Source organism: Oscillibacter sp. (assembly GCF_040505565.1).
In the GTDB taxonomy this organism is placed as follows: Bacteria; Bacillota; Clostridia; order Oscillospirales; family Oscillospiraceae; genus Oscillibacter.
In genome coordinates, this window is record NZ_JBEUWZ010000012.1 from 1 (window position 1) to 96,175 (window position 96,175).

A 96,175-nucleotide genomic window follows, 5' to 3' on the forward strand; every position below is an offset into this window, starting at 1 on the left:
CCCTTTTTACCTTCTTTTTTACTTTTTTTGATATTTACTATCTTTTTCCCTTATAATGGGCCCTTAAGCTGTACTCTTCTGACCACGCGTCCAAAGCTGTCAGCCGCATCGACTTGTTTCTTCTTTTTTTGCAAAGGGCAGTTGCGGTACAGCAGCGAAGGTGTTATGATGGATTTAATGTAAATTTTTCGATGCGGCGCAGGATATGCTGCATGAATGGAGAAACTGTACCATGTTTGAAAGTTTTATGACCGCGCTGCGCGTGGTTGTCCCCCTCGCTCTTTTGATGGGAATCGGCGTTCTGGTCCGAAAAGCCAAGGTGGTTGACCGACCTACCATGCGGAAAGTGGACACTCTTTGCTTCCGACTGTTCATGCCCACGCTGCTGTTCACAAATATCTACGAGTCCGATCTGCTCCATAGCATTGATGGTTGGGGCTTTTTCTATGTACTGGTCTGTATGCTGATACTCTTTTTTGTAGTGGGCGTCTTCCTTCCCCGCAAACTGCTGGCGGACAGCGGCAGTGCAGCCTCGGTGGGGCAGGCATTGATTCGGCCCAACTATATATTATTTGGCATCGCGGTGGCAGAATCCATTTATGGCAAGGGCGGTGCCGGCACCGTGGCTCTATTCGGCGCGCTGATCGTACCGCTAGTCAATATCTTCTCCACACTAATTCTGGAATTGAACCGCTCGGGCAGTGCCAATCTGAGAAAGCTGTTTCTTTCCGTTTTGAAAAACCCAATGATTATCGCTACACTTTTGGCACTGGCTTTGATGGTCCTGCACATCCGTATCCCGGACCTGCTCTACTCCGTCATCAAGGATGTGGCAGGCGTTACCACTACCATCGCCTTCATCTCCCTGGGCGTCAGCCTGGATCTGGGGCAGGCACTTTCCAACCGCCGTACATTGATTTTAGCAGTGCTGGCACGAATGGTGCTGATGCCGCTGATCTTCATGCCCCTTAGCATCGCGCTGGGTTTCCGGGACGGGACGCTGTGCGCTATGATGATTTTTTTCGCGGCTCCAACGGCCGTGGCTTCCTATCCCATGGCCGTGGCTATGGGTGCTGATGGCCCCCTGGCCGGACAGCTGGTGTGCAGTACAACGGTGGTCTCCATTTTTACTATTTTCTGCTGGACATTTTTGCTGCGGACATTGGGACTGATGTAAAATCAAACATTAAGAAGCGCTTCCCGCTTATGCGGGAAGCGCTTCTTTGTGCCTTATGATAGGAGCCGATCACTCCACGGTGACGGACTTTGCAAGATTCCGGGGCTTATCAATGTCGCAGCCCCGCTGCAACGCCACATAATAGGCAAACAGCTGGAGGGGCACCACACCCAAAGAGGGCTGAAGCATCGCAACCGCGTCCGACACGGCAATCACGGAATCCGCCGTCTTCTCCATCTTCTCCTTGTGACTGACGGTGGTCAGAGCCATCACCTCCGCGCCCCGGGCCTTTACCTCTATCACATTGCTCATGGCCTTGTCAAACAAAGGCGTATAGCTCCCCAGGGCAATCACCAGCGTTCCCGGCTCAATCAGGGAGATGGTGCCGTGCTTCAACTCACCGGAGGCGTATGCCTCGGAGTGGATATAGCTGATCTCCTTCAGCTTCAGGGACCCCTCCATGCCCATGGCATAGTCCAGATTCCGCCCGATGAAGAAAATAGAGTCATGATTGAAATACCGGGAAGCAAAATATTTAATATCCTCCGTATTCTTCAAAAACGCGGACATCTGCTCCGGCAGACGCTGGATACCCTCCACAATGGCAGCGTATTCCTCCCCGGAAACCGTCCCCAGCAGGTCGCCAAGATACAGCCCCACCAGATCCATCAGAGCCAGCTGGGTGGAATACGCCTTGGTGGTGGCCACGGCGATCTCCGGCCCGGCCCAGGTGTACAGCACGTCGTCCGCATCCCGGGCGATGGAGGATCCCACCACGTTGACAATGGCCAGGGTTCGGCCTCCCCGGCGCTTGGCCTCCCGCATGGCGGCCATGGTATCCAGCGTCTCGCCGGACTGGCTGATGACTACCACCAGAGAATGTTCATCCACCAACGGGTCACAGTACCGGAACTCGCTGGCCAGCACCACTTCCACAGGACGGCGCAACAGCTTTTCCCAGTTATACTTGCTGACCATACCCACATGGTAGCTGGACCCGCAGGCGATCACGAAAATGCGGGAGACATTTTTCACATACTCCTGCGTCAGCTTCACGTCATCCAGTACAACTCTGCTCGCCCGAATACGGGGAGAAATGGTGCGGCGAATGGCATCCGGCTGCTCCATGATCTCCTTGAGCATGAAGTGGGGGTAACCGCCCTTTTCCGCTGCGGAGACGTCCCAATCCACGGTCCGGCGGGTCTTCTCCACCGGGACCAGTTCGCTGTCGAACACGTCAATGCCCTCTGAGGTGACCACCGCGATCTCCCCGTCGTCCATGTAGGCCACTTCCCGGGTGTACTTGATGACCGCCGTCACGTCGGAGGCGATGAAATTGCAGTCCTTGCCGTAGCCCAGAATCAGCGGACTGTCCTTTCGCGCGGCGATCAGGGCATCCGGATAGTCGGAGCAGATGATGCCGAAGGCATAGGACCCCTCGATGCGCCGCAGGACACGGCCAACGGACTCCAACATGTTGTGGCACTCGTTATAGTGGAACTCCAGCAGCTGTGCTACCACCTCCGAGTCGGTGTCGGAGGTAAATTTCACGCCCAGCTTCAGAAGATGCTCCTTGATCTCCATGTAGTTTTCAATGATGCCGTTGTGGACCAGCGCAATATTACCGCTTTCGCTGACGTGGGGGTGGGCATTCACATCACTGGGCTCGCCGTGGGTTGCCCAACGGGTGTGGCCAATGCCCAGCGTCCCCTCCAAGTCCGCGCCGCCATGGATCATATCGCTGAGAACCTTCAGGCGGCCTTTTGATTTCTTCACCTGAAGGCCTTTTGTTTCAGACCGGATCGCAACGCCCGCAGAATCGTAACCCCGGTACTCCATCCGCTCCAGACTGTCCAGCAAAATCGGGGCTGCCTGTTCGCGGCCCGAATAACCGATAATTCCACACATAAAATAAAATCCTCCTGATAATTAATTTGTCTCCCACAGGCTCAAAAAGCCCATGAGATACAGACCGGCCCCGGTTTCCGGGCCCGGCTATCAAAAGGACAAACGCGCAGAAGATTTGTCTCTTTTCCCACAGTCGCAGCCTCTCTGTTTTGCGGTTACCCGCATATTTAAGGACTGCGTGACACGTCCGTGGACGCGGAGGGGCATCCGCCGAATTCTCGATACTCCCCTCTCCTCGTTATCCCGCAAGGCGGACGCCTCGCGGGCACATGGCGCTGGTGACGGGTTTTCCCGTGATCCTCCTTTCTCATTCTGCGACTGGAAACTATCTATGATAATCCCCGTCCTTGATGGCGGAGCCTTATCCACATTTTAAACGCTTGTGATCCGGCCTTTCCAAACAGCTGCTTAAATCCAATTTGCGGCCCTGGTCCCCCCGGAAAACTTTTCGCCGTATACGCCTGATTCTCCCGGCAAATACTGGTGGAAAGGGGGCGTGTGCATATGGCCACCGCATTTCTGCGAACCATCATTCTCTATTTTCTCATTATGGCCGGACTCCGGCTCATGGGCAAGCGGCAGATCGGTGAGCTGGAGCCCAGCGAGTTGGTGCTGACCATGATGCTTTCGGACCTTGCAACCGTACCCATGCAGGATTTTGGAATTCCCTTGCTCTCGGGGGTCATCCCGATTTTGACGCTGCTTTCCCTCTCCATGTTATTGAGCCAGCTGTCCCTTTGTTCCATCCGGTTCCGACGGCTGCTGTGCGGGTCCCCCACGGTGCTGATCGACCACGGCAAACTCCGGCAGGACGCCATGCGGAAAAATCGCTTCACCATCGACGAGCTGCTGGAGGAACTGCGGGGACAGGGTATCAGCAATCTAAATGACGTGAAATACGCAATTTTGGAAAATTCCGGTCAGCTCTCGATCCTCCCCTGGCCCGAAGTCCAGCCGCCGACGGCAAAAGATTTGGGTACGGAAGTTGCAGACAGCGTCTCCCTTCCCATCATCCTGATAAACGACGGGCGAGTCATCGCCCGGAATCTGGAGCAGTGCGGGAAATCAGAGGAATGGCTCCAAAAGCAAGTGCAAAAGCAGGGCCTCGCCAGCTGCCGCGAGGTATTTTTGCTGACCCTTGACAGCGGCGATAAAATCTATTGTCTTCCAAAGGAGAAATCCACATGAAATCATGGTTGACGCCTGTTTTCCTGCTGGCGGCGATTCTGGCTGCCTCCGCGCTGAACTGCCATGCCACAAAGCAGAATGTGACCCGCTGGCAGGGACAACTGGAGACGGCGGAAGCAGAAGCCGCCGCAGGAAACTGGGACGGTGCGAAAGTCGCCCTCTCCCAAAGCTATGACGACTGGTCCAGCCGTCAGACTTATCTCCACATCACGACGGAGCACGACGCGGTGGACAGTGCGGACGCTATGTATCGCCGCTGCGCCGCATTTGCCGCCGAGAAAGAGCCGTCCGAGTTCCGGGCAGAACTGACGGGCCTCAAGCACCAATTATGGCTCCTAGTGGAAATGGAGCGGTTCAGCATCAAAAACATCCTGTAAAGTTGCTGTCCAGCACCCGACCGCACAACGGCCGGATGTACATATGTACTGCGTCTATTATAGCACATCTCTTCAGAAAACTGCAACAGGAAATCAATTACGCGGAAATCGGCGAAGGAAACACCTGATCGTTGTATTCGCTCCTTTTATGCGGTCTGAACAAACACGGCAGCGGAAAAGCAGTTGCCAAGCATCGGCAAAAACGCTATACTGAGACGAAATAAACCGATTTTCGGGATAAAAGGAGGAAACGGTATGAAAGCAAAGGCGGCGGTTAAGCGCATCATCGAAACGCTGAAGGACGTCTACCCAGATGCGCTTTGCTCCCTGCAATACGCGAAAGACTATGAGCTTCTGTTTGCCGTACGGCTCTCCGCCCAGTGTACCGACGCGCGGGTAAATCAGGTGACTCCCGCTCTGTTTGCCCGGTTCCCCACCCTTCAGAGCTTCGCGGAGGCGGACGTGGCAGAGGTGGGGCAGTACATTCACTCCTGCGGGTTCTTCAACGGAAAGGCCCGGGATCTGGTGGCCTGTGCCGGGAAATTACTGGCTGACCACGGCGGAAAGGTCCCCGCCACCATGGATGAGTTGACGGCTCTGCCCGGCGTGGGACGGAAGACGGCGAATCTGATTCTGGGGGACGTCTACGGCCAGCCTGCCTACGTCTGCGACACCCACTGCATACGCATCGCGGGCCGTCTGGGTCTGACGAACGGCAGCAAAGACCCCATGCAGGTGGAACAGCAGCTCCGGCAGGTTCTCCCGCCCGCGGAGTCCTCCGACTTCTGTCACCGAATCGTGCTGTTTGGCCGGGACACCTGCACCGCCCGGTCCCCCAGGTGCGAGGACTGCCCGCTGCAACGGGACTGCGATCTGAGAAAGTCAGAAAAGAAGGCGGCGAAAAAGTAGTACAAGGAGGGAACCCCGCCTCCGGCCAAAGGCCGGTGGCGGGGTTCCCTCCTGTTTCAACGTTTCAGCAGCCGCATGACATCTTGATCCGCGCCCAGCATAAAAACGCGCTCGTCAGCCGCGAAGATATGATCCGGACCCGGCAGGGGCGAGAGAACTCCGTCCTTCCGCACAGCCAGGATGCTGACATGGCTCTTCTGCCGTACCGCCAGCTGAACCACGGTCTTGCCGATCCATTCGGGCGGCACATCCGTCTCGTAAATAGAAAAACCCGTGGCAAGTTCCACATAGTCGAAAATGTGTTCGGAGCTGTACTTCACCGCGGCCCGGATAGCGGTCTCCTTTTCGGGATAAACCACTTCGTCCGCACCGTTGCGCAGCAGGAACTTGGCATGTACGTCCCGGGCGGCCCGTGCCACTACCCGCGGCGCGCCGCAGTCCTTCAGCAGAGCCGTGGTCTCCAGAGAGCTTTGAAAGTCGTCCCCAATGGCGACCACACATACGTCAAAATTTCGCACTCCCAATGACCGGATAAACTGCTCGTTTGTGCTGTCTCCGATCTGGGCATTGGTAACATAGGGCAGGACTTCATTGACCCGGCTTTCGTTTTGGTCCACCGCCAGCACTTCGTGATGCAGTTCTGTCAGCTTCATGGCCATGTGTTTTCCGAATCGGCCCAGGCCGATAATGAGAATCGATTTCATAGTGTTCTCCTTATCCTATGGTTATTTTTTCTTGGGGAAGCTGGCTGGGGGTAGGCACATGGCTACCCGCCGCGGCATAGATCAGCGTCAGCCCGCCGACACGGCCGAAGTACATCAAAGCGATCAGGACCAGCCGGGAAGCGGCACCCAGTGTAGGCGTCACCCCCAAAGAGAGGCCCACGGTACCGATTGCGGAGGCAGTTTCAAACAACGCCGCCGTCAGTGGTACGTGGTCAAACAGACTCAGTAAACCGGCTCCCAGCGTGAACAACGCAACAAACAGAAAGAACAGCGCCGCCGCGGTGCGAGGTGTCTCCGCCGTCAGGCGTTTTCCGAAGCAACGGACGTCTGCCTTGCGGCTGTATACCGATCGGACGCACATGACCAGAGTCGCCAGCGTCGTAACCTTGAAGCCGCCCGCTGTGGACCCCGGCGCGCCGCCGGTCAGCATCAGCAAGATTGTGATTAAAACGGATGGCTCCGTCATCTGGGAATAATCAACCGTGTTGAAGCCCGCCGTCCGGGGCGTCACCGCCTGAAATGCCGCCGCCAGCGCCCGCTGCTCCATCGGCATTCCCTGCCATTGGGGTGCACTGAACTCCCCGGCAAAAAAGAAGACCGCAGGGACAACCAGCAGGATCAGTGTGACAGTCAAAATCAGCTTGCTTTGCAGTCGGTAAGCGTGCAGATGAAAATGGTTTCGGCTGAAATCCTCCCAGGTGAGAAAACCGATACCGCCCACGAAAATCAACGCCATGATGGTCAGGCATACCAGTGGATCTGACGCGTACCCGGTCAGGGAAGAAAACGGTCCCCGCTCCCCCATTAGGTCGAAACCCGCGTTGCAAAACGCGGAGACCGCGTGGAACACAGCAAACCATAGGCCCTTGGCCAAATGATACTCCGGCACAAACCGCAGCGCCAGCAGCACGGAGCCCACGCCTTCCACCGCCAGCGTGGTCTTCAGGATAAAGCTGGTGAGCCGAACGATGCCGCCCATCTGCGGCGCGTCGATGGACTCCTGCATCAACCAACGCTGCCGCAGACCGATCCGCCGCCCGGAGAGGATTGCCGCCGCCACCGCCATGGTGATCACACCCATGCCGCCGAACTGGATCAGCAGCAAAATCACCACCTGACCAAACGGCGCCCAGTAGGTGTACGTATCCAGCACCACGAGTCCCGTCACACAGGTAGCTGAGGTGGCAGTGAACAGCGCATCCAGAAATGGCGTGGCGTGGCCGCTGCGGGCGGCAAAGGGCAGCATCAGCAAAACTGCTCCAAAAATGATCAGCGCTAAAAAGCCCAGCAGAACCACCTGCGCAGGCGACACGTGTTTTTTTATTGCCTCCATTATATTGCTCCCGTCTTAAAACAAGGTGATCTGGCTGGTCTCGGCCATGCCAGCAAAAGCCCCCAGCTTCTTCAGCTGTTCGATGTGGGTCTTGGATAGTTTATTGCAGCACATGGAAAATTCCTCAATGGAGATAAAAGACTTCCCTCTCCGTTTCTCCACCGTGTCGATGGCCGCCGTCTCACCCAGTCCGTGGACCGCGGTGAAGGGCGGCAGGAGGCCGTTTTTCGTCACCTTGAATTTCGTGGCCTCTGATTCGTAGATGCTGATGGTATCGAAGTGAAAGCCACGGATGTAGAACTCATAGCACACCTCCAGCGTGGTCATCAGGTCCTGCTCCACCGCCGATGCGTCCTTGTTGTTTTCGATCTCCCGGATTTTCCGCTTCACCGCATCTTTACCTGCACAGCAGTATTCTGCGTCGAAGGCCTTGGCCCGGACAGAGAAAAATGTGGCGTAAAACGCCAGAGGCTCATGAACCTTGTACCATGCAATGCGGAACGCCATGGTGACGTAGGCCACGGCGTGGGCCTTGGGGAACAGATAACCGATCTTGGCCAAAGAGTCGATGTACCAGTCGGGCACGTCGTGCGCACGCATGGCCTCCACCCAGCCGTCCTGGAACCCGCCTTTTTTCACCTTGCCCTTACGGACGGCCTCCATGATCTTAAAGCTCATCTTGGCGTCCAGATCCTTGGAGATCAGATACAGCATGATGTCATCGCGGCAGCCCACCGTCTCCAAAACGGAGGCCACGCCGCCCACTATCAGTTCCCGGGCGTTGCCCATCCATACATCCGTTCCATGGGAAAAGCCGGACAGACGCACCAGCGTATTGAAATCCTTTGGCTTGGTGTCCATCAGCATCCCCCGGGTAAATCGGGTGTTGAATTCCGGGATGGCCACAGCTCCGGTCTCCCCCACCACGTCGTCGTGCTCATAACCCAGCACCTTGCTGGAGGTAAAGATGGACATGGTGTCCGGGTCGTCCAGCGGGATGGAATGGGGGTCCACGCCGGTCAGGTCCTCCATCATGCGGACCATAGTGGGGTCATCGTGTCCCAGCATATCCAGTTTCAGAAGATTTGCCTCCATGGAGTGATATTCAAAATGGGTGGTGATGATGTCGCTCTCCGCATCGTCCGCCGGGTGCTGGACGGGGCAAAAATCTTCCATCTCCATATCGTCAGGCACCACCACAAGGCCTCCGGGGTGCTGGCCGGTGGTGCGCCGAACGCCCACGCAACCCAGGGTCAGACGGTTCTCCTCTGCCCGGCCCGCGGTCGTTCCGTTCTCCTCCAGATATTTTTTCACCATGCCGTAAGCGGTCTTCTCCGCCAGAGTGCCGATGGTGCCCGCACGGAACACCTGGGTCTCGCCGAACATCTCGATGGCGTGGCGGTGAGCCTTGGCCTGATACTCGCCTGAGAAGTTCAGGTCAATATCGGGAACTTTTCCGCCGCCAAAGCCAAGAAACGTCTCGAAGGGGATGTCGAACCCGTCCTTCATGCACTTTTCACCACACACGGGACACAGCTTGTCCGGCATGTCCGCACCGCAGCCGTAGGACCCATCCTGAATGAACTCCACATTCTTGCACTTTGGGCAGCGGTAGTGGGGCGGCAGGGAGTTGACCTCCGTGATGCCGGACATATAGGCGACCAAGGATGAACCCACGCTTCCCCGGGAGCCCACCAGATAACCGTTCTCCAAAGACCGCTGAACGAGCTTTTGGGCGGACATATAGACCACGTCGTACTTGCCCAGTATGCTCCCCAGCTCCACGTTCAGCCGGTCCACCACCAACTGGGGCAACTCTTCGCCGTAAAGCTCATGGGCCTTTTCCCAGACCATACGGTTCAGGTCCTCCTCGGAGTTTTCGAGGCGCGGCGGATACAGATCCGGCGGCAGCAGCTCAAAGCTCTCCACGCTGTCCGCCACGGCCCGGGTGTTGGTCACCACCACCTCGTACGCCTTTTCCTTTCCCAGATAAGAGAATTCCTTCAGCATTTCGTCCGTGGTCTTAAAATAGATGGGAAGACTCGCGTCAGCGTCCGGAAACTTTTTCGACGCCAGCAGAATGTGGCGGTATACCTCGTCCTCCGGCTCCCGGAAGTGGACGTCACCGGTGGCGCAGACAGGCTTTCCCATCTCCTCTCCCAGCCGCACGATGGTCCGGTTCAACTCCCGCAGACCCTCCTCCGACTGCACGTCGCCGCTGCGCAGCATAAACATATTGTTGCAGACAGGCTGGATCTCCAGATAATCGTAATAGGACGCGATACGCTTCAACTCGTCCCAGTCCTTATGGTCCGCCACGGCCCGGAACAGCTCCCCAGCCTCGCAGGCCGCACCCACGATAATCCCCTCCCGATACTGGTTGAGCAGCGTCTTGGGCACCGTGGGGACACGCTTAAAGTACTTGAGATTGGACGCTGTGATGATCTTATAGAGATTTTTCAGGCCCACCCGGTTTCTCGCCAGCAGGATAATGTGCTTGGGAAAGCGGTTGGACTTGCTGCCCAGAGGCCGCAGCTTTTCCATCTCGGCGTTGACCTGCTGCAATCTGGTCACGCCCTTGTCCTTCAGCATCCTCCAGAACGGAATCAGCATATAACCTACCGTCGCGCCGTCGTCGCTGGCCCGGTGGTGGTTGAAGGCCGGCAGGTCCAGTTCCTCCGCCACGATATCCAGCTTGTACTTGCTCAGCTTCGGCAGCAGGTTCTGGGCCAGAATCAGGGAGTCCACATAGGTGGGGTGAAACGAAAGGCCCGTTTTTTTGCACCCCTCCCGGATAAAGCTGATGTCGAACTCCGCGTTGTGAGCCGCCAGCGGGCGTCCATTTACGAATTTCAGAAAGTCAGTCAGGGCGTCCTTCAGCTTGGGCGCGCCTTTGAGCATCTCATCGGTAATACCGGTGAGTCCGATGATCTCCGGCGTCAACCGCCTTTCCGGGTCCACAAAGGTCTGAAAGGTATCCGTGATCTCTCCGTTCTTCAGCACCACCGCGCCGATCTCCGTGATCGCCTCCTGCATGACCTTGAGCCCCGTGGTCTCGATGTCGAAGCAGACGAACTCGCCGTCCAGATCGCAGTCCTGCGTCCCGTGGACGGCCACTCGGTCGTCCAGATTGTTGATGAAGTAGCCCTCCATCCCATACAGAATTTTAATCTTGTCCCCGGAGGCGTGCCATGCGTCCGGGAAGGACTGCGCCACACCGTGGTCCGTGATGGCGATTGCGGGATGGCCCCATCGAATCGCCTCCTTCACCACCTCCTGTGTATCGGTGAGGGCGTCCATGTTGCTCATGCGGGTGTGGAGATGCAGTTCTACCCGCTTCACCTCAGCGGTATCCTCGCGCTCCTGATGGGCGACAGAGTTGATGATATAAGGAGCCATCTGTACGTCCTTGCCGTCCCAGGTGGGCTCCATCTTCCCCTGCACCGCCACCCACATGCCGGGCTTCAGCTTGCCGTCCAGCTTATTCGCCTCGGCGGCGGTAAGATTTTTCTGAACCGTGACGGACCCGGTGTAATCCGTGATATCGAAACTCATGCGCCACAGGCCGGGGCGGCGGGTCTCATGGCAGTCGAAGGCGAAAATTTTGCCCATGACCGTGGCTTTTCCGGTCTTCAGATCCAGCGATCCCACCGGCACGGTTTTGCCGCTGAGCTTCTTCTCGCCGTAGATCACGTCCTTCACAGCGCCGTCACGCTTCTTTTCCGCCGCGCCCTGTGGGGCATAGTGATCCGCCTCCCGCGTCGGTTCCGGCGCGCAGCAGACAGCCTTGATCCGCGCGTCGGAGAACCCATATATCGTGCAGATTTCCCGGCTCAGTTCCTTCAAGTCTCCCTCGCTCATCTCCGTTCGGATCTCCATCTGCAAATCGATGGTCCGCAGGGTCTTGTCGATGGCCGCACCGGTAATCATGGCTCCGTCCACCTTTCCCCGCAGGGCCGGAGACGGAGTTACATCTGTAAACATACTGGAAAATGCGATCTTTGACATAGCTTTTTTCAATCCTAAATCCGCTTGTATTAGAGCTTCTCGATCTCTGCCATCAATGCGTCCACAAGCTGCTCCTGAGGAACCTTGTAAAGGATTTCTCCTTTCCGAAAAATCAATCCTTCCCCATTGCCTCCCGCGATGCCGATATCGGCGGCGGCGGCCTCTCCGGGACCGTTGACGGCACAGCCCATCACCGCCACCGTGATATTTTTTTGGCAGTTTGCAAGCCGCCGCTCCACTTCCTCCGCCATGGGAATCAAGTCAATCCTGGTCCGGCCGCAGGTAGGACAGGCGATCAGATTCACGCCGTCAGCGCGCAGTCCCGCAGCTTTCAGAATTTTTTTCGCCGCGTAGATTTCCTCAACCGGGTCCGCCGTCAGCGTTACCCGAATCGTGTCCCCGATGCCCAGACATAAGAGTCCCCCAATGCCCATGGCTGACTTCACAAGTCCCATAGACGGCGTTCCCGCTTCAGTGACGCCCAGGTGAAGAGGATAATCCGTACGCTGGGAGAGCAGCCGGTACGCCGCCATGGTCACTGGTACATCAGAGGACTTGACGGAGATGCAGATGTCGTCAAAGTCAAATTGATTCAACAGCGCCGCGTGACCCATAGCGCTCTCCACCAGTGCCTCCGCCGTCACGCCGCCGTACTTTGCCCGCAGGTTCTTTTCCAAAGATCCACCATTGACGCCGATGCGGATGGGGATGCGCTTGCGGCGGCAGATATCCGCCACAGCCTTCACCTTTTCCTCTCCGCCGATGTTGCCGGGATTGATGCGGATGGCGTCGATGCCCCGCTCCGCGCATTCCAGCGCGTATTTATAATTGAAGTGGATATCCGCGATCAGGGGGATTGAGATTTGCTCCCTGATTTTGTCCACAGCCTCCGCCGCTGCTTGATCCGGAATGGCCACCCGGATAATTTCGCACCCGGCAGCCTCCAGCTCTTTGATCTGAGCCACGGTGGCGGCCACATCGTCCGTCTTCGTATTACACATGGACTGAATGGAGACCGGCGCGCCACCTCCCACTGGGACGGCGCCCACCAGCAATCGCTTCGTCATTGGTAAACCTCCCTTACCGAAACAGCTTCGACACGTCCTGAAGCGTCACCAGCAGCATGAACCCCAGCAGAACCACCAGCCCCCCGAAATTGACAGCGGATTCGTACTTCTCCGGGATGCGCCTTTTAAACAGGGCCATGGCGACGGCATCCACCGTCAGAAACAGCACCCGCCCGCCGTCCAATGCCGGAAGCGGCAGCAGATTCATCACCGCCAGATTCACGGCGATCAGCGCCGCAAAATAGAGAATATTCTCCAATGCGTCCCGGGCGCTTTCCGACTCCTGCCCCACCTGGGTGATAGTGGACACAATACCCACCGGCCCGCTGAGGTCCTTGATCCCCGCATCGCCCCGCGCCAGCATCTGGAGACTGATGCGCACGGTCCGCACAAAATCAACGGTATTATACCACGCCGTTTTCACCTTGCCAACTGCTGTGGCAGGCTCCACTTCATTGACATAATAGAGCCCGTAACCCTGATAGGTCTTTCCGTCCTGAGACGTGCAGGTCTGATAGGGGATGCCGGTCAAATCGACCTTTTCCCCGTCCCGCAGCACCGTCAGCTCCAGTTCTCTATCCGTCCCGCTCAGCTGCATCAGCAGCGTCACGTCACTGCTGACATATACCCGTTCACCGTTGATGGCCCAGAGAATGTCGCCGGAGCGAAGCGTCTGGCCGCTGTCGGCGGCGAATTCCGGTGCAATGCCGGTGACGGTTGGGACATAGAACCCTCCCGCACCGGAATAGAGAATCAGCAGGATCACAAATCCCGTCAAAAAGTTTGAAAAGGACCCGGCTACAAAAATAACAAGCTGCCTCCAATACCCTTGGCGGTTGATGGCCCGGGGACTGTCGGAGTCCTCTTCCTCCCCCTCCATTGCGCAGTAGCCCCCCACGGGAAACGCCCGCAGGGAGTATTGGGTCTCCCCTTTTTTTCGGCTGAACAGCGCCGGACCCATGCCGATGGAAAACTCGTTGACCTTTACACCGCAGGCTTTTGCGGCCAGAAAATGCCCCAGCTCGTGGAGTGCGATCAGCACGCCGAACATGAGAATTGCCGCGAGAATATAGACAATCGTCATAAATGCTCCTAACTAAAATATCTCAATCCCGCGCCCTGTGGGAGACGAAGCGCAGTCAGGCATCACTCCGGAAGAACGGCCCGCCGTGCGGCGGCATCTGCTTCCAGAATATCCGCAAGGGTTGGATGATATACCACTGGGACGGCCTCCCGCGCCTTTTTTACCAGCCGGGAAATATCGTTAAAGCCGATCTTCTCCTGCAAGAACAGACCCACCGCTGCCTCGTTGGCCCCGTTCAGAACGGCGCAGGCGGTGCCGCCCTCTTCCGCGGCAGCTTCCGCCAGCGCAAAGCAGGGGAACGCCTCTCGGTCGGGCGCGGCAAAGGTTAGCGGCGGACAGTTCAAAAGGTCCAGCGGCTCCGCCGGATTCTCCCCCCGCCGGGGATACGTGAACGCATACCGAATGGGGAGCCGCATGTCCGGCGTACCCAGCTGGGCCAGCACCGCCCCATCCCGGTACTCCACCATGGAGTGGACGATGCTCTGCCGGTGGATCAGTACATCCACCTGTGAAAGCGGCAGGCAGTAGAGCCGCATGGCCTCAATGACCTCCAGGCCCTTGTTCATGAGCGTGGCGCAATCCACTGTGATCTTGGGGCCCATTTTCCAGTTGGGATGCTGTAATGCGTCTTTCCTTGTCATGCATTCCAGTCCCTCAAATTTCATGCCGTAAAACGGTCCGCCGGAGCAGGTCAGCAAAAGCCGTCTGATTTCCCCGCGATCCCCACAACCCCTCAGGCACTGAAAGATGGCGGAGTGTTCCGAATCCACAGGGACGATCTCTGCCCCATATCGATCTGCCGCATCCATCACCAGTTCCCCCGCACACACCAGCGTCTCCTTATTGGCCAGTGCGATTCGTTTTCCCTGTTTGATAGCGGCCAACGTGGGCCGAAGGCCCACCATGCCCACCACGGCGGTGACCACCGTGTCCGCGTCCCCGATCACCGCAGCCTCCAGCAGCCCCTCCGGGCCGGAAACGATCTTTACGTTCAGGTCCCTGATCCGTCGGGTAAATTCCTCTGCGGCAGCAGGTTCGTACAACGCCACGAGACGCGGCAGATACTGCCGCGTCTGTCGCTCCAACAAGTCCAGGTTTCCACCGCGGGCAGTCAGAGCCGCCACGGAGAGTCCCAATTGCTCCGCCACGTCCAACGTCTGTCGCCCGATGGAGCCGGTAGAGCCTAAAAGAGAAATCGTCTTTGTCATGACACCATCCCGTCACAGTATGTTTAAAACAAGCCAAATAAACGGTGCGACAAACGTCACGCTGTCAAACCGGTCCAACACGCCACCGTGTCCCGGCAAAATCTTTCCGTAATCCTTGACGCCGAATTCCCGCTTGATGACCGAAAAGCTCAAGTCGCCGATTTGGCTGACCACACTGCCCGCAAGGCCGACCAAAACCACCTGCCACCAGGTCATAAATGGCAGGCCCAGCAGCCACAGCCCAATTCCCTTCACCAGAGAAAGACCGATCACGCCGCCTAGCAAGCCACCAACGGCCCCCTCCACCGTTTTCTTTGGGCTGACGGGAGTCAGTTTGTGCTTTCCGCACAAAAGCCCCGCAAACAGGGCGAAGGTGTCGCTGCCAAAGGAGATTCCCAGTGGAACAAACACCAGCAGTTGGCCGTACTCCTCCAGCCGTAGCAGCAGCAGACAAGAGAGCATCAGTGGAAACACCACCCCGGCAAACATGGCGGCAGTCACGTCGGAGAAGGTGATGCGGTGCTGGTCAGTATAGTCCAGAATCGCGCTGAGGAACAGCAGCAGCACAAATGCCAGAACCAGCGTGGCCGTCAGCGGAAGATTCGACAAAACGGCCAACTGGACCTGCTGCACCTTGTCGCGGCCAGCCTCCTCATAGATCATGGCCGGTATAACCGCCGCAACCAGTACCGTCATCCGCAGCAGCTTTTCACCGCCCTTGCCCGCCGCGGCGTGCATCAGCTCCCGGGCGCCTACACCGCACAAAGCCATGGTCAGCAGTACAGTTGCCCCCGGCGATGCGAAGCCCAAAATCAAAATCAGTGCAGGAATACCGATTACGGCCACCATCACTCGTTTGAACATACGATAAGTCCTTATCTGTAAAGTTATTTTACTTCACGCCGCCAAACCGGCGGTCTCTTTTCTGATAGGCCGCGATGGCCCGGTCGATCTCCGCCTCATCAAAGTCCGGCCAGAGGGTATCCGTATAATGGAACTCTGAATAGGCGCATTGCCACAGCAAAAAATTGCTCAGCCGCATCTCTCCGCTGGGACGGATGATCAGCTCCGGGTCCGGGATGCCCGCGCTGTCCAGATAGTTGGAAAACCCAGCCTCGTCCAAGTCCTCCGGTCTCCGTTTCCCCTCGGCGCAATCGGCGGCAAAGCGGCGGACTGCACGCAAAATCTCGTCCCGCCCACCATAGTTTAGGCAGATATTCGCCTGAAAATCCCGCTGATCCAAATGTTCGGTGATCTCATCCGTCTCGCGGGCCAGCGCCCGAAGCTCAGGAGAGATAAGTGACATATCGCCAAAAAATTTCAGCCGGATGCTGTCTTTTTCCATGGAGTCGATGGCCTCCAGTAGATACTTCTTCAGAAGAATCATGATAGCGCCCACTTCTGTCTCCGACCGCTTCCAGTTTTCCGTGGAGAAAGCATACACCGTCAGGTATTGAACACCCAGATTCTTGCAGTAGGTCGCAATCTTCCGAAAAGTCTCCGCTCCGGCCTTGTGTCCGGCAGAGCGGGGCAGGCCACGCTTTGTCGCCCAGCGACCGTTACCGTCCATAATAATGGCAATATGACGAGGCAGGCGGCTTTTGTCCACCTGCCCCGCCAGCTTGCCGGAAAGTTCATTCGCCATCAGACCGCCATCAATTCCTTTTCCTTGGACGCCAGCATCTCTTCCAGTTTCTTGCAGCTGTCGTCCGTCATCTTCTGAAGCTCCTTCTCCGCCTGCTTCAAATCGTCCTCGGTGATATCCGTGGACTTTTCAGCCTTTTTAAAAGCCTCCATCGCATCCCGGCGGATATTGCGGACGGCCACCTTGCCGTTTTCCGCGTACTTATGGATCTGCTTCACCAGTTCCTTGCGGCGCTCCTCCGTCAGCTGGGGAAAGCTGAGACGCAGGCTCTTTCCGTCGTTCTGGGGGTTAATGCCCAGATCCGAGTTCTGGATGGCTTTTTCTATGGACTTCACCGCCGTGGCATCCCAGGGTTGGATCACCAGGGAACGGGGATCCGGAGAGGCGATGGATGCAATCTGCTGGATGGGCGTGGGCGTCCCGTAATAATCCACGGAAATGCGGTCCAACACGGCGGCGTTGGACCGGCCCGCCCGTACGGCGGCAAAATCCGCGGCCACGGATTCGATGCTCTTTTTCATCTTGTCCTCGTAGAGTTTGTAATCCTCTTTCTGCATAATGGTCACTCCTTTACAATTGTTCCGATTTTTTCCCCGCACACGGCGCGGATAATATTCTCAGGGTCCTTCAGGGCGAACAGAAGCACGGGAATATGGTTGTCCATGGACAGCGACGTGGCCGTAGAGTCCATTACCATCAGGTGCTGAGCCAGCACATCGTCATAGGTGATGGAGTCGTATTTTACGGCGGCGGGGTCCTTTGCCGGGTCGGCTGAATACACGCCGTCCACATTCTTGGCAAGCAGGATCACATCCGCGTCGATCTCAGCCGCCCGCAAAACTGCGGCAGTATCTGTAGAGAAAAACGGGTTGCCGGTGCCGCAGCCGAAAATTACGACCCGGCCCTTTTCCATATGCCGGATGGCCTTGGAGCGGATATAGGGTTCGGCAAAGGACCGCATCTCAACTGCAGTCTGCACGCGGACCTCCATGCCCCTTTGCTCCATCACATCGGCCACCGCCAGGCAGTTTAATACCGTGGCTAGCATCCCCATGTGGTCGGCCCGGGTGCGCTCCATCTTTCCGCCGCCGTCCTTCACGCCGCGCCAGAAGTTGCCGCCGCCCACCACGACGCCCACCTGAACGCCCATGGAAATGCACCGCCCGATGACCTCGCAGACTCTGCCGATCACCTCGAAATCCAGACCGGTATGCTTGTCTCCGGCCAGCGCTTCCCCACTGATCTTCAGCAGGACACGCTTGTATACAGGTTTTGCCATCTCGCAAACCTCCATCGAATTCATATGGTGCTATTCTACCAAATTTCACGGCCTTTGGAAAGGGGAAAACAAAGTTTTTTCAAAGAAAAGGTGGTGGATTATAAAAATTGGCCGATTCTGAACCACTTTCCTGTCATACTCTGATTTATCCGCTGTTTTTAATGCCTGCCAAACAGGCAAAACGCTGTTTAACTCACGCAATAACCAAGACGCGCTGTAAAACGGCCGCCTTCGGTCTCCCGGTCTCACCGTCGGCATAGAGGCATCCCTGTCGCCAGAAAAAAGCACAGAGGGCTCAATGCCCCCTGTGCTTTTTTCTGTGTTTTTCCTCCCGCAGGGCAAGCTCCCGCTCTTTTCCGACCTCCCGCTGCTCCCGGGAACAGATCCTTCGCTCCAGCTTTCTCTGCTCCCGTTGGAGGTTCAGCGCCTGCTGGGCCTTGGTTTCACGGGATGTTTTTTTATCCTTGCAGCGTATTTAATTTTCTTATTTTCCACAGGCCGCTTCCAGCAGCGCGATCAGCTGCTCCCGACCTGTGCCCTTTTCCGCAGAGAAAGGCACCAGCGGCTCGTCGTCCGCCATTTCCAAGGTCTGACGGATGAGGGCCAGATTGGGCTCTACCTCCCGGGCCTTCAGCTTATCCAGCTTGTTGGCCGCCACGATCTCCGGGCATCCGCTCTCCCGGAACCAGTTGTGCATGATCACGTCGTCGGCGGTTGGTTTGTGGCGGGCGTCCACGATCAGGACTCCCACGGTGAGGATGTCGCCCTCGTCCATAAAATACTGCTCCATCAGGCGGCTCCACCGCTCTTTTTCCGACCGGCTCACCTTTGCATAGCCATACCCCGGAAGGTCCACCAGCCAGGCCTTTCCGTCCACCTTGAAATAGTTGATCTGGGCGGTCTTCCCCGGCGTCGCGCCCACGTAGGCCAGATTCCTCCGGCTCGCCAGACGGTTAATAACCGAGGATTTTCCCACATTTGACCGGCCCGCAAAGGCCATCTGGGGCAGACCGTCCCGCAGGAAATCCTTTGGGTCCGCCGCAGAGCGGATAAACTCGGCCTTTGTAAAATTCACCGGGCAATCACCTCCTTGCTTTCATTTGTTTTTTTATGCGCCGGCCTCACTGCCGCATCGCGTCCCCGCCGCTTTCCCGGACGGGTGCAAACGCCGCCACCGGAAGCTGATCCTGGGACTCGGGCGCCTTTTCCGCCCGAATCTTTTTGGGGGCCTGGGACGGACACAGCGCCCGGCTCAGCACTTCGTCCACATTGCTCACGGGGACGAACTTCAGCGCGGCGCGGACGGTCTGGTCAATTTGCTCCAGATCCCGCACGTTGTCCACCGGAATCAGAACGGTCCTGATCCCACTACGAAGCGCAGCCATGGTCTTTTCCTTCAATCCGCCGATGGGCAACACTCGGCCCCGCAGGGTAATCTCCCCTGTCATGGCCAATCCCGCCCGAACCTTCCGCCCGGTAAGAGCGGAGCACAGCGCGGTGGCAATGGCGATGCCCGCGGAGGGTCCGTCCTTGGGAACGGCCCCCTCCGGGAAGTGGACGTGGATATCCCTGTTTTTGTAAAACTCCGGGTCGATTTCATAGGTTTCCACCCGGCTGCGAAGACAGCTCAGCGCCGCCTGAACAGATTCCTTCATCACGTCACCCAGGTTGCCGGTTAACTCCAGCTTTCCGGTACCGTCCATCACGTTTACCTCGACCTCGAGGATCTCGCCGCCGACCTCGGTCCACGCAAGACCATTGACCACGCCGACCTCCTCCCGCTCCGTATGGAGCGCAGGAGGATAGGGGGACATATCCAGCAGCTCGTGCAGGTCCTTTTCCGCCACAGTAATGCGCTTTGCATCGGTGGTTAGCAAACAGACGTCCGCCTTGCGGCACAGCGCCGCGATCCGCCGTTCCAAAATGCGGACGCCGGACTCCCGCGTGTAATCCCGAATGAGGGCGCGGATAGCCCCGTCCTCCACCCGGAGCTGGGACTTTTTCAGTCCATGCTCCTTCAGCTGCTTGGGAAGCAAGTGGTTTTTGGCAATCTGCAGCTTTTCCTCGTCGGTATAGCTGCCAAGCTCGATCACCTCCATTCGGTCCAGTAAGGGCCGGGGGATAGTATCGGTAGTATTGGCGGTGGTAATGAACATGACCTTGCTCAAGTCCACGGGAATCTCCAAGAAGTGGTCCCGGAAGGCGCTGTTCTGTTCCCCGTCCAGCACCTCCAGAAGAGCCGAGGCCGGGTCGCCCCGGTAGTCGCTGCCCAGCTTGTCGATCTCGTCCAGCAGCAGCAGAGGGTTCATAGACTTGCTGCGGCTGATGGCCTCGATGATACGGCCGGGCATGGAGCCTATGTAGGTCTTCCTGTGGCCCCGGATGTCCGCCTCGTCCCGAACGCCGCCCAGACTTAACCGGGCCAGCTTCCGATTCAGCGCCTTGGCAACGCTGATGGCAATGGAGGTCTTGCCCACACCGGGAGGACCCACCAGACAGAGAATCTGCCCCTTTCCCTCCGGGTTCATCTGCCGGACGGCGATGGTCTCCACGATCCGCTGCTTCACCTTGTCCAATCCAAAGTGGTCCCTATCCAAAATCTTTTTGGCGGTCTCCACGCTCAGCCGCTCCTTGGTGGTGGTGTTCCAAGGCATTTCCAGACACACATCCAGATAGTTGCGGATGACCGCACTCTCAGCACTGGAATAGGGCTGCTTCGCCAGCTTATCCACCTCTTTCATCAGGTGGGCTTCCGTGTCCTCCGGAAGCTCCAGCTGAATGATGCGCAAGCGGTACTCCTCCAGCTCGTCGTCGCCGTCGTCGCTCTCGCCCAGCTCACCCTGCATCACCCGAATCTGTGTGCGCAGGATCTGCTCCCTCTGGGTCCGGGCAAGCTGGGAGCGCACCTTGTCCTCCATCTCCCCTTCGAAGGCCAGCACATCGTTCTCCCGCGCCAGAAATTCATTCAGCTTCCGCAGGCGGATATAGGAGGACGGCTCCTCCAAAATGCTCTGCCGCTCCTCCGTCCGCAGCTGGACGTTCTGTGCCAGAAAGTCCGCAAGATACCCGGGGTCCCTGCTTTCCAGCACCTGCGCTTTTACACCGTCCGGCAAGCCGGAGACCCGTCCAGCATACTCTTCAAACAGCACTGCGGTCTGGCGCAAAAGCGCCTCCGTCCGAGCACTGTGCAAAAACGCCTCAGAGTCCTTTTGCTCCGGCAGCGCCTCCACATTGGCCTGTAAAAACGGCTCAGACTGCCACAAGCGCTTCATCCGTGCCCTGCGGCCGCCCTCCACCATCACGCGGACACTCCCCTCGGACACGCGGAGGACCTGAGAGATGTGTGATACGGTACCCACCCGGTACAGATCCTTTTCTCCCGGTACCGCGGTCCCCAGTTCCTTCTGAGTCGCCAGAAAAATCTCCTGGTCCGTCTCCATAGCCCGGCTCAGAGCGGCAATGGAGATCGGTCTCTCCACGTCGAAGGTCAGACTCATATGAGGAAAAACCGTCAGGCCCCGCAGGGCCAGAACGGGAATATTCCAAGTTGTCAGCTCCATGATCGGGTTCCTTTCTTTGATTAAAAAAGAGGGACGCAGCTCGCGTCCCTCCTCGTATGTCAGGCTTGCGGCTACTCAGGATGCGGAGGCAGGCGTACTGCCGGACAGCTCCGACTTTTCGGTTTTGCCGTTGCTCAGCTTCACCGCATGGTTCACGCGACGCTTGTCATAAATCAGCGCGGGCTTCTCCGTTCCCTCCACGCATCCCTTGGTAATACTCACCTTTTCAATAGTGGGGTCGGAGGGCACGTCATACATGATCTGTGTCAGGATGGACTCCATCACCGCCCGCAGGCCACGGGCGCCGATATTCCGCTCAATGGCCTTGTCAGCCACGGCTCCCAACGCCTCCTGTTCAAAGACCAGCTCCACATTGTCATAGCCCAAAAGCTTTTGATACTGCTTGACCAGCGCATTTTTCGGCTCTGTCAGAATCCGTACCAGATCGTCGCGGCTCAGGGCATTCAGCGTGGTAATCACCGGCAGCCGGCCCACCAGCTCCGGAATCAGGCCATACTTCAAAACATCATGGGGCTGGACGCTGGCAAGAATACGGCTCAGGTTCCGGTCCTTCTTCCCCTCGATCTTCGCACCGAAACCGATGCTCTTTTGATCCATGCGCTGCTCAATGATCTTGTCCAGGCCGTCGAAAGCGCCGCCGCAGATAAACAGGATGTTCTTGGTATTGACCTGAATAAACTCCTGATGAGGGTGCTTGCGTCCGCCCTGCGGCGGAACGTTGGCCACGGTCCCCTCCACAATTTTCAAAAGCGCCTGCTGCACGCCCTCGCCGGAAACGTCCCGTGTGATGGAGACATTTTCGCTCTTGCGGGCAATCTTGTCGATCTCGTCCACGTAGATGATGCCCCGCTCGGCCCGCTCCACATCGAAGTCGGCGGCCTGCAAAAGGCGCAGAAGGATGTTTTCCACATCGTCTCCCACATAGCCGGCCTCGGTCAACGTGGTGGCGTCCGCAATGGCAAACGGCACCTTCAGAATGCGGGCCAGGGTCTGGGCAAACAGTGTCTTGCCGGAACCGGTGGGTCCCAGCATGAGGATGTTGCTCTTTTGCAGCTCCACTTCCTCGTCGCCGCCGAAGTAGATCCGCTTATAGTGGTTATAAACCGCCACAGAGAGGGCGATCTTCGCCTCATCCTGTCCGATCACATACTGGTCCAGAACACCTTTGATCTCCTGGGGCGTGGGCAGCTTATCCGGAATCTCCTCCAGGCCGGAGACGCCGGGGTCCTCGAACCCGTCGTTCAGAATACTCATGCACAGCTGGACGCACTCGTCGCAGATACGTACGCCCGGTCCCTGAATCATCCGGTGGACCTGCTGCTCGTGTTTACCGCAGAAGGAACAGCGAAGGGTTTTCTTGGCGTCTTCATTCATGGTATTACCTCAGTTCTGTCTTTCCGTTGTCTTTCTGATATAAGAGCAATCAGTGATTCAAAATGATCTTGTCGATCAGTCCAAAGTCTTTGGCCTCCTCTGCGGACATGAAGTTATCCCGTTCGCAGGCGGCGGTGACTTCTTCGAGGGACTTGCCGGTGTTGCCGGCCAGAATATGGTTCATACGCTTTTTGATGATCTCCAGACGCTTCAGATGGATGGCCATGTCGGTGATCTGGCCCTGAGTCCCGGCGGAAGGCTGGTGAATCATGATCTCGGCATTGGGCAGGGCAATGCGCTTGCCCTTTGTGCCGGAGGACAGCAGGAACGCACCCATGGACGCGCACATGCCCACACATACGGTGGATACGTCGCACTTGACGTACTGCATGGTATCATAGATGGCCATGCCGTCGGTAACGGAGCCGCCGGGGCTGTTGATATACAGCTGGATGTCCTTGTCCGGGTCCTGGGCCTCCAAATACAGAAGCTGGGCCACGACGAGGCTGGCCGTAGTGGCGTTGACCTCCTCGCCCAAAAAGACGATACGATCGTTCAGCAGCCGTGAAAAAATATCATAGGACCTTTCGCCACGGTTGGTCTGTTCTACTACATAAGGCACTAAACTCATTGGTAAAACCTCCAATTCAATACTGGCTTACGGAGTTTTCGGTATCATATGCCGAAGTACGTCCGCCTAGAAACATTCTCCCATGATACCACAGGCACCATGAGAGAATGTGTCGAATCTGTAAAATGTAGCGGCTACTCGGATTATTCCTCCGCTTTCTTGGTGGTCTTTCTGGCGGCAGGCTTCTTCGCGGGCTTTTCCTCGTCATCCTCCGCTTTGGTGGTCTTCTTAGCGGCAGACTTCTTGGCGGGCTTCTCCTCGCCGTCCTCCGCCTTCTTCTCCTCGGGCTCGGTGGCGGTGGCGCTGTCCCGCACGATTTCGATGGCCTTGCGGGTGCTGAGCTGATCCTTGATCTGCTCGGCGGGCAGATACTTTTTGACGTTCTCCAGCTCGATCGAGTACTTCTCCGCCATGGTCTTATACTCGCTCTCCACTTCTTCGTCGGAGACTTCGATCTTCTCATCCTTGATAATGGCAGCCAGAGCCAGATCCAGACGGACCTGCCGCAGAGCGGGCTCTCTGGCATCCTCCAGCAGCTTGGCCTCGTCCATGCCAGCCATCTTCAGATACTGGTCATAGGGAATCCCCTGCTGCTGAATCTGGTTTTTGAAATTGTCCAGGAAACGGCGGGCCTGCGCCTCTACCATGGCGTCGGGCACATCGGCGGTGATATTCTCCGCCACCTGCTGCATCAGATTGTCCTCAAATGTCTGCTGTGCAGCCTGTTCCCTCTCGTCGGCGATCTTCTTCTCAATATCGGCCTTCAGGTCCTCCAGCGTATCGAACTCGCTGACATCCTTGGCAAATTCGTCGTCCATGGTGGGGACATCCTTCTCCTTGACCTCGTGGAGCTTCACCTTGAAGACAACGTCCTTGCCGGCAAGCTCCGGCGCGTAGTCCGTCGGGAAAGTGATGTTGATGTCCTTTTCGTCGCCGGCTTTCATGCCGACCACCTGCTCTTCAAAGCCGGGGACAAAGCTGCCGGAACCCAGCTCCAGGCTGTGGTTCTCGCCCTTGCCGCCGTCAAAGGACTTGCCGCCCAAGAACCCCTCAAAATCGATGACGGCCATGTCGCCGTTCTTCGCCTCCCGATCCGCGGACACCAGACGGGTGTTGCGGTCGGCCATTTCCTTCAGTCGGTCATCCACATCGGCGGCGGCAACCTTCACGGCGGCCTTGGGGGCCTTCAAGCCCTTGTACTCGCCCAGCTTCACCTCGGGGTAGACGGGAACGACTGCCTTGAAGGTAAAGCCCTCCTTGGTGACCTCGCCCTCCAGCTCCACCTGAGGATAGCCCACGACGTTCAGTCCCTTTTCAGCCACGGCAGCCTCATAGGCGTCGGGCATGGCGATATTGACCGCTTCCTCGAAAAACACCTCTGCGCCGTACATCCCCTCAATGATCTTGCGGGGAGCCTTGCCCGGACGAAAGCCCGGCACATTGATCTTCCTGCGCATCTTCTGATATGCTTTTACAATAGCGGCCTCAAACTCCTCCGCGCTGACCTCTACAGTCAGAGCGACGGTACTTTTCTCCTGATTTTCGCAGTTTTTCACGTTCATATTGTTTACTCCTCCGTTCATGACCGGTACAGGCCGGTCCAGTTTTCTATAATATCAGATAAATATCAAAAAATCCACACTTTTTTCCGCTATTCGCAGATTTTTTTTGGAACGAACCCCAAATGGTCTGCGGAAATAAGGAAAAAAGCAGTCCCGCTCCGCTCCTCCTCGAAGCGGCGGCGGATCACCGGCCCGTGAAGATGCCCGTAAAAGCACGCCTTCACACGGTACTTCTCCAGAAGCCCCAGGATCTCCGGACACCGGTAGCCCTGGTACAGCGGCGGATAGTGGAGAAAGCAGAAAATGGGCCTGTCCCCCGCCGCCTTCAGGGATGTTTCCAGCCTCATGACCTCCCGGTTCAGCACCTTTGCGTCTGGGGCCTTCTGATTTTCCTCCAGAAACCACCCCCGGGTTCCGCACAGGGCGTATTGCCCGTAAAACTGGCAGTTGTTGTGGAGAAATTCAAAGGAGGTCAATCCCCTCTCCGCAAAAAAGCCGCTCATTTTATTGACGGTGGACCACCAGTAGTCGTGATTTCCCTTTACCAGCAGCTTTTTCCCGGGAAATTGGTCCAAAAAGCGGAAATCCGCCTCTGCCTCCGCCATGTCGATGCCCCAGGAAGTGTCGCCGTCCAAAATCAGCGTATCGTCCGCCGTCAGAACGGAGAGGGACTCGGCAATTCGGTCCACATAATTTTTCCATGCCTCGCCGAATACCTCCATGGATTTATTGGCCGTCAGGGACAGATGCAGGTCTCCAATTGCATAAAGGGCCATCAAAGCCCTCCTTTTCATTTTTTCGCAGCGGGATCGCCGATATTGGGCGGTCCCGCCTGAATGCTTGTCGCGCAAAGCAGAGATGACGCTTACTTTAGAAACGCCCGCACGACCTCCGGCATTTCCTCTTTCTTTCGGGAGAGGTCGAACCGCCGTTCCTTCTCCCGCAGGGCCGCCAGCCGCCATGGGGCGGATCTTCCGGTGGCGTACTGAAGCTGGTCGATCAGATCGATGCCCTCCCCCTTCGGCGTCTCGCCGAGGGCTTTGAGCACACTGTCGCAGAACTTGAAGGGAGACGCGGTGGAAACGAATACCGTGGGTGCGGCGTCGCCGGTGGCGGCGCGGTATTGCGCCATCGCATCCGCCGCCACGGCGGTGTGGGTATCTATCAGATAACCGCAGTCCTTATAATAGTGGGCAATGGCTGCGGCTGTACCTTCCTCGCCGCAGGAGCCGGCCCAGAACAAATCCCTGATCTGCTCCAAAACGCCGTCCTCCACCCGGTAGCTGCCGCTCATGGCGAGCTGGTCCATGTAGGCCTTCACCTTTTCGCCGTCCTGTCCGGCAAGATCGAACAGCAGCCGCTCCAGATTGGAGGAAATCAGGATGTCCATGGAGGGACTCATGGTATTGTAAAACGTCCGGTTGCGATCATAGGTTCCGGTGGTCAGGAATTCCGTCAGCACGTCGTTTTTGTTGGAGGCGCAGATCAGTCTGCCCACGGGCAGGCCCATCTTTCTGGCGTAGTATCCCGCCAGAATGTCGCCGAAGTTGCCGGTGGGAACGCAGAAGTTGACCTTCTCCCCCAGCTTCAGGTTTCCGTCCCGCACAAGATCGCAGTAAGCGGAGATATAGTAGACCACCTGCGGCAGAATGCGTCCCCAGTTGATGGAGTTGGCGGAGGAGAGGAAATAGCCCCGCCTGTCCAGCTCATCCCGGAGCGCCCCGTCGGAGAAAATACGCTTCACGCCGCTCTGAGTGTCGTCAAAATTCCCTACCACGGAGCAGACACTCACGTTCTCTCCCCGCTGGGTAAGCATCTGGGCCTCCTGAACGGCGGAGACGCCGTCTTTGGGGTAGAACACCAGAATCTTCGTCTGCTCCACATCGGCAAAGCCCTCCATGGCAGCCTTACCGGTGTCCCCGGAGGTAGCCGCCAGAATACAGGCCGTCCGGGTCTCCCCCGTCTTTTTCAGGGCGGCGGACAACAGCTGGGGCAGCATCTGGAGCGCCAAATCCTTGAATGCGGAGGTGGGTCCATGCCACAGCTCCAGGCAGTGGGTGGTTTCATCCAGCGTCCGCACCGGGGCCACGGCGGACGTGTCAAATCGGGCGGGACCGTAGGCTTTCTCCGCAAAGGCCAGCAGTTCCTTTGCGCTATAATCCGTCAGATACAGGCCCATGATCGCGGCAGCCCGCTGCTGATAGGTCATGGGCAGCATAGCGTTCAAGTCTCCCTCGGAAAGTTTCGGAAATTCCATGGGGGTCAGCAGGCCCCCGTCCCGGCTCAGTCCCTGCTTCACGGCCTGCGCCGCGCTAAGCGACACCGCGGTGTCCCGTGTGCTGTAATACTTCATATTCGTTCCTCCTGCTCTGTATGGATACAGGCCGCCTCAGCGCCTTATTCAAATGCGTTTTCCAGATACTCCACCCGGAGCGCGCCGTTTTCGTCGTAAACTTCCGCCACATCGAACCGGGCGGGTTCATCCAGCTTCCTAATGCTCATGTACAGCGCGGCGGTCGTCCGAAGCCGCGCCTGCTTGCGCCCGTCCACGTACTCCCGTGGGAGTCCCGCGCAGAGATTACTCCGCAGCTTGACCTCCACAAAGCACAGCTGCCCTTCTGGGTCCCGGGCGATCAGGTCGATCTCCCCAAACCGGCAGCGCCACTGGCTAGCCAGCAGGCCGTAACCCCGCTCCCGCAGATATCTGGCCACCGCCGCCTCGCCCCGGTTCCCGGCATCTTTCGTCGTCATGGCCGCCTCTGCTCCCATTTTTTCAGAAAGCTTTTCCGGTGGGCTGGGCAGGGACCGTAGGCGTCCAGCATCTCATAGTGCAGCTTCGTGCCGTATCCCTTGTGCTTTGCGAACTGGTAGCACGGGTACTCCCGGTCCAAAACTTCCGTCACATACCGATCCCGGCTGACCTTCGCCAGAATCGACGCAGCCGCGATGGACGCGCTCAATCCGTCCCCACCGATGACGGTTTCATGGGGCGTCCTAATGGCACAGCAGCTTCCACAGTCCCGGTTTCCGTCAATCAGCGCGAAATCCGGCCTTTTCTTCAGGCCGTCGATGGCCAGCTGCATGGCTTTTATCCGGGCGCTGAGAATATCAGTGCAGTCAATCTCCTCCGCCTCCACCCACGCGACGCAGAAGTCCTCCGCCTCCGCGCAGATGGTATCAAACAGCGCCTCGCGCTTTTTCGGGCTCAGTTTTTTGGAATCATTCAGCCCGTCGATCACAAGGCCCCGTGGCAAAATCACCGCCGCGGCGTACACCGGTCCCGCCAAAGGACCGGCCCCGGCCTCATCCGCACCGCACACCGTTTCGTGTCCGGCAGTAAAGCACCGCTCCTCGATGCTCCAGGGATGCTCCATCTCAGACATGGCGGACCTCCTCCGGCATTTCAAGTGTAAAGCGTCCAAGCTTGCCTCCACGAAACTCGTCCAGCAGAATCTTTGCCATCCGTTCCGTGTCGATCTCGCCGCCCCGCATGACAAAGCCCCGCATCTGCCCCGCCCTTTGCAGCAGATCGTAGCCGGAATCCTCCGGCTTCGGCTGGAATTTATACCGCTCCGCCAGCGCCGCGGGATAACGCCCTGCGAGATAGGCCATCAGATTGCAGGCAAGGGCCTCCAAGTCCATCACCTCGTCCCGGACCGCGCCGGTGAAGGCCAGATTCAGTCCCACGCTTTGGTCTTCAAACTTCGGCCACAGGATTCCCGGAGTATCCAGCAGGTCCAGTCCCTGGTCGACGGGGACCCATTGTTTCGCTCGGGTGACGCCGGGCCGGTCCTCCGTCTTGGTGGTCTTCCGCTTTGACACCCGGTTGATAAAAGTGGATTTTCCCACGTTGGGGATACCCAGAATCATCACCCGCATGGTGCGTCCCGCCTGCCCTTTTTCGGCGTATGAGCGCAGCTTGTCCGCAAGCAGGGTCCGCACGGCGGCGGGGAACCGGTCTACGCCATCCCCGTCCTTGGCGCTGCATGCCAGCACTGCGTATCCCTTATCCCGAAAGTACTCCGCCCACCGCTTCGTCAGGTCTGGGTCCGCCTGGTCCGCACGGTTCAGCACCACCAGCCGGGGCTTTCCCGCCGTCAGCTCGTCCACGTCCGGATTCCGGCTGGAAACGGGAATCCGCGCGTCCAGCAGCTCGCACACCGCATCCACATTTTTCAGCTGGTCCGCAATCATCCGCCGGGTCTTGGTCATATGGCCCGGATACCATTGAATTTTCAGGTTCTGTCCGTTTTCCACGGGTCGTCCTCCTTTAAGGCAGAGCCGCACGATTCACGGCTATTGCCTTTGGCGTACGCTCGCTTGTATTTTGCCGCTTTGCAAAGAAATTTCCCGTCAACGGAGGAAGCCAATGCGGGAGTAGTCCCGCTTTCCGGTCTCCGAATCCGCGCCGGGATACAGCAGAAGCACTGCTTTTCCGATAATGTAGCCCGTATCCACCGTGCCCAGCCGGACATCCCGGCTGTCGTTGGAGTGGTTGCGGTTATCCCCCATGACGAAGACGGACCCCTTCGGCACCGTCAGGGGAAACTCCGTTCCGTCCGACCGGAAGGTCAGCTCGTTGATGTACGGCTCGTTCAAAACCTTTCCGTCCACCTCGACGCTGCCGGTGGAAAAGTCAATGTCCACGGTCTGCCCCTCCATGGCGATTACACGCTTGACAATGGGTTCGTCCAAAAAGCTTTGCTTGCGCAGCACCACGATGTCTCCGGTCCTATACTTCCCCGCCAGTACGCCCACGGCCACCGCCAGACGGTCGCCGTCCTGAAGCGTCGGCACCATAGAATGTCCGTCCACCCCGATCAGCCGGACAGCGAAGGTAAAAATCAGCACCACCGCCATTACGGAGGACACCAGCGCCCGCACCCATTCATACAGGCTCTCCCCCGCCGTTTCGGCAGGCACATTTGCTAATTCTGTCTGATTGTTCTTCATTTAATACCTCGTCCGGGCTCCGGCAAAATTACCCGCTGAAACGGCCGCGCACCGAGGCCGTTCTCCCATCGGGCGCGGCTATTGATGGAAATGCTGGTCAACTTTATCAGTATATCAAACTCAAAGAAAAAGAACAAGTACGGCAATGCACGATTTTTTCCGTGACATCGCATATGCTTCCGGCAGAATACCGCATGATCACCGGGCAGTCTCGAACATACCCGCATAGCAAAAGCCGTTCGTAAGCATGCACGGAAGGGTACAAAAAAGAGAGGCTTTCGCCTCTCTTTTCTATGGATCAAAGTTTCTCCTTGACCTTGGCGCCTCTGCCCACGCGCTCGCGCAGGTAATAGAGCTTCGCCCGGCGTACCTTGCCGTTGCGGACAATCTCCACCGTTTCGATGGAGGGAGAGTGAACGGGGAACACCTTCTCCACGCCCACACCATAAGAGATGCGGCGGACGGTGAACGTCTCCTCAATGCCTCCGTGCTTCTTGGCGATAACGGTACCCTCGAAGATCTGGATACGCTCACGAGAGCCTTCCTTGACCTTCACGTGAACGCGAACGGTATCGCCCACCTTCACCTGGAGCTGCTCGTGCTCCAGCGTTTCCTTGTTCAATTCCTTAATGAGATCCATGGATTATCCTCCTAAATTATAGGTGTTCATGCCGCTTTTCAATGGCAATAAGGCGCTATTCCGCGCATGCACGGCAGAGGACCGCCCTTTGTAGCTTGAATAGAATATCACAACTTTCCCCCGATTGCAAGCTTTTTTCATGATCCTCGCACTGTAATGACTAAAAGGTTTTGGGTACACAGGTCATTTTTTATGTCTTAATCAAGGTGGGTAACCCGGCGAACCCCGTTTTGTACCACACGTGTACCACATTCCCTGTTGTAAAACTAAGTACAAAACATTAAAATACGATCAACTTTTGCAATCGTCTTCAGCATTTGAAAGGAAGAAAGTTCTTGAAATCCAATGGCTTCAAGAACTTTCTTCCTTTGGTACGCCCGGCTGGATTCGAACCAGTGGCCTTTAGAGTCGGAGTCTAACGCTCTATCCAACTGAGCTACGGGCGCAGATATACAAATCGAAATATGCTGGACAGCGAAAGTTAGTATAGCAGGAAACCCCCCAAAAGTAAACCCCTGACAAAAAAATTTTTTTAGAAAATGATTGTTAATAAAATTGACAACATTATGGTTTTGGTCTAAACTATATTTGAGAAATATTTAACAAGTGCTGTCGAAGGAGGAACCCCCTTTGAAAAAGGAAAATATATCCGACGCCGTAATTCGCCGTCTTCCCCGATACTATCGTCAGCTGAACAGCCTGTACAGCAGCGGGGTGGTACGCATCTCATCCCACTCTCTCGGTCAGGAAATGAAAATCACGGCTTCTCAGATCCGGCAGGATTTTAGCTGCTTCGGCGAGTTCGGACAACAGGGCTACGGATATAATGTTGAGGAACTGCGCACGGAGATCGGTCATATTCTCGGCGTGGATAAGAACCACCACCTCATCATGATCGGTGCCGGCAATCTGGGCCATGCCATTTTGCAAAATTTTCCTTTCTCGCAGACCGGTTTTACCGTAGGCGCCGCCTTTGACGTATCCCCCTCCGTTGTGGGAACGTATATCAACGGCATACCCATTCGCTCCATGGATGAACTGGAGGAATTTATCCGCATCCACACGGTGGATGTGGTAGCTCTGACCATTCCCCAGCATGTGGCGCAGGAAGTTGCCAACCGTCTGATCGCGCTGGGCATCCGCGGCTTCTGGAATTTTACAAACATCGAATTGTCCAGCTCTGACCCAACGGTTCAATTTGAAAACATTCACTTTGCGGACAGTCTGCTGACGCTGAGCTATCGCATCGCAAACCGCTGAGCCTTTCTCTTTTGGACGCATGAAAGGAGTCCCTATGAAAAAACGGGCACTGCTTCCCGTGCTCTTTATGCTGCTGTCCGGTATGTGTATCTACTATGCCGCCGCGTCCGGCGGCAGTTCCGACGACCCGCTGATTTCCCTCTCCTATTTGAACGGTACCTTTACGGACACAGTTCTCCATCGAATAGACGCGCAGCGTTCCGGCGCGTCCGCTTCCGTCCCCGTCTCCGCTAACGCGGACGCCTGGACGGAGACCCGCCTGATATCAGGCGACATGCTGTCCGGCTCCACAGGCACCTGTGTGCTGCCGCTGGCGGGTGAAATAGCCGTTTCCTTTTCCTCCGGCACGGTTGTGGACGCCACTTCCGGCACAGAGGTCTCGTCTGGTTCCACTTTGACCGTCCGGCACCGTTACCTAGTGGCGGAGAATACAGCGGCCAGCTTCACTGTTGCCGGCAAGACCGCCGTGTTGGACTACCAGGGACCGTACAGCCTGTCCTATTCCTCTGCCGCAGACTACAACGCCATGGCGGAGGCTCTGAAAACCATTCACCTGTTCCGAGGCAGCCTCACCGGATATGGCAACGGCTTTGATCTGGAGGTATCCCCCACCCGGCTGCAGGCCCTCATTATGTTCATCCGCCTTATGGGTGAGGAGGACGAGGCGCTGGCCTATACCGGCACCACTCCTTTCACCGACATCGCAGCTGGGTCCGAACCGGCGCGGTATGTCGGTTACGCTTACAGTCAGGGCTATACCAACGGCTATACAAAGACCACATTCCGCCCCAGTCAGAAAGTGAACGCCTATCAATATGTGGAATTTGTCCTGCGCGCTCTGGGATACAGCTCTATCGGTACCACAGATCTGACCGGAACGCTGGACCGGGCTGTAAGCTGCGGAATTCTGACCGCAGGAGAGGAATCCATGCTGTCCCGGGACGCGTTTTTGCGGGCGGAGCTTGTCTATGTCTCTTGGTATGCGCTGGACGCTCCGGTCTCCGGCACAGGGCAGACCCTCCGGCAGACGCTGCTCTCCAAGGGTATTTTTACGGAAAATGAAAATTTTTCCGCCACGGCGCTCATCTCCGGCCCCCGGATTCCGTAACACCTGCCCGAGGGCGGCATACTATGGATTGAGACTGATGCACGTCGGTCTACGATTTCATAGGAGGTCCCATTATGTGTGGTAATAACGGCTTCTTTGGTGGCGGCAGCTGCTGCTGGATCATTATCCTTGTCATCCTGATCTGCTGCTGCTGCGGCAATGGCGGCTGGGGCGGCTGCGGTAACAACAACTGCGGATGCGGCAACAACTGCGGATGCGATCGCACTCCCTGCTGCTAATCCCCTCACTAGCTTTTCATACTGCCCCAAAAGCCCCCGCACCCATAGGTGCGGGGGCTTTTCTGCGAGGGCTTTTTCCCCTTCTTTACCTTGACAGGCCCTCCTCGCCGTGCTACGGTTATAAAAGAGTTAAAATTGCCACCGTAAGTCTCTCTGCCCAGAAAATAGCTGCCGGATACCGCGCCTGATTCCGAAAAAAGCAGGAGGAATCCATATGAGTATCAAATCCATTAAAAAACGGGATGGCCGCGTCGTTGCCTTCGATCAGCGCAAAATCTCCACCGCCCTTCTGAAAGCGTTTGACGCCGCCTTCCAGCCCGACATGGCGGAGACTGCAGATCGGCTGGCTGCAAAGGTCACCTCCATTTTGGAGGTGGAGGGTGTGGAGCTCCCCGAGGTAGAACATGTTCAGGATCTGGTGGAGCTGGTGCTGATGGAGGAAGACTACCCAGAGACCGCCAAAGCCTACATCCTCTACCGCAGTGAGCGGGCCCGAGCCCGGGCTCTTGGCGAACGGCTGAAAAAGATTTATGAGGACATCACATGGCGCCCCGCGAAATCCTCCGGCAGGGAGTGGGAAAACGCCGACATTCACAACGACACTGCCATGGGCAGCCTTTTAAAATATGGCAGTGAAAGTGCCAAAGCCTACTTTCAGGCTTATGTCCTGAGACCGGAGTTCGCTGCGGCCCATGCCGCCGGAGATATCCACATCCACAGCCTGGACTTTTACACCTTCGCCACCTCCTGCTCTCAAATTGACATTCTAAAGCTGTTCCATAACGGCTTCTCCGGCGCACTGGGCCATCTGCGGGAGCCCAGCGACATCGCCGCCTACTCCGCGCTGACCTGTATCGCCCTACAATCCAACCAGAACGACCAGCACGGCGGACAGTCCATTGCCAACTTCGACTATGGTATGGCGGAGGGTGTGGGCAAAACCTTCGTGAGGTGCTATCGGGAAAATCTTGCCCGAGCGCTGGAGCTGGAGTTGGACGACGCAAGGGCGGATGACTCTGTGAAGTCTCTGTCCGCAAAGATTGTAATGGACAACCATCTTACGCCATCCCTTGAAGGTGACCGGGATTATCTGACGTTGGAACGGGCGGTGCTGATGGCTCGATACGGGATTTGTGAGGAGCGGGCCGTTCTGTTGCAGTCATTCGCCCATCTCCGTGCGGAAGCGGAGACCGACCGGGCCACTTATCAGGCCATGGAGGCGCTGCTCCGCAATCTGAACATAGTGGAATCCCGGGGCGGTGGGCAGGTTCCCTTCTCCTCCCTGAATTACGGCATGGACACCTCCCCGGAGGGGCGGATGGCGGTCAGGAATCTACTGCTGGCCACGCAGGCGGGCTTGGGCGACAGAGAGACACCTGTCTTCCCCGCTCAGATTTTCCGGGTGAAAGAAGGAATCAACTTTGACCCCGGCGAACCCAACTACGACCTGTTTCAATTGGCCTGCCGCTGCTCCGCAGAGAGGCTGTTTCCCAATTTTGTATTTCAGGACGCGCCGTTCAACCTGCCCTACTATAAGCCCGGGCACCCGGAAACGGAGATCGCCACCATGGGCTGCGGGATACGGGTAATTTCCAATATTCACGATCCGAGCCGGGAGATCCCCTTCCAACGGGGCAATCTGAGCTCCACATCCGTCAACCTGCCCCGGCTGGCCATTGAGGCGCACGGCGATCTGGGAGCATTTTACACGGGACTGGACCGGATGCTGGATCTGTGCGTGGCGCAGCTTTTGGAGCGGTTTGAGATTCAAGGGCGACGCCTGGCCCGGAACTTTCCGTTTCTCATGGGACAAGGAATTTGGCTTGACAGTGAGTATTTAAAGCCGGATGACGAGGTTCGGGAGGCTCTGAAACACGGGACGCTTTCCATCGGCTTTGTCGGCCTTGCCGAGGCGCTGGTGGCCCTCGTTGGGAAACACCACGGAGAGCGTGCGGAAAGTCAGGCCTTGGGCCTTGAAATCATCAGCCATATGCAGGCGCGGACGGATGCGGAATCGGAAAAGCGAAAGCTGAACTTTACCCTGCTGGGCACTCCATCTGCGGGGCCGACGTGTCGGTTTGCGGAGTTGGATCAGGAGCGGTACGGCATTTTGCCGGGCATTACCGACCGGGCGTATTATACCGACAGCTTTCATATTCCCATCTACTTTCCCATCAGCGCAAGAAAAAAAATTGAGCTGGAGGCTCCCTATCACGCTTTGACCAATGGCGGGCACATCAGCTATGTGGAGTTGGACGGCGACCCGTCGCAGAATCCGGAGGCTTTTGAAGAGCTGATCCGCTGCATGAAAGAATCCGGTATCGGATACGGCTCCATCAACTGCGCAGCAGACCGCAACTCGGTATGCGATGAATCGGTTTGCGGATCGCGGGGCCATGCAGAACTCGCCCAACCCTAAACAGAGGCCCCGGCGCGCCGGAGCCGAATGCAAAAAAGCCGGACGGAATGCTTTGCTTCCGTCCGGCTTTTTTTATTTGTCCATGCTTCTCCGCGTCATCCCATTTTTGGACCTGCGTTCCAAAGTAAAAGCTGATGACCTCGATGAAAACCGTCATAAATTTCCGCCCGGTGATATCGCCCCGGAGAGTCAATACGGCAACCGCGCCGGATGGTGCATAGGAAGAGCGGTATTCTCAGTTTTTCAGGCTGTGGAGCGGAGCAGGAATACGCCCGCCACGGGCGATGAAGTCCGCGCTGGACTCCGTATGCACCGGCATTACCGGCGCGCTGCCAAGCAATCCGCCCATCTCAATGGTATCCCCCACCTTCTTGCCGGGGGCGGGCAGCAGCCGCACGGCGGTGGTCTTGCAGTTCACCATGCCGATGGCGGCCTCATCGGCGATGATGGCGGAGATCGTATCCGCGCTGGTATCACCGGGGACGGCGATCATGTCGAGGCCCACGGAGCACACGCAGGTCATGGCCTCCAGCTTGTCCACGGTCAGCGTCCCGCTCCGGGCGGCGGCGATCATGCCCTCATCCTCACTGACGGGGATGAACGCGCCGGAGAGTCCTCCAACAGATGAGGACGCCATGACGCCACCCTTCTTCACCGCGTCGTTCAGCAAAGCCAGCGCTGCCGTGGTCCCATGAGTACCGCAGGTTTCAAGACCCATTTCCTCCAAGATGCGGGCAACGGAATCTCCGATGGCGGGGGTGGGCGCCAGACTCAGATCCACAATACCAAAGGGCGTGTCCAGACGGCGGGACGCCTCCTGCGCCACCAGCTGGCCCATGCGGGTCACGCGGAACGCGGTCTTTTTTACCGTTTCCGCCACCACATCGAAGGGTTGTCCCCGGACTGCCTTCAGCGCGCTGCACACAACGCCGGGACCGGAGACGCCCACGTTGATGACCCGCTCGGCCTCGCCTACGCCGTGGAACGCGCCGGCCATAAAGGGGTTGTCCTCTACCGCGTTGCAGAATATCACCAGCTTCGCACAGCCAAGGCCATCCTGCGCAGCGGTCTTTGCCGCAGTTTCCTTCACGATGCGGCCCATCAGAGCCACGGCATCCATGTTGATACCCGCCCTTGTGGACCCCACGTTGACGGAGGAGCAGACAAACTCCGTGGAGGCCAGTGCTTCCGGGATGGAGCGGATGAGCTTTTCGTCCGCCCCGGTCATCCCCTTTTGGACCAGCGCGGAATAGCCGCCGATGAAATTGACGCCGCAGGTCCTTGCAGCCCGGTCCATAGCCAGGGCGAAAGGAGCGTAGTCCTCCGTATTGGAGCTACCGGCCACCAAAGCCATGGGAGTAACGGAAATCCGCTTATGCACGATGGGAATACCGAATTCCCGTTCAATATCCTCTCCGGTCTTCACCAGATTTTCCGCGTATTTTGTAATTTTATCATAGATTTTCTCACACGCCCGCTTCGGGTCCGGGTCGCAGCAGTCCAAAAGTGAAATGCCCATGGTGATGGTCCGAATATCGAGGTGCTGCTGATCGATCATTTCGATCGTGGAGAGAACGTCCTTTTGATTCAGCATGGTCTCCCCCCTTAAATACGGTGCATGGCGTCGAAAATTTCTTCCCGCTGGAGGCGGATAGAGATGTCCAGCTTTTCGCCCAGAGCCTCCAGCTTCGTGCTCAGCTCTCCGATGGGCGCGCTGGACTTGCCCACATCCACCGCCATGACCATGGTGAATTTGCCCTGCAAAATGGTCTGGGTGATATCCAGAATATTGACGTTGTTCTCGGCCAGAAGCGTACATACGCCGGCAATGATGCCGACCTTGTCCTCTCCAATCACCGTTACGATCGCGTTCATAATATCTTCCTCCTCGGTTATTTTACGCGGAAGCCCGCGTGTCATTCATCTGTGAAAAAGGAAAGGGACGCCCACCGGCGGCCCTTTTCCCCTGTGTTTTCAGCATGGAATCGTAGCCATGGCCGCCACATCCGACGGGTCCAAAAAGGGACCGATCGTAGGCGGCAGAAAGGTCAGCACAATATACAAAATTCCCATCGCCGCCGCCAGAACCAGCCAGACGGAACGGTCACCTCCTGCCAGAACGCCCCGTTGAGCCAACGCCAGCGCGGCGGCGGAGAGCACGACCCATATCAACAGGTACACGCCTGGCCCTGGTTTCAGGGCGGCCAGCGCCCAGAAGATCAGAACCGCTGCCACCGGCGCCATTGTCAGCCAGGGCAGTCTGGATAAAAACTTCCCGCCGTCCTGCAGCGGAATGGCCGCAGCCAGCAGGAACGGCCAAAATACCAGCTTGCTGAGCTCCCATGGGCTGGCAAACTGCGGCGCCAAGAGGGCACAGACCGGATTCTGTGTCACGGTGCGGAGCAGCAGCAGAAAAACCCCCGCGAGCAGGACGGATAAAAAGCGGATGGAAAAATGCGCAAAACGGTTTTTCATCGGACAACTCACCTCCCTGCGACTCTATGCGCCGGGAGGCAGGAACAGAACCGGCAAAGACTTCTGCCGGCCCGGTTATCCGAAAAAATCAGTTCTCGTCAAAGAATTTCGCGTGGATGGCGCGGACCGCCTTATCCACGTCATCCTCGTCCAACAGCACGGAAACGCGGATCTCGGAGGTGTTGATCATTTGGATGTTGATACCGGCATCGTACAGTGCCTCGAACATTCTGGCGGCCACTCCGCAGTTGCTCATAAGGCCCATACCCACAATGGAGACCTTGCCGATCCGCTCGTCGGTAGCGATGTGGTCGAACTTCAAAGCCTCCCTGTGCTCCTCCAGAAGCTCCACGGACTCGTTCACGTCCTTTTTGTGGACCGTGAAAGTAATATCCTTTTTGTCATCGCGTCCAATGGACTGCAAAATCACGTCCACGTTGATGTTACTCTTGCTCAGCAGGTCAAAAACCTGAAACGCCACGCCGGGATTGTGCTGCAGGCCCACCAGAGCAATACGGGCGATGCTGGTATCTTTCGCCACCCCCGCAATATTCGTCTTTTCCACTTTTGTAGCCTCCTTCACCGTCGTGCCAGGTTTATCCTCCAGGCTGGACACGACCTCCAAATTCACATGAAATTTTTTCGCCAGTTCCACGCTGCGGTTATGGAGCACCTGGGCTCCCTGACTGGCAAGCTCCAGCATTTCGTCATAGGTGATCTCGCTGAGCTTCCGGGCGTTGGACACGATGCGGGGATCGGTGGTATAGACGCCGTCCACGTCCGTGAAGATCTGGCACAGCTCGGCGTGGAACGATGCCGCCAGCGCCACGGCGCTGGTGTCCGAGCCGCCCCGGCCCAGCGTCGTGATGTCTCCGGTGCGGTCAATGCCCTGAAAGCCCGCCACCAGGACGATGCGGTGCTGGTCCAGCTCAGACAGGATGCGCTCTGGGTCTATTCGTTTGATACGGGCGTCGCTGTATACGGACGAGGTCTGCACGCCCGCCTGCCATCCGGCCAGAGACACGCAGCGCAGACCGCGCCGCTCCAGCTCCATGGCGCACAGAGAAATGGAGATTTGCTCACCGGTGGACAACAGCATATCCATCTCCCGGCGGGAGGCGCGGGGATTGATCTCCTGCGCCTTGGCAATCAGGTCGTCGGTGGTGTCGCCCTGAGCGGACAGCACCACGATCACATCGTTTCCGGCCTTATAGGTCTTTTCAATAATACCGGCCACATGGCGGATACGTTCGGCGTCCTTCACCGAACTTCCGCCAAATTTCTGCACAATCAAACTCATTGATCTACCCTTCCTTGATATCTGGATTCGCGGTTCAATTCTCAGCCAAGTACCCGCAGGCAGGCAAGCACGTTCAGGCTTCTGGACTGCTCCAGCGCCTCCCGTCCCGTGATGCGGTCCGTCAGAAAGCCGGTCTCGCCGTCCTCGCTGAGGACCTCCACCTGTCCGAAAGCCATAGCGGCGTCCGTCAGGCTGCCCTCAATGCGAAAATAAAAGCGGGTGGCGACCTCCATGGGGTCGATAAAGCCGTCAAAGTCTGCGCTCCATCCGATTTCCTCCTGCCGGGGACTGCGGCGCAGGCACTCCAGCACATCGGACACGCAGGCTGATGCCGTCGGCAGTTCGCCCGCGCCCCTGCCGTAAAACATGACCTCGCCCACGGCGTTGCCCTTGACCACCACGGCGTTGAACACGTCCTCCACATTGGCAAGGGGGTGTTCCTCCGGCACCAGATGGGGCGCGACATAGGCCGTCCGCCCTCCGCCGGGCATCCGAAGGCACCGGCCCAGCAGCTTGATGCGGTAACCCGCTCTCTGGGCCACCTTCACATCGCGGAGGGACAGCTTCTTGATTCCTTCCATGGGGACGTCTTGGGGCCGTACCTGCGCGCCAAAGGCCAAATCCGCCAGAATGCAGATTTTGCGCCCCGCGTCGATGCCCTGCACGTCGGCGGTGGGGTCTGCCTCGGCGTAGCCCTTGGCCTGGGCCTCCCGCAGAGCATCGGAAAAGAAGGCGCCGGTGCGGACCATGCGGGAGAGGATGTAGTTGGTAGTACCGTTCAAAATCCCGTAAATCTCATCCACGCGGTTGGCGCACAGGCACTCCGTCAGGGGGTGCAGCACCGGGATACCGCCGCCCACGCTGGCCTCAAAGAGGTAGTTCACTTTTTTCTTCCGGGCCAGCTCCAACAGCTCACAGCCCTTTTCGGCCACCAGCTGCTTGTTGGCGGTGACCACATGCTTCCCCGCCTCCAGAGCCCGCCTTGTGTACTCATAGGCTGCGTCCACGCCGCCGATCGTCTCCACCACAACGCGAATCTCACTGTCCCGTTCGATGCGGCTGAAATCGTCGATCATCAGCTGACGATAGGGACTGTCCTTAAAATGGCGGACCAGAATGGACTTCACGGTCAGCGGCTCGCCCAGCTTCCGCTCGATCTGCCGGGCATTCTCCGCCACCACCTTGGCGACGCCGGTCCCCACCGTGCCAAGGCCCAAAATTGCGATTTTACTCATGGATTAATCCTTTCGCTTTTTTACCTTAACCGGCCAGAATCTCAAACCGGATCACGCCATCGACAGCGGCGACCTCTTCCAGGAACGCCTCCAGCGTCATCTCCATGTCCGAGGTCTCAGCCGACACGGTGACCGCGGCGCAGCCGTTGGTCGGAATGCTCTGGTTGATGGTCAAGATATTTGCCCCCGCGCCGGCGAAATCCGAAAGCACACGGCTCAATACGCCGGGAGCATCCTTCAGCATCCCATAAAACGTGATGATGTGCTCCGCCTTCATGTCATTGAAGGGCTGCACGGAATCCTTGTACTTGTAGAATGCGCTGCGGCTGATACCCGCCATCCGGGTAGCGGCGCCGACCGTGTTCGCTTCACCGGTCTGCATCATGCGCTTTGCCTCCGCCACCTTGACAAAAATCTCCGGCAGAGCATCCGCCGCCACGATATGATACTTGATCTCTCTGCTCATTTCGTCCGCCTCCCATGGTCATTTGTCCTTACACTTGGTTCAGTGTACCATAGAATTTGACAGGTTGCAATGAAAAAACTCAAGAATTTTTCGGTTTGGCAGAACAGTTTTTCGGTAAAATGTCCATATGGGGTGGTCTTCTTTGAGAAGTGCCTCCGCTTTCAGCCCTATTAGGATGGTCTACTCGCCGCACAAACGCCGTTTCACATACAGCAGTTTTCCCCCTCCGAGTGGGCAGAAAAAACCGCCGCACTGTTGTGCGGCGGTTTTCATAGAATTGCTCAGGTCCCGGTGTCCCAAACGGTGTTCCACCAGTTCCCCGTGCCGTTGTCCGATGGAGTCGTGGGCTCCGTGGGAGTTGTTGGAGTAGTCGGCGTGGTGGTATCTCCACCGCTGTTCCCCGAATTCCCGGAATTGCCCGAGCCGCCATAGCCGTCATTGGGGTCGGTCGGGGGCTGATTGGGAGTAGGACCCGTTTCGCCTCCCTCGCCGGGAGTAACCGGTTCTCCCTCACCGCCGCCCGTATCGGGAGGCAGTGCGGAGCCGTCCTTGTGGACGGAACAGGGCGGAAGCTGGATCGTTCCGTCCGCCAACACCGTCCGGAAAGATTTGACCAGATAGGCATTATCGTCCGCCACAATATTCGGGCCGTAGTCCGTGCGGGTATAGTCCAGCAGCCCCACTTTCTTTACGGTTGACGCGGGGCAGAACTCCGTAGCCAGACACTTTCCCTCCGTGCAGTAATCAAAGAGCTTATGCAGGTTGCAGCTCTCGGTCGGAGCGGTACCGACGGCGACCTCCACCGTACGGACACGGCTGCCCCGCAGGTCAGCGGCACAGGCATCCGTTGCCAGAAGACCACTGTCGGCGCAAACCTGCACGGAAACAAGGCCGCTGGTTGGCTTGGAGAAGGATTTATTCTCCTGCTCCTTCGCGATCTTCTGCATGACCTTATTCCACATGGCGGCAGCGGGGTTACCGGAATAGCTGATACGCTCATTATTATCGTAACCACACCAGACCGCCGCGCAATAATAGGGCGTGTAGCCAACAAAATAACGGTCATAGTTTTCGCTGGTAGTACCGGTTTTACCGGCGCTGGCCATACCGGAGAGCTTGTACCGGGAGGCGGTACCGCTGCTTGTAACGCCCTGCAGGAGCTGGTTCATGAAATACGCAGTGGTCTCCTTCACAGCTACATGGGTATCCGTCTGGTTGTCCAGAACCGTGTTGCCGTCAGCGTCCTCCACCTTCGAATAGAGCCGGGGCGAGTTATAAACGCCGCCGTTGGGGAACGTCGCAAAGGCGGCGGCCATCTCCTCGGTGGAAACGCCGTTGGTCAAACCGCCCAACCCCAGGGACGCCGTGTTGATGTCGTCCGCCACCAGATCCAGATTCATCTTCTCCGTGGCAAAGGTAAAGGAGTTGGAGATGCCCAGTTTTTCAATGACTTGCACGGCCACGGTGTTGACGGAATTCGCGACACCGCTAGCTAGGGTTGTCCAGCCTTTATACCCCTGAGGTGAGTTCTTTGGCCACGGCCTATCGTTCAGAAGCCGGACAGGATAATCGTCAAAGGTGGACGCCATTGTAATCACTCCAGCGTCCAGCGCCGGCGAATAGACCGTGATAGGCTTGATGGCGGAACCGCACTGGCGGCTACCGGTGGCATAGTTCCAACCTAGATTCCGATCCTTCACGCCCACCTTGCCCACCATGGCCACCACATTTCCTGTGGAGGGGTCCACGATCGTGATACCTGACTGCAGCTGTTGTCCACTGGAGGAAGTCACATTCAGATTGGAACGGTCCTCATAAATGGACTCTGCAATCTCCTGAATATGTGGGTCCTCGGTGGAATAAATCGTGTATCCGCCGTTATACAGCTTAATACGCGCCTCTTTCGCCGAAATGCCCAGCTGCTTTGCAAGATCGTTGGAGACGTCCAGAATCACCTGATCCACGAAATAGGAATTGATTCCGGTGGCTGCGCCGTTGCTCTTGTCGGCGTTGTCGGCGGCCACCAGCTCTTGGGCAGAGACGGAGCCGTCGGTAAACTTCAGCTCCTCATCAATTGCTTTCTGATAGGTATCCTGGTCGATATACCCCTGCTCCAGCATTTTGTCCAGAATGTTCTTCTGGCGGGTCTTGTTCATCTCCCGCGCCGTCTTTTTCGCGCCGGTATCCGAATCTTTAAGGGTAACGGTGGACATGGGGCCATACAGCGAGGGGTTGTTGGTAATCGCGATGATGCTGGCGCATTCCGCCACCGACAGCTCCGACACATCCTTGCCGAAATAATACTGTGCGGCAGTCTCAACACCGTAGCACGTCTGGCCCAGATAGATCGTATTGAGATAGAGCTCCAGTATTTCCTGTTTGGAATACTTTTTCTCAAACTCCAGCGCCCGAAAAATTTCCCGGACCTTGCGATTTACCGTACCGTCATTGTCGCCGGTCATGTTTTTCAGCAGCTGCTGGGTAATGGTGGACCCGCCATAGGTACTGCTGGTGTGCAGAAACAAGTTTGCGGCTGCTCCGGCGGTTCGTTTCCAGTCCACGCCGTGGTGCTTAAAAAAGCGTTCGTCCTCGATGGACACCGCCGCCTGCCACATGGCGTCCGGGATCTGATCATAGTCCACCCAGATGCGGTTTTCGTCACCGTAAATCGTCTGAAGATTGTTCCATGCGCCCGTGCTCTTGTCCTGATACATAATGACGGAACTGAGATTCATGGTATAGTCGTCGGCGTTGACATTCAGCGTCGGGGTCAGCGTCGTCTTGACAAAATACATGAAAATGCCGGCAATCATGGCGCCGGATAGAACGCCAATCAGAAGAAGGGTCCGGACTGCGAACCAAATCGTACTTGCGGTGTGTGTTCTGGTGCTCTGACGACGTCGGTGTTCATGGGGCTGCGGATTCTGCTCGTGTCTGCCATGCTGTTCCAATGCAGGGCACCTCCTTTTCCAAAATTTGGGGCATCAGTCGTTCCGCTATCTACGGTGGAACAACTGTCATAGTGCACCATCATATTTTATATTCTACCATTCCTGTCAACTCTTAAATTGTCGTCTTTCCCTTCTAAAAAGTTCCAAATTTTTAAAAATTTTTTTTAATGCTCAAGAATATGCATGCCTATAATTTCAATTTTCCATGTTTTCCTAGCCTGATACACTTGCATTTTCCCTCTGAAGCGGATACAATATGATCAAAGAAAACCGTAAGGAGGCGTTCCCATGAGCGAAGATCTTAGCCCCACATTTGTCACAATCACCGATGAGGATGGAAACGATATTGAATTGGAGTTCGTGGACGCATTGGAGCACAACGGCCAAAAGTATATGGCTTTCTTCCCCGCCGAGACGGAGGACTCCGACGAGGAGAACGCGGACACCGGGCTGGTGATTCTGAAAGCCGTGACGGAAAACGGCGAAGAAATGCTCTCCACGCTGGACTCCGACGAGGAGCTGGACGCAGTGTACGACTTGTTCATGGAATCGCTGTTTGAGGACGAGGAGGACGAAAACCCCTGACGTCTTGAAGACCCTGCGCGGTGCGTGATAGACCTTTTTTAACCCACATTTCGTTATAAGGGATGCCGGATCAGTCCGTGGTTCGCAGGCCTCCCGGCTGCTGTTTGCGGCTGGAAGTTGGAAGCGATAAAGCGTGCTGCAGGCGACCCACCTGTCCGTAAAGGTGCAGGTTATAACGGGGTCTACACGGCCGAGCGGGGCCGTCGTTATACAAGTTCTTAATTCCTCGCTCATTTAAAGGGCGGAGATCTTTCGCCTGCGAGACGAGGAGCATAGCGATTTGGGACTGCTGTAAGGCAGTCCTCTTTTTTTGTAAATGATTGCGCCCGGCCATGGAATAGTCGGGCGCTGTAAGTATTATAAATTTTGCTAGCTGAGTCGAAGAATTTCTTTTTTCAGCCGTTGGATGATGCGCTTTTCCAGACGGGAGATATAGGACTGGGAAATACCGAGATGGTCGGCCACCTCTTTTTGGGTGCGCTCCTGTCCCCCGTTCAGCCCGAAGCGCAGTGTGATAATCTCTTTTTCGCGGGGAGAAAGGATTTTTAAAGCGGCGGTCAGGAGACTTCGGTCCACGTCGTCCTCGATCGGGCGCATGACCACATCGGCGTCGGTGCCCAGAACGTCGGAGAGGAGAAGTTCGTTACCGTCCCAGTCGGTATTTAACGGCTCGTCAAAGGAGACCTCCCCTTTTCGGCCTGCGTTTTTGCGAAGGTACATTAAGATCTCGTTTTCAATACAGCGACTGGCGTAGGTTGCCAACTTAATATTTTTATCAGGCCTGTAGGTCTCAACCGCTTTGATTAAGCCGATGGTGCCAATGGAAATCAGGTCTTCAATGTTAATCTTGGTATTCTCAAAGCGGCGGGCTATGTACACCACAAGGCGGAGATTGTGTTCGATGAGCTCCTGACGGGCGTCGGTCTCGCCGATGCGAATTAGCAACTCTGCCTCCCGCTCACGGGTCAGTGGCGGCGGCAGGGTATCGCTGCCGCCGATATAGTGGACGGGCGTCCGGGGCAGAAGACCCAGACGGCAGAGCAGCTTTCGAAGTTTTTCCAACCAATGAGGCATGTTCTCGGTCCTCCCTTTCGTCTTTACCGGCACGTTTTTCATGTTTCAAGTTCGCCCCAAAGGGCATCGCAGCCATCTCCCACAGGAGTGGGCGACAGTGCCAGCAACAATCGTTCCCGTTTCTTTCCGTTGACGCTGGCCCAATCCAGACGGACCGCCAGCAGCAATCCGCTCTCTACCCCTACCGCACTGTATGGCAGCAGACGAAACCGCGCCGCCGCCCAGCCGGACGACGCCAGGCGCTCCATGATCTCGGAGGGAGCGCGCAAGGCGGACGGCGACAGCAACGGACCCAGTTCCGGCGGCCAGAGCGTCTGAAGTTTTTCCGCTGAGGCTACCAACACTGACCTCCCCGTCGCCGGGTCCCGGAGGGTATTGCCTGTGTCGCACAGGGCTGTCAGGGCTGTGCGGCGACCGTAAATTGCAACCGTCACCGGGATCAGGAACCCCCCTGCCCCGCTGCTTCGAGCACTGGCGCGGAATACCACCGTCAGCACGATGTACGCCGCAGCGGCAGAGATTAGCAGAATCTTTGCGTCCACATTTGTATAGAAAACGCCATTTTCCATGGGTATCCCCTGCCCAGCGGCCAATCCCAGCGCCAGCACGCACCCCGCAAAGCCGCAGGACACCAGAAACAGCAGCAGCGTCAATCGAAGGAACCGGGGTTCACCGCCGTAAGCCGCCAGCGCCATCAATACTCCCGCCGCCACCTTCACCAGCGGCGTGGACAGCCACCCCAATCCCGGCAGGAACACCGCCACGGCATAGGCTCCCCCCAGCAGTGCCGCCAGAAGGAACCGGAGCCTTTGGAGTCTGGCCCCCGCCAGTTGGGCGGCGGCGTACACCAGCAGATAATCCGCCAGTGCGTTCAGCACAAACACGCTGTCTATGTATACCACCGTCATTTCCGCCGCCCCCTTCTCCGAATTCTGACCGCAGCCCGCGGAGGCGCAGGTTGAACTCGCCTTGCGGATTACTAAGCAGTCACCATTATAGGACAGCCGGTGCAAAAATCAGGTCGCAATCAAAGTGAAAATCAGACTTGACAGTGGAAAAAATCAGCTACATACGGTCATTAAATTTTTCATGCAGAAAAAGGCACGGAACGACTTGTTCCGTGCCTTTTTCTGCATATTTCCAGCTTATTCAGCTTCTTGTTTCCTTCTGGGCCGAACACGTTACTTCCCGCTCTGCGAATCCTCTTTCGCCAGTTCCATAAGAAAACCGATCAGCAGAGCCTCATCCGCCTGATCGTCGGCAAACATCTCCAGATTGTCGCCGTTCTCCTCCAGCAGCCGCCCGATGGCGATATACTGAGACAGAGAGGATTTCAAATTGAACACGTCACCCTGAGGAGATTTCAGATATACATCGCGTTTGCAGTCGTCCAGTACGTTGATAAATTTCTTCACGTCTTTGATATTTTTCAGTTTCATAATGACCTCCCTTCTTTCTGAGACATTTTGTGTATTCTGACCGTATCGATTTTTATCTCCATACAATGGAGGAAATCGCCCAAAAAAGGCCCTGAAAAAGTACAGTTCCCTGCGTGGCTTCAGCCCTCTTCCGCGATTTTCCGGCCCATGAGTGTCCCCATAACGGAGGCCATCATCAATCCGCGGGTCCAACCGGAGGAATCACCCAGGCAGTGGAGTCCCTTAAGGCTGGTATTGAAGTCGGTATCCATTTTCACCCGGTTGGAGTAAAACTTCAGCTCTGGAGAGTACAGCAGCGTCTCCGTGGAGGCAAAGCCGGGAACCACGTGGTCCATGGCCTGAATGAAACCGATGATGTTCACCATGGAGCGGTAAGGCATGGCGGCGGTAATGTCCCCTGCCACGGCATCCGGCAGTGTGGGACGGATGTTGGACTGAGCCAGTTCCTTCTGCCAAGTCCGTTTGCCGTCCAGAATGTCGCCGAAGCGCTGGACCATAATGTGCCCGTCGCCCAACATGTTGGTCAGTTCTCCCACCTTTTGGGCATAAGCGATGGGCTGGTTGAAGGGGACGCTGAAATTGTGGGAGCACAGAATCGCCAGATTCGTATTGTCGGTCTTCAGGTCCTTATAGCTATGACCGTTGACCACCGCCAGATTGTTGTCGTAGTTCTCCTGTGAGACAAAGCCTCCTGGGTTCTGACAGAAGGTCCGGACCTTGTTCTTGAACGGCCGGGGATAGCCAACCAGCTTAGACTCATAGAGAACCCGGTTCACCATCTCCATGACCTCGTTGCGCACCTCTACCCGAACGCCGATGTCCACCGTGCCCGGCGCGTGAGCAATGTTGTGTTCAGCACAGAGTTTTTCCAGCCAGTCCGCGCCGCGGCGGCCGGTGGCCACCACGGTATGCTTCGCAAAGACCTCCTGGTCGGTCTTTCCGTTGGAAATGGAGACGCCTTTGCATACGTCATCTTCCAAAATAATGTTGGAGCATTCGTAACCGAACAGAATCTCCACACCCTGCTCCAGCAGATACTTTTCGATGGCAAGGTACAGGCTCTGCGCCTTCTCCGTACCAAGATGGCGGATGGGGCAGTCCACCAGCTTCAAGCCGGCTTGAATGGCGTGCTTGCGGATCTCCTTGCGCTCGGGGTCGTTGCCAAGGCCCTCAATATGCTCGTCGGCGCCGAAGTCCAGGTAGATCCGATCGGCGTAGTTGATGGTCTCCTGAGCCAGATTCTCCCCGATCAGGGTCGGCAGATCGCCGCCCACCTCATAGGAAAGAGACAGTTTTCCGTCGGAAAAAGCCCCCGCGCCGGAAAAGCCGGTAGTAATGTGGCAGTAAGGCTTGCAGTTCATGCAGTACCCCGTTTTGTCCTTGGGACAGTGGCGCTTCTCTACGCTCTGGCCCTTCTCTACCATCACGATTTTCTGCTTGCTGCCTTTTTTCAGCATTTCAAGCGCGGTAAAAATACCGGCGGGGCCTGCGCCTATAATCACAACGTCTGCGTTCATTCTCTTTCTCCTCACTTATCTGGGTCCTGTTACTTGGCTGACAGCTCCACGTCGTGCCGCACCAGCGACAGCGGCGGCACCGGGCGGGGCAGTTTCATCTGAAATACGGTCTGAGGTGTTTTGATCTCTTCCACCGCCGTACCGTCCGGTTCCCGCAGCTCCGGGACAGTCATGGCAAAGGGACGGCAGTCCGGCCCAACGACTTCCACTTCCTCTCCGGTGTACACCTTGTTCCGCAAGGACAAAGTGGCATTTCCGTTTTCGTCGCAATCAACGACAAGTGCTACCACTTGCCAGTTTCTGATATAGCGAGAATTCTCAAGGTACTGCCCCGGCTGGCCGTAAAAAAAGCCAGTGGAATAACGACGGTGACTGACGTGCTCCACCTCGTCCCGCCACACGGGGTCAAGCGGTTTTCCAGCCGCTGCGGCATCCAGACAGTGGCGGTAAGCTCCTGTGACAATTGCCGCGTAATAGGCGGACTTTGCGCGCCCCTCGATTTTCAGGCTGCTGATTCCGGCGGTGCACAGCTCGTCCAGATGGTCGATCATGCACATGTCCCGGGAGTTCATGATATACGTACCCTTTTCATCCTCGAACACCGGGAAGTATTCCCCGGGGCGCTTTTCTTCCATCAGGGCGTACTGATACCGGCAGGGCTGGGCGCAGGCGCCCCGATTGGAGTCCCGCCCGGTCATATAGCTGCTGAGAAGGCAGCGGCCCGAATAGCTGACGCACATCGCCCCATGGACAAAGCACTCGATTTCAAGGGACGCGGGGGTTTTGGCCCGAATCTCCCGAATCTCGTCCAGACTCAGTTCCCGGGCCAAAATCACCCGCCGCGCCCCCTGATCGTGCCAGGCCCGGGCACACTCATAGTTGGCAATACTGGCCTGGGTAGAAATGTGGCGCTGGCAGCAGGGAGCGTATTTTCCCGCCAGTGTAAAAACCCCCAGGTCCGCCATGATCAGCGCGTCCACCCCGGCGCTCTGGAGTTTTTCCAGATGCGCCGGAAGGCGGGCGGCCTCGTCGTTCCGGGGCATGGTGTTCACCGTGCAGTGGACCGTGACGCCGCGGCTGTGGGCGTATTCCACCGCCTTGGGCAGCTCCTCGTCGGAGAAGTTTCCGGCAAAGGAGCGCATTCCAAAGCTGGTCCCCGCCAAATACACCGCATCTGCGCCGTAGGCCACCGCCATTTTCAACCGCTCCATGTCTCCCGCGGGGCAAAGCAGCTCCGGCAGCTTAGTTTCCAGCATACTGATCACTGTTGATAAAGTCGTTGTGTTCCTTAAGCGTAGAGGAGAAGTGGTGGGTTCCGTCCTTCCCGAGAGCATAGAAATAATAGTCGGTGGACTCTGGTTCCAGCGCCGCCTCCAGCGAGGTGAGGCCCGGGTTGGCAATAGGCGTGGGCGGCAGACCCTTGTACTTGTAAAGATTATACTTGGAATCCACCTTTTTGTCGTCGTTGGTGATGGCGCCCGCGTGATCCGGCAGCGCGTACAGCAAGGACGCGTCCACCTGCAGCATCCCATAGGTGCCGTGGCTCCCGGTGTCCGCCATCCGGTTGTAGATGACGGAGGCAATGGTCTTCTGGTCGCTGCCTGCCGTCTCCTTTTCGATCAGGGATGCCACGGTGACGATCTCCTTCAGGCTGTGGCCGGATGCTTCCACCTGTGCCATCATGTCGTCGTCCATCTTCGTTGTAAAGTTGGAGATCAGGCGGCGCAGGGCGCTTTCGGGCTTTTCATTCACATAAAAATCATAGGTGTCCGGGAACAGATAACCCTCCAGGCGAGAAATGTCGTTGGAGGAATTGTCGATAAAATCATAGCTGAACGTGCCGGTCTGAGCAGCCTGGGTCAGATTTGCCTCGGTATTGACGCCGTTTTTCGCAAGCAGCGCAATAATCTGCTTGACAGTATAGCCTTCCGGAATCGTAATGCGGACAGTGTCCGTATTCATGCCGCCGGAGGAGTTGTGCATCGCGTTGATCAGCGCCATATAGTCCATCTCACTGTTCAGCTCATAGCTTCCGATCCCAATTTTGTCATTGGCACCGGCAATGCCCCCGAAGAATCTGAAAAACCACTTATACTGAATCAGACCAGCATCGTGGAGCTTGCCGGCAATGCTCTTCAGATTGTCATCCGCCGTGACCTGAATCGTGGTGGTGACATCCGCCTTGCTGAACGCGCAAAAGTCATTGATGAGCAGCCAGCCCACGCCTGCCACCAGCACGGAGGTCAGCAGGACAAACAGCACATATTTCCACCCGCTGAGAAACCGTCTGCGGCGACGGCGGCGGTGCGGTCCCCGGCCTGCTTTCTCTTCTGCCTGGGATTGACGTACGCTATCCCGGCGAACCTGATTCGCGTCCCAGTTGGCGGTTTCCTGATTGTTGTATTCGGACATACCTTGTTATACCTCCTGCGATCCTGCTGTGTTCAAAATTTTTAATGGGCCAAGTTTCCCCGCGGTTCATCGGCGCATAGATTATCTTAAAGACTTTAAGTGAGGTGACAAATTCATGTGCTTTAACTCGGGGAATAGCAACTGCTCCTGCCTGTGGCTCATCATCATTGTCATTCTGATTCTGTGCTGCTGCGGCGGAAGCGGCTTGTGCGGCAACAACGGCAACAGCTGCGGAAACGGCTGCGGAAACGGCTGCGGAAACGGCTGCGGAAACGGCTGCTGCTGATCCACCTCCACGGGCAGACGGGACGCGAGACGTCCCGTTTTGCCGATATGAAAAGTGGACTGGCTTTACAGATATTTTTTCACCTTCCGCCAAACCTCGCTGTGAATATCCTGCACGGAACGAATCTGTCCGTCTCGGGCGCAGTTCACCATGGCCCAGCCCAGATCCCGGGCAACCTGCCGGGCATTCATCCGACAGTTGCGCAGATAAGTGTCGTCCTGCTCATGGATATCTGCTTTGACGCCGGTACTAAGTTCTCTTTGACGGAGCATCTGTTCTGAAAGTTCCGTGGGGAGATCCAGATAGAGCACCAAATCAGGCTGAGGAAGGCTCAGGCGGCAATATTCCAAATCAAAAAGCCAATTCAGAAATTCCTCCCGCTCGGCAGGCTGAAGCTTTGATGCCTGATGCACCGCATTGGAAGTCGTATAGCGATTCGCAAGAATCAACATACCGGCCTCATAGGCCGCGCCCCAGTCCTGTTTGTAGGAAGCATATCGGTCCACCGCGTACAGCGTGGAGGCGGCGTAGGCGCTGACGTCGCCGGGCTTTTTCCCCAGTGCCCCATCTAAATACAGTCTGGCCGGTTCCGCAAAGGGGTTTCCGTACCGCGGAAAGTCAATTTCCTGAAATGGAACTCCCTGCTCTTTCAACTTTATCCCCAGCATTCCGGCCTGGGTAGCCTTGCCGGAGCCGTCGGTTCCCTCGAACACGATCAGTTTTCCGCTCATTTCCGCCGTCCCCTCTCCTGCTTCACATGGATCAGAAACAGCGGCAGCTTCATCATCCGTCCGATGCGGCGAGGCTCCCTGCACAGCCGGTAAAACCACTCCAGCCCGTGACGCGACCAAAACTCCGGCGCCCGTTCCACTCTTCCCGCAAATACGTCCAGACTGCCGCCCAAACCGCACAGCAGACGCGCTTCGGTGGACTTTCCGTTTTTCGCCATCCACAGTTCCTGCTTCGGTGCTCCCAGACACACGAACACGCAGTCTGCCCCGCTGAGTCGGATGGCCTCCACCACAGGAGCATCCTCCTTGAAATACCCGTCGTGGGTCCCGGCAATCCTCAATCCGGGATATTTCGCGGCCAGCCGGGCTCCAGCCTCTTCCGCCACGCCGGGTTTGGCCCCCAACAAATAAAGGGACTTCCCCTCAACGGCCATTTTCTCCATCAAGCGCCCGGCAAATTCAATACCCGGCGTTTTTTCTTTCAGCGGAGTCCCCAGTATTGCCGCGCCCTTGATCACGCCGATGCCGTCCGGCAAAACCAGATTCGCACCGTTGACGGCAGCCCGCGCCTCCGGGTCCTCCCGGCAGACCTCCACAATCTCGGGGTTTGGGGTCGCAACATAATGCACCCCTTCTGTATTCAAAAGGCGCTGCCCCTCCGCCACAGCCTCCGCCATGGTCACATTGTCAAAGCCAACGCCAAGCACATCAATCCGCATGGAAACACCTCGTACCTTTCGCAACTCATACAGTTTTATTATACCATATCCGCTTGGCTTTGTCCAACCCTAAAATTCCCCGGGGCCCCAGCCAGCGCAGAAACGCAGCCGGAATATCTCAAATTGTCCTCCGCCCAGCTTCCTCCCGTGCGCAAAAAACACGTCTTCCCAAGGAACCGTCTTCGTACCGGGCAAAAAAAGGGAGCGGACCTTCGTCCGCTCCCCTCTTGATTTTCTATCAGGCGTCAATGCCGCGGGAGGTCAGATATTTCTTGACCATCAGCGCCACCTTGAAGGTAATGGCATCGTCAAACTCCCGGAGGTCGAGGCCCGTGAGCTTCTTAATCTTTTCAAGACGATACACCAGCGTATTCCGGTGGACGAACAGCTTTCTGGCCGTCTCGGAAACGTTCAGATTATTCTCGAAAAACTTATGGATGGTAAACAGCGTCTCCTTATCCAGCGCGTCGATGGGGTTCTTCTTGAAAACCTCCTGCAAAAACATCTCGCAAAGGGTAGTGGGCAGCTGATAAATCAGGCGGCCGATGCCCAGATTCTCGTAGTTGATGACATACTTCTCCGTGTCGAAGACCTTGCCCACCTCGATGGCGATCTGCGCTTCCTTATAGGATTTGGCAAGATCGCGCAGGTGCGTGGCCACGGTGCCGATGCCCACCACCACGGTGGACTCGCCGTTGGAACGAAGGGCCTCTTCAATGGAAGTCGCAATCTTATTCAACTCCCGAACGCCAGTTCCCTCGGGCAGCTGGCAGATCAAAACCACGTTTCCCTCCCCCACAGAGAGAACGAAATCGTTCTGCCGGTCGGGGTACAGGGTCTGTATGGAGTCCGTAGGGACGGACTCCGTCTTCTTGATGGAACGAATGACGAACACACCCCGGGCCACATCGCTGACAACCCGCAATTCCTTCGCCCGCATATAAATGTCACCCAGCATGATATTGTCTGTGATAATGTCTTTGATAAAGGAGCCACGGTCATGCTTTTCCTCATAATAGGATTTGGCAGAGTTCAGCGCCACCGTCGCCAGTGCGCAAACCGTTTTGCTGATATCGTTGTCGCCGAAAGCGAAAGCGGCATAGTCAAACTGGTTGCCCCAGCCGTTCAGCGCCTTAAAGGTCTTCCCGGATGAAGCCAGCATGCTTCCTCCGGCAGTGTTGATCGCAGGCACAAATTCCGCCCACCGCTGTCCGATCATGGAAAGTTCGCTGCACGCAATCACAATTCCCTCACCGTCGATCACGCCCACCGTCCGGTCCGTATTTTCCTTGAGCTGCAGGACTACGTTCTGAAAAATTCTTCCCGACATTGCCGGCCCTCCTAACGCACACTCGTCATTTTGCTTTGTGCATTTTGTCAATGACTACATTATATCGATATTTTTGTGAAAATGCAAGACATTTTTTCTTTTTTCAACAAAAAAATCAGTGGCTTTTTGTAAAATATTAAGATTTCATGAAGCTCCTGCCAAACTGTTTCGCAGTACATCCAGTTCTTCCTCTGTCAAATATCGAAAATTGCCGATACCCAACGCCGCATCCAGCGACAATTTGCCCATGGACACCCGTTTCAGATAAGTCACGGGCTTTCCCTGCGCCGCCAGCATCCGCTTCACCTGATGAAACTTACCCTCCCGCACCGTCACAAGGCATTCGCTCTCCGATCCGGAAGACAATATCTCCAATCCGGCAGGCTGGCAAACAAGGCCGTCCGCAAGCGACATGCCCGCCTCGAACGCCCGGCAATCCGATTCCTCCAGATGTCCGTTCACCCTGGCATAATACACCTTGTCAACGTGGTATTTAGGGGAAAGAAGGCGGTGGGCGGTCTGTCCGTCGTTCGTCAGGAGCAAGAGCCCCTCCGTGTCCTTGTCCAACCGTCCCACCGGAAACAGCTCCAGCTTTTGCAGCTCCGGCGGCAAAAGGTCCAGAACGGTTTTCCCTTTCCCATCCTCCGTTGCAGAGAGAACGCCTGCGGGCTTGTTCATCATTACCCATGTGTTCTCCCGCCAGAAAACGGTCTCCCCATCCACCGTCAGCATCACGGCCTCTGGGTCGTACTTCGACTCCGGCGACGGCACGGGCGCGCCGTTCGCCAGGACCCGTCCCTGCTTCACCAGCAGCTTTACTTCCCGCCGGGACCATCTGCCAGTCCCGGAAAGCAGTTTGTCCAGTCTCTGTGTCGTCACGGCGCACCATCACCTCTCACACTGTATTTTTTTAATTTTAGCATATCTGAAGGGCAAATGGAATAAGGAAATGGCGGAAGGGTCAAAAAGTTTGTCCAAAAAGTTATGGTTTTGCGCCGCCGGGAACGGCGCCGCACAGGGAGAAAGGGATGGTTTTTCATGTTCATCTGGACGGCACGCCTGCGGAAGAAAAAGACGTTTTTGGCAGTGGTACTGATCGCCGCACTAGTAATCCTGCTGGTAATTTTGGGCGGCTTCCTCCATAAATCTGCCGAGAACGGTGTAGGGCGGCTGGACACGGAGGAATCCCGGGCGGACTATTTAAAGGATCTGGGCTGGGAGATCTCCCCCGATCCGGTGGCAACCCTGCAGCTTCAGCTGCCCGACCCTCTGACGGCGGATTATGTCGCTTATAATAAGCTCCAAAAAGGGCAGGGATTTGACCTGGAGGACCTGAAAGGCCGGCAGGTCACCCGCTACACCTATACCGTTTTGAACTATCCGGGGCATCCTGACGGCGTACAGGTGAACCTGTATCTTTGCGAGGGGATCCCGGCGGCGGGGGATATCATCGTTACCGGTGCGGATGGATTTCAAGCAGGACTCACTTTCCCCGAATGAGCGATTTATTCTCCCTAACGGCAAACCGACAGTAAAGCCGAATAAATAAGCTTTTCCGCCCTATTTTTGGAATTCCGAAAAAGTCAACGCAATCATTCCTCAGGCTTTATAGCAGACTGCCGCGGCCCGCCGTACTTTTGCACGGCGGGCTGCGGTGTTTTCTTAGAGGGATAATTTCAGTTTTTCGTATGGATGGATCTTTTCTCCACATTCAAAGCTGCCTCACGCATGGTTTCGGTGACGGTGGGATGAGAGTGGATGGTGGAGATCAACTCCTCCACCGTGGCCTCCAGACGGATGGCCAGCGCGCCCTCGGCGATCAGATCCGTGGCACGGGGCCCGATGATGTGCATACCCAGCACCTCGCCGTACTTCGCATCGGCAATGATCTTGACCAGACCTTCGCCGCCGTTGAGGATCAGAGCCTTGCCGTTGGCGCTCATGGGGAACTTGCCGACCTTGTAAGCAACGCCCTTGGCCTTGCACTGCTCCTCCGTGAGACCCACGCCGGCAGCTTCCGGCTCCATATACACGCAGGTGGGGTTCGTCTTCTCGTCGTACACGGCGGGAACGCCGCAGATGTTCTCGGCGGCCACCTCGCCCATGGCGGAGGCGGTGTGCGCCAGCTGGGCATAACCCATGACGCAGTCGCCGATGGCGTACACGCCGGGAACGCTGGTCTCCATCTGATCGTTGACAAGAATACGGCCCCGGTCGTTGTTCAGACCGCCGGCCTCCAAATTCAGGGACGCGGTGTTGGCGCGGCGGCCGATTGCCACCAAAACCTTCTCCGCCTCAAAGCTGACGGTCTCGCCCGCCTTGTTCTTGCAGACCACCTTTGCGCCCACGGGGGAGGACTCCACAGCCTGCACGGGGCATTCCAGATAGAACTCCATTCCCATCTTCTTCATGTGGGCCACGCCGATGGCGGTGAGGTCGCCGTCCAGCATGGGCAGCATATGGTCCAACGCCTCCACAACGGTGATCTTCGTGCCGAATGCCGCATAGGCGCAAGCCAGTTCCAGACCGATGACACCACCTCCGATGACCACCATGGACTTGGGCAGCTCGGAAAGGCTCAATGCGCCGGTGGAATCAATGCAGTTGGGGTTCTCTTTCAGACCGGGGATGGGAGGCGCAAAATTGACGGAGCCGGTGGCCACGATGACGGCGTCGGCGGTCATGGTCTCTGTGGAACCGTCGGACTTCTTCACGCTCAGGGTCTTGGGGGAGGTAAACGCGGCCTCGCCGTCGACCTTGGTGACCTTGTTGATCTTCAACAGGCCCGCAACACCGGAAGTAAGCTGCTTAGAGATGGCGTTTTTATGGGCGATAATCTGGGGAAAGTCCACCTCCACGCCAGAGACCTTCACGCCGATATCAGCACCCTGTTCCTTGATCTGAGAAATCAGCTCGGCGCTGTGCAGCAGACACTTGGTGGGAATGCAGCCGATGTTCAGGCAGGTGCCGCCCAGATGCTCTTTCTCGATCACAGTGACCTTGGCACCCAGCTGCGCAGCCCGGATAGCGGCAACATAACCGCCGGGGCCGCCGCCCACTACCAAGACAGTCTTACTGCCGGCTGCGGCGGGAGCAGCGGCAGCCGGTGCCGCAGGGGCCGCAGCAGCAGCCGCGGCGGGAGCGGCGGCTCCGCCGGCGGAAACTACCTCGCCGGACTGTCCGATATAGGCCACCACGGTCTTGCAATCCACGGTCTCACCCTCGCCGAACAGAATCTTCAGTAGGGTTCCATCGGTGTCGCACTCCACGTCGTTGGTCAGCTTATCCGTGGCCACGGAGAACAGAACGTCGCCCGCTTTGACGGCGTCTCCCTCCTTCTTCTTCCATTCCTCAATGGTACCCTCCGTCATGGTCAGGCCCATTTTCGGCATCAGAACTTCAGTTGCCATAGTAAATTGTCCTTCTTTCTTAAATAAGGCGAGGGCCCGGCCTCAGCCAGGCCCCCCGATTTTTCCGCTCCGCGGAAAACAAATCGAATCCTTTTTGTCAGGACATGCGCCTGCCGGAAATTCTCCGCCCCGTGCGCCTTGGGCGCACACGCCAGTCCGCAGACTGGCGATGGGACAGATTGAGGGGGAGCCTGCTCCCCTTCGAGATCGTCAGACCAGCAGCATGTACGGATTCTCCAAAAGCTCGCAGATGCGCTTAAGGAACTTGGAGGCCATCACGCCGTCCACCACGCGGTGATCGGCGGTGAGGCACAGGTTCATCATGGGACGGATGACAATTTCACCGCTCCGGACCACAGGGGTATCCACCATGTCGCATACGCCAAGAATCGCCAGCTCAGGCTGGTTGATGATGGGGGAGAAATTGGTGATCCCATAAGGCCCCAGAGAGGAGATGGTAAAGGTGCCGCCGGTCATATCCTCCATGGCAATTTTGCCGTCGCGGGTGGAGGCGATCAGTTTCTCGGTCTCCTTTGCGATCTCCGCCAGAGACTTGCTGTCGGCGCTCTTTACGTTGGGAACGATCAGCCCGTCGCCCTTGGACACAGCCAGGCCCATGTTCACGTGCGTGTGATGAGTCAGCATGTTGTCCGCAAAGCTGGAGTTGATATCCGGGAACTCGGTCAGCGCCTTTGCGACCACCTTCATCAGAATGTGGTTGTAGGTCAGCTTGATGCCCTGTTCCTTCAATCCGTCCTTCAGCTTGGCGCGCAGGTCCTTCATGGCGGTGGCATCCACAGGATGCGTGTAGGTCACCCGGGGAGAGGTATGCCAGGAGTTTGCCATATTGGCGGCAATGCTGCGGCGCAGCGGATTGACCTTCTTGGGCGCTTCATCGTTGCTGCCCAAAACGGGCGCCGCAGCGGCAGGGACAGCGGTGGGAGCAGCGGCAGTCTTTCCGGCGGCGGCCAGCACATCGGACTTCATCACCCGACCGTTTGCGTTCAGGCTGTTGAGGTCCACGCCCAGCTCGGCGGCCAGCTTGGCGGCCATGGGGCTGGTCTTGGGTCCGGCCACGAAGGATTCCACGTCCTTCGCCACCACCGTTCCATTGGGGCCGGTCCCGGGAACCTGGGACAGGTCATAGCCCTTGTCCTTTGCCAGCTTGCGGGCGTAGGGAGTCGCCAAAACAAACCCGCCCGGCGCGCGGTTGGCGGCGACAGTCGCAGCAGGGGCGGCGGCAGGAGCTGCGGTCACAGCAGGCGCGGCAGAGGCCGCAGCGGGAGCGGACGCCGTGGAAACGCCGGGAACGGCCTCGCCGGCGGAGCCAATCCAGGCAATCACGGTTTTGCAAGCCACGGTCTCGCCCTCACCGAAGAGAATCTTCAGCAAAGTTCCGTCGGTATCGCACTCCACGTCGTTGGTCAGCTTATCGGTAGCCACGGAGAGCAGCACGTCGCCCACCTTGACGGCGTCGCCCTCCTTCTTTTTCCATTCTTCAATGGTGCCTTCGGTCATGGTCAGACCCATCTTCGGCATCAATACTTCAGTTGCCATATTTGAAAATCTCCTTTTCAACAGGCATTAAAACATGCCCTTGATGCCCTTGTACAGGTCCTCCGGATACACGCGCACCATTTTCTCCAGCGTGGGGGCGAAGGGAATGGGGCAGAACGGAGCGCCATACCGCAGGATGGGTGCATCCATATACTCCATAGCCTCCTCGGCAACGGTTGCGGCAATCTCGGCGCCAAAGCCGCTCTGCTTCACCGCCTCGTGCACCACGCACAGCCGGTGGGTCTTCTTCACGGAGTTCAGCACCGTCTCCTTATCCCAAGGAGACAGGGTAATGAGGTCGATGACCTCGGCCTTGATTCCGTCCTTGGCCAGCAGATCTGCCGCGCCCCTGGCGTTCTTCATCCCGATGGAATAGGACACGATGGTCACATCGCTGCCCTCCCGCTCCACGCGGGCCTTGCCCAGCGTATAGGGAACCTGATCGGCGATCTCGGGCAGCTCGCCCTTTTCCTTATAGAGAATCTTATTCTCGAAATACAGCACGGGGTCATCGGACTCGATGGCGGCAATCAGCACCATCTTGGCGTCATAGGGATTGGAAGGAGCCACGACCTTGATGCCGGGGATGTGAGGGAACCATGCCTCCACACACTGGGAATGCTGGGCCGCACCCTGGAAGGTCATGCCGTCCGGCGCGCGGAGCACCAGAGGTACCTTGGCCTGACCGCCGAACATGTAGCGGGCCTTTGCCATCTGGTTGAAAATCTCATCCATCGGCACGCCGATAAAGTCGGCAAAGTGCATATCCACCACGGGACGAGCGCCGGCCAAGGCCGCACCCACGCCGCCGCCGATGATGAAGGTCTCGGAAATGGGGGTATCCAGGATCCGTCCGGGGAACTGCTCAGGCAGGCCCTTGAACTGACCGAAGATGCCGCCCTGACGGGCCAGATCCTCGCCCATTACAAAAATGCTGTCGTCTTTCGCCATGGTCTCGGCCATTGCCTCGCAGGTGGCCTGAGAAAATGTAAGTTTACGCATTGTCGTCATCCTCCTCAGTTCTTAGTCCACATAGACGTACTTCAAGTACTCGCTGGAATCGGGGTATTCGGACTCCATGGCGAACTTCTTGGCCGCCTTGATCTTCTCCGCGCAGGCTTCGTCGATGGCATCGCAGTCCTTGGCAGTCATCAGCTTCAGCTTGGCGGCCTTCAGGCGGAACATCTTCAGAGGATCGGTGTCGTGGAATATCTTCTGAGTCTCTTCCTTTTCGCGGTACAATTCGGGGTCGCCCACATAGTGACCCTCGATGCGGTAGGTCTTGGCCTCGATAAAGGTGGGACCCTCACCCTTCCGTGCGCGGGCAACCGCTTCCACAGCCGCATCATAGACAGCGAAGACATCCTGGCCGTCCACGATCACGCCGGGAACATGATAGCCCACCGCACGATCGGAGATATTTTCAGTGTTACAGGTGGTACGATAGGGTGTGGTGGACGCCCAGCAGTTCATCTCATTGACGAAAATGACGGGCAGGTGCCACGCGGAAGCCACGTTCATGGCCTCGTGGAAGGTGCCGCGGTTGGAGGCGCCGTCGCCAAAGAAGACCACGGAAACCTTGTCGTTCTTCAAAACCTTCATGTTAGCAAGCGCAGCTCCGGTGGCCAGGTTATAGCCGCCGCCCACCACGCCGTTGGCGCCCAGCATACCAATGGAGAAGTCCGCGATGTGCATGGAGCCGCCGCGGCCCTGGCACATGCCGGTCTTCTTTCCGAAAATCTCGGCCATCATGCGGTTCACATCCGCGCCCTTGGCAATGCAGTGGCCATGGCCGCGGTGGGTGGATTCGATCATGTCGTCCTGCCGCAGGGCGGCGCACACGCCGGTGGCAATGGCCTCCTCACCGATGTACAGATGTACGAAACCGGGGATCTCGCCGGCCAAAGAGTCATGCTTGATGCTCTCCTCGAAATGGCGAATCGTAGACATGGTCTCGTAAAATTTCCCGGCCTGTTCCTGGGTATATGCTGCCTGTGCAGCCTTGGTGGTTGCCATAGGAAAAACTCCCTTCTGCCGACTTTTATCGGTTTTTTGTAAAAAATGTAAATTTCTTGAGCTAAATTTCACCAAATTGTCAAATTTTTCACTCGTGCGATTCTGAAAAAGCGTGGCGACAGTCGCCTGTAGCCACGCTCTTCCAATTAACGCAACTTAAAAATATTCGTAACTATTTTCCAGAGATTGGATACTTACTTCGTGAAGGCAGCGATCAGCTCAGGAGTCAGCACGCTGGCGAAGTCGTCATAGCAGGGCTGAGCGGCTTTCTTGAACTCTGCGGTGGCCTCAGGAGTCAGCTCAGTAACGGTGATACCGGCGGCTTCCCACTTCTTCAGGATAGTCTGATCCTGCTCACGCTCCAGCGCGCGCTGATTCTTGGCAGCCTTCTGGCCGCACTCATCAACGATCGCCTGCAGTTCAGGAGACAGAGAATTGTACAGATCGCCGTTCATGCAGAAGAAGATGCAGTCATACACGCCCGTCCAATAGGTGACATACTTCTGGACCTCGGAGATAGAGGCGCCGTCGGCGGTGGGCAGGGGGTTCTCCTGTCCGTCATAGGTGCCGGTCTGCAGGCCGGTATAAACCTCGGACCAGTTGGCATTGGCCCAGTTGGCGCCCCACTTTGTGTACTCGGCGTTCAGCAGCTCAGAACCGGCGACACGGAGCTTCAGGCCCTTCATGTCAGCCAGGCAGGTGATGGGACGCACGCTGTTGGTGGGATGACGGAAGCCGTTTTCACCAATACCCAGCAGGTGCAGGCCCTTGCTCTCGACGACCTCGCCAAGGGCCTTGCCGCCAGCGCCGTCCATCTTCGCATCAACATCGTCAACGGAATCAAACAGGAAAGGCAGGGAGACCACGTTCAGACGCGGATCGAACGCGGAATAGATCAGGTTGGAGTGAGCGGACAGCTCCGTGGTGCCGTCGATAACGGCCTGAATGCCCTCGGACTGGTTGCCGGCAGTCAGCTGGTCGGCAGCATAAACCTCAACCGTGATGGCGCCACCGGTGGCGTCCGACACCATCTGACCGAAGTCACGGCCCATGTCCGCCCAGCAGGTGTTCTCCGTGGCAGAGCAGGCAAACTTCCAAGTCGCCTTCTCAAATTTGGTGCCGCTGGAGGCAGCGCTGGAAGAGGAACTGCCGGAAGCAGCGGGAGTGGAGGCAGCGGGAGTGCCGCCGCCGCAGCCAGCCAGCAGCGTGGCGGTCATAGACAGAGCCATAGCCAGTGCAAGAAACTTTTTCATGGTTTTTCCTCCTTAAAATTTTGGTCGCGTAATCAAGTTGCGTTATCTGAAATCACTCATGTGATGGCAGATCCTTGGAATCAGGCCGCAGCACCCAGGAACACAGTGGAGAAGAAAGGAACATAGGTAACGATCAGCAGCGTGACGACGCAGGCGATAATCATAGGCCACACCGCTCTGGCAATCGTCTCAATCGTGACCTTCGTCTTATCCTTGACATCCCTCAGCTTGTCGCTGACTCCGATGGCCACGAACAGATTCACGCCTACGGGCGGAGTCACCTGACCGATCGCCAGGTTCACGGTAGACAGAACGCCAAAGTGAATCGGGTCGATGCCCAGTTGCTGCGCCACGGGGAACATGATGGGGATAAAGATGTACATGGCGGAGTTGGCGTCTACGAAGCAGCCGGCGATCAGGAAGATCACGTTGACAATCAGCAGAAACACATACTTGTTGCCGGCGATATTCAACAGCAGATCCTGGGCCGCTCCGGAAATACCGTGGACCGTGCAGATGTAGGAAAACAGCGTCGCACCGCCGATGATGAGCATGATGCCGCCGGTGGTCTTGCCGGAGTCGACCAGCAGGTCGTACAGATCCCGAAGCTTGACCTCATGGTAGATGAACACACCGACGATCAGGCCGTATACCACGGAGACGGCAGCGGCCTCGGTGGGGGTGAAGATACCGCCGTAAATACCGCCCAGAATGATCACAGGCATCAAAAAGCCCCAGAACGCAGAGAGGAAAGATTTCCAGCGCGCACCCCAGGAAGCTCTTTCGCGGGAGGCCTTCAGTCCCTTGCGGCGGACTTCGATCATGATGACCACCACCAGTGCAATACCCATCATAATGCCGGGAAGGATACCGCCCATGAACATGTCGCCCACGGAAACACCGGTAATGGAGGCGTACACCACGAACGCGATAGAGGGCGGAATGACAATGGCAATCGAAGAGGCCGTCGCCATCATGGCGGAAGAGAAAGGCGCGGAGAAACCGCCGCGGTTAATCATGGCGGGGATCAGGATGATACCCAGTGCCGCCACGGTGGCCGGACCGGAACCGGAAATCGCGCCGAAGAAGCAGGCCACCACAACGCACACAATGGCGATACCGCCGCGGCGGTGTCCAATGCAGTCGTCAATGAACTGGACCAGACGCGTGGAGATTCCGGCCTTTGCCATGATGTTGCCGGAGAGGACAAAGAACGGGATTGCCAGCAGCAGGAATTTTGCCATGCCGTTATAAACATTGGTGGGGACCACGGAGAGCTTGTCTCCGGAGTATATCATCGCCAGAATGGACGAAAGGCCGAGACTTGCGCAGATGGGGATGTTCAGAAACAGCATAATGAAAAAGGAACCAAACAAAATCAGGTTGATCATCAGTCGTTTCCTCCTTCCTCATCAGATTTTACGCAAGGCGCGTTTCCGGCCAGTACATCGACACAGAATTCAATGGTGTGCAGGATCAAGAATACGCAGCCGATGGGCAGGAAAATGGTGAATACCCACTCGGGCCAGCCAAGGGAAAAGGTGTGCTTGCCGTTGGCCATCTGGGTCAGGACCTTGTCGATGCCGGTCTTCAGCAGTAGGACCCAGAACAGGGTGTTGGCCACTGTGATGATCAGCACAAATACCTTTTTCCCTCCAACCTTCATCCGGTCAAAAATCAGGGACAGACTAATCAGGCTGCCCTCCCGTGCGCACAGCGCGCAGCCAAGCATGATCATCAGAATAAACAGGTTGATAACCAGCTCCTCGGTCCAGGCAAACTGACTGTTGCTCAGCTTTCGGACCAGGACATTTGCGAAGGTGATCATGGTTACGAAAGCCAAAACCACACTGAGAACGACCTTCTCAATTCCAGCAATGACATCCATGATCTTTTTGTAGACACTCATTTGATCAATCCCTCCTGTTGATGCTGCGGTCTTTCTATCAGAATATTTATGCACCATTTTCGGATAGTCGGTCATATGCTCTAAATGCGGCGCAGGAAACTATTCTTCAGTCAGATCCGCTCCACAGAAAATTTTGAATTTTCTGCTAACGTGGACAAGTATAACATTATTACGTAAAAATATCAACTTAATCCTTATTTTATTTGTTTATTTCAGCACTTTACATATAATTTTTAGTCAAAAAAAGTACTTTGCACAAATTGCGTTTTTTTAATTTTTCTTGGCATTTTCTAAATATCGTGCTATACTGGCAGTAGCTTAGCCTCGTCCTAAAATGAAAATTCATGCGATTTTTTATACAAAGGAGCACCTGTAATATGCCTATATGCCAGATCACACTCAGTGCCAACGCCGGCGTGGCCCTGCAGCTCGGCGGCATCCGCCTATGGGTGGACGCCCTGCACGATAAAGCCGTCTCCGGATTTTCCACGCTCTCTCCAGAGCTTCAGGCCGCCGTGGCAGTTCATCCGGATTTTGCGGAGCCGAACCTGATCTTTTATACCCACTGCCACCCGGACCATTTCTCTCAGCGTCTGACCCAGCTGGCGATTGAACAGTGGCCTTTCGCAAAGGCAATCCTGCCGGAACGGCAGTTTGAAAATCAGCTTCTTCTCTCCCGTCCCCGGGAGCAGCTATTTCTGCCCGAGTTGTCCGTTCAATTCATCCGCCTGCCACACGAGGGAGAACAGTACGCAAACGTAGCTCACTACGGGTGCCTTCTTGACGGGAGTGGTTTTCGGGTTTTGATCCCCGGGGACTGCGCCGTGGCCAGTCCCGCCCTGCGGGAGTTCCTGCAGGAGTCCGGCCCAGTGGACCTGGCTCTGCTGGACTTCCCATGGATCGCGTTAAGTAAGGGGAGACGGTTCATTGAGCAGTTCATCCGGCCACGCTGTCTGGCGGTATATCATCTGCCCTTTGCGGCGGATGACATTTTCGGCTATCGCCGGGCAATCTTCAAGGCTGCGGAACAGGTCCAGGTGGAGGACCTGCGGCTGTTTCTGGAGCCGCTTCAGCGAGAAACCTTTGGATAGATCTCCGGGGACGCGCTTTGCGCGTTCCCTTTTGTTCACACCAACATGGTCAGCGGCTTTTCCAGCAGCCGTCTCATGGACCGCAGCAGATCTGCCGCCTTTTCATCGCTCACCGCGCCGGGGTCGTATGCCAAATGTATGCGCACATGTCCGTCCGTGGGGTCCCCTACCGCCATGGCGGCGGTTTCATCGGATTTCAGCGTGGGCAACACGCCCTCCATGCCGTTTCCGGCAAACCGAACCGGCACGTTCAGCCGGGCCGCGGCCCGCTCCGTGAACACCGGGAAAGTCAGCGCGCCGTCCAGAGTTTTCAGGGCCGCCAGCAGCTCGCTTATGTCCGCCGTGGTATAATATCCGGCCATCACGCCGCAGGATGGCTTTTCCTCCGTCTTTGACGCCGCCTCCACGTCCCGCCAGACAATCCGCCCGTTAGGGCCGGTACCGGTCAAGGACTCCAGCATCACGCCCAGCTCTCTCGCCGTTTTCCGGGCGTAGGGCGACACGTGAAGTCTTGCTTTCTCTGCCATACGCGCCTCCCTCAGCGGCCCAGCGTTTTTTTGACGCAGGATACGATGTCCGCCGGATGGGGAAATTCCGCGTCCTCCAGCACCGGAGAGAACGGAGAGACCACGTTCAGTCCCGCCACGCGGCCCACGGGAGAATCCAATTCGTCAAACAGTTCCTCCGTGATCTGTGCGGACAGCTCCGCGCCCACGCCGCCGCGCTTTACGCCCTCTTCCACAACAATCACGTTGTGCGTCTTGCAGACGGAGGCTTTCACGGTCTCCCAGTCCAGAGGCACCAGTGTCCGAAGATCAACAACCTCCGCGTCGATGCCCTCCGCCGCCAAAGTCTCAGCCGCCTCCAATGCGAAAAAGACCTGCCGGGACCAGGTGAGGATGGTCACGTCTTTGCCGGGGCGCTTGATATCGGCCTTGCCAAGAGGGATGAGATACTCGCCGTCCGGAATCTCTTCCTTCCTTGCGTAGAGCAGCTTGTGTTCCAGAAATACCACGGGGTCGTCGTCCCGGATAGCAGCCTTTAAAAGGCCCTTGGCGTCCGCCGCCGTGGACGGGCAGACCACCTTCAGTCCGGGAATATGGGTAAACAGCGCTTCCAGGCACTGGGAATGCTGTCCGGCATTTCGCCGTCCCGCACCCATAGGCGCTCGAAAAACCACAGGAATTTTTACCTGTCCGCCGGTCATGTACCGCAGCTTTGCCGCCTGGTTCATCACCGGGTCGAGGCACACCGTGATAAAGTCGTCGTACATCCACTCCACCACGGGCCGCAGACCTCTCATTGCCGCGCCCACGGCAATGCCGGTGAAACTGGACTCGCTGATGGGTGTGTCGATCACCCGGTCGGAACCGAACTCATCCCGAAAGCCCTTGGTAATAGCGAACACGTTGCCCATAACGCCGACGTCCTCACCCAGAAGAATTACATTTTCGTCCCGTTCCATCTCCTCGTGAAGCGCCTGGCCGATGGCCTTACTGACGGTGAGCTTCATCGCAGCACGCTCCTTTCGTTGTCGGAGGAATAGACGTTGTCAATGACCGCCGCAGGGTCGGGGTCGGGAGAGCTTTTCGCAAACCGATATGCGCTTTCGATCTCCTCCGCTACGCTCCGATCGATACTCCCGATCTCCGTCTCTTTCACGCCCAGCTCCAAAAGCCGGGTCCGGGCCTTGTCGATGGGGTCCCTGGACTTTCCTTCAATCAGGTACTCCTTAGGACGGTATGCCGCAGGATCTCCGCAATAGTGGCCCTGATATCGATAGACCATTGTCTCCACAAGAGAGGGTCCGTCGCCGGAACGGGCGCGTTCCACCGCCCCGGCGACGGTGTGGAAAACCGCTTCAACATCCGTGCCGTCCACGGTGACTCCGGGGATGCCATAGGCCTTCGCCCGGATCGCAAGACGGTCGGTATTGGTAATACGGTGAATCTCCGTGGAGACCCCGTAGCAGTTGTTTTCAAGCAGGAACACGATGGGCAGCTTCCATGTGGCCGCCATGTTCAGCGTCTCATGAAAGGTCCCTTGATTGGAGGCCCCATCCCCAAAGAATGCCACCGTCACCGCGCCGTCGCCTTTGATCTTCGACGCCAGCGCGCTGCCCGCTGCCAGCGGGATCCCCGCGCCCACAATGCCGTTGGCCCCCAGAATACCCAGGTTCACATCCACAATATGCATGGACCCGCCCCGGCCCCGGCAATAGCCGGTTTCCTTTCCGAACAGCTCCGCCATGGACCGGTCCACGCTGGCTCCTTTCGCCAGGCAGTGTCCGTGTCCGCGGTGGGTGGATGTGATATAGTCCGTATCCTTCAGTGCCAGACATGCACCCACGCCGCTGGCCTCCTGACCCATATACAGGTGAATATTGCCTGCCAGTTCGCTGCGGGTAAAGCACTCGGCGGCCCTCGTTTCAAAGGCCCGGATCAGCGCCATCCGCCGATAAGCCTCACGGTACCAGCCCGCTGCGCAGACTGCTTCTTCCGTTTTCAATGAATAGCCCCTTTCTCGCTCATTCCGCACGGAATATCGTATCCAGAATCTCATCCTTCTGAATTCCGCCGAACAGCTCCGCCAATGAGAAACGGTCAAGCACCGCCGCCACATCCTCCCGCCGGAAGGCGCAGCCCTTCAGCGCCTCCGTGAGCTCGTCCAGCGGGCAGACCGAAAGAAAATCACCGTAAAACACGATATTCGCAATGCAGCCCTTCTCCACGGCAATCCTTGGTTCCAGCGTTCCACTGTCAAACCGGCGCTTATCGGTAAAATTATATCTGGGAGAACGTCCGAAGTTCCACTCCCATGTGTCGTACTTTGTGCGCTTCAATTCCTCCACGGCGGCCAGCTCTTCCTGCGTGAGGGAATCGGCTGTAAGACCACCGCCTGCCAACGCAGTCTTCAAATAGTTCCAGAAATCCGTTATGCTCATTTCCTCGGACAGAAACTCCCGAATGTTCCCGATCCGGCTTCGGACAGATTTGGCGCCCTTGGACTGAAATTTTGCCGGGTCCGCGTTCAGCGCTCCGGCCACCATACCGGGATTCGCATCAAACAGCAGCGTCCCATGGTGAAGGATGCGGTCCTTCATCAGGCGCTGGGCAGTTCCGGAAACCTTACGCCCCTCCACCAATATATCGTTCCGACCGGAGGCTTCTGCATTCAGGCCCAAGCCCTTCAGCGCTTCCACAACGGGCTTTGTAAACCGCTCCATAGCCAGGCGCTCGGCATTCCCGGCGTCGGTGATGAAGGAATAGTTTAGATTTCCAAGATCGTGATACACTGCGCCGCCGCCGGTGGTGCGGCGAACCACATGGATATGGTGTTCCTCAACAAAGGTGCGGTTGATCTCCGCCTCGGCATTCTGATTCTGGCCGATGACGATAGTATTGTCGTTCTGCCACAAGAGCAGATAGTCCCCCACCGCTCTGCGGGCCAGCACGGTCTCTTCAAACGCCAGATTGTAACAGGGATTTTGTGATCCTGTTTCCAGATAATTTGTCAGGCTGCTAATGGCACATCCACACCCCTCATCACAATTTGGTCTGACCAACTGCCGGTTACCGGTCTAATGGTATGTTGGTCCTACCATGTAGGTCATAACAACACCATACCATTTCAATCCTCCATAGTCAAGTTCATACATGCGGACTACATGCCAAACTTTTTCCCTATTTATTGTCTAAATGCACAAAGTGTCGAACGTCACTCAATCCCGCTCTGGGAATTTTTCCGAAAACTCCTCAACAATGGCCAGATGGAGGACCATCTCGCGTTTCGCGCGGGCTGCATCTCGATCCATCACCGCCTGATAGATAGCGCGGTGGGAATCCTGAGTCCGTTGTTGATAATCCTGCAAACCAAAGAACCGCCGCCGCACGTCAGCAATCATGCTGTTCACCAGATGGATGGTCGCAGCCAGCATGACATTGTGACTGGCGACAGCCAGCGCGTCGTGAAACTCCACGTCGGTCATGTAGTCGTCCGGCGTGGCCTCCAGATGCTGAATCGCCTCATAGATGGCAGACAGGTCGTCCGCCGTGGCCCGCTGGCAAGCCAGCTCTACAATTGCCACCTCGTTGATACGGCGGAACTCATTAAAATCCCTTTGAGTGTCGGACTGATTGGACACGCGGACAAAAGAAATCGCCTTTTGAATGTAATCCGCATCCCGCACGACTACCTTCCGATTACTCCGGTTTTCTATTGCGCCTAAAAACTCCAAAATGGCGAGGCACTCACGCAGAGAACCACGTCCCACGCCCAGGGTCTCTGCCAAATCACGTTCCGAGGGCAACTCCTCTCCCACCTGAATATGGCCGCTGTCAATGGCGTCAATTAAGGCCTTCATGACAAGCTCCGGAATCTTTGGTGGTGCGTATTGAATCTTCTCCAGCTGCATAGCTGTGCCTCCCTTACTTGGTAATACCATATTACCATTGTCTATTTTGACCGTCAATTAAACTATTTAGAGAAAAAGCGATGCTTTTTTTGGAATACCTGTCAAAAATCCGTTATGAAACGATAAAAGCGCCGTTCCTTTGAACGGCGCTTTCTACAGGTATTCATAGGTCATCCGCATCTGTGCGCCGCGCGGCATAAGCCATAGGGGCCAGCAGCGCCGCCACGATCAGAACGGCGGTGAATACGGTAGAGGTGGAGGTCACCATGACACCGGCGATTACCAGCAGACCCGCCGCCATCCAGACGCGGCTTGCAAGCAGGTGAACAGCTTTCCACGCGGCGGCGCTGTGCTCGATTGAGGAAAAACGCAGGGCGATCCGGGAGTCCCTGGGACAGTCCCACATATGACCGCCCAGCATCATCAAAAGCAGACCCAGAACGCAGGGGGTAACAAAGGGCAGCGTCAGGTCTCCTCCGGAGGACTGCAGAATCATACCGCTGCAAAAGAGAACGGATATTATGGAAAAGCCCCACCTGCCCATCAGCCGGACGGCAGGCTTTGGGATGGTCATGCGCTTCTGGTTCGCCATAAGCTGCCCGTGGGCAATCAGGTCCATCAAGCACATGAACCCCGGCAGGCCAAAGGCCACCACCCAGCGGGGAATGGAGTCGTCCTTTCCGTTGCTGCCGATCAGGCCGCTGGACACAATCTCCGGAATGTCGTTCCACAATCGCGCACCCAGAATCATAGGCAGGGCGCAGGCGATCAGTGTCGCAATCAGCAGCGCCAGTGCCTTTTCTTTTGAGACCTGCCTGCCGAAGAGCTTCGCACCGGCAATCTCCGCCTCCCGCTCCGCTGCGGTCTGTTGGTTTTTCTTTGCTTTTCGATTGCTCATAGTAAAAATAGATCCTCCTTCAAGGCCCCATGTGCCGCAAGCTGCAGCGGGTGCATCATATCATATCTCCGAAGGATTGTAAAGCGAGACTCCGACGCCCCGGTCCTGCCTTTTTCAACGGTAATCGAACACGCCGGCCATGGTGTTTGGCCGGCCCATCCGTAGAAGCAGAGAATCAGAAAACGCAGGCCTCTTGTTCAGATTCTGCTTAGCTTTTTAGAAAAGCCGTCTTTCCGCTCTCCCCTTCTGCCATATCCGGGGCAACCCCTTCCTTCCGCGTCGGAATCTGCGCCAGCACCACTGCTGCCAGCATCAAAATGCAGCCCAAATCCTCTCTGCCGCTCATGCGGTCCCCCAGGAGCAGGGCCCCCGCCAGCGTGGCAAACACGGACTCCAGACTCAGAAGCAATGACACCACCGTGGGATTTGAGTCCCTCTGCGCCAGGATTTGCAGCGTATACGCGACGCCGCTGGAAAAAATGCCAACGTACAGGATGGGCCACGCGCACTGGCGCAGCGCCTCCCACGAGGGCTGCTCCCATGCAAGCATTCCGACGGAGGAAAAAATCGTAAGCATCAAAAACTGTGCGCAGGACAGCTCCACGCCGTCCACCCGCTTCGTGAAATGGTCGATGATCAGAATGTGGGCCGAGAAGCAGAGGGAGCACAAAAAGATATAAAAATCACCCTTGGAAATGGAGAAATCCTCCTGGATACACAGGCAGTATAGCCCAACTACCGCCAGAGTCACACCGGCCCAGACTGTTTTTCCCGCTTTCTTTTTCAAGAAAACGCCCAGAATGGGAACAATCACGATATACAGCGCCGTGATGAAACCCGCTTTTCCTGAGGTGGTGGTCTCAAGGCCTTTTTGCTGAAGATTGGTCCCCAAGGTCAGCACCACGCCGCAGCACAGTCCGCCCAGCAGCAGATCCCTGCGATGATTGGGACGGGGCTTCGCCTGAGCGTGAAAATCCTTTTTTCGCCGGGCGCGGAACGCAATACATAAAATCAGTAAAAATACGAACGCGATAGCCGACCTGGCCGCATTGAAGGTGAATGGCCCCACATAATTCGCACCCACACTCTGCGCCACGAAACCCGTTCCCCAGATGAAGGCCGCCAGCACCGGCAGAACGTTCTGGCGGACGAATTTGGTTTTCTGCATAATACTTGCTCCCACTCTCTAAAAATGATAGAATAGCCGTATCTGCTGACGCAGCGTATTTATCTCTTTACAAAATGCGCCATGAAATTATAGTTTAACATTGAGGTAAGAAAATGGCAAGCTTTTCCCGGGAATATTATATGGGTGACACGGTGGATATCGCCCGCAGTTTGCTGGGCAAGACGCTGGTACGGGTCTATAACGGTCAGCCTCTCGTCTGCCGCATTACGGAGACAGAGGCGTATGTGGGCCGTTGTGACAAGGCCTGCCATGCCTACGGCTATCACCGCACCGCCCGGAACACTGTTATGTTCGGCCCGCCGGGCCACGCCTATATCTACTCCATTTATGGAATGTATCACTGTTTGAACCTTGTAACGGAGCCGGAGGGTGAACCGTCGGCGGTCCTGATTCGCGGGCTGGAGGCTCTCTCCGGTGAGGAGATCATCCGCCGCCTGCGGTTTGGAGATAGGGACGGCGGGAAGTTCAACGCCTATCAGAAGAAAAATTTCCTGAACGGACCGGGCAAGCTCTGTAAAGGTCTATCGCTTACCACCGCAGAAAACGGCTTGGATCTCACGGAAGACGCCCTGTTTCTTTGCGAAAGTCCCAGTGATCTGGGCCTCCCTTGCCCATCCCCTAAGCGGGAGCAAATTTGCGCGGGGCCGCGGGTGGGCATTGATTATGCGGAAGAAGCGAGGGATTTTCCCTGGCGATTCTGGCTGAAAACGGAGGAATAAGAATGTTTTTATTCGATATGGACGGTACGCTGATCGAGTCTAACCGCATCTGGAAGGATGTGGACCGAGAGTTTCTGGCCCGGAGGGGGCTGCCTTACACCCACGCCTATTATGAGGGCGTGTCCCATACCATCATGCCCAAAGCGGCGGTATTCACAAAGGAGTACTGCCATCTCAGCGAGCCCGTCGACGAGATCATCGCGGAGTGGATGGCGCTGGCCGGAAATCTCTATGAGCATGTCCCCATTAAACCCGGCGTCCGGGCATATCTGCGCCAGTGCAAAGCGGAGGGACGGCGGATGGCAGTGGTCACCAGCAGTGTGCCCGCCCACTGCCGCACCGCGCTGGGACATCTGGAGTTGGAAAAGTATTTTGAGCGCATCGTGTTTGCCCACGATCTGGGACTTGAAAAACAAAATCCCGCCATTTGGCTCTACGCCGCGAAGGAATGCGGCGTCCGGTCGGCGGACTGCACGATTTTTGACGACAGCATTGCCGCCTGCAAGGGGGCCCGGGCCGCGAAAATGCGGGTCGTGGGCGTCTACGACAGCTATTTTGCCGCGGACGAGGCGGAGATGCGGGGGTTCTGCGACGTTTATATCAAGAGCTTTGAAGAACTCCTCTATCCGCTGAATAAGTGAACAAACAACCCTTAAGCGATTCGGGCCAATGCACGGGCGGCACGGGAAATCCCGTGCCGCCCGCGGTGAATTTTTAAAAGAACCTGCCGACTTCCGCGGCTATATAAATTCAGGCCCTGCGCCAGAGAAGTTTACACTCTGAGAACTCCGCGGACAGGTCACCCCTGTCGTTCAGGTAGGAGAGGTAAGACCGGATGGTGCTTCCCACCAATACATACTGGTTGAAATCCATGGCCAGCTGATAGTGCTGAAAGACCTTTTGCAAAAGCTCCTCAAAGCAAGCCGGCTCCCTGCAAAGCTCCAACACCAGCTCGCAGATCTCCAGCACCTTGGCCCGATTCAGCTCCGCCAGAGGGCGGATATCCTCCGTGGGCTCGGCATGAGCGGGGATGAAAAGCTTGCCCTCCAGCGTTTCGATCCGATCCAACGTCTGAAGGTATCCCGACACGTCATAGATAAAATTCACATGGTATTTCTCCACGATGTTGGCGCCTGAGAGGCAGTCCGCCAAAAACCACACGCCGTCCGCGGTCCTGAATCCGCACATGTCGAAAAAGTGGCCGGGCAGGGGCAGCATCTCAAGTCCCTCCGGCAAATTTTCCGCCGTCAGCGGCTGACACACGCTGGGCTGAGCCAGCAGAAACTTGTTTCGAAGCTCCTTGCAGGGGTAGCCGCCGTATAAAAACGCCGGTTCCAGAATGGGGTGGGAGGTAATGGCCGCGTCGATCCCCGGGGCGTAGGCAGGGGCGCCCAGCCGGGTCTGGAGCAGGTTATTGCCGCCGTTGTGGTCGGCGTTGGCGTGGGTGTTCAGAATGCAGCGCAGCGTCCAGCCCTGCGCCTCCATAATCTTCTGGACCTTGCGGCCCGCGTCCTTGTCGTTGCCGCTGTCGATCAGAACCGCGTCGGTGTCGCTGAGCTTCCAGACGCCCATCTTGGCGGGGCACTGGATATAATAGGTGCGCTGAGCGACCTGATTCAATTCATACAAAGGAGTCCCTCCTCTTTCGCTCAAATACGATTTGAACATCCGGGTCAGGGTGTTCAATTAGAATTTCCAAGTGGGAACGCACAGCACCCCGCACAGCTTCCCCACCCGCCCATTTTTTCTTTAGCTTAGCACCCCGGTAAAGCAAAGTCAACGAAAAGTCTGAATTTAACATTCGCGGCCCGCCAGGCTGCCTGCTTTGGTTCAGGCGTCGAAAATGAAACCCACGGTTGACCCCGACTTGTTTTTGTCCTAAAATGGTTCTTGAGATTATAGAAAACTGGTGAACATATGACTGATTTCAACAAGCGTTATCTCGCCGCCCGAAAAGCCGTCATCGCAAGGGACTTTCAGCGGCTGAACCCCATGCAGCGGCAGGCCGCCATGACCACCGAGGGCCCTCTCCTGCTACTGGCGGGAGCCGGGTCCGGCAAGACCACCGTCCTCATCCAGCGGGTGTACAACCTTTTGACTTACGGCCGGGGAAGCGACTCCGACGAGGTTCCTGATGGCGCCACAGAGGAGGACCTCCGCTTTCTGGAAAGTCTTTCCGACGACCCGGAGCCGGAGGACCGACGGCGGGCCGCAAGGCTTTGCGCCGTGGACGTTCCAAGGCCCTGGGAGATCATCGCCATCACCTTCACCAACAAGGCTGCGGGCGAGCTGAAGGACCGTCTGGCAGCCCGTCTGGGTCCGGTGGCAAACGACATCTGGGCCTCCACGTTCCACTCCGCCTGTGTCCGCATCCTGCGCCGGGACATCGAGCGGATCGGCTTTCAGAAGGACTTCACCATCTACGACACCGACGACTCCAAGCGGGTACTGAAGGACATCGTCAAGGAGTTGGACTACGACGAAAAGGCTTTTCCGCCCAAGGAGCTGCTTGGTATCATCAGCAAGTCCCGGGACCGCTGTGAAACGCCGGAGGACTTCGCCCGTCAGTATCAGGATTCAGGCGACTGGAAGATGGCCCGCATTGCGAAGGTCTACGCAAAATATGTGGAAAAACTCCATGCCGCCAACGCTCTTGACTTTGACGATATTATCTTCCACACCGTGGAGCTTCTGCAAAAGGACGCGGAGGTGCGGGAGTATTATCAGCACAAGTTCCGCTACGTACTGGTGGACGAGTATCAGGACACCAACCATTTGCAGTATCTTTTGACCTCGCTGCTGGCGGGCGGGCGCAAAAATCTCTGCGTGGTGGGCGACGATGACCAGTCTATCTACCGCTTCCGGGGCGCGAACATCGAGAACATCCTTAATTTTGAAAAGCAGTACACAAACGCCCGTACTATTCGGCTGGAGCAGAATTACCGCTCTACCCAGAACATTCTGGACGCGGCCAACGCCGTCATCAAAAACAATCAGGGCCGGAAGGGCAAGACCCTCTGGACGGACAACGGTGGCGGCGACAAGGTCTCTATCCGAACGAATTACAGCGAGGCGGACGAGGCCAACTTTGTGGTGGGCGACATCCTGATGCAGGTGAACCGAGGTCGGAAGTTCTCCGACTGCGCGGTGCTCTACCGAATGAACGCCCAGTCCAACGCGCTGGAATATGCCCTGCGGCGCAACGGAACGCCCTACAAGGTGGTGGGCGGCACCAAGTTCTATGACCGGGCGGAAGTGAAGGACATGCTGGCCTATCTGTGCGTGCTGAACAATCCGCTGGACGACCTGCGCCTGCGGCGCATCATCAACACGCCGGGGCGCGGCATCGGCGGCACCAGCATGGAAAAAGTCGGTGCCGTTGCGTCCCAGCAAGGGATTTCCATTTACGAGGTCATGCGCAATGCGGACCTGTTTCCGGAGCTGAAAGCCCCGGCGGCAAAGCTTTTAAAATTCGCCGACCTGATCGACGGCCTGCGCCGCTTAGGCGGCACGCTGGCATTGCCGGAGTTTTACGAGGCGGTATGTGACCAAACCGGTTATGTCCGGGCGCTGAAGGAGAAAAACGACATAGAGAGCCGGGGGCGGCTTGAAAACGTGCAGGAATTGAAGTCCAGCATTGCCGGGTTCCTGGAGCACGATCCGGAGGACCCCACCCTGTCCGGCTTTTTGAACGAGATCGCGCTGTATACAGACCTTGACTCTATGGACGGCAGCGACGACTGCGTGACTCTTATGACCATCCACTCCGCAAAGGGCCTTGAGTTCCCCAGCGTCTACGTGGTAGGCATGGAGGACGGCATTTTCCCCGGCATGAATTCCATGTTCGATGAGGACGAGCTGGAAGAGGAGCGGCGGCTGTGCTATGTGGCCATGACCCGAGCCAAGGAGCGCCTGACCCTGACCAATGCCCGCCAGCGTATGCTGTATGGCCGAACCAGCGCCAACCGGCCCTCCCGGTTTTTGGAGGAACTGCCGGAGGAAAATTATGAGTGGTCGGGAAGGCCTGCGGCCCAGGTCTCTCCCTCGGAGGGCAGCGGCGGGAGCTGGGATGGCTTCGGAAGCCCAGCCAACGACTTCGGCGGCGGTTTTTCCGTTGGACAATTGGGCGGCTTCGGCGGCGGTTTTTCCGGCGGACAATCGGGCGGCTTCGGCGGGAACTTCTCCGGCGGTTCGAGTGGAAACCATAGTAGCAACGGCGTCCACACCTATCAGGGCAGCGGTGTGGCTCCCCGTTCCGCGACTAAAAGGCCGACGGCGGTAAAGCCCGCGTCCGAACCTCTGATGCAGGTGGCTCAGGGCGACGCGGTGGAACACACCGCCTTCGGAAAGGGCACTGTTCTGTCCGTGAAGTCCATGGGCGGCGACGCGCTGATCGAAGTGGCCTTTGAGACAAAAGGCACGAAAAAACTGATGCTGAAATCTGCCGGGGCACATATGAAAAAGCTGTAATGCGGGCCGTCCCCCGCCGACTTAAAAAAGAGTTCCGGACCTCCCCGCGGGAGGTCCGGAACTCTTTTTACGAAAACGCGTTTCTGCGTCAGTCTATTTCCCGCTCAGCCGCTTCACGGTCTCCTCCTCGGGCGTGACGTTCACCGTCTCGCAGGTCGTGTAGATCACCATGCCCGGCCTTGCTCCGGCAGGCTTTTTCACGTTTTTTACCTGAGTAAAATCCACCGGCACATTGCCGCTCTCCCTTGCCTGCGAGTACCATGCGGCGATCTTTGCCGCCTCCACGATGCTGCCTTGGTCCGGCGCAGCGCCGCCGGTGCAGAGAATTACGTGGGAACCGTGGATCTTTTGGGTATGGAACCAGAGGTCCCGGCGGTCTGCGTCCCGGGTCAGCTTGTCGTTTTGGCGGTTGTTTCGGCCCACCAGCACTCTGAGTCCCGCCGTGGTACGGAACTCTCTGGGCTTGGCCGGGCGCTGCAAGCCCTTCTTCTCCCGGCCCTTCTGGCGGAGAAAACCGGCATCCTTCAGCTCGGAACGGATATCGTTGAAATCCTGCTCCGTCTCTGCCTCCGCGATCTCCTCCAGCACGCTTTCCAGATATGCGGCGTCCCGCTGGGCAATCTCCATCTGCTCCTTCAGGTACTTTTCGGCGGTCTTCGCCTTGGCGTACCGCTTAAAATACTTTGCGGCATTCTCCTGAGGCGTCAGCAGCGGATCCAGCGGAATCGTGATTTCACGGTTAGCGTCATAATAATTTTCACAGGTCACCTTTCGCTGGCCCCGCTCCATGCGGTAGAGGTTTGCGGTGATCAGCTCGCCGCTGAGGCGCAGGGTGTCCCGATCCTGGGTGGCGGCATAGTCCTTCTCCTGCATAACCAGCTTCCGCCGCAAGCGGTCGCGCGCACCGGAAGCGGTGCGGACAAGATCTGCACCACGCTGGCGGATGCGCTCCTGATGCTCCCGGGACTCGTAGAAATCGTCCATCAGCGCCGAGAAGCTGGGATACGTCCGGCTCTCCACAGTCGCGCCGTATTGGGTAATCGGGAAGCAGGAAAATTCCAGCGGCTTTCCTTCCCGCCAGAGAGAAATCGGTGTAAAGTTATTCACGCTTATAAATGTTTGCAATTCTACGATTTTCTCCCAGAACCTTTGCCTTCCGGCGTCGTCCAGCGAAAAAATGCGGCTGTCAGTCTCCCCTGTTGCCCGGAACGTCAGCTCCCGCGCGATCAGCGGCGAGACGCCGAAAAAGCTATCCAGCAAAAACGCGTCCAGCTGCCGCTCGGGATTGGCGGCGGCAAGTTGGGTGAAAAAAACTTCCTCTGTCGCATCGGACAGATACGCTTTCCCGTGAGCCGGCGGGTACTGGTAAAAAAGCCCCGGCAGAACGGGTCGCTGAGGGGACATCTCCGCGTCCACCCGGCGCAGGCACTCGATCACCCGCCGCTCCCCGTCCAGCAGGATCAGGTTGGAGTGGCGGCCCATGGCCTCCAGCACCAGCGTCCGCCTTCCCGGCTGGCCGAAATCGTCCGTGACGTCCAGCTCCAGCTCCACCAGACGCTCCAGCCCCGGCTGAGCCAGCGCCGCCACCCGCGCCCCCACCAGATGCTTTCGCAAGAGCATACAGAACATGGGCGGCTCCGCCGGATTGTCCCGGAGCTGGCCCGTCAGATGGATGCGGGAATTGCTGGCCCCGGCGTTCAGCAGCAGGCGCAATCCGCCCCGCAGCAGCAAAATGACCTGATCTCTGGCGGGCTGCTGCACCTTGTCGATGCGCACACCCAAAAGCTGCGGGCGCAGCTCTTCCGCCACCGCCTGTAAGCAGACCGCGTCCAGCGCCATCTCAGTTCTCCCCTTCCATCATCACGCCGAACAGCTCACTGACCCGGTCTTTTCGCCCGGACAGATACAGCCAGCCCAGCAGCGCCTCCAGCGCGGTCGCCTCCGCGTACTGGGCGCGGCTGGCGTGGCTGGGAACGGTATGGACGTTGGCATTGCGGCCCCGGCGAAACACCCCGGCCTCCTCCTCCATCAAAAGCGGCAGGATCTTTTCCGCCCGCTTCGCCTGAGACTCGGCGCAGACGATCGCCACGGTGGCGCGGTGCATTCCCTTTCCGGTGGCTTTCCCTCCGGCGCAGAGCCAGGAGCGGACCAGCAGCTCAAACACCGCGTCGCCCACATGGGCCAGGCCAATGCTGCTGACGCAGCGAAGCTGATCGGCGGTCATGTGAATATCAAAATAATCTTCCATCGGCTCTCCTTAACGTAAAAAAGATTTGCAAACGTGCAAATCTTTTGCTTGATTCTGCTATGATATTACCACAAATCGGAGAAAAATTCAAGTCTTGTTCCAAAATCGCTGTGGGTGTATAGAATATACGAGGTGATGAACATGGACCTTGAGCGGATTTTTCTCCCCGCGCAGCTAACCGTGACCGCAGAGGAACTGGCACAGAGCAACCGCGTTTCCCGAAAGTTCGGTTTGGATCTCTCCCCCGCGCAGGCGAACATGCTGGCGTGCAGGCAGGTGGAAGCCCTGCGGGAGACGGGGCGAATCGAATTTGGCGGCGGAATTTTAAAAAAGTTGGCGCTGGCGTTCTGCGACTCCCCCTTCATTCAGCCGGAGGATTGGGCCGACACGCTGGCGCAGCTCCAGATCATTTTCTACGAGCTGAAAAATGAGACCAAAGACCGTCTTGGCGACGACGATCTGATTTTCAGGATGGCAGCGCGGTTCAGCGGCGCCGCCGGCGGGTCTTTGGATGCGCTGGAATCCACGCTGCCGGAGTGGTTCTTCCATCCCGAGGCGGAGCGCGGGTGGGAGGCGGAAGATGAGTTCTGAACTGATCCAGCGACTCCCCGCGCTTTCCGTTGAGGAGGACCTTTTGGCGCAGGAAGCTCTCTGGCGGCTTCTTCGGCGGCAAGCGAGGCTGTACGCACCGGAGAGTTCCTCCCTCCCGGCAGAGACGGCGGCGGCACTGGCGGAGTCTATACGCCTGACTTTGGGGGTGGATCGAGACCCCAGAATACTGCTCTGCGCGGATTTAGAGCAGCGGCTCCGTATGGGGCAGCGGCGGCTCTCTCAAAAAGTGGAGTTGAGCAAACAGCTTTGGCGGACCGCATGTCTGACGATGCCGGAGATAGAAAATCGTTCCCTCACGGATACCCTGCGAAGCATCGGCGGATTTTGGAATCGGTATGACGTTCACTTCTTCGCGCAGGAGGTTCCCTGCGACATGGATTACCAGCTCTCTCAACCTGTGTCGGAAACCTTGCAGGGCGTGAACTATATAAACGAATGGCTTCGCAGACTGTGTCTGGAGCAGGAATTTCTGCGCCGGTTCGATCAGCCATCGGCCCGCGCCGTCGTGGCGCGGAGCTGTCCGGACTATCGGCGGCTGCTGATTAATCTCTTTGAGCCGGTGGCAGTGAATGCGCTGGGGCTTGCCCTGCAGGGAGAAGACCCACGGATTCTCTCCGTCTCCCCGTCCCTGCGGCGCAAATTGGAGGTGCAATTTGCGCACCTGACGGAGGCCGAAAGCAACGCGGCGCTATCTGCCGGTGCGGAATCGCTTTGCGCCTGGCTGGGCATTCAAAACCAGCAGGCCACCCGATACCTGAATGGTCTGGCCCTGGGGCTGCGGCCTCGCCTCCGGGCGGCGCTGGACGCGGGGACGCTGGAATATGTATTCCTTGAGACTTGAGATGCCTCCAAAAGCCATTAAAGGAGGGGCGGCCATTGGCCGCCCCTCCAAATTCCGCACAAAAATGCGGGAGAGCTCAATTCGGAATAAATTGCAGATTGCAGTCCACACTGCTGCTGAGTCCCGCAACGCTTCCCTTGCTGGTAAACTGCCAGTAGTTGGGCCGGTAATAGAGCTGAGGATACAGCGCCGTAGAGTCGGCGGATTTGTACTCCGGGTACCACATGGGATAGTTGGAGAGGACCGACAGGTCGAACTTGTTGTAGGCCACATAATTGCTGGTGTAGACCATGGCCTTGTAGCCCGCCGCCTCGATGGTCTCGCAAAACGTCTTGGCGCACGCGGTGGCCATTGCGGAGCTGGTGCCGTATACCCGGTAGGTGCTGTCGTGCATCTCCCAGTCATAAGCCACCGGGCCGGTGAGCGTCCGACCGCCCAGCAGAGAGATCACGTAGTTGGCCTCCTCAACCGCCTCCGCCACGGTGATGGCCTGGGAGAAGAAGTAAACACCGGTGTCGATACCCGCAGCCATGGCGCCGTCGATATTCTGCGCATAGAATCCGTCGGCGTTCAGTCCGCCGGTGCTGGTGCCCCGGAGGCCGATGCGGACAAAAGCAAACTCCACGCCGTCGTTCTTTGCCGCGTTCCAGTCAATGGTCTTGCTTGTGATCGAGCGGTTTTGATAGGCGGAAACATCGATGCCAAAGCGGGTGGTAAAGTCCGTTCCGCTGTATGTAAGCCGCCGCCCGGAGGCGTCCCAATAGAAGCTTCCGCTGCCGAAGGTATTCACCGGCACGCCCGCGAAATACGGAATCTTTTTTCCGTCCGGCCCGGTAATATAGGTCCAGTTCAAGGCCGGAACATTTTCCGGAGTGGTGGTAGTCGTTCCGGGAACCCCTCCCGGTGTGGAGGCATACTGCTCTACCGGCGCGCTGCCCAGATTGCGAATCGTTCCGCTCAGCGTCACATCCTGCAGCACCACGCCGCCGGTGACACCGGGAGCAATGATGAGGTCACCGCCAATGGTTATGCCCTTCAGCGTTGCGCCGTCCGCGGCATTCACCATCAGCGTCCCCGCAGAGCCGGTGGAGTAGTCCCCGCTCTGCTGGATGAGGGTGTCAATCATGTTGTTCAGCAAATTCACCAGCTCCGCCCGAGTGATGGGCTTCGTGGGCCGGAACAGGTTGTCCGCCCGGACGTCGGTGATATATCCCCGCGCCGCCATGGTGGCGAGATATCCGGCGGCATAGGACTCAATACTCGCCGTGTCGGCATAGGTCAGAGCCGCCGGGGACTCCGGCAGCTTGAACGCCCGGCCTACCATGGTAATGGCCTGCTGGCGGGTGATATTGGCGGTGAGCCGCGCCGCACCGTCAGTGCCTAAGTATACGCCCGCGGCGTGGAGCCTTAAAATCGCGTCCTCCCAATAGGCGCCGCTGGTATCGTTGAAGGTGTTGGAGGCTGAGGTGGTCTGATACTGCAAAAAACGGTTCAGAATCCCCGCAAACGCCCCTCGGGTGATGGGGTCGTCCGGGTGAAATGTGCCGTCCTCATAGCCGTTGAGCACCCCGTACTTCTCGCTCCATTTCTCAATAGCGCTCTCCGCCCAATTTCCAGAGGTATCCGTAAACGCGGCGGCAGCAATCGGCTGCGTCAGCAGCGCCGCGGCCAGCGCCAGTGCGGCGGCGGCACGGAAAACACGAAATTTCGCCATAGGTTCTCCCTTCCAAATCGTCGAAAAATGTCGAGATAATTTCCAAAAAAGGGGCTCCGGGCCAATATTTTTGTCGGCTCAAAGCTATTTTACCGTTTTATGCTGTGCCTCAAGGACGCTTTTCGGTATATAATTCAGGCACAAAATCCATATACTGGTGGCTTTGGAATCATTATAGCAAAGGTTTGCCCTTTTGGTCAATCTCAAATTTTATGTAAACTTTTCCAATGGCAAAGCGATACGTGAAAGGAGCCGCCCGCGGACGGCTGCCTTTCACGTATACTTTTCACTTTTGTTACTGGACTTCCACCCCGCGGACGTAGCCAGCCTGATCCGTGTAAACCGTGGAGGAGGTCGCGAAAGCCCGGGCCTCGTCCAGCTTAACCCACTTCCTGGTAGACGTATTATAGCACAGGACATCGGAGGGTACGGTATAGCTCCGTCCGGCGATCGTGACGGAGGACGCGCCGCTCCAAGCGTTATTGGCGACGTTTCCAAACTTGGTCAAATTGGATACTGAGTAAATCGTACCGCTATCCGTAAGAGTAACACCCACAAATGCGTCCGCCTCAACTCCTCCAGAGATGCGTGATGTGTAAGTGGCACTTGGGGTAATCACTTGGAGATGCATGTTTTCGTCCTCTCCGAATGCATACCCCGCGATTCCAAAAATGTAGTCGCTGCCAGTGACGTTGGATAGAACGATCAGGTCGACTTTGCCCGCCCAGTTAGTCCGGGCGTACACCACGCCGGAGGATGGAATGCGGGCGCTGGGGATCTGGCTGAGACTGATGGCCTTAATACCGTCGGAGGTGGTCTGATAGATCATCGCATTCTCCGCCAACAGCTTGGATCCCATCTGACCAGCCGTCACATCCAGATCGCCGGGGACGCCGCCCGTCAAGCGATTCAGGCCAATCACACCCTTGCTGTAGGAACTCACTGCAACCAACTGACCCTTCATGCGGCTGACATCGGTATCGGCCAGAGACACAGCCCCGGTAATCGTCAGTCCGCACAGGAGGTTGACGGTGGCAGTGGTTGTGGAGACCTCCTTCACGATGCCAACGGCGTTTCCCGCGACCCCGGAGGTACCTTCTTCGACGGCGCCGGCCACCTGATTGTCCTCGGTGAGCAGCAGCGTAATGGTGCTGCCCAGTTTCAGCTTGGATATGGTATCCGCTGCTGAGGAGAGAACAGAGAACTTTTGGCCCATCACCGTGATGGAGCTGGGATTGCTCAAGTTGGGCGAGGCATTTTCGTACACACCGGTAATGCGGGTGTCGCACACCCGGATGGAGTTGGTGGCTGGGCTGTAGATGGCCACGTCATAGGGGCGCATGTCACCGGCCGAGGCGACGCCGCCGTTTTTATAAATGGAATAGCGTGTATTGCCGCCGGTTAGACCGCTGAAGCCCGCCGTGGACCCCTTGGCGTAAACCACCACCGCCGCCGAGGATGTGGTGCTGGCTCCGGCAAAGATGTATTCCACAGTGCCACTGCCGCCGATATACAACGTCAGGGCCATGCCAGGATTCAGCCAGGTATAGCCCGTGGCCCAGGTCTTCTGCTCCCCGTTCACCACCATGGCCGTATCGCTCTTAATGGTAAAGCTCTCCCCTGAGGCGGTGGTGAGTTTCACTGTGGTACCGGAGGCAAAGGTGACGGTACGGCTGGTACCGGTGAGCTCCGGGACGAAGGTCATGACCTTCCCCGCCTTGTTCAGAAGAAGGGTCCCCTTCATGCCGTTCAGAGCGCCTGTGGAGGTCTTGCCGTTGGCCATGGCATAGTTCGTTGTGCTTCCCAGCTGCATGGCGGTATTACTGCCGTCGGGCGCGGTGGCGCTGGAGGTAGTCAACATTCCCTCCACGGAGCTGGTAGCGATGGAGCCGCCGTAATTCGCGCCCGCCTTTGTATTGCTGCGCAGCAGGTTTACAAATAGCCGCGCGGCCTGTCCCCGGGTGAGGGCGGCGGAGGCCGTGGTATCCATACCGTCGGTGAGGCCCACGGAGGCAGCGGCGGCCATGTATCCATCCGGCCAGATACCACCCATATCCCCGTCGGTATAGCCCAAAAGCCGCATCAGAATGGTGACCGCCTGACCGAAGGTCACCACACGCTCAGGATGAAACAATCCATCCACATAGCCTTTGATGATCGAGTAGTCCGTCTTGTTGTCACCGGTGGCACCCCGGCCAGAGTCAGAGGCCAGATTGATATAGGCCGCAGCCCAATAGGAGGGCTTCACATCTGGAAATACAGTGACCGTGCGATAGCGGCTCAGCTGGCTTTCGCCATCCTTGATGACGTAAGTCGCCATCTTGCAGAACTGGGCGCGGGTCACCTGCCCTTCCGGGCGGAAGGCTCCGCCGGCGTAGCCACCCATGGCTCCCAGCAGACGGAGGCACTCCGCCGCCACGGCGGTGGAGTGATCGCTGACGTCGGCAAACCCCGACACCGCCACTGCGCCCGTGGGCAGCGTCAGCAGCGTCGCGGTCATGCACACCGCCATCAGTAAAGATAAGATTTTCTTCTTCATTCTGCTTCTCCCTCTTTTTATTCCGCCCGCAGCGCTTCCACGGGCTGGAGCTTGGAGGCCTTCGCCGCCGGATAAATACCGAACAGGATCCCCAGCGCCACAGACAGGGCAAAGGCCCCCAGGGTGATGTTCAGCGACGGCCAGATATCCATTTGCATGAGGAGCTTTCCGGCAATCCGACTTCCCAGCGTCCCGATAAGTATGCCGATGATACCGCCGATGCCGCAGATCATGGCGGCCTCGATCAGGAACTGGGTGACAATGGAGCTGCGCTCGGCGCCGATAGCCCGGCGGATACCAATTTCCCGCGTCCGCTCGGTGACGGTGACCAGCATGATATTCATGATGCCAATGCCGCCCACCAGCAGGCTGATGGCGGCGATGCCGCCCATCACCAGACTCATCATCGTGGCATAATCGTTGCTGCTCTGCTGCCATTGGTTCTCGCTCTGGACGGAAAAATAGCCCTTTTCAAAGTTCTGACCCATAAGTCCCGTCAGGAATCCGATGATGCGGGAGGTGGCCTCCACCGCCGCGTCGGCGCTTTTTGCCTTCACGGAAAATTCGCTCATCTGGGTGTCTGGCGCCAGAGTCCGGCAGACCGTATAGGGGAAGACGATGATGTTATCCATGGACCACTGGCTGTCTGGGTCCTTTTCTTTATAAACGCCCACCACGGTGTAGGGCAGGCCGTTGACCTGCATCTCCCTTCCCACGGGATCCGTGTAGTTGAAAAACGTCTGGGCCGCCCGCGCTCCCAGGACGCAGACCTGCTTATAGCCCTTGACGTCCAGCAAAGACAGATCACGTCCCTTTTCAATCTGGAAATTGTTACACACGGAATACTGGTCGCTGCCGAAATACAGCGTGGGGGGCATTTCCGTGTTTTGGCTGCCGCCCCCCCCTCCACTGCCATCCGTCACCACCGCCATGCCGCCGCCCATATAGGACATGCCGTTGTCGCCGCCCATCTTGCTGCTGTTCTTCGTCCCGTATACCACGGTAGCGGAAAACTGGCTGTTGGGCGTTACGCCGTCTACGTAATCACTCAGCTGTTGGCAGAAGTCGTACAGGTCCTGGAACACGTCCTGTCCATTGTTGTAGTTGGCATCCACGGTGATCTTGTTGGTACCCATGGCCGCCATCATCTCCATGCTCTTCTCGTTGGCGCCGTTGATGACGGAGACAATGGTCATGACGGACGCAATGCCGATGATAATGCCCAGCATGGTCAGGGCGGACCGGCCCTTGTTGCCCAGGATGGATTTCAGTGCCATTTTCAGCGCCTGTCCGATTTTCATAACCAATCCACCTCCTGCGGATGGTCTTCGATCTTCTTCCCATCGGCCAGCCGTACCACCCGGCGGGCGGTGGCGGCAATGCCGTTGTCGTGCGTGATAAGAATCACGGTGCTGCCGTCCCTGTTCAGCTGTTGAAGAAATTTCAGTACATCGTGACCGGTATGAGAGTCCAGTGCGCCGGTAGGCTCGTCGGCCATGACAATGGGCGGTTTGGTGGAGATTGCCCGGGCAATGGCCACCCGTTGCTGCTGGCCGCCGGACATCTCCGGCGGTTTGTGCTTGGCTCGGTTTTCAAGGCCCACCTTTTCCAGCGCCTCCATTGCAAGCTCCCGGCGCTTTTCCAGTCCAATGCCCTGATAAATCAGGGGAAGCTCCACATTTTCCAGCACGTTCAGATTCTGCACCAGATTATACTGCTGGAAGATGAAGCCAATCTGCTTGTTACGGATGTGGCTCAGCTCCTTGTCGCTCAGCTCCCTCACGTTCACCCCGTCCAACAGGTAGTCCCCACGGGTGGGGATATCCAGGCAGCCCAGCACATTCATCATGGTGGACTTTCCTGAGCCGGACTGTCCCACGATGGCCACAAACTCTCCCCGGTCAATATTCAGCGAAATGCCGTCCAGCGCCCGGACCTCGCTCTCCAGCCCCTCGCCGTAGATCTTATAGATCTCCTTCAATTCAATTAACATGAGCCTTAATATCCATAGGAGTTTTGCATCTGGGTGGTGGTAAACACAGTGGTTCCCTCTTCTACGCCAGACTTAATCTCCACATTGTAGTTGTCGGAAATGCCGATCTCCACCGGGACCGGGTAGTATCCATCCGGCACACCGTCAACGGGAACGGCCAACTCCGCAGTGTTTTCCGGAGCCTTGTCGGCCTTGACGAAGACCACATAGCCGGAGGAACCGTCCGTAAACTGGGCATTCTTCACGCTCTGAATCGGCAGCGTCAGACAGTTGTCATTCTGGCTGGCAACCAGAGAATAGGTGACATTGCTGCCGCTCATCAGTGAGCCGTCGGTGTTGTCCACGGAAATCACCATCGGGTATGCCGCCACGCCGTTTGTCACCTTGCTGTTGAGGCTGACGGATTCCACCATACCAGTAAACTTGGTCCCCCACTGGTCCAGATCCACCGGCATCCCCGCCTTGACATAGCTGATGTTTCGCTCATCCACCGTGGCATCAATCAAAATGGTGGAGGTGTCCGCAATGGAGATTACCGTGGTGTTGGCCGCCACATCTTCTCCGGCGGTAAGCGCAAGGCCCATGACCGTTCCGTCGATCGGGGCCACGGCGCTGCAATTGTCAAGGTTCTCCTGGGCGGTGTCCAGAGCCTTCTGAGCATCCGCCAGATTCTGCTCCAGCGTAAACAGTTCATTCTGGCTGTCCTCACCGTCGATCTTCACCAGCACCTGCCCGGGCGTCACGTCCATGTAGTCCAGCAGGCTGGTGGAGACAATGGTGCCGTTGACGGTGGTTTTCAGATCGATCATGCGGTTATAGTCCAGCTTGCCGGACTCATAGGGATACACGCTCTCGCCGCCCACCGAGAGGACGGCTGAGGCCACCATATCCTTGGTCAGCGTACCTGGATTTTTGACGGAAAACTCCACCTCAAACAGCCGGGACCCCTCCGGAGAAATACGGTCCACCATATGTACCGCGGAGACGGTGCCGGTCACGTTTCCCATCAGTGCGGGAATGGAGACGTTGGCGGTCTGTCCCGTGCGGATGTCACCCTTATAGGCGTAACTGTAATACTGCTGGAGCTTCATGGTGCGGTCGTCCACCAGCGTGGCTACTTTTGTGTCTTTGGCGATCTCCTCGCCCACGTTCAGCTTTACCGTATCCATCAGTTTTCCCGCAAAAGGCGGGGTCAGATTCAGCCCCGCAATATCCTTATTCATGGCGTTCAGCTGCTTCTGATAGCCATCCATATCCTTCCGGGCCTTTTCCACAGCGGTACGGGCCGTCTCGGAGTCGACAACGAAAAGCGGTGTTCCGGCTGTGACCTGTTGGCCCTCGGTCACGAAGACCTCCTGTGCGGTGCCGGAGGTGGTTAAAGTGATGGTTTTGCTCTCCTTGGCCCTGGTAATGCCGCTGCCCTCAACGGTGGAGGTGATTGAGTTATAGGTCACTGTGTCCTCTACCACCTGGGCCGCCGGTTCGGTGCTCCCCCCAAGTACTTTTGCCAGCACGATCACCGCGATTAAAACAACGCCGCCAATAATGCTCCAGCGGATAAGTTTTTTCTTTTTCTTTGGTGACATGGGTGGACGTTTGGGCTTTTCTTTTCCCGAAGAAGCAGTTGCTGCAGGCACAATTCCATCTTCAGCAGAAACAGGCGTTCCACCGACCTCCGGTGCGGTCTCCTCATTTCTGACCGGGTCTTTCACTTCTGGCATGTACCGTTCCTTTCTCACAGGACCCCCTGTGTTAACAATTAACTGTATGAATCAGGCTAATACAGCTTGCTATGCAAATCAACAACAAAACAGTTACAGTTTTAGTTTTCTCCAACCTCTTCTTTGAATTCGATTTGGCTGGGGCCCCCTTTTCTCTCATATGGTTATAATGACGTATTATCGATATAAAAAGTTTCCGAAATAAGAAAGTCATTCCATTTATTTTGAGCAGCCGCAGAAAAAACCCCGCCGGATTCCGGCGGGGTTTTTAGGTCAGGCCTGTTATGGTTGAACTGCCGCTTGTTTCTTAGCCGTGAGCTTCTGATAGGTGTAAAGCACCGTCAAAATAACGAGGCCGATGAGGTCCGTCAGCGTCCCGGGAATCATCAGCGTCAGTCCGCCGATGATGAAGAAAATACGGAACAGCCAGTTGATCTTTTTAAACAGGAACCCGCAAAGGCCCGCCGCCACGCCGAAGATACCCAGCAAAGCGGTGATGACGATAATGACCATGTCGTACCACTGCGCGTTAATGCCCAGCATAACCGGGCTGTACGCGAAGATATACGGCACGATAAACGCCGAAATGGCAAGTCGCGTGGCGTTTACGCCGGTCTTCATGGGATTTGCCTTTGCAATAGCCGCGCCGGCGTATGCCGCCAAAGCCACCGGAGGCGTGATATCCGCTACGATGCCGAAGTAGAACACGAAGAAGTGCGCCACCATGATGGGGAAGCCCATCTGCACCAGAATCGGAGCGCAGGTGGATGCCATGATGCAGTAGTTTGCCGTGGTCGGCACACCCATGCCCAACACAATACAGCACAGCATCGTCAGGAACAGCGCGATCAGCGGAATCCCCATGGACGCCGTCATGATGCCGCCCAGCAGCTTGGATGCAAGGCCTGTCACGGTGATGCACCCGGCGATCATACCAGCCATGGAGCACGCCACGGCCACAGTGATCACATTTTTGCCGCCGGACTCCAGCGCATCAATGATCTTTGTCAAGTTCAGCCGCTCATCCTTGTTGATAAAACCAACCGCAATGGCAACTAGGATGGCAACTGCGGCGGAAAATTGCATGGTATAGGTATTGCTGGCTACCAGCGCAACCAGAATAACAAGCGGCAGCAGCAGATATATTTTCTTAATCAGAACTCTGAACTTGGGCAGCTCGTTTTTGGGAATGCCTTTCAGCCCCAGACGCTTTGCCTCCAGGTGAACGGCGATATAAATGCCGGCGAAATACAGCAGGGCAGGCAGGATCGCCCGCAGGGCAACCTCGCCGTAAGTCACGCCCATATACTCGGCCATCAGGAATGCGGCCGCGCCCATAATGGGAGGCATGATCTGACCACCGGTGGAAGATGCAGCTTCCACCGCGCCGGCAAATTCCGGCTGATAGCCGGTCTTTTTCATCATTGGAATGGTGACGGAGCCGGTGGTGACTGTATTGCCCACGGAAGAACCGGACACCATGCCGCACAGTGCGGAAGAAATGACCGCCACCTTGGCGGGACCGCCGGCCGCGGCGCCGCAAACGGAGTTAGCGAGCTGAATAAAAAAGTTTGCGATACCCGTCCGCTCCAAAAATGCACCAAAGATAATAAACACAACGATGAACTTGGCACAAACGTTAATAGGCGTAGCCATAATGCCGGAAGTGGTATAGAACAGCGTGTAAATAACCCGGCGAATGACCATGAAGGCCGTCGCGTTAGGCGTTTGGAACATGTTGAAAAACGTATAGATCAGCAGCACGCTCAACACGCACAGAATGGGCAGGCCGACGCTGCGGCGGCACAGTTCCATCAGCGCGAGAATTGCAACCACGCCCAGTACGATCATAAAAGGCTCAATCCGGGCAGAGAGCTTAATAATTCGGACAGCGTTAGCCGCATAGTAGAAGAAAGGTACAGAGGCGCACAACATCAAGATTACATCATACCATGGTAGGCTGTTGACCCTCACATTGCCCTTCTTCGCGGGATAAGTCAGATAACCCATAATGGCGATCAGACCAACAAATACGGTCAATCGCTTCTGGGGCATGGCATTACTGAACAGAGTCACCCAAATGCTGTATGCGGAAAATGCGACCATCAGCCATCGGATCACCAGCTTGGGCATACCTTCCCAAATCCGGACATTGGACTCCCTGTCATACTTTTTCATAAGAGCTTCGACATCCGCCGCAGTCCCGACATCGACATCTGTGTAAGCGCTCGCCGTGGAAGTCTGTTCCAGAGGATGTTCCTGATCTTCATCCCCGGGTTTTTTCTTAAATAAGCTCATAGGCTTCTCCTTACTCATAGGTAAATCCAGAAGACAGTATACGGCTGCGGCAGGCGGGAACGCCCGCCGCAGCCGTCTGCACACGGTGCCGATTATTGGTATTTACTTCGTGGGAACGGTGATGCCCTTCTCGGCAAAATACTTGGCAGCACCGGAATGATAAGGAACAGAGGTAACAGAAGCCGCAAACTCCACGCTCAGCTCTTTACCCTTGGCGTGCTGCGCAGAGATAGCGTCCAGATTCTCAAAGATGGTGGAGACGAAATCATAGATCGCATCCTCACTGACATCGTCGCGGGCGATCACCACGGCGCCGACAGCCACAGTGGTAGTATCAGAATCCAGGCCCTCATAAGTACCTGCGGGGATGACGTACTTGGAGTAGTAAGGAGAGGTCTGGAGCAGCTTATCAATGTGCTCGTCGTCCAGGCCCACCAGATATACGCTCTTGGTGGTAGCCAGAGAAGTAATAGCGGTGGTGGGAGCGCCGGCCACGACGAACGCCGCGTCCAGCTTGCCGTCCTGCAGGGAGTCAGCACTGTCGCCAAAGCCCTGATAGGTGGGGTTGATATCCTGCTCGGTCAGGCCATAGGCACCCAGAATATCGATGGCATTGTAAAATACGCCGGAACCGGCATCGCCAATGGAGACATTTTTGCCCTTCAGATCAGCAACCGTCTTGATGTCGGGGTTGGTGGTGACGATCTGGACCTGCTCCATGTACAAATCGGCCACGGTGGAGAAATCCGTGACAGCGCCGCTGTCCTTAAACAGATTGGTGCCCTGGTAGGCATAGGACATAACGTCGGACTGAACAAAGGCCAGTTGAGCCGCGCCGTCCTGAATGTTCTCAATGTTGTTCTGAGAACCGCCGGACTCAATGGCGGTGATGGTCAGGCCGGTTTTGCTGGTAACATACTGGCTCAGCACACCGCCGAATGCATAATAAGTACCCTGAGAACCACCGGTAGAGAAGGTCAGGCTGTCAGTTGCACCGGTACCCGCTGCCGCGCTGCCGGAAGCCGCACTGCCAGAAGCCGCACTGCCGGAAGCCGCTGGTGTGGAAGTAGCTCCACTACCTCCGCAGCCGGACAGGACAGAGGCCATCATCAGGGTGGCCAGGAGAAGAGACATCAGTTTTTTCATCACAATACTCCTTTTCTTTCATCAAATTTGCATTGGAACTCTTTTGATTGTAGCGTATTTGTCAGGAAATTTCAATATGTTTTGGGCGTTTTATGCAAATTTTTTTCATAACTTTGAATTTTTACTTGCAAAATGACTATTATTCGTTAAAAAACCGTCAAATAAAAAATTGAAAAAGGTCATAAGACCGAATATTTTAGTGGAATTACAGAAAAATATAGCAAAGCAGGGCACGGAAAAATTTCCGCGTCCCGCTTTGCAATTTCTTACATATTTTATTAATTTTCCCCTTACCGAATGGTAAGCAGCAGCTGACCGCCCTTCACTGTGTCGCCCTCGGCCACTTGGACGGACTCCACCGTACCCGCCATGCGGGCGGTGATGGCGGTTTCCATCTTCATCGCCTCGATGGTGATGAGGGTTTGGTTCACCTCCACGGCGTCGCCCACTTTCACCTGGACCTTGCTCACGGCTCCGGGAATGGACGCCCCCACCTGACTCTTGTCCTCCGGGTCGGCCATGGGAACCTTGACGATACTCTTCTGTGCCTCCGCGTCCGGAACATGGACATCCCGGCGGATTCCGTTGAGCTCAAAGCTGACCGTACGCATTCCCTCGCCGTCCACCTCGCCAAGACCCAGATACTTGATGACCAGGGTCTTTCCGTCAGCAATGTTGACCTTATTGGTCTCCCCCACGGACAAGCCGTGGAAAAACACGTGGCTGCCAAGGCGGGTGACGTAGCCATACTCCTTCTGATCCCGTTTATAGTCCCGGTAAACCTTGGGATACAGACAATAAGAGATCACGGCCCGATCGGAGGGATCGGGGTCAAACTCCAGCATTTCCTTCTTAACCGCTTCAAAATCCACCGGCTCCAATAGCTCGCCGGGGCGGCAGTCAATGGCCCTCTTCCCTTTCAAAACCACCTTCTGCAAATCCTTGGGAAAGCCCCAGGCGGGCTGACCCATCATGCCGGAGAAATAGCTGACCGTGCTGTCCGGGAAGGCCAGATTTGCACCCTTTTCCACAATGTTCTCCGGCGTCAGGCCGTTTTGAGTCATAAAGATCGCCAAATCGCCTACCATTTTACTGGACGGCGTCACCTTTACAAGATCGCCCACCATGGCGTTGACCTTCCGGTAGTTCTCCTTCACATCCTGGAAACGCTCTCCCAGCCCCAGGGATTCCACCTGGGGTTTGAGATTCGTATACTGGCCGCCGGGGATCTCATACCGGTAGATATCAGTGGCGGGGCATTTGATGCCCGCCTCAAAGGAGTCATACCGCTTTCGGACGTCCTCCCAGTAATCCGTCAGGGTCTGGAGCCGCTCCAGATCCATACCGGTGTCCCGCTCGGTGCCCTGGAGCGCGGCCACGACGGCGTTTAAGGACGGCTGGCTGGTGAGGGAGCTCATGGAGGAGATGGCGAGGTCCGCCACGTCCACCCCAGCCTCCGCCGCCATCAAAACAGCAGCCACCTGATTGCCGGAGGTGTCGTGCGTATGGAGCTGAATGGGGATGCCGATCTCCTGCTTCAGCTCGGAGATCAGTTTTTTCGCAGCGTAGGGCTTCAAAAGGCCCGCCATATCTTTGATGGCCAGCATATGTGCTCCGCGCTTCTCCAATTCCTTCGCCATATTCACATAATACTTCAGGGTGTACTTATCCCGAGCCGGATCCAGAATATCGCCGGTATAGCAGACCGTAGCCTGGCAGATCTTACCCTGCTTCAAAACCTCGTCCATGGCGACTTCCATTCCGGGAATCCAGTTCAGGGAATCGAACACCCGGAACACGTCGATGCCGCCTTTGGCAGCCTGCCGCACAAACTCCCGGATCACGTTGTCCGGATAGTTCGTGTAGCCCACGGCGTTGGCTCCCCGCAGCAGCATTTGCAGCAGCAGATTGGGTGCCTTCCCACGGATCATGTCCAGCCGCTCCCAGGGGGATTCGTGGAGGAAGCGATATGCCACGTCGAACGTCGCGCCGCCCCAGCACTCCAGAGAGAACGCGTCGGCTTCAATCTCGGAGGTGGCCTCCATACCCTTGATGATGTCCCTTGTCCGGACGCGGGTGGCAAGCAGGGACTGGTGGGCATCCCGGGTGGTAGTGTCGCAGATCAGCAGCTTCTTCTGATCCAAAACCCATTTGGCAACGGCCTCCGGGCCTTTCGCGTCCAGCAGCTGCTTCAATCCGTCGGGTCGGTTTCCGGTGACAGGCGGGAACCGGGGGTCGTCATAGATCTTCTGCGTTCCCTGCTCCTTCACCACGATATTGCCAATATACTTGAGCATCTTCGTGGCCCGGTCCTGCCCCTCGTCCAGCTCAAACAGGCTGGGTGTCTCATCGATGTACTTCGTGTGGCAGTGCCCAGCCCGGAACACCTCATCGTGGAGGATATTCAGGATGAAGGCGATGTTGGTCTTCACGCCCCGGACGTGGACCTCCCGCACGGCGCGGATGGCCTTGCGGCACACGCCCTCGAAGGTGGAGTCCCATGTGGTGACCTTTACCAGCAGGGAATCATAATAAGGAGAGATCACCGCGCCCGCATATGCGTTGCCGTCCAGCCGGACGCCAAAGCCGCCGCCGGAGCGATAGGCCGTGATCTTTCCGGTATCGGGAGCAAAGCTGTTGGCCGGGTCCTCGGTGGTGACGCGGCACTGGATGGCATAACCGTTCTGATGGACGTCGGACTGCTTTCCGACGCCGATCTGCGGATCACTGAGGGGGCAGCCTTCGGCAATCAGAATCTGGGAGCGGACCAGATCCACGCCGGTGACCATTTCGGTGACGGTGTGCTCTACCTGAATGCGGGGGTTCATTTCGATGAAATAGTGATGTCCCTCGTTGTCCACCAGAAATTCAAGTGTTCCGGCATTGGTATAGCCCACTTGCTTGGCGATCTTCACCGCGTCCTCGTACAGTTCCTCCCGTACCTTTTGGGAAACGGAGAAAGCCGGGGTAAACTCCACCACCTTCTGATACCGGCGCTGGAGAGAACAGTCCCGCTCGTAGAGATGGACCACATTGCCGTATTCGTCGCCCAGAACCTGAACCTCGATGTGCTTGGGCTGAACGAGGAATTTCTCCATAAAAATATCGTCGTTTCCAAAGGCCTTTTTCGCTTCGGACTTCACCAGATCATAATTGACGCCCACCTCTTCCACGGTGTCGCACCGGCGCATACCGCGCCCGCCGCCGCCCGCGGAGGCCTTCAAGATCACCGGGAAACCGAACTCCATCGCCAGCTTCTGGGCAGCCTGACGATCGGAAATAGGGTCCTTGGTACCGGGGGTAGTGGGAACCCCGCACTCAATGGCAAGGGCCTTGGCAGACAGCTTGTCGCCCATCATGTCCAGAACCTTGGAATTGGGGCCGATGAACTTGATCCCCGCCTCCTCGCAGGCCCGGGCAAAATCGCCGTTCTCGCTCAAAAAACCATAGCCGGGGTGGATCGCGTCCGCGCCGTGCTTTTTGGCAAGTTCTATAATGCGGGGGATGTCCAGATAAGCCCCCAGCGGGCTTTCATTTTCACCGATCAGATAGGATTCGTCCGCCGCCGTGCGGAATAGACCGTACATATCCTCGTTGGAATAAATGGCAATGGTCTGCAAACCCAGATCGTGGCACGCGCGGAACACGCGCATGGCGATTTCGCCGCGGTTAGCCACCAGCACCTTTTTAAACTCTCTGCTCATGGTTTTCCTTCCTTTCCCCGCGTTTCATACACGGGACCGCTTTTGCGCTCTGAAATACCGAGGGTTTTGCTTTTAGTCGCAAATTTTTACCTTTTACAGTATACTCCCGCGCAAAGTTTGCTGCAACGAAAATTCCCCAATTTTCCGCATTTCACAGCTTTTGCGTAATTTTTTCTTCCGTTTCCGGTGTTTTTTACAATGCCGCGTAAGCGTCCCTATTTTTCAGGACGCCGCGCCC

General features: G+C 57.0%; 84 protein-coding genes, 1 tRNA gene and 1 other RNA gene. 19 read left to right on the plus strand and 67 right to left on the minus strand.

The window, feature by feature from the left end:
* Positions 1-183: hypothetical protein (locus tag ABWQ15_RS05910; RefSeq protein ID WP_353907834.1), on the plus strand; the 183-nt coding region annotated here is incomplete at its 5' end.
* A gap of 49 nt (positions 184-232) precedes the next feature.
* Positions 233-1,177, plus strand: a complete 945-nt coding sequence (locus ABWQ15_RS05915; protein WP_353907835.1) for an AEC family transporter — start codon at positions 233-235, stop codon at positions 1,175-1,177.
* 69 nt (positions 1,178-1,246) lie between these two features.
* On the opposite strand, the gene glmS is transcribed toward ABWQ15_RS05915, so the two are convergent.
* Complete coding sequence (glmS, locus tag ABWQ15_RS05920; protein WP_353907836.1) at positions 1,247-3,085, minus strand: glutamine--fructose-6-phosphate transaminase (isomerizing); 1,839 nt, start codon at positions 3,083-3,085, stop codon at positions 1,247-1,249.
* Positions 3,086-3,589: 504 nt separating this feature from the next.
* Between glmS and ABWQ15_RS05925 the strand changes: the two genes are divergently transcribed.
* From ABWQ15_RS05925 to nth, 3 genes are all read left to right on the plus strand, one after another.
* Positions 3,590-4,273 (plus strand): DUF421 domain-containing protein, encoded by a 684-nt coding sequence (locus tag ABWQ15_RS05925; protein ID WP_353907837.1) that lies wholly within the window; start codon positions 3,590-3,592, stop codon positions 4,271-4,273.
* Positions 4,270-4,650, plus strand: coding sequence for a DUF4363 family protein (locus tag ABWQ15_RS05930; protein ID WP_353907838.1), 381 nt, complete (start codon positions 4,270-4,272; stop codon positions 4,648-4,650). Before ABWQ15_RS05925 ends, ABWQ15_RS05930 begins: the two co-directional genes overlap by 4 nt.
* 255 nt (positions 4,651-4,905) lie before the next feature.
* On the plus strand, positions 4,906-5,559 hold the full coding sequence (gene nth / locus ABWQ15_RS05935) for an endonuclease III (RefSeq protein ID WP_353907839.1): 654 nt from the start codon (positions 4,906-4,908) through the stop codon (positions 5,557-5,559).
* Between the two features lie 56 nt (positions 5,560-5,615).
* Here the strand turns inward: nth and ABWQ15_RS05940 are convergent, their stop codons facing one another.
* The 24 genes from ABWQ15_RS05940 to ABWQ15_RS06055 all read right to left on the minus strand — a co-directional run bounded on the left by ABWQ15_RS05940 (position 5,616) and on the right by ABWQ15_RS06055 (position 31,095).
* On the minus strand, positions 5,616-6,263 hold the full coding sequence (locus ABWQ15_RS05940; RefSeq protein WP_353907840.1) for a potassium channel family protein: 648 nt from the start codon (positions 6,261-6,263) through the stop codon (positions 5,616-5,618).
* A gap of 10 nt (positions 6,264-6,273) precedes the next feature.
* Entirely contained in the window at positions 6,274-7,617 is a 1,344-nt protein-coding gene (locus tag ABWQ15_RS05945; protein ID WP_353907841.1) for a TrkH family potassium uptake protein, read from the minus strand.
* A 15-nt stretch (positions 7,618-7,632) separates the two neighbouring features.
* Positions 7,633-11,625 carry a PolC-type DNA polymerase III gene (locus tag ABWQ15_RS05950; protein ID WP_353907842.1) on the minus strand — a complete coding sequence of 1,331 codons (3,993 nt, stop codon included), beginning with the start codon at positions 11,623-11,625 and terminating at the stop codon, positions 7,633-7,635.
* A 29-nt stretch (positions 11,626-11,654) separates the two neighbouring features.
* Positions 11,655-12,692, minus strand: a complete 1,038-nt coding sequence (gene ispG, locus ABWQ15_RS05955; protein ID WP_353907843.1) for a flavodoxin-dependent (E)-4-hydroxy-3-methylbut-2-enyl-diphosphate synthase — start codon at positions 12,690-12,692, stop codon at positions 11,655-11,657.
* 13 nt (positions 12,693-12,705) lie between these two features.
* Positions 12,706-13,776 carry a M50 family metallopeptidase gene (locus ABWQ15_RS05960; protein ID WP_353907844.1) on the minus strand — a complete coding sequence of 357 codons (1,071 nt, stop codon included), beginning with the start codon at positions 13,774-13,776 and terminating at the stop codon, positions 12,706-12,708.
* A 62-nt stretch (positions 13,777-13,838) separates the two neighbouring features.
* Positions 13,839-14,984 carry a 1-deoxy-D-xylulose-5-phosphate reductoisomerase gene (locus ABWQ15_RS05965; protein ID WP_353907845.1) on the minus strand — a complete coding sequence of 382 codons (1,146 nt, stop codon included), beginning with the start codon at positions 14,982-14,984 and terminating at the stop codon, positions 13,839-13,841.
* A 12-nt stretch (positions 14,985-14,996) separates the two neighbouring features.
* Complete coding sequence (locus ABWQ15_RS05970) at positions 14,997-15,848, minus strand: phosphatidate cytidylyltransferase (protein WP_353907846.1); 852 nt, start codon at positions 15,846-15,848, stop codon at positions 14,997-14,999.
* A 28-nt stretch (positions 15,849-15,876) separates the two neighbouring features.
* Positions 15,877-16,629, minus strand: coding sequence for an undecaprenyl pyrophosphate synthase (gene uppS / locus ABWQ15_RS05975; protein WP_353907847.1), 753 nt, complete (start codon positions 16,627-16,629; stop codon positions 15,877-15,879).
* A complete protein-coding gene (gene frr, locus ABWQ15_RS05980) occupies positions 16,629-17,186 on the minus strand; it encodes a ribosome recycling factor (protein ID WP_353907848.1) in 558 nt (185 codons plus the stop codon). Before frr ends, uppS begins: the two co-directional genes overlap by 1 nt.
* 5 nt (positions 17,187-17,191) lie before the next feature.
* Complete coding sequence (gene pyrH, locus ABWQ15_RS05985; RefSeq protein ID WP_353907849.1) at positions 17,192-17,908, minus strand: UMP kinase; 717 nt, start codon at positions 17,906-17,908, stop codon at positions 17,192-17,194.
* Positions 17,909-18,203: 295 nt separating this feature from the next.
* Positions 18,204-18,383 (minus strand): DUF2992 family protein, encoded by a 180-nt coding sequence (locus ABWQ15_RS05990; protein ID WP_353907989.1) that lies wholly within the window; start codon positions 18,381-18,383, stop codon positions 18,204-18,206.
* Positions 18,384-18,392: 9 nt separating this feature from the next.
* Positions 18,393-18,983 carry a ribosome biogenesis GTP-binding protein YihA/YsxC gene (yihA, locus tag ABWQ15_RS05995; RefSeq protein WP_353907850.1) on the minus strand — a complete coding sequence of 197 codons (591 nt, stop codon included), beginning with the start codon at positions 18,981-18,983 and terminating at the stop codon, positions 18,393-18,395.
* Between the two features lie 46 nt (positions 18,984-19,029).
* On the minus strand, positions 19,030-21,468 hold the full coding sequence (lon, locus tag ABWQ15_RS06000) for an endopeptidase La (RefSeq protein WP_353907851.1): 2,439 nt from the start codon (positions 21,466-21,468) through the stop codon (positions 19,030-19,032).
* A gap of 75 nt (positions 21,469-21,543) precedes the next feature.
* Complete coding sequence (clpX, locus tag ABWQ15_RS06005) at positions 21,544-22,863, minus strand: ATP-dependent Clp protease ATP-binding subunit ClpX (RefSeq protein WP_353907852.1); 1,320 nt, start codon at positions 22,861-22,863, stop codon at positions 21,544-21,546.
* 49 nt (positions 22,864-22,912) lie between these two features.
* Positions 22,913-23,494: an ATP-dependent Clp protease proteolytic subunit gene (locus ABWQ15_RS06010; RefSeq protein ID WP_353907853.1), complete on the minus strand. Its 582-nt coding sequence runs from the start codon at positions 23,492-23,494 to the stop codon at positions 22,913-22,915.
* A gap of 143 nt (positions 23,495-23,637) precedes the next feature.
* Complete coding sequence (gene tig, locus ABWQ15_RS06015; RefSeq protein ID WP_353907854.1) at positions 23,638-25,056, minus strand: trigger factor; 1,419 nt, start codon at positions 25,054-25,056, stop codon at positions 23,638-23,640.
* 89 nt (positions 25,057-25,145) lie between these two features.
* The gene (locus tag ABWQ15_RS06020) at positions 25,146-25,832 is read right to left on the minus strand and encodes a metallophosphoesterase (protein ID WP_353907855.1); all 687 of its coding nucleotides are present in this window, start codon (positions 25,830-25,832) and stop codon (positions 25,146-25,148) included.
* Positions 25,833-25,921: 89 nt separating this feature from the next.
* Positions 25,922-27,409, minus strand: coding sequence for a threonine synthase (gene thrC, locus ABWQ15_RS06025; RefSeq protein WP_353907856.1), 1,488 nt, complete (start codon positions 27,407-27,409; stop codon positions 25,922-25,924).
* 44 nt (positions 27,410-27,453) lie between these two features.
* Complete coding sequence (locus tag ABWQ15_RS06030; protein ID WP_353907857.1) at positions 27,454-27,807, minus strand: YraN family protein; 354 nt, start codon at positions 27,805-27,807, stop codon at positions 27,454-27,456.
* Positions 27,804-28,439 (minus strand): ribonuclease HII, encoded by a 636-nt coding sequence (gene rnhB, locus ABWQ15_RS06035; RefSeq protein ID WP_353907858.1) that lies wholly within the window; start codon positions 28,437-28,439, stop codon positions 27,804-27,806. Before rnhB ends, ABWQ15_RS06030 begins: the two co-directional genes overlap by 4 nt.
* Positions 28,432-29,313: a ribosome biogenesis GTPase YlqF gene (gene ylqF, locus ABWQ15_RS06040; protein WP_353907859.1), complete on the minus strand. Its 882-nt coding sequence runs from the start codon at positions 29,311-29,313 to the stop codon at positions 28,432-28,434. Before ylqF ends, rnhB begins: the two co-directional genes overlap by 8 nt.
* A gap of 96 nt (positions 29,314-29,409) precedes the next feature.
* Positions 29,410-30,009, minus strand: coding sequence for a signal peptidase I (lepB, locus tag ABWQ15_RS06045; protein ID WP_353907860.1), 600 nt, complete (start codon positions 30,007-30,009; stop codon positions 29,410-29,412).
* Positions 30,010-30,307: 298 nt separating this feature from the next.
* Positions 30,308-30,649 carry a 50S ribosomal protein L19 gene (rplS, locus tag ABWQ15_RS06050; RefSeq protein ID WP_353907861.1) on the minus strand — a complete coding sequence of 114 codons (342 nt, stop codon included), beginning with the start codon at positions 30,647-30,649 and terminating at the stop codon, positions 30,308-30,310.
* A gap of 369 nt (positions 30,650-31,018) precedes the next feature.
* Positions 31,019-31,095: transfer RNA gene (locus tag ABWQ15_RS06055), tRNA-Arg, on the minus strand.
* A 184-nt stretch (positions 31,096-31,279) separates the two neighbouring features.
* Between ABWQ15_RS06055 and ABWQ15_RS06060 the strand changes: the two genes are divergently transcribed.
* From ABWQ15_RS06060 to ABWQ15_RS06075, 4 genes are all read left to right on the plus strand, one after another.
* Complete coding sequence (locus ABWQ15_RS06060) at positions 31,280-31,909, plus strand: redox-sensing transcriptional repressor Rex (protein ID WP_353907862.1); 630 nt, start codon at positions 31,280-31,282, stop codon at positions 31,907-31,909.
* 34 nt (positions 31,910-31,943) lie between these two features.
* Complete coding sequence (locus ABWQ15_RS06065; RefSeq protein WP_353907863.1) at positions 31,944-33,017, plus strand: S-layer homology domain-containing protein; 1,074 nt, start codon at positions 31,944-31,946, stop codon at positions 33,015-33,017.
* Between the two features lie 74 nt (positions 33,018-33,091).
* A complete protein-coding gene (locus ABWQ15_RS06070) occupies positions 33,092-33,256 on the plus strand; it encodes a hypothetical protein (protein ID WP_353907864.1) in 165 nt (54 codons plus the stop codon).
* A gap of 214 nt (positions 33,257-33,470) precedes the next feature.
* The gene (locus tag ABWQ15_RS06075) at positions 33,471-35,675 is read left to right on the plus strand and encodes an anaerobic ribonucleoside triphosphate reductase (protein WP_353907865.1); all 2,205 of its coding nucleotides are present in this window, start codon (positions 33,471-33,473) and stop codon (positions 35,673-35,675) included.
* A gap of 235 nt (positions 35,676-35,910) precedes the next feature.
* Here the strand turns inward: ABWQ15_RS06075 and ABWQ15_RS06080 are convergent, their stop codons facing one another.
* From ABWQ15_RS06080 to ABWQ15_RS06110, 7 genes are all read right to left on the minus strand, one after another.
* Positions 35,911-37,269, minus strand: coding sequence for a PFL family protein (locus tag ABWQ15_RS06080; protein ID WP_353907866.1), 1,359 nt, complete (start codon positions 37,267-37,269; stop codon positions 35,911-35,913).
* An 11-nt stretch (positions 37,270-37,280) separates the two neighbouring features.
* Positions 37,281-37,550, minus strand: a complete 270-nt coding sequence (locus ABWQ15_RS06085; RefSeq protein WP_353907867.1) for an ACT domain-containing protein — start codon at positions 37,548-37,550, stop codon at positions 37,281-37,283.
* Positions 37,551-37,649: 99 nt separating this feature from the next.
* Positions 37,650-38,150 (minus strand): hypothetical protein, encoded by a 501-nt coding sequence (locus ABWQ15_RS06090; RefSeq protein WP_353907868.1) that lies wholly within the window; start codon positions 38,148-38,150, stop codon positions 37,650-37,652.
* An 88-nt stretch (positions 38,151-38,238) separates the two neighbouring features.
* Positions 38,239-39,450 carry an aspartate kinase gene (locus tag ABWQ15_RS06095; RefSeq protein WP_353907869.1) on the minus strand — a complete coding sequence of 404 codons (1,212 nt, stop codon included), beginning with the start codon at positions 39,448-39,450 and terminating at the stop codon, positions 38,239-38,241.
* Positions 39,451-39,491: 41 nt separating this feature from the next.
* The gene (locus ABWQ15_RS06100) at positions 39,492-40,685 is read right to left on the minus strand and encodes a homoserine dehydrogenase (RefSeq protein ID WP_353907870.1); all 1,194 of its coding nucleotides are present in this window, start codon (positions 40,683-40,685) and stop codon (positions 39,492-39,494) included.
* A gap of 25 nt (positions 40,686-40,710) precedes the next feature.
* Positions 40,711-41,151 (minus strand): ACT domain-containing protein, encoded by a 441-nt coding sequence (locus ABWQ15_RS06105; RefSeq protein ID WP_353907871.1) that lies wholly within the window; start codon positions 41,149-41,151, stop codon positions 40,711-40,713.
* A gap of 281 nt (positions 41,152-41,432) precedes the next feature.
* A complete protein-coding gene (locus ABWQ15_RS06110) occupies positions 41,433-44,102 on the minus strand; it encodes a transglycosylase domain-containing protein (protein ID WP_353907872.1) in 2,670 nt (889 codons plus the stop codon).
* Between the two features lie 288 nt (positions 44,103-44,390).
* On the opposite strand from ABWQ15_RS06110, the gene ABWQ15_RS06115 reads away from it, so the two are divergent.
* Together ABWQ15_RS06115 and ssrS are read left to right on the plus strand one after the other, a co-directional pair.
* A complete protein-coding gene (locus tag ABWQ15_RS06115; RefSeq protein WP_353907873.1) occupies positions 44,391-44,687 on the plus strand; it encodes a DUF1292 domain-containing protein in 297 nt (98 codons plus the stop codon).
* Positions 44,688-44,694: 7 nt separating this feature from the next.
* A non-coding RNA gene (gene ssrS / locus ABWQ15_RS06120) (6S RNA) lies at positions 44,695-44,892 on the plus strand.
* A gap of 164 nt (positions 44,893-45,056) precedes the next feature.
* Here ssrS and sigE read toward each other — a convergent pair.
* From sigE to mltG, 6 genes are all read right to left on the minus strand, one after another.
* The gene (sigE, locus tag ABWQ15_RS06125) at positions 45,057-45,761 is read right to left on the minus strand and encodes an RNA polymerase sporulation sigma factor SigE (protein WP_353907874.1); all 705 of its coding nucleotides are present in this window, start codon (positions 45,759-45,761) and stop codon (positions 45,057-45,059) included.
* Between the two features lie 38 nt (positions 45,762-45,799).
* Positions 45,800-46,669, minus strand: coding sequence for a sigma-E processing peptidase SpoIIGA (locus ABWQ15_RS06130; protein WP_353907875.1), 870 nt, complete (start codon positions 46,667-46,669; stop codon positions 45,800-45,802).
* 273 nt (positions 46,670-46,942) lie between these two features.
* Complete coding sequence (locus ABWQ15_RS06135; protein WP_353907876.1) at positions 46,943-47,200, minus strand: methyl-CpG-binding domain-containing protein; 258 nt, start codon at positions 47,198-47,200, stop codon at positions 46,943-46,945.
* Between the two features lie 119 nt (positions 47,201-47,319).
* On the minus strand, positions 47,320-48,717 hold the full coding sequence (locus ABWQ15_RS06140) for an NAD(P)/FAD-dependent oxidoreductase (protein WP_353907877.1): 1,398 nt from the start codon (positions 48,715-48,717) through the stop codon (positions 47,320-47,322).
* Positions 48,718-48,746: 29 nt separating this feature from the next.
* Positions 48,747-49,973 (minus strand): peptidase U32 family protein, encoded by a 1,227-nt coding sequence (locus tag ABWQ15_RS06145; protein WP_353907878.1) that lies wholly within the window; start codon positions 49,971-49,973, stop codon positions 48,747-48,749.
* On the minus strand, positions 49,960-51,129 hold the full coding sequence (gene mltG, locus ABWQ15_RS06150; RefSeq protein ID WP_353907879.1) for an endolytic transglycosylase MltG: 1,170 nt from the start codon (positions 51,127-51,129) through the stop codon (positions 49,960-49,962). Before mltG ends, ABWQ15_RS06145 begins: the two co-directional genes overlap by 14 nt.
* A gap of 115 nt (positions 51,130-51,244) precedes the next feature.
* Between mltG and ABWQ15_RS06155 the strand changes: the two genes are divergently transcribed.
* On the plus strand, positions 51,245-51,415 hold the full coding sequence (locus ABWQ15_RS06155; RefSeq protein ID WP_353907880.1) for a hypothetical protein: 171 nt from the start codon (positions 51,245-51,247) through the stop codon (positions 51,413-51,415).
* A 65-nt stretch (positions 51,416-51,480) separates the two neighbouring features.
* Here the strand turns inward: ABWQ15_RS06155 and ABWQ15_RS06160 are convergent, their stop codons facing one another.
* The 4 genes from ABWQ15_RS06160 to ABWQ15_RS06175 form a co-directional block, all read right to left on the minus strand.
* Positions 51,481-52,146: a dTMP kinase gene (locus ABWQ15_RS06160; protein ID WP_353907881.1), complete on the minus strand. Its 666-nt coding sequence runs from the start codon at positions 52,144-52,146 to the stop codon at positions 51,481-51,483.
* Complete coding sequence (locus ABWQ15_RS06165) at positions 52,143-52,865, minus strand: WecB/TagA/CpsF family glycosyltransferase (protein WP_353907882.1); 723 nt, start codon at positions 52,863-52,865, stop codon at positions 52,143-52,145. The genes ABWQ15_RS06160 and ABWQ15_RS06165 overlap by 4 nt, the downstream gene beginning before the upstream one ends.
* Before the next feature lie 238 nt (positions 52,866-53,103).
* A complete protein-coding gene (locus tag ABWQ15_RS06170) occupies positions 53,104-54,195 on the minus strand; it encodes a PucR family transcriptional regulator (protein WP_353907883.1) in 1,092 nt (363 codons plus the stop codon).
* Positions 54,196-54,339: 144 nt separating this feature from the next.
* Positions 54,340-55,074: a pseudouridine synthase gene (locus ABWQ15_RS06175; RefSeq protein ID WP_353907884.1), complete on the minus strand. Its 735-nt coding sequence runs from the start codon at positions 55,072-55,074 to the stop codon at positions 54,340-54,342.
* Positions 55,075-55,233: 159 nt separating this feature from the next.
* On the opposite strand from ABWQ15_RS06175, the gene ABWQ15_RS06180 reads away from it, so the two are divergent.
* Positions 55,234-55,695 carry a DUF4830 domain-containing protein gene (locus ABWQ15_RS06180; RefSeq protein WP_353907885.1) on the plus strand — a complete coding sequence of 154 codons (462 nt, stop codon included), beginning with the start codon at positions 55,234-55,236 and terminating at the stop codon, positions 55,693-55,695.
* A gap of 176 nt (positions 55,696-55,871) precedes the next feature.
* Here the strand turns inward: ABWQ15_RS06180 and lpdA are convergent, their stop codons facing one another.
* The 7 genes from lpdA to ABWQ15_RS06215 all read right to left on the minus strand — a co-directional run bounded on the left by lpdA (position 55,872) and on the right by ABWQ15_RS06215 (position 64,340).
* Entirely contained in the window at positions 55,872-57,605 is a 1,734-nt protein-coding gene (gene lpdA / locus ABWQ15_RS06185; RefSeq protein ID WP_353907886.1) for a dihydrolipoyl dehydrogenase, read from the minus strand.
* A 210-nt stretch (positions 57,606-57,815) separates the two neighbouring features.
* Positions 57,816-59,162 (minus strand): dihydrolipoamide acetyltransferase family protein, encoded by a 1,347-nt coding sequence (locus ABWQ15_RS06190; protein WP_353907887.1) that lies wholly within the window; start codon positions 59,160-59,162, stop codon positions 57,816-57,818.
* Between the two features lie 27 nt (positions 59,163-59,189).
* The gene (locus ABWQ15_RS06195; protein ID WP_353907888.1) at positions 59,190-60,164 is read right to left on the minus strand and encodes an alpha-ketoacid dehydrogenase subunit beta; all 975 of its coding nucleotides are present in this window, start codon (positions 60,162-60,164) and stop codon (positions 59,190-59,192) included.
* Positions 60,165-60,185: 21 nt separating this feature from the next.
* Complete coding sequence (locus ABWQ15_RS06200) at positions 60,186-61,178, minus strand: thiamine pyrophosphate-dependent dehydrogenase E1 component subunit alpha (RefSeq protein ID WP_353907889.1); 993 nt, start codon at positions 61,176-61,178, stop codon at positions 60,186-60,188.
* A 194-nt stretch (positions 61,179-61,372) separates the two neighbouring features.
* A complete protein-coding gene (locus ABWQ15_RS06205) occupies positions 61,373-62,431 on the minus strand; it encodes a DctP family TRAP transporter solute-binding subunit (RefSeq protein ID WP_353907890.1) in 1,059 nt (352 codons plus the stop codon).
* Between the two features lie 80 nt (positions 62,432-62,511).
* Positions 62,512-63,822, minus strand: a complete 1,311-nt coding sequence (locus ABWQ15_RS06210; protein ID WP_353907891.1) for a TRAP transporter large permease — start codon at positions 63,820-63,822, stop codon at positions 62,512-62,514.
* Positions 63,822-64,340: a TRAP transporter small permease gene (locus ABWQ15_RS06215; RefSeq protein ID WP_353907892.1), complete on the minus strand. Its 519-nt coding sequence runs from the start codon at positions 64,338-64,340 to the stop codon at positions 63,822-63,824. The genes ABWQ15_RS06210 and ABWQ15_RS06215 overlap by 1 nt, the downstream gene beginning before the upstream one ends.
* Positions 64,341-64,717: 377 nt before the next feature.
* On the opposite strand from ABWQ15_RS06215, the gene ABWQ15_RS06220 reads away from it, so the two are divergent.
* On the plus strand, positions 64,718-65,431 hold the full coding sequence (locus ABWQ15_RS06220) for an MBL fold metallo-hydrolase (protein WP_353907893.1): 714 nt from the start codon (positions 64,718-64,720) through the stop codon (positions 65,429-65,431).
* 35 nt (positions 65,432-65,466) lie between these two features.
* Here ABWQ15_RS06220 and ABWQ15_RS06225 read toward each other — a convergent pair whose 3' ends face one another.
* From ABWQ15_RS06225 to ABWQ15_RS06255, 7 genes are all read right to left on the minus strand, one after another.
* Entirely contained in the window at positions 65,467-65,958 is a 492-nt protein-coding gene (locus tag ABWQ15_RS06225; RefSeq protein ID WP_353907894.1) for an E3 binding domain-containing protein, read from the minus strand.
* Between the two features lie 11 nt (positions 65,959-65,969).
* A complete protein-coding gene (locus tag ABWQ15_RS06230) occupies positions 65,970-66,944 on the minus strand; it encodes an alpha-ketoacid dehydrogenase subunit beta (RefSeq protein WP_353907895.1) in 975 nt (324 codons plus the stop codon).
* Entirely contained in the window at positions 66,941-67,939 is a 999-nt protein-coding gene (locus ABWQ15_RS06235; RefSeq protein ID WP_353907896.1) for a thiamine pyrophosphate-dependent dehydrogenase E1 component subunit alpha, read from the minus strand. Before ABWQ15_RS06235 ends, ABWQ15_RS06230 begins: the two co-directional genes overlap by 4 nt.
* Before the next feature lie 19 nt (positions 67,940-67,958).
* Entirely contained in the window at positions 67,959-68,996 is a 1,038-nt protein-coding gene (lplA, locus tag ABWQ15_RS06240; protein WP_353907897.1) for a lipoate--protein ligase, read from the minus strand.
* Positions 68,997-69,152: 156 nt separating this feature from the next.
* A complete protein-coding gene (locus tag ABWQ15_RS06245; RefSeq protein WP_353907898.1) occupies positions 69,153-69,845 on the minus strand; it encodes a FadR/GntR family transcriptional regulator in 693 nt (230 codons plus the stop codon).
* Positions 69,846-70,008: 163 nt separating this feature from the next.
* On the minus strand, positions 70,009-70,743 hold the full coding sequence (locus ABWQ15_RS06250; RefSeq protein ID WP_353907899.1) for an SdpI family protein: 735 nt from the start codon (positions 70,741-70,743) through the stop codon (positions 70,009-70,011).
* Between the two features lie 208 nt (positions 70,744-70,951).
* Positions 70,952-71,911: a DMT family transporter gene (locus ABWQ15_RS06255; RefSeq protein ID WP_353907900.1), complete on the minus strand. Its 960-nt coding sequence runs from the start codon at positions 71,909-71,911 to the stop codon at positions 70,952-70,954.
* Positions 71,912-72,024: 113 nt separating this feature from the next.
* Here ABWQ15_RS06255 and ABWQ15_RS06260 point away from each other — a divergent pair, with 113 nt between their 5' ends.
* Both ABWQ15_RS06260 and ABWQ15_RS06265 read left to right on the plus strand, forming a co-directional pair.
* Positions 72,025-72,651, plus strand: coding sequence for a DNA-3-methyladenine glycosylase (locus ABWQ15_RS06260; protein ID WP_353907901.1), 627 nt, complete (start codon positions 72,025-72,027; stop codon positions 72,649-72,651).
* A 2-nt stretch (positions 72,652-72,653) separates the two neighbouring features.
* Positions 72,654-73,292, plus strand: coding sequence for an HAD family hydrolase (locus tag ABWQ15_RS06265; protein WP_353907902.1), 639 nt, complete (start codon positions 72,654-72,656; stop codon positions 73,290-73,292).
* A gap of 109 nt (positions 73,293-73,401) precedes the next feature.
* On the opposite strand, the gene ABWQ15_RS06270 is transcribed toward ABWQ15_RS06265, so the two are convergent.
* Positions 73,402-74,280 carry an MBL fold metallo-hydrolase gene (locus ABWQ15_RS06270; protein ID WP_353907903.1) on the minus strand — a complete coding sequence of 293 codons (879 nt, stop codon included), beginning with the start codon at positions 74,278-74,280 and terminating at the stop codon, positions 73,402-73,404.
* A gap of 288 nt (positions 74,281-74,568) precedes the next feature.
* On the opposite strand from ABWQ15_RS06270, the gene ABWQ15_RS06275 reads away from it, so the two are divergent.
* Positions 74,569-77,121 carry an ATP-dependent helicase gene (locus ABWQ15_RS06275; RefSeq protein ID WP_353907904.1) on the plus strand — a complete coding sequence of 851 codons (2,553 nt, stop codon included), beginning with the start codon at positions 74,569-74,571 and terminating at the stop codon, positions 77,119-77,121.
* Between the two features lie 93 nt (positions 77,122-77,214).
* On the opposite strand, the gene ABWQ15_RS06280 is transcribed toward ABWQ15_RS06275, so the two are convergent.
* The gene (locus tag ABWQ15_RS06280) at positions 77,215-78,960 is read right to left on the minus strand and encodes an Rqc2 family fibronectin-binding protein (protein WP_353907905.1); all 1,746 of its coding nucleotides are present in this window, start codon (positions 78,958-78,960) and stop codon (positions 77,215-77,217) included.
* 1 nt (position 78,961) lies between these two features.
* Complete coding sequence (locus tag ABWQ15_RS06285) at positions 78,962-79,369, minus strand: Mini-ribonuclease 3 (protein ID WP_353907906.1); 408 nt, start codon at positions 79,367-79,369, stop codon at positions 78,962-78,964.
* A gap of 141 nt (positions 79,370-79,510) precedes the next feature.
* On the opposite strand from ABWQ15_RS06285, the gene ABWQ15_RS06290 reads away from it, so the two are divergent.
* Together ABWQ15_RS06290 and ABWQ15_RS06295 are read left to right on the plus strand one after the other, a co-directional pair.
* Positions 79,511-79,960, plus strand: coding sequence for a DUF6323 family protein (locus ABWQ15_RS06290; protein WP_353907907.1), 450 nt, complete (start codon positions 79,511-79,513; stop codon positions 79,958-79,960).
* On the plus strand, positions 79,950-80,822 hold the full coding sequence (locus tag ABWQ15_RS06295) for a DUF6179 domain-containing protein (protein WP_353907908.1): 873 nt from the start codon (positions 79,950-79,952) through the stop codon (positions 80,820-80,822). The genes ABWQ15_RS06290 and ABWQ15_RS06295 overlap by 11 nt, the downstream gene beginning before the upstream one ends.
* Positions 80,823-80,898: 76 nt before the next feature.
* Here ABWQ15_RS06295 and ABWQ15_RS06300 read toward each other — a convergent pair whose 3' ends face one another.
* The 8 genes from ABWQ15_RS06300 to ABWQ15_RS06335 form a co-directional block, all read right to left on the minus strand.
* Positions 80,899-82,536 (minus strand): GH25 family lysozyme, encoded by a 1,638-nt coding sequence (locus ABWQ15_RS06300; RefSeq protein WP_353907909.1) that lies wholly within the window; start codon positions 82,534-82,536, stop codon positions 80,899-80,901.
* 295 nt (positions 82,537-82,831) lie between these two features.
* Positions 82,832-85,075: an S-layer homology domain-containing protein gene (locus ABWQ15_RS06305; protein ID WP_353907910.1), complete on the minus strand. Its 2,244-nt coding sequence runs from the start codon at positions 85,073-85,075 to the stop codon at positions 82,832-82,834.
* A 17-nt stretch (positions 85,076-85,092) separates the two neighbouring features.
* Positions 85,093-86,376, minus strand: a complete 1,284-nt coding sequence (locus ABWQ15_RS06310; RefSeq protein WP_353907911.1) for an ABC transporter permease — start codon at positions 86,374-86,376, stop codon at positions 85,093-85,095.
* Positions 86,373-87,068, minus strand: a complete 696-nt coding sequence (locus ABWQ15_RS06315) for an ABC transporter ATP-binding protein (RefSeq protein ID WP_353907912.1) — start codon at positions 87,066-87,068, stop codon at positions 86,373-86,375. The genes ABWQ15_RS06310 and ABWQ15_RS06315 overlap by 4 nt, the downstream gene beginning before the upstream one ends.
* A gap of 5 nt (positions 87,069-87,073) precedes the next feature.
* Entirely contained in the window at positions 87,074-88,789 is a 1,716-nt protein-coding gene (locus ABWQ15_RS06320) for an HlyD family efflux transporter periplasmic adaptor subunit (protein ID WP_353907913.1), read from the minus strand.
* A gap of 282 nt (positions 88,790-89,071) precedes the next feature.
* A complete protein-coding gene (locus ABWQ15_RS06325) occupies positions 89,072-91,087 on the minus strand; it encodes a TRAP transporter permease (protein WP_353907914.1) in 2,016 nt (671 codons plus the stop codon).
* 102 nt (positions 91,088-91,189) lie between these two features.
* Positions 91,190-92,233 (minus strand): TAXI family TRAP transporter solute-binding subunit, encoded by a 1,044-nt coding sequence (locus ABWQ15_RS06330; protein ID WP_353907915.1) that lies wholly within the window; start codon positions 92,231-92,233, stop codon positions 91,190-91,192.
* Between the two features lie 290 nt (positions 92,234-92,523).
* Positions 92,524-95,937, minus strand: a complete 3,414-nt coding sequence (locus ABWQ15_RS06335; protein ID WP_353907916.1) for a pyruvate carboxylase — start codon at positions 95,935-95,937, stop codon at positions 92,524-92,526.
* Positions 95,938-96,175 lie beyond the last annotated feature (238 nt).

Coding starts and splice junctions, on each gene's coding strand:
- ABWQ15_RS05925 (WP_353907837.1), top strand. CDS start 3,590: ATGGCCACCGCATTTCTGCGAACCATCATTCTCTATTTTCTCATTATG.
- ABWQ15_RS06225 (WP_353907894.1), bottom strand. CDS start 65,958: ATGGCAGAGAAAGCAAGACTTCACGTGTCGCCCTACGCCCGGAAAACG.
- ispG (WP_353907843.1), bottom strand. CDS start 12,692: ATGACGAAGCGATTGCTGGTGGGCGCCGTCCCAGTGGGAGGTGGCGCG.
- ABWQ15_RS05960 (WP_353907844.1), bottom strand. CDS start 13,776: ATGACGATTGTCTATATTCTCGCGGCAATTCTCATGTTCGGCGTGCTG.
- ABWQ15_RS06080 (WP_353907866.1), bottom strand. CDS start 37,269: ATGCTGAATCAAAAGGACGTTCTCTCCACGATCGAAATGATCGATCAG.
- ABWQ15_RS06105 (WP_353907871.1), bottom strand. CDS start 41,151: ATGAGCAGAGAGATCAAGTATCATATCGTGGCGGCGGATGCTCTGCCG.
- ABWQ15_RS06210 (WP_353907891.1), bottom strand. CDS start 63,822: ATGATCAACCTGATTTTGTTTGGTTCCTTTTTCATTATGCTGTTTCTG.
- rplS (WP_353907861.1), bottom strand. CDS start 30,649: ATGGATCTCATTAAGGAATTGAACAAGGAAACGCTGGAGCACGAGCAG.
- nth (WP_353907839.1), top strand. CDS start 4,906: ATGAAAGCAAAGGCGGCGGTTAAGCGCATCATCGAAACGCTGAAGGAC.
- ABWQ15_RS06310 (WP_353907911.1), bottom strand. CDS start 86,376: ATGAAAATCGGACAGGCGCTGAAAATGGCACTGAAATCCATCCTGGGC.
- ABWQ15_RS06155 (WP_353907880.1), top strand. CDS start 51,245: ATGTGCTTTAACTCGGGGAATAGCAACTGCTCCTGCCTGTGGCTCATC.
- ABWQ15_RS06300 (WP_353907909.1), bottom strand. CDS start 82,536: ATGGCGAAATTTCGTGTTTTCCGTGCCGCCGCCGCACTGGCGCTGGCC.
- ABWQ15_RS05965 (WP_353907845.1), bottom strand. CDS start 14,984: ATGACAAAGACGATTTCTCTTTTAGGCTCTACCGGCTCCATCGGGCGA.
- ABWQ15_RS06085 (WP_353907867.1), bottom strand. CDS start 37,550: ATGAACGCGATCGTAACGGTGATTGGAGAGGACAAGGTCGGCATCATT.
- ABWQ15_RS06245 (WP_353907898.1), bottom strand. CDS start 69,845: ATGCAGCTGGAGAAGATTCAATACGCACCACCAAAGATTCCGGAGCTT.
- ABWQ15_RS06135 (WP_353907876.1), bottom strand. CDS start 47,200: ATGAAACTGAAAAATATCAAAGACGTGAAGAAATTTATCAACGTACTG.
- ABWQ15_RS06205 (WP_353907890.1), bottom strand. CDS start 62,431: ATGAAAAAGTTTCTTGCACTGGCTATGGCTCTGTCTATGACCGCCACG.
- ABWQ15_RS06065 (WP_353907863.1), top strand. CDS start 31,944: ATGAAAAAACGGGCACTGCTTCCCGTGCTCTTTATGCTGCTGTCCGGT.
- ABWQ15_RS05915 (WP_353907835.1), top strand. CDS start 233: ATGTTTGAAAGTTTTATGACCGCGCTGCGCGTGGTTGTCCCCCTCGCT.
- ABWQ15_RS05950 (WP_353907842.1), bottom strand. CDS start 11,625: ATGTCAAAGATCGCATTTTCCAGTATGTTTACAGATGTAACTCCGTCT.
- ABWQ15_RS06180 (WP_353907885.1), top strand. CDS start 55,234: ATGTTCATCTGGACGGCACGCCTGCGGAAGAAAAAGACGTTTTTGGCA.
- ABWQ15_RS06190 (WP_353907887.1), bottom strand. CDS start 59,162: ATGGCAACTGAAGTATTGATGCCGAAGATGGGTCTGACCATGACCGAA.
- ABWQ15_RS06130 (WP_353907875.1), bottom strand. CDS start 46,669: ATGACGGTGGTATACATAGACAGCGTGTTTGTGCTGAACGCACTGGCG.
- ABWQ15_RS06305 (WP_353907910.1), bottom strand. CDS start 85,075: ATGAAGAAGAAAATCTTATCTTTACTGATGGCGGTGTGCATGACCGCG.
- ABWQ15_RS06265 (WP_353907902.1), top strand. CDS start 72,654: ATGTTTTTATTCGATATGGACGGTACGCTGATCGAGTCTAACCGCATC.
- ABWQ15_RS06160 (WP_353907881.1), bottom strand. CDS start 52,146: ATGAGCGGAAAACTGATCGTGTTCGAGGGAACCGACGGCTCCGGCAAG.
- ABWQ15_RS06255 (WP_353907900.1), bottom strand. CDS start 71,911: ATGCAGAAAACCAAATTCGTCCGCCAGAACGTTCTGCCGGTGCTGGCG.
- ABWQ15_RS06280 (WP_353907905.1), bottom strand. CDS start 78,960: ATGGCGCTGGACGCGGTCTGCTTACAGGCGGTGGCGGAAGAGCTGCGC.
- ABWQ15_RS06220 (WP_353907893.1), top strand. CDS start 64,718: ATGCCTATATGCCAGATCACACTCAGTGCCAACGCCGGCGTGGCCCTG.
- lepB (WP_353907860.1), bottom strand. CDS start 30,009: ATGAAGAACAATCAGACAGAATTAGCAAATGTGCCTGCCGAAACGGCG.
- ABWQ15_RS06115 (WP_353907873.1), top strand. CDS start 44,391: ATGAGCGAAGATCTTAGCCCCACATTTGTCACAATCACCGATGAGGAT.
- ABWQ15_RS05945 (WP_353907841.1), bottom strand. CDS start 7,617: ATGGAGGCAATAAAAAAACACGTGTCGCCTGCGCAGGTGGTTCTGCTG.
- glmS (WP_353907836.1), bottom strand. CDS start 3,085: ATGTGTGGAATTATCGGTTATTCGGGCCGCGAACAGGCAGCCCCGATT.
- ABWQ15_RS05940 (WP_353907840.1), bottom strand. CDS start 6,263: ATGAAATCGATTCTCATTATCGGCCTGGGCCGATTCGGAAAACACATG.
- ABWQ15_RS06075 (WP_353907865.1), top strand. CDS start 33,471: ATGAGTATCAAATCCATTAAAAAACGGGATGGCCGCGTCGTTGCCTTC.
- lpdA (WP_353907886.1), bottom strand. CDS start 57,605: ATGGCAACTGAAGTTCTGATGCCGAAAATGGGCCTGACCATGACGGAG.
- ABWQ15_RS06100 (WP_353907870.1), bottom strand. CDS start 40,685: ATGAGTAAAATCGCAATTTTGGGCCTTGGCACGGTGGGGACCGGCGTC.
- ABWQ15_RS05930 (WP_353907838.1), top strand. CDS start 4,270: ATGAAATCATGGTTGACGCCTGTTTTCCTGCTGGCGGCGATTCTGGCT.
- ABWQ15_RS06295 (WP_353907908.1), top strand. CDS start 79,950: ATGAGTTCTGAACTGATCCAGCGACTCCCCGCGCTTTCCGTTGAGGAG.
- tig (WP_353907854.1), bottom strand. CDS start 25,056: ATGAACGTGAAAAACTGCGAAAATCAGGAGAAAAGTACCGTCGCTCTG.
- ABWQ15_RS06260 (WP_353907901.1), top strand. CDS start 72,025: ATGGCAAGCTTTTCCCGGGAATATTATATGGGTGACACGGTGGATATC.
- ABWQ15_RS06030 (WP_353907857.1), bottom strand. CDS start 27,807: ATGACGACGAAAGATGCCGGGAACCGGGGCGAGGCGGCGGTGGCCAGA.
- ABWQ15_RS06020 (WP_353907855.1), bottom strand. CDS start 25,832: ATGGCCCTTTATGCAATTGGAGACCTGCATCTGTCCCTGACGGCCAAT.
- pyrH (WP_353907849.1), bottom strand. CDS start 17,908: ATGGCAAAACCTGTATACAAGCGTGTCCTGCTGAAGATCAGTGGGGAA.
- ABWQ15_RS06250 (WP_353907899.1), bottom strand. CDS start 70,743: ATGAGCAATCGAAAAGCAAAGAAAAACCAACAGACCGCAGCGGAGCGG.
- ABWQ15_RS06335 (WP_353907916.1), bottom strand. CDS start 95,937: ATGAGCAGAGAGTTTAAAAAGGTGCTGGTGGCTAACCGCGGCGAAATC.
- ABWQ15_RS06090 (WP_353907868.1), bottom strand. CDS start 38,150: ATGAAAAACCGTTTTGCGCATTTTTCCATCCGCTTTTTATCCGTCCTG.
- ABWQ15_RS06070 (WP_353907864.1), top strand. CDS start 33,092: ATGTGTGGTAATAACGGCTTCTTTGGTGGCGGCAGCTGCTGCTGGATC.
- mltG (WP_353907879.1), bottom strand. CDS start 51,129: ATGTCCGAATACAACAATCAGGAAACCGCCAACTGGGACGCGAATCAG.
- ABWQ15_RS06230 (WP_353907895.1), bottom strand. CDS start 66,944: ATGAAGCTCACCGTCAGTAAGGCCATCGGCCAGGCGCTTCACGAGGAG.
- sigE (WP_353907874.1), bottom strand. CDS start 45,761: ATGCCTCATTGGTTGGAAAAACTTCGAAAGCTGCTCTGCCGTCTGGGT.
- ABWQ15_RS06275 (WP_353907904.1), top strand. CDS start 74,569: ATGACTGATTTCAACAAGCGTTATCTCGCCGCCCGAAAAGCCGTCATC.
- clpX (WP_353907852.1), bottom strand. CDS start 22,863: ATGAATGAAGACGCCAAGAAAACCCTTCGCTGTTCCTTCTGCGGTAAA.
- ABWQ15_RS06145 (WP_353907878.1), bottom strand. CDS start 49,973: ATGCTGGAAACTAAGCTGCCGGAGCTGCTTTGCCCCGCGGGAGACATG.
- ABWQ15_RS06330 (WP_353907915.1), bottom strand. CDS start 92,233: ATGAAAAAACTGATGTCTCTTCTCCTGGCCACCCTGATGATGGCCTCT.
- ABWQ15_RS06200 (WP_353907889.1), bottom strand. CDS start 61,178: ATGGCAACCACCAAGGCTGCACAGGCAGCATATACCCAGGAACAGGCC.
- ABWQ15_RS06095 (WP_353907869.1), bottom strand. CDS start 39,450: ATGAGTTTGATTGTGCAGAAATTTGGCGGAAGTTCGGTGAAGGACGCC.
- ABWQ15_RS06140 (WP_353907877.1), bottom strand. CDS start 48,717: ATGAACGCAGACGTTGTGATTATAGGCGCAGGCCCCGCCGGTATTTTT.
- ABWQ15_RS06010 (WP_353907853.1), bottom strand. CDS start 23,494: ATGAGTTTAGTGCCTTATGTAGTAGAACAGACCAACCGTGGCGAAAGG.
- thrC (WP_353907856.1), bottom strand. CDS start 27,409: ATGAAGTATTACAGCACACGGGACACCGCGGTGTCGCTTAGCGCGGCG.
- ABWQ15_RS06290 (WP_353907907.1), top strand. CDS start 79,511: ATGGACCTTGAGCGGATTTTTCTCCCCGCGCAGCTAACCGTGACCGCA.
- ABWQ15_RS06170 (WP_353907883.1), bottom strand. CDS start 54,195: ATGTCGGGAAGAATTTTTCAGAACGTAGTCCTGCAGCTCAAGGAAAAT.
- rnhB (WP_353907858.1), bottom strand. CDS start 28,439: ATGTCTGAGATGGAGCATCCCTGGAGCATCGAGGAGCGGTGCTTTACT.
- ABWQ15_RS05970 (WP_353907846.1), bottom strand. CDS start 15,848: ATGTTCAAACGAGTGATGGTGGCCGTAATCGGTATTCCTGCACTGATT.
- ABWQ15_RS06165 (WP_353907882.1), bottom strand. CDS start 52,865: ATGCGGATTGATGTGCTTGGCGTTGGCTTTGACAATGTGACCATGGCG.
- uppS (WP_353907847.1), bottom strand. CDS start 16,629: ATGGCGAATGAACTTTCCGGCAAGCTGGCGGGGCAGGTGGACAAAAGC.
- ABWQ15_RS06215 (WP_353907892.1), bottom strand. CDS start 64,340: ATGAGTGTCTACAAAAAGATCATGGATGTCATTGCTGGAATTGAGAAG.
- ABWQ15_RS06325 (WP_353907914.1), bottom strand. CDS start 91,087: ATGAGCTTATTTAAGAAAAAACCCGGGGATGAAGATCAGGAACATCCT.
- ABWQ15_RS06195 (WP_353907888.1), bottom strand. CDS start 60,164: ATGCGTAAACTTACATTTTCTCAGGCCACCTGCGAGGCAATGGCCGAG.
- ABWQ15_RS06320 (WP_353907913.1), bottom strand. CDS start 88,789: ATGCCAGAAGTGAAAGACCCGGTCAGAAATGAGGAGACCGCACCGGAG.
- ABWQ15_RS06315 (WP_353907912.1), bottom strand. CDS start 87,068: ATGTTAATTGAATTGAAGGAGATCTATAAGATCTACGGCGAGGGGCTG.
- frr (WP_353907848.1), bottom strand. CDS start 17,186: ATGCAGAAAGAGGATTACAAACTCTACGAGGACAAGATGAAAAAGAGC.
- ABWQ15_RS06285 (WP_353907906.1), bottom strand. CDS start 79,369: ATGGAAGATTATTTTGATATTCACATGACCGCCGATCAGCTTCGCTGC.
- lon (WP_353907851.1), bottom strand. CDS start 21,468: ATGGAGCTGACAACTTGGAATATTCCCGTTCTGGCCCTGCGGGGCCTG.